106 protein-coding genes, 3 pseudogenes and 2 riboswitches (2 of these 111 running past the window's edge) are annotated in these 113,970 nt (G+C 65.7%); of the genes and pseudogenes, 39 read left to right on the top strand and 70 right to left on the bottom strand.

What is annotated here, in order from left to right; translation table 11 throughout:
* On the top strand, nt 1–1,373 hold the 3' portion of the coding sequence (gene glmS / locus CFB50_RS20530; protein WP_089447041.1) for a glutamine--fructose-6-phosphate transaminase (isomerizing). The gene continues 457 nt to the left of window position 1, outside the view; only the last 1,373 of its 1,830 coding nucleotides appear in the window; the start codon falls outside the window, past its left edge; it ends in the stop codon at nt 1,371–1,373.
* A 418-nt stretch (nt 1,374–1,791) separates the two neighbouring features.
* Here glmS and CFB50_RS40100 read toward each other — a convergent pair whose 3' ends face one another.
* The gene (locus CFB50_RS40100; protein ID WP_256979166.1) at nt 1,792–2,148 is read right to left on the bottom strand and encodes a hypothetical protein; all 357 of its coding nucleotides are present in this window, start codon (nt 2,146–2,148) and stop codon (nt 1,792–1,794) included.
* A gap of 901 nt (nt 2,149–3,049) precedes the next feature.
* On the opposite strand from CFB50_RS40100, the gene CFB50_RS20520 reads away from it, so the two are divergent.
* Nucleotides 3,050–3,958 (top strand): peptide ABC transporter permease, encoded by a 909-nt coding sequence (locus tag CFB50_RS20520; protein WP_089447039.1) that lies wholly within the window; start codon nt 3,050–3,052, stop codon nt 3,956–3,958.
* A gap of 186 nt (nt 3,959–4,144) precedes the next feature.
* Here the strand turns inward: CFB50_RS20520 and CFB50_RS20515 are convergent, their stop codons facing one another.
* Complete coding sequence (locus CFB50_RS20515) at nt 4,145–4,741, bottom strand: plasmid pRiA4b ORF-3 family protein (RefSeq protein ID WP_089445534.1); 597 nt, start codon at nt 4,739–4,741, stop codon at nt 4,145–4,147.
* Nucleotides 4,742–4,779: 38 nt separating this feature from the next.
* Nucleotides 4,780–5,961 (bottom strand): annotated as a pseudogene (gene tnpC, locus CFB50_RS20510) (IS66 family transposase); the annotation flags it as partial.
* Nucleotides 5,962–6,103: 142 nt separating this feature from the next.
* On the opposite strand from tnpC, the gene istA reads away from it, so the two are divergent.
* From istA to CFB50_RS20495, 3 genes and pseudogenes are all read left to right on the top strand, one after another.
* Nucleotides 6,104–7,582 carry an IS21 family transposase gene (gene istA / locus CFB50_RS20505; RefSeq protein ID WP_373452940.1) on the top strand — a complete coding sequence of 493 codons (1,479 nt, stop codon included), beginning with the start codon at nt 6,104–6,106 and terminating at the stop codon, nt 7,580–7,582.
* On the top strand, nt 7,575–8,372 hold the full coding sequence (gene istB / locus CFB50_RS20500) for an IS21-like element helper ATPase IstB (protein WP_060091270.1): 798 nt from the start codon (nt 7,575–7,577) through the stop codon (nt 8,370–8,372). Before istA ends, istB begins: the two co-directional genes overlap by 8 nt.
* 81 nt (nt 8,373–8,453) lie before the next feature.
* Nucleotides 8,454–8,789: pseudogene (locus tag CFB50_RS20495) on the top strand (transposase); the annotation flags it as partial.
* Between the two features lie 317 nt (nt 8,790–9,106).
* Here the strand turns inward: CFB50_RS20495 and CFB50_RS20490 are convergent.
* The 17 genes from CFB50_RS20490 to CFB50_RS20410 form a co-directional block, all read right to left on the bottom strand.
* Nucleotides 9,107–9,919, bottom strand: a complete 813-nt coding sequence (locus CFB50_RS20490) for a hypothetical protein (RefSeq protein ID WP_089447038.1) — start codon at nt 9,917–9,919, stop codon at nt 9,107–9,109.
* Between the two features lie 220 nt (nt 9,920–10,139).
* Entirely contained in the window at nt 10,140–10,475 is a 336-nt protein-coding gene (locus CFB50_RS39565; protein ID WP_179254207.1) for a hypothetical protein, read from the bottom strand.
* Nucleotides 10,476–10,517: 42 nt separating this feature from the next.
* Nucleotides 10,518–10,621, bottom strand: a riboswitch (SAM-I-IV-variant riboswitch).
* 152 nt (nt 10,622–10,773) lie between these two features.
* Nucleotides 10,774–12,408 carry a phenylacetate--CoA ligase family protein gene (locus tag CFB50_RS40095; RefSeq protein WP_144020674.1) on the bottom strand — a complete coding sequence of 545 codons (1,635 nt, stop codon included), beginning with the start codon at nt 12,406–12,408 and terminating at the stop codon, nt 10,774–10,776.
* A gap of 1,405 nt (nt 12,409–13,813) precedes the next feature.
* Nucleotides 13,814–15,166 carry a sensor histidine kinase gene (locus CFB50_RS20470; protein ID WP_089447035.1) on the bottom strand — a complete coding sequence of 451 codons (1,353 nt, stop codon included), beginning with the start codon at nt 15,164–15,166 and terminating at the stop codon, nt 13,814–13,816.
* Between the two features lie 23 nt (nt 15,167–15,189).
* A complete protein-coding gene (locus CFB50_RS20465; RefSeq protein ID WP_089447034.1) occupies nt 15,190–15,864 on the bottom strand; it encodes a response regulator transcription factor in 675 nt (224 codons plus the stop codon).
* 8 nt (nt 15,865–15,872) lie between these two features.
* On the bottom strand, nt 15,873–16,688 hold the full coding sequence (locus CFB50_RS20460; RefSeq protein WP_089448377.1) for a MipA/OmpV family protein: 816 nt from the start codon (nt 16,686–16,688) through the stop codon (nt 15,873–15,875).
* A gap of 180 nt (nt 16,689–16,868) precedes the next feature.
* The gene (locus tag CFB50_RS20455) at nt 16,869–17,957 is read right to left on the bottom strand and encodes a porin (RefSeq protein ID WP_089447033.1); all 1,089 of its coding nucleotides are present in this window, start codon (nt 17,955–17,957) and stop codon (nt 16,869–16,871) included.
* Between the two features lie 193 nt (nt 17,958–18,150).
* On the bottom strand, nt 18,151–18,486 hold the full coding sequence (locus CFB50_RS20450; RefSeq protein WP_089447032.1) for a Rieske (2Fe-2S) protein: 336 nt from the start codon (nt 18,484–18,486) through the stop codon (nt 18,151–18,153).
* Between the two features lie 3 nt (nt 18,487–18,489).
* Complete coding sequence (locus CFB50_RS20445; RefSeq protein ID WP_046549162.1) at nt 18,490–18,801, bottom strand: YciI family protein; 312 nt, start codon at nt 18,799–18,801, stop codon at nt 18,490–18,492.
* A 5-nt stretch (nt 18,802–18,806) separates the two neighbouring features.
* The gene (locus tag CFB50_RS38865) at nt 18,807–18,950 is read right to left on the bottom strand and encodes a hypothetical protein (RefSeq protein WP_373452965.1); all 144 of its coding nucleotides are present in this window, start codon (nt 18,948–18,950) and stop codon (nt 18,807–18,809) included.
* A gap of 28 nt (nt 18,951–18,978) precedes the next feature.
* Nucleotides 18,979–20,046, bottom strand: coding sequence for a maleylacetate reductase (locus CFB50_RS20440; protein ID WP_089447031.1), 1,068 nt, complete (start codon nt 20,044–20,046; stop codon nt 18,979–18,981).
* Between the two features lie 8 nt (nt 20,047–20,054).
* Entirely contained in the window at nt 20,055–21,521 is a 1,467-nt protein-coding gene (locus CFB50_RS20435; protein ID WP_089447030.1) for an aldehyde dehydrogenase family protein, read from the bottom strand.
* Between the two features lie 51 nt (nt 21,522–21,572).
* Nucleotides 21,573–22,592, bottom strand: a complete 1,020-nt coding sequence (locus tag CFB50_RS20430; RefSeq protein WP_089447029.1) for a hydroxyquinol 1,2-dioxygenase — start codon at nt 22,590–22,592, stop codon at nt 21,573–21,575.
* 38 nt (nt 22,593–22,630) lie between these two features.
* Complete coding sequence (locus CFB50_RS20425) at nt 22,631–23,125, bottom strand: hydroxyquinol 1,2-dioxygenase (RefSeq protein WP_089447028.1); 495 nt, start codon at nt 23,123–23,125, stop codon at nt 22,631–22,633.
* Between the two features lie 115 nt (nt 23,126–23,240).
* Nucleotides 23,241–24,170: a LysR family transcriptional regulator gene (locus CFB50_RS20420; RefSeq protein WP_089447027.1), complete on the bottom strand. Its 930-nt coding sequence runs from the start codon at nt 24,168–24,170 to the stop codon at nt 23,241–23,243.
* Between the two features lie 146 nt (nt 24,171–24,316).
* A complete protein-coding gene (locus CFB50_RS20415; protein WP_089447026.1) occupies nt 24,317–25,570 on the bottom strand; it encodes an MFS transporter in 1,254 nt (417 codons plus the stop codon).
* A 505-nt stretch (nt 25,571–26,075) separates the two neighbouring features.
* Complete coding sequence (locus tag CFB50_RS20410; RefSeq protein WP_089447025.1) at nt 26,076–26,690, bottom strand: NIPSNAP family protein; 615 nt, start codon at nt 26,688–26,690, stop codon at nt 26,076–26,078.
* A gap of 199 nt (nt 26,691–26,889) precedes the next feature.
* Here CFB50_RS20410 and CFB50_RS20405 point away from each other — a divergent pair, with 199 nt between their 5' ends.
* A complete protein-coding gene (locus CFB50_RS20405) occupies nt 26,890–28,386 on the top strand; it encodes an aminotransferase class V-fold PLP-dependent enzyme (protein WP_089447024.1) in 1,497 nt (498 codons plus the stop codon).
* A 155-nt stretch (nt 28,387–28,541) separates the two neighbouring features.
* Here CFB50_RS20405 and CFB50_RS20400 read toward each other — a convergent pair whose 3' ends face one another.
* Nucleotides 28,542–29,642, bottom strand: a complete 1,101-nt coding sequence (locus CFB50_RS20400; protein WP_089447023.1) for a DJ-1/PfpI family protein — start codon at nt 29,640–29,642, stop codon at nt 28,542–28,544.
* An 88-nt stretch (nt 29,643–29,730) separates the two neighbouring features.
* Between CFB50_RS20400 and CFB50_RS20395 the strand changes: the two genes are divergently transcribed.
* A complete protein-coding gene (locus CFB50_RS20395) occupies nt 29,731–30,741 on the top strand; it encodes a GlxA family transcriptional regulator (protein WP_089447022.1) in 1,011 nt (336 codons plus the stop codon).
* Nucleotides 30,742–31,090: 349 nt separating this feature from the next.
* Nucleotides 31,091–32,623, top strand: a complete 1,533-nt coding sequence (locus CFB50_RS20390) for an amino acid permease (protein WP_089447021.1) — start codon at nt 31,091–31,093, stop codon at nt 32,621–32,623.
* 119 nt (nt 32,624–32,742) lie between these two features.
* Here the strand turns inward: CFB50_RS20390 and glyA are convergent, their stop codons facing one another.
* From glyA to CFB50_RS20375, 3 genes are all read right to left on the bottom strand, one after another.
* On the bottom strand, nt 32,743–33,990 hold the full coding sequence (gene glyA / locus CFB50_RS20385; protein ID WP_046549531.1) for a serine hydroxymethyltransferase: 1,248 nt from the start codon (nt 33,988–33,990) through the stop codon (nt 32,743–32,745).
* Between the two features lie 243 nt (nt 33,991–34,233).
* Nucleotides 34,234–35,013, bottom strand: a complete 780-nt coding sequence (locus tag CFB50_RS20380; protein WP_089447020.1) for an SDR family NAD(P)-dependent oxidoreductase — start codon at nt 35,011–35,013, stop codon at nt 34,234–34,236.
* A 33-nt stretch (nt 35,014–35,046) separates the two neighbouring features.
* Nucleotides 35,047–36,294 carry a D-arabinono-1,4-lactone oxidase gene (locus tag CFB50_RS20375; protein ID WP_089447019.1) on the bottom strand — a complete coding sequence of 416 codons (1,248 nt, stop codon included), beginning with the start codon at nt 36,292–36,294 and terminating at the stop codon, nt 35,047–35,049.
* Nucleotides 36,295–36,471: 177 nt separating this feature from the next.
* On the opposite strand from CFB50_RS20375, the gene CFB50_RS20370 reads away from it, so the two are divergent.
* Nucleotides 36,472–37,476, top strand: coding sequence for a helix-turn-helix domain-containing protein (locus CFB50_RS20370; protein WP_089447018.1), 1,005 nt, complete (start codon nt 36,472–36,474; stop codon nt 37,474–37,476).
* A gap of 80 nt (nt 37,477–37,556) precedes the next feature.
* Here CFB50_RS20370 and CFB50_RS20365 read toward each other — a convergent pair whose 3' ends face one another.
* Together CFB50_RS20365 and CFB50_RS20360 are read right to left on the bottom strand one after the other, a co-directional pair.
* Complete coding sequence (locus CFB50_RS20365) at nt 37,557–37,988, bottom strand: 2-oxoglutarate dehydrogenase (protein WP_069250688.1); 432 nt, start codon at nt 37,986–37,988, stop codon at nt 37,557–37,559.
* A 53-nt stretch (nt 37,989–38,041) separates the two neighbouring features.
* The gene (locus tag CFB50_RS20360) at nt 38,042–39,886 is read right to left on the bottom strand and encodes a S10 family serine carboxypeptidase-like protein (protein ID WP_089447017.1); all 1,845 of its coding nucleotides are present in this window, start codon (nt 39,884–39,886) and stop codon (nt 38,042–38,044) included.
* 234 nt (nt 39,887–40,120) lie between these two features.
* Here CFB50_RS20360 and CFB50_RS20350 point away from each other — a divergent pair, with 234 nt between their 5' ends.
* Entirely contained in the window at nt 40,121–40,351 is a 231-nt protein-coding gene (locus CFB50_RS20350; protein WP_256979163.1) for a hypothetical protein, read from the top strand.
* A 246-nt stretch (nt 40,352–40,597) separates the two neighbouring features.
* Here CFB50_RS20350 and CFB50_RS20345 read toward each other — a convergent pair whose 3' ends face one another.
* The 8 genes from CFB50_RS20345 to CFB50_RS20310 form a co-directional block, all read right to left on the bottom strand.
* Nucleotides 40,598–42,412, bottom strand: a complete 1,815-nt coding sequence (locus tag CFB50_RS20345) for an ExeM/NucH family extracellular endonuclease (protein ID WP_089447016.1) — start codon at nt 42,410–42,412, stop codon at nt 40,598–40,600.
* Nucleotides 42,413–42,633: 221 nt separating this feature from the next.
* Complete coding sequence (locus CFB50_RS20340; RefSeq protein ID WP_089447015.1) at nt 42,634–43,575, bottom strand: CopD family protein; 942 nt, start codon at nt 43,573–43,575, stop codon at nt 42,634–42,636.
* Nucleotides 43,572–43,952, bottom strand: a complete 381-nt coding sequence (gene copC, locus CFB50_RS20335) for a copper homeostasis periplasmic binding protein CopC (RefSeq protein ID WP_089447014.1) — start codon at nt 43,950–43,952, stop codon at nt 43,572–43,574. Before copC ends, CFB50_RS20340 begins: the two co-directional genes overlap by 4 nt.
* 14 nt (nt 43,953–43,966) lie before the next feature.
* Nucleotides 43,967–44,314 (bottom strand): copper-binding protein, encoded by a 348-nt coding sequence (locus tag CFB50_RS20330; protein ID WP_089448376.1) that lies wholly within the window; start codon nt 44,312–44,314, stop codon nt 43,967–43,969.
* Between the two features lie 68 nt (nt 44,315–44,382).
* Nucleotides 44,383–45,678, bottom strand: a complete 1,296-nt coding sequence (locus CFB50_RS20325) for a multicopper oxidase family protein (protein ID WP_089447013.1) — start codon at nt 45,676–45,678, stop codon at nt 44,383–44,385.
* 1 nt (nt 45,679) lies between these two features.
* Nucleotides 45,680–47,176: a TolC family protein gene (locus CFB50_RS20320; RefSeq protein WP_089447012.1), complete on the bottom strand. Its 1,497-nt coding sequence runs from the start codon at nt 47,174–47,176 to the stop codon at nt 45,680–45,682.
* Nucleotides 47,173–47,454 carry a hypothetical protein gene (locus CFB50_RS20315; RefSeq protein ID WP_089447011.1) on the bottom strand — a complete coding sequence of 94 codons (282 nt, stop codon included), beginning with the start codon at nt 47,452–47,454 and terminating at the stop codon, nt 47,173–47,175. The genes CFB50_RS20320 and CFB50_RS20315 overlap by 4 nt, the downstream gene beginning before the upstream one ends.
* A gap of 90 nt (nt 47,455–47,544) precedes the next feature.
* On the bottom strand, nt 47,545–47,940 hold the full coding sequence (locus tag CFB50_RS20310; RefSeq protein ID WP_089447010.1) for a DUF2946 family protein: 396 nt from the start codon (nt 47,938–47,940) through the stop codon (nt 47,545–47,547).
* Nucleotides 47,941–48,184: 244 nt separating this feature from the next.
* On the opposite strand from CFB50_RS20310, the gene CFB50_RS20305 reads away from it, so the two are divergent.
* The 3 genes from CFB50_RS20305 (at nt 48,185) to CFB50_RS20295 (ending at nt 51,687) form a co-directional block, all read left to right on the top strand.
* Nucleotides 48,185–48,856, top strand: coding sequence for a heavy metal response regulator transcription factor (locus CFB50_RS20305; RefSeq protein WP_089447009.1), 672 nt, complete (start codon nt 48,185–48,187; stop codon nt 48,854–48,856).
* Nucleotides 48,853–50,271 carry a heavy metal sensor histidine kinase gene (locus CFB50_RS20300; protein ID WP_089447008.1) on the top strand — a complete coding sequence of 473 codons (1,419 nt, stop codon included), beginning with the start codon at nt 48,853–48,855 and terminating at the stop codon, nt 50,269–50,271. The genes CFB50_RS20305 and CFB50_RS20300 overlap by 4 nt, the downstream gene beginning before the upstream one ends.
* Nucleotides 50,272–50,427: 156 nt before the next feature.
* Nucleotides 50,428–50,603, top strand: a riboswitch (yybP-ykoY riboswitch).
* Between the two features lie 73 nt (nt 50,604–50,676).
* Nucleotides 50,677–51,687: a sodium:calcium antiporter gene (locus CFB50_RS20295; protein ID WP_089447007.1), complete on the top strand. Its 1,011-nt coding sequence runs from the start codon at nt 50,677–50,679 to the stop codon at nt 51,685–51,687.
* A gap of 90 nt (nt 51,688–51,777) precedes the next feature.
* Here the strand turns inward: CFB50_RS20295 and arsH are convergent, their stop codons facing one another.
* From arsH to gstA, 10 genes are all read right to left on the bottom strand, one after another.
* Nucleotides 51,778–52,500, bottom strand: coding sequence for an arsenical resistance protein ArsH (gene arsH, locus CFB50_RS20290; protein WP_089447006.1), 723 nt, complete (start codon nt 52,498–52,500; stop codon nt 51,778–51,780).
* Nucleotides 52,493–52,915 (bottom strand): arsenate reductase (glutaredoxin), encoded by a 423-nt coding sequence (arsC, locus tag CFB50_RS20285; RefSeq protein WP_089447005.1) that lies wholly within the window; start codon nt 52,913–52,915, stop codon nt 52,493–52,495. The genes arsH and arsC overlap by 8 nt, the downstream gene beginning before the upstream one ends.
* 20 nt (nt 52,916–52,935) lie before the next feature.
* Complete coding sequence (arsB, locus tag CFB50_RS20280; protein ID WP_089447004.1) at nt 52,936–54,006, bottom strand: ACR3 family arsenite efflux transporter; 1,071 nt, start codon at nt 54,004–54,006, stop codon at nt 52,936–52,938.
* A complete protein-coding gene (locus CFB50_RS20275; protein WP_069250670.1) occupies nt 54,003–54,335 on the bottom strand; it encodes an ArsR/SmtB family transcription factor in 333 nt (110 codons plus the stop codon). The genes arsB and CFB50_RS20275 overlap by 4 nt, the downstream gene beginning before the upstream one ends.
* 194 nt (nt 54,336–54,529) lie before the next feature.
* Nucleotides 54,530–54,901, bottom strand: coding sequence for a copper-binding protein (locus tag CFB50_RS20270; RefSeq protein ID WP_089447003.1), 372 nt, complete (start codon nt 54,899–54,901; stop codon nt 54,530–54,532).
* On the bottom strand, nt 54,898–58,104 hold the full coding sequence (locus CFB50_RS20265) for an efflux RND transporter permease subunit (protein WP_089447002.1): 3,207 nt from the start codon (nt 58,102–58,104) through the stop codon (nt 54,898–54,900). Before CFB50_RS20265 ends, CFB50_RS20270 begins: the two co-directional genes overlap by 4 nt.
* Nucleotides 58,101–59,648, bottom strand: coding sequence for an efflux RND transporter periplasmic adaptor subunit (locus CFB50_RS20260; RefSeq protein WP_089447001.1), 1,548 nt, complete (start codon nt 59,646–59,648; stop codon nt 58,101–58,103). Before CFB50_RS20260 ends, CFB50_RS20265 begins: the two co-directional genes overlap by 4 nt.
* 11 nt (nt 59,649–59,659) lie before the next feature.
* Nucleotides 59,660–60,952, bottom strand: coding sequence for a TolC family protein (locus tag CFB50_RS20255; RefSeq protein ID WP_089447000.1), 1,293 nt, complete (start codon nt 60,950–60,952; stop codon nt 59,660–59,662).
* A gap of 92 nt (nt 60,953–61,044) precedes the next feature.
* The gene (locus CFB50_RS20250) at nt 61,045–61,428 is read right to left on the bottom strand and encodes a hypothetical protein (RefSeq protein WP_089446999.1); all 384 of its coding nucleotides are present in this window, start codon (nt 61,426–61,428) and stop codon (nt 61,045–61,047) included.
* Between the two features lie 87 nt (nt 61,429–61,515).
* Entirely contained in the window at nt 61,516–62,148 is a 633-nt protein-coding gene (gene gstA, locus CFB50_RS20245) for a glutathione transferase GstA (RefSeq protein WP_089446998.1), read from the bottom strand.
* Nucleotides 62,149–62,284: 136 nt separating this feature from the next.
* Here gstA and CFB50_RS20240 point away from each other — a divergent pair, with 136 nt between their 5' ends.
* The 4 genes from CFB50_RS20240 to CFB50_RS20225 all read left to right on the top strand — a co-directional run bounded on the left by CFB50_RS20240 (nt 62,285) and on the right by CFB50_RS20225 (nt 65,562).
* The gene (locus CFB50_RS20240; RefSeq protein ID WP_089446997.1) at nt 62,285–62,677 is read left to right on the top strand and encodes a winged helix-turn-helix transcriptional regulator; all 393 of its coding nucleotides are present in this window, start codon (nt 62,285–62,287) and stop codon (nt 62,675–62,677) included.
* Between the two features lie 31 nt (nt 62,678–62,708).
* Nucleotides 62,709–63,077, top strand: coding sequence for a hypothetical protein (locus tag CFB50_RS20235; RefSeq protein WP_069250662.1), 369 nt, complete (start codon nt 62,709–62,711; stop codon nt 63,075–63,077).
* A gap of 47 nt (nt 63,078–63,124) precedes the next feature.
* Nucleotides 63,125–63,994 (top strand): XAC2610-related protein, encoded by an 870-nt coding sequence (locus CFB50_RS20230; protein WP_089446996.1) that lies wholly within the window; start codon nt 63,125–63,127, stop codon nt 63,992–63,994.
* Nucleotides 63,995–64,176: 182 nt separating this feature from the next.
* A complete protein-coding gene (locus CFB50_RS20225; protein WP_089446995.1) occupies nt 64,177–65,562 on the top strand; it encodes an MFS transporter in 1,386 nt (461 codons plus the stop codon).
* A 70-nt stretch (nt 65,563–65,632) separates the two neighbouring features.
* On the opposite strand, the gene CFB50_RS20220 is transcribed toward CFB50_RS20225, so the two are convergent.
* From CFB50_RS20220 to CFB50_RS20205, 4 genes are all read right to left on the bottom strand, one after another.
* Nucleotides 65,633–66,709: a C45 family autoproteolytic acyltransferase/hydolase gene (locus CFB50_RS20220; protein ID WP_089448375.1), complete on the bottom strand. Its 1,077-nt coding sequence runs from the start codon at nt 66,707–66,709 to the stop codon at nt 65,633–65,635.
* Between the two features lie 69 nt (nt 66,710–66,778).
* Complete coding sequence (locus CFB50_RS20215) at nt 66,779–68,359, bottom strand: DUF3138 family protein (protein ID WP_089446994.1); 1,581 nt, start codon at nt 68,357–68,359, stop codon at nt 66,779–66,781.
* Between the two features lie 98 nt (nt 68,360–68,457).
* Nucleotides 68,458–69,573 (bottom strand): polyamine ABC transporter substrate-binding protein, encoded by a 1,116-nt coding sequence (locus CFB50_RS20210; protein ID WP_089446993.1) that lies wholly within the window; start codon nt 69,571–69,573, stop codon nt 68,458–68,460.
* A 216-nt stretch (nt 69,574–69,789) separates the two neighbouring features.
* Nucleotides 69,790–71,523, bottom strand: coding sequence for an amidohydrolase (locus tag CFB50_RS20205; RefSeq protein ID WP_089446992.1), 1,734 nt, complete (start codon nt 71,521–71,523; stop codon nt 69,790–69,792).
* 238 nt (nt 71,524–71,761) lie between these two features.
* On the opposite strand from CFB50_RS20205, the gene CFB50_RS20200 reads away from it, so the two are divergent.
* On the top strand, nt 71,762–72,592 hold the full coding sequence (locus tag CFB50_RS20200) for a helix-turn-helix transcriptional regulator (protein ID WP_089446991.1): 831 nt from the start codon (nt 71,762–71,764) through the stop codon (nt 72,590–72,592).
* A 15-nt stretch (nt 72,593–72,607) separates the two neighbouring features.
* Here CFB50_RS20200 and CFB50_RS20195 read toward each other — a convergent pair whose 3' ends face one another.
* From CFB50_RS20195 to CFB50_RS20180, 4 genes are all read right to left on the bottom strand, one after another.
* Entirely contained in the window at nt 72,608–73,528 is a 921-nt protein-coding gene (locus CFB50_RS20195) for a LysR family transcriptional regulator (RefSeq protein WP_089446990.1), read from the bottom strand.
* 133 nt (nt 73,529–73,661) lie between these two features.
* A complete protein-coding gene (locus CFB50_RS20190; protein WP_089446989.1) occupies nt 73,662–74,852 on the bottom strand; it encodes an MFS transporter in 1,191 nt (396 codons plus the stop codon).
* 105 nt (nt 74,853–74,957) lie between these two features.
* On the bottom strand, nt 74,958–76,415 hold the full coding sequence (locus CFB50_RS20185; RefSeq protein ID WP_089446988.1) for an NAD(P)/FAD-dependent oxidoreductase: 1,458 nt from the start codon (nt 76,413–76,415) through the stop codon (nt 74,958–74,960).
* 85 nt (nt 76,416–76,500) lie between these two features.
* Nucleotides 76,501–76,845: a cupin domain-containing protein gene (locus CFB50_RS20180; protein ID WP_011356376.1), complete on the bottom strand. Its 345-nt coding sequence runs from the start codon at nt 76,843–76,845 to the stop codon at nt 76,501–76,503.
* A 198-nt stretch (nt 76,846–77,043) separates the two neighbouring features.
* On the opposite strand from CFB50_RS20180, the gene CFB50_RS20175 reads away from it, so the two are divergent.
* The 3 genes from CFB50_RS20175 (at nt 77,044) to CFB50_RS20165 (ending at nt 80,549) form a co-directional block, all read left to right on the top strand.
* On the top strand, nt 77,044–77,928 hold the full coding sequence (locus tag CFB50_RS20175) for a helix-turn-helix transcriptional regulator (protein WP_089446987.1): 885 nt from the start codon (nt 77,044–77,046) through the stop codon (nt 77,926–77,928).
* Between the two features lie 166 nt (nt 77,929–78,094).
* On the top strand, nt 78,095–79,045 hold the full coding sequence (gene speB / locus CFB50_RS20170; protein ID WP_089446986.1) for an agmatinase: 951 nt from the start codon (nt 78,095–78,097) through the stop codon (nt 79,043–79,045).
* 22 nt (nt 79,046–79,067) lie between these two features.
* Complete coding sequence (locus CFB50_RS20165) at nt 79,068–80,549, top strand: aldehyde dehydrogenase family protein (protein ID WP_089446985.1); 1,482 nt, start codon at nt 79,068–79,070, stop codon at nt 80,547–80,549.
* Between the two features lie 141 nt (nt 80,550–80,690).
* On the opposite strand, the gene CFB50_RS20160 is transcribed toward CFB50_RS20165, so the two are convergent.
* Nucleotides 80,691–81,575 (bottom strand): patatin-like phospholipase family protein, encoded by an 885-nt coding sequence (locus CFB50_RS20160; RefSeq protein WP_089446984.1) that lies wholly within the window; start codon nt 81,573–81,575, stop codon nt 80,691–80,693.
* A gap of 416 nt (nt 81,576–81,991) precedes the next feature.
* Between CFB50_RS20160 and CFB50_RS20155 the strand changes: the two genes are divergently transcribed.
* A complete protein-coding gene (locus CFB50_RS20155) occupies nt 81,992–82,531 on the top strand; it encodes a hypothetical protein (RefSeq protein WP_089446983.1) in 540 nt (179 codons plus the stop codon).
* Between the two features lie 120 nt (nt 82,532–82,651).
* Complete coding sequence (locus CFB50_RS20150; RefSeq protein WP_089446982.1) at nt 82,652–83,998, top strand: DUF2325 domain-containing protein; 1,347 nt, start codon at nt 82,652–82,654, stop codon at nt 83,996–83,998.
* A gap of 81 nt (nt 83,999–84,079) precedes the next feature.
* On the opposite strand, the gene CFB50_RS20145 is transcribed toward CFB50_RS20150, so the two are convergent.
* The gene (locus CFB50_RS20145) at nt 84,080–84,403 is read right to left on the bottom strand and encodes a winged helix-turn-helix domain-containing protein (protein ID WP_089446981.1); all 324 of its coding nucleotides are present in this window, start codon (nt 84,401–84,403) and stop codon (nt 84,080–84,082) included.
* Between the two features lie 464 nt (nt 84,404–84,867).
* Nucleotides 84,868–85,482: a TetR/AcrR family transcriptional regulator gene (locus CFB50_RS20140; RefSeq protein WP_089446980.1), complete on the bottom strand. Its 615-nt coding sequence runs from the start codon at nt 85,480–85,482 to the stop codon at nt 84,868–84,870.
* Between the two features lie 125 nt (nt 85,483–85,607).
* Between CFB50_RS20140 and CFB50_RS20135 the strand changes: the two genes are divergently transcribed.
* Nucleotides 85,608–86,582 carry an SDR family NAD(P)-dependent oxidoreductase gene (locus CFB50_RS20135; protein ID WP_089446979.1) on the top strand — a complete coding sequence of 325 codons (975 nt, stop codon included), beginning with the start codon at nt 85,608–85,610 and terminating at the stop codon, nt 86,580–86,582.
* 100 nt (nt 86,583–86,682) lie between these two features.
* Here the strand turns inward: CFB50_RS20135 and CFB50_RS20130 are convergent, their stop codons facing one another.
* Both CFB50_RS20130 and CFB50_RS20125 read right to left on the bottom strand, forming a co-directional pair.
* Nucleotides 86,683–87,450, bottom strand: coding sequence for a DeoR/GlpR family DNA-binding transcription regulator (locus CFB50_RS20130; protein ID WP_069250643.1), 768 nt, complete (start codon nt 87,448–87,450; stop codon nt 86,683–86,685).
* 43 nt (nt 87,451–87,493) lie between these two features.
* Complete coding sequence (locus CFB50_RS20125; RefSeq protein ID WP_089446978.1) at nt 87,494–88,174, bottom strand: MgtC/SapB family protein; 681 nt, start codon at nt 88,172–88,174, stop codon at nt 87,494–87,496.
* A 268-nt stretch (nt 88,175–88,442) separates the two neighbouring features.
* Here CFB50_RS20125 and CFB50_RS20120 point away from each other — a divergent pair, with 268 nt between their 5' ends.
* The 4 genes from CFB50_RS20120 to CFB50_RS20105 all read left to right on the top strand — a co-directional run bounded on the left by CFB50_RS20120 (nt 88,443) and on the right by CFB50_RS20105 (nt 92,893).
* Nucleotides 88,443–89,387 carry a choline ABC transporter substrate-binding protein gene (locus CFB50_RS20120; RefSeq protein WP_089446977.1) on the top strand — a complete coding sequence of 315 codons (945 nt, stop codon included), beginning with the start codon at nt 88,443–88,445 and terminating at the stop codon, nt 89,385–89,387.
* A gap of 23 nt (nt 89,388–89,410) precedes the next feature.
* Complete coding sequence (locus CFB50_RS20115; RefSeq protein WP_089446976.1) at nt 89,411–90,091, top strand: HAD family hydrolase; 681 nt, start codon at nt 89,411–89,413, stop codon at nt 90,089–90,091.
* A gap of 169 nt (nt 90,092–90,260) precedes the next feature.
* Complete coding sequence (locus CFB50_RS40090; RefSeq protein ID WP_223274263.1) at nt 90,261–90,398, top strand: hypothetical protein; 138 nt, start codon at nt 90,261–90,263, stop codon at nt 90,396–90,398.
* Nucleotides 90,399–90,442: 44 nt separating this feature from the next.
* Entirely contained in the window at nt 90,443–92,893 is a 2,451-nt protein-coding gene (locus CFB50_RS20105; RefSeq protein WP_089446974.1) for a phosphocholine-specific phospholipase C, read from the top strand.
* Between the two features lie 150 nt (nt 92,894–93,043).
* Here the strand turns inward: CFB50_RS20105 and CFB50_RS20100 are convergent, their stop codons facing one another.
* Complete coding sequence (locus CFB50_RS20100) at nt 93,044–94,207, bottom strand: porin (protein WP_089446973.1); 1,164 nt, start codon at nt 94,205–94,207, stop codon at nt 93,044–93,046.
* A gap of 749 nt (nt 94,208–94,956) precedes the next feature.
* Between CFB50_RS20100 and CFB50_RS20095 the strand changes: the two genes are divergently transcribed.
* Nucleotides 94,957–95,547 carry a GNAT family N-acetyltransferase gene (locus tag CFB50_RS20095; protein ID WP_089446972.1) on the top strand — a complete coding sequence of 197 codons (591 nt, stop codon included), beginning with the start codon at nt 94,957–94,959 and terminating at the stop codon, nt 95,545–95,547.
* A 30-nt stretch (nt 95,548–95,577) separates the two neighbouring features.
* On the opposite strand, the gene tam is transcribed toward CFB50_RS20095, so the two are convergent.
* A complete protein-coding gene (gene tam / locus CFB50_RS20090; RefSeq protein ID WP_089446971.1) occupies nt 95,578–96,363 on the bottom strand; it encodes a trans-aconitate 2-methyltransferase in 786 nt (261 codons plus the stop codon).
* Nucleotides 96,364–96,500: 137 nt separating this feature from the next.
* Here tam and CFB50_RS20085 point away from each other — a divergent pair, with 137 nt between their 5' ends.
* Together CFB50_RS20085 and CFB50_RS20080 are read left to right on the top strand one after the other, a co-directional pair.
* Nucleotides 96,501–97,391, top strand: coding sequence for a LysR family transcriptional regulator (locus CFB50_RS20085; RefSeq protein ID WP_089446970.1), 891 nt, complete (start codon nt 96,501–96,503; stop codon nt 97,389–97,391).
* Between the two features lie 146 nt (nt 97,392–97,537).
* Nucleotides 97,538–98,821, top strand: a complete 1,284-nt coding sequence (locus tag CFB50_RS20080; RefSeq protein WP_069250633.1) for a cystathionine gamma-synthase family protein — start codon at nt 97,538–97,540, stop codon at nt 98,819–98,821.
* A gap of 147 nt (nt 98,822–98,968) precedes the next feature.
* Here CFB50_RS20080 and CFB50_RS20075 read toward each other — a convergent pair whose 3' ends face one another.
* From CFB50_RS20075 to CFB50_RS20060, 4 genes and pseudogenes are all read right to left on the bottom strand, one after another.
* A complete protein-coding gene (locus tag CFB50_RS20075) occupies nt 98,969–99,403 on the bottom strand; it encodes a GNAT family N-acetyltransferase (RefSeq protein WP_089446969.1) in 435 nt (144 codons plus the stop codon).
* Between the two features lie 172 nt (nt 99,404–99,575).
* A pseudogene (locus tag CFB50_RS20070) lies at nt 99,576–99,734 on the bottom strand (putrescine ABC transporter permease PotI); the annotation flags it as partial.
* A gap of 151 nt (nt 99,735–99,885) precedes the next feature.
* The gene (cynS, locus tag CFB50_RS20065; RefSeq protein WP_089446968.1) at nt 99,886–100,356 is read right to left on the bottom strand and encodes a cyanase; all 471 of its coding nucleotides are present in this window, start codon (nt 100,354–100,356) and stop codon (nt 99,886–99,888) included.
* A gap of 30 nt (nt 100,357–100,386) precedes the next feature.
* On the bottom strand, nt 100,387–101,046 hold the full coding sequence (locus tag CFB50_RS20060; RefSeq protein ID WP_089446967.1) for a carbonic anhydrase: 660 nt from the start codon (nt 101,044–101,046) through the stop codon (nt 100,387–100,389).
* Between the two features lie 113 nt (nt 101,047–101,159).
* Between CFB50_RS20060 and cynR the strand changes: the two genes are divergently transcribed.
* Nucleotides 101,160–102,056 carry a transcriptional regulator CynR gene (cynR, locus tag CFB50_RS20055; RefSeq protein WP_089446966.1) on the top strand — a complete coding sequence of 299 codons (897 nt, stop codon included), beginning with the start codon at nt 101,160–101,162 and terminating at the stop codon, nt 102,054–102,056.
* Nucleotides 102,057–102,131: 75 nt separating this feature from the next.
* On the opposite strand, the gene CFB50_RS20050 is transcribed toward cynR, so the two are convergent.
* Nucleotides 102,132–102,335 (bottom strand): hypothetical protein, encoded by a 204-nt coding sequence (locus CFB50_RS20050; RefSeq protein ID WP_069252835.1) that lies wholly within the window; start codon nt 102,333–102,335, stop codon nt 102,132–102,134.
* A 34-nt stretch (nt 102,336–102,369) separates the two neighbouring features.
* Complete coding sequence (locus CFB50_RS20045; RefSeq protein ID WP_089446965.1) at nt 102,370–103,689, bottom strand: DUF3422 family protein; 1,320 nt, start codon at nt 103,687–103,689, stop codon at nt 102,370–102,372.
* Between the two features lie 161 nt (nt 103,690–103,850).
* Between CFB50_RS20045 and CFB50_RS20040 the strand changes: the two genes are divergently transcribed.
* Nucleotides 103,851–104,726 carry a LysR family transcriptional regulator gene (locus CFB50_RS20040; protein WP_011356411.1) on the top strand — a complete coding sequence of 292 codons (876 nt, stop codon included), beginning with the start codon at nt 103,851–103,853 and terminating at the stop codon, nt 104,724–104,726.
* Here CFB50_RS20040 and CFB50_RS20035 read toward each other — a convergent pair whose 3' ends face one another.
* The 3 genes from CFB50_RS20035 to CFB50_RS20025 all read right to left on the bottom strand — a co-directional run bounded on the left by CFB50_RS20035 (nt 104,727) and on the right by CFB50_RS20025 (nt 106,924).
* A complete protein-coding gene (locus tag CFB50_RS20035; protein WP_069250626.1) occupies nt 104,727–105,287 on the bottom strand; it encodes a hypothetical protein in 561 nt (186 codons plus the stop codon). It lies immediately after the preceding gene.
* A gap of 141 nt (nt 105,288–105,428) precedes the next feature.
* On the bottom strand, nt 105,429–105,779 hold the full coding sequence (locus CFB50_RS20030; RefSeq protein WP_089446964.1) for a hypothetical protein: 351 nt from the start codon (nt 105,777–105,779) through the stop codon (nt 105,429–105,431).
* 224 nt (nt 105,780–106,003) lie between these two features.
* Nucleotides 106,004–106,924, bottom strand: a complete 921-nt coding sequence (locus CFB50_RS20025) for a LysR family transcriptional regulator (protein ID WP_039369879.1) — start codon at nt 106,922–106,924, stop codon at nt 106,004–106,006.
* Between the two features lie 324 nt (nt 106,925–107,248).
* Between CFB50_RS20025 and fae the strand changes: the two genes are divergently transcribed.
* From fae to CFB50_RS20005, 4 genes are all read left to right on the top strand, one after another.
* Nucleotides 107,249–107,773: a formaldehyde-activating enzyme gene (fae, locus tag CFB50_RS20020; RefSeq protein WP_069250624.1), complete on the top strand. Its 525-nt coding sequence runs from the start codon at nt 107,249–107,251 to the stop codon at nt 107,771–107,773.
* Between the two features lie 42 nt (nt 107,774–107,815).
* Nucleotides 107,816–108,838: an aldo/keto reductase gene (locus tag CFB50_RS20015; protein ID WP_089446963.1), complete on the top strand. Its 1,023-nt coding sequence runs from the start codon at nt 107,816–107,818 to the stop codon at nt 108,836–108,838.
* 38 nt (nt 108,839–108,876) lie between these two features.
* Nucleotides 108,877–110,328, top strand: coding sequence for an NAD-dependent succinate-semialdehyde dehydrogenase (locus CFB50_RS20010; protein WP_089446962.1), 1,452 nt, complete (start codon nt 108,877–108,879; stop codon nt 110,326–110,328).
* 167 nt (nt 110,329–110,495) lie between these two features.
* Complete coding sequence (locus tag CFB50_RS20005) at nt 110,496–111,830, top strand: MFS transporter (RefSeq protein ID WP_256979351.1); 1,335 nt, start codon at nt 110,496–110,498, stop codon at nt 111,828–111,830.
* Nucleotides 111,831–111,991: 161 nt separating this feature from the next.
* Here the strand turns inward: CFB50_RS20005 and CFB50_RS20000 are convergent, their stop codons facing one another.
* Complete coding sequence (locus tag CFB50_RS20000) at nt 111,992–112,291, bottom strand: type II toxin-antitoxin system RelE/ParE family toxin (protein WP_069250621.1); 300 nt, start codon at nt 112,289–112,291, stop codon at nt 111,992–111,994.
* On the bottom strand, nt 112,288–112,545 hold the full coding sequence (locus CFB50_RS19995) for a type II toxin-antitoxin system ParD family antitoxin (protein ID WP_069250620.1): 258 nt from the start codon (nt 112,543–112,545) through the stop codon (nt 112,288–112,290). The genes CFB50_RS20000 and CFB50_RS19995 overlap by 4 nt, the downstream gene beginning before the upstream one ends.
* A 227-nt stretch (nt 112,546–112,772) precedes the next feature.
* Here CFB50_RS19995 and CFB50_RS19990 point away from each other — a divergent pair, with 227 nt between their 5' ends.
* Together CFB50_RS19990 and CFB50_RS19985 are read left to right on the top strand one after the other, a co-directional pair.
* Nucleotides 112,773–113,492, top strand: a complete 720-nt coding sequence (locus tag CFB50_RS19990) for a hypothetical protein (RefSeq protein ID WP_089446960.1) — start codon at nt 112,773–112,775, stop codon at nt 113,490–113,492.
* Between the two features lie 107 nt (nt 113,493–113,599).
* Nucleotides 113,600–113,970, top strand: partial view of a hypothetical protein gene (locus tag CFB50_RS19985; protein WP_069250618.1) — the 5' portion only. The gene runs 355 nt beyond the window's last position; only the first 371 of its 726 coding nucleotides appear in the window; the start codon lies at nt 113,600–113,602; its stop codon lies off the right edge, out of view.

The raw sequence follows: 113,970 nt of genomic DNA, 5'->3' as shown, positions 1-113,970 counted from the left end.
CGCGACTGCGCGGCAGCTATGCGATCGCGGTGATGTGCCGCGACGAGCCGCACCGGATCGTCGGTGCGCGTGATGGCATGCCGCTCGTCGTGGGTGTCGGCGAAGGCGAGAATTTTCTGGCGTCGGATGCGATTGCGCTGTCGGGGATTACCGATCGCATCGCTTACCTCGAGAACGGGGATGTTGCCGATATCCAGCTGCATCGCTACTGGATCGTCGATGCGGCCGGCCAGCGTGTCGAGCGCGCGGTGCAGCGGGTCGCCGCGCATAGCGGTGCAGCCGATCTCGGGTCGTATCGCTACTACATGCAGAAGGAGATCTTCGAGCAGCCGCAGGCGGTGGCCGATACGTTGCTCGATGTTTCGTCGATCATGCCGGAGTTGTTTGGCGATGGTGCTTGGCGCGTGTTCAATGATGTCGATTCAGTATTGCTGCTCGCGTGTGGTGGCAGCTATCACGCGGCGCTCACGGCGAAGTACTGGATCGAGAGCATCGCGAAGCTGCCGGCCAGCGTGGAAATTGCCAGCGAGTTTCGGTATCGCGACAGTGTGCCGAATCCACGCACGTTGGTTGTCGCGGTGTCGCAGAGTGGCGAGACGGCCGATGTGCTCGGGGCGGTGCATGTCGCGAAGCGCAGCGGGATGATGCATACGCTCGCGATCTGCAACGTTGCGACGAGTGCGTTGATGCGGGAATGTGCGCTGCAGTTTGTCACTCGCGCGGGGATCGAGATCGGGGTGGCGTCGACGAAGGCTTTTACGACACAGCTCGTTGCGTTGTTTCTGCTGACGTTGTCGCTTGCGCAGGTGCGTGGGCGGTTGAGCGATGACGAAGAGAGGGAGCATCTGCGTGCGCTAAGACATCTGCCGGATGCAATGTCGAAAGTGCTCGCGCTCGAGCCGCAGATCATGGCCTGGTCGGAACTGCTCGCACGACGCGACAACATGCTGTTTCTCGGGCGCGGGATGCATTATCCGATCGCACTCGAGGGCGCGCTGAAGATGAAGGAGATTTCGTATATTCACGCGGAGGCTTATCCGGCGGGGGAGCTGAAGCATGGGCCGCTGGCGCTGGTGAGTAACGAAATGCCGGTGATTGCGGTTGCGCCGAACGACATGCTGCTTGAAAAGCTCCGGTCGAACATGCATGAGGTCAGTGCGCGGAATGGACGGCTTTTTGTGTTCGCGGATGTGGACTGTGGTCTGGTGCCGAGTGAGGGGATCGAGGTGATTCGGCTCAATGAATACTACGGGCCGCTTTCGCCGATTCTGCATACGGTGCCGATGCAACTGCTCGCGTATCACGCTGCGCTGGCAAGAGGGACGGATATCGATAAGCCAAGGAATCTGGCGAAGTCGGTGACGGTGGAGTGAGGGGCTCAGAGTCAGCGATTCGGTGGCAATCTGGATTAGAAGCGTTTACACGTAAACACTTCTATCGCGTCAGAAACCTATTTTTGGCTCCAAACGCTTGTTTTTGCGACGTAAACGCTTCTAATCCTGCAACGAAAAATTACCCATTTCAGAGGGGAAGTTCGGAAAAAGTTGCACCGAAATGATTCCATCAAGCGGGAGGTTCGTGTTCGCTAAAAATGAAAGTGTCCCGTAGCTCCAAATTGAAGCGTCCCGGAAGCTGGTCTCTTTTGCCGAAGGGGCCCACCCCATAATGCGCAGGACACTATTACAGACCACTGAGAATTCTTAGAAAATTTGTGGTTGTTGTCCTCCTCAAAATCTCCAAAATTCGACGGACAATTTCTGGGGGACGCTTTTACACGGCTGGCCGATTCTATCAACGCCCCCAACCGAGCTCTCTGAGAACGAATCCCGTTGCATGCAAGGCAAGCTCGGCGTCCTCGCTCGATACCTCCCGCAGGTCGAGGCGCTCACGCTCATTATCCTTCCCACGAGGGTGAAGAAGGTTGACGGTCTCGAGAGCCGCACGAATCAGCCGCCGCTCATTTTCGCCGATATGTTTTCCGATTGCGGTGAGGCATGGACCCAAGTCTTTGTGGATTGCTTTCTCGTCACCGGTCAATTGGCGCAACCACCGGCCGGCGAGAACTGCACACAGATTGCGGCACTGGTCTACCACAGAAGTCGGAGAATCTCGGTAAGCTACCTTCATGACGCGGTCGTAGGCATCCACGACCGATTTCTGATTTTCCTCCGGAATTTGTGCGATGTTAAGAGCAGGCAGTATGCCAAACGCAGACTCAGCTCGAAGAGTAACCAGCACATCCTGACTAACCGTTTGTTCAGTCTGCAATATCCGCCAAAGCGAATGTGCCCCTACGTGACCTATCGCAAGCTGAAGTCCCTCCCCTCGGTTCGCGCGTCCCAGCAATTCAGTGCAATGGATGAACACATTCAGTTCTTTAGGTACCCGACCGTCCGGCCGGCTCCGTCTACTGTCAGATAACGAATTAGGGTGAGCTTCGACGAAGACAAATTCCCGATTTGTCTTGGTGAATGACTGAAAAACACGGCCTCGTCGAACTCGAGACACTGGGTCAAACGAGTCCTCTCGGAAAATCCATCGGAACGGGTCGCTCAGCATACCGCGAGGCAAACTCTCGAGCTCGGACGGGGATTCGACGAGCGCACACTGCGAGATTATCGGTGCCGGGACTGTGAGATGGCTCGGATTCCCGGTGCCTTCATAGATGAGGCCATTTTCGTGTTCGATGCCAAGGCGGGACATAGTCTTTTCGGTCGACGGATGACCATCCAAATATATCCCATCGCAAGGATTGAAGCTTGGTACGTCACCGTTGTCCGCAACGTCCTGACCGCTCGACAGCAAGTGGGGTACAAATCAACGCGATGCGTCTCAACAGCCGCGCACGAGGTCGGCCGAGTAGGTGGAAGGTACTCCCGAAAATCTCGGAAGATATCTGCTATGATGGCCGTACGGCGTCAGCCTGAGTTGCGAGCGGCTCAAAACCGACATAAATTCTTCCCAGAATCAATGCTTACCAACCCTTGCGTGTTCTCGCAGGCGCGGTGCATGTAATCGCTCGATGCCCCGTGCCAGATTGGAGAATCGCATGGCTATTGGTATCAGTGCGCTTGCTTTCGCTGTTCGTAAACAGAGTGCCTCTCTGACCAAACCTCTTGTTCTTGGTCACGCGCAGCAACTGGTCGCCGCGGCACTCGGCTATAAATCTCTTGCTGCGCATCAAAACTCGCAAGAAGAACATCCGGACCTATCGCTCACACGACATATTGTGCTCGACGAAGCACTGCTTCTGCTGCGCGCTAGAGAGCTTGAAGTCGACTACGACAACGACGCTGTGGTTTCCCTGCTGACAGCAGCTCTGATGCATACCTTGCCGTGGGCCACCGTTCATCGAACCAAGGAAGCGTTCGACGATATGTTGAGGGACTACCTGGACCAGTCCGTTGTAAATCACAACGAAACCATAAGCCAAATGGCCATGTCCAATGGCACTCTCGGCGAGGTCTACCTGCCCTTCGAGACGTCGCTCGAGGAGGTACCATACGACGATGTCGGGGAGTTCCGCATTGTCGGACATGTCAGCATGAGGCAGGACCCTGACCGAGGGGATGTCGGACACGTTGTTCACGTGACGGCGTCGCTTTTTCTCACCCGTTACGGTAAGGTTTGCATCAGCGAGCCGACGTGCAGGTTGAACTCTGCGAAACTCGCATGGCTTGGAGATGACGTCTCGGATGGAGACGCACCCACGCTGACTCTTGCACTGGCACTAGCAGAAGAGCTCGGCATCGACCTAGAGGACGCGGAAATCCTTGCAGACGCAGAGATTTTGGCAAACGAAAGCAACGATGGTGGGCTAGTTTACTCGTATATCCTCCATGCGGAACACGTTGCTCCACCTGAACTCGCCGCCAAGCTATTGGCCAAATTCGATACGCTAGATATCGAATTGCCTGCGAGCTTCTACGACCGCGTCGAATGGTCGCCCTACGAATAGACAGAGCGGAGGCTACCGCCTCCGCACAGCACACAGCTCATTAATTGGGCGCGCTACAGTAGCTACGGTCGTCGGCGCTTGGCTTCTCATTCATACAGTTACCTTCTCGCGCTTACTCGTTGATTGCGACCGATTCGACGCCCTCAGTTGGGACGTAAGCGCGTCACCAGCACCGTCGTGACGGAGTTATCGATTACCCCATCGATTGGTCGCGAGTCGCATCAACGCGGCGTTGGCAGCACGCAAATCGAATAGCTCCGGGTCGAATCCTGGGCCGACCCATTGACGATAGTTATCCGCTTCTTCGCTGTCAGGCCTGTCGCGCAACGTGGTCAGGAACGTTTCATACCCTGGCGCACCGCCGACGTCTTCCGGTGGGCAAGCGCGAGCACCATCGATCACCCTGGACTCGCCCCACGACTCGTCTGCAATCGTCTCAACGCTTTCGACCACGATCTGGTGATCCCAGCCGTCTCCGAAGTCATAGCGGTAGAGAATGCGCGAGTCAGGTCGCAGGACTTTGTTCAGTTTGGTTTTCCGGTCGTCGAATGTCTTCGATCGATCCATGAACTCTAGTGCCGCATCGACATCGAACATGGCGTAGGTTTTGCCGTCGATCAGGAAGTCGTGCATGTGTGTGCTTTCCCATCCGAAGGCTGCTTGCAGAATGTGGTGTAACTTGCGCAGCGAGTCGGGTCCTTCGACTGTGATCCGGCGCCAGATAGGCGGTTGGATATACAGTAATTGCACGTGCAAGGTATAGCGCTGAAACGACTTGGCCATCTGATCTCCGAGGTCTGGGCATCAGTGGCATTATCCCTTCACGGCGTGGGAAGGGGCACCGTCCAGGGCAGCAGTTCGTCGATTCGGTTGATCGGGTGATCGGCGATGCGCGCCAGGACATGACGCAGGTACGCCTCGGGATCGATACCATTGAGCTTGGCCGTGCCGATCAGGCTGTAAATCGCGGCCGCACGTTCACCGCCGGAATCCGCGCCGGCGAACAGGTAGTTTCGTCGGCCCAGGGCAACGCCGCGCAGTGCCCGCTCGACCGGCAGATTGTCGATTTCCAATTGTCCGTCGTCACAGTAGCGCGTCAATGCTTCCCACCGGTTCAGGGCATAGAGGATGGCCTGACTCGTGTCCGATTTGCGCGAGAGTGTTGCCAGCGCGGCGTTCAGCCACACATGGAACTGTTCGAGCAATGGTTTGGCGTTCGTCTGCCGGTGCGCTTGCCGCTCGTCTGGCGGTTTGCCCCGGATCGCTTCTTCGACCTCGTAGAGCGCGCCGATGCGTTCCAGCGCCTCCTTGTTCAGCGCGTTGGGCCGCGCCGCATACAGATCGTAGAACTTGCGCCGGGCATGCGCCCAGCAAGCCGCCTCAAGTACCTTGCCGGTCTCGTAGATCTTCTGATAGCCGCCATAGGCATCGGCCTGCAGCGTCCCCTTGAACTTGGCCAGATGCTGTTGCGGATGCTCGCCACGGCGATCGGGGGTGTAGGCGAACCAGACTGCCGGTGGCGCCTTGTCGCCCGAGTTCCGGTCATCGCGCATATAGACCCATAGCCGCCCGGTTTTCGTCTTGCCATTGCCCGGCGCGAGCACCGGAACTGGCGTATCGTCGGCGTGCAGCTTCGTGGCTGCCATCACATGCAGGCGCAGCGCATTGACCAGCGGTTGCAGTAGCTTGGCACTGTGCCCCACCCATTTCGCCAGCAACGAGCGATCCAGTTCCACGCCTTCTCGGGCGTAGATCGCCGACTGGCGGTACAACGGCAGGTGATCGTTGAACTTCGCCACGAGCACATGCGCAAGTAGTCCCGGGCCGGCCTGACCCCGTTCGATGGGGCGGCTTGGCGCTGCCGCCTGTGCGATCTGATCGCAACAGGTGCAGGCCAGTTTCGGTCGAACATGGCGAATCACACGGAAGCTGGCCGCCACGTATTCCAGTTGCTCGGACACGTCTTCGCCGAGCGGCTTCATCTCGCCACCGCACGCCGTGCAGTGTTGATGTCCGCGCAGAACTGACCCACTAGAGCTGGAAATTTTCATCGAATTTTGACCCACGTGATTGAATGCTCTGCTCAATCTTTGAGCAGGGGATACAAAGGTGATCACGGTGGGTATATTGGCCAAGATCAGGCGGATGTATTTCCGCGAGAAGGTCCCGTTGCGCGAGATTGCGCGGCATACGGGCCTGTCCCGAAACACGGTGCGCCGCTGGCTGCGGCAGACTGATGCCGTCGAGCCGAAGTATCCGAAGCGCGTCAGCCCGAGCGTCATCGACGACTGGGCCGCACAGCTGACAGGTTGGCTGCGTGCCGACAGTCATCGCCCGAAGCGTGACCGGCGCACCGCCCGGTTCATGTTCGAGGCGATCCGCGCCGAGGGTTACGCCGGCAGCTACGGCCGGGTGAGCGCGTTCGTGAGGCGTTGGCACGAGGAGCAGGCTGAGGCGCCTCGCAGGCAGGCCTTCGTGCCGCTCGCCTTCGAACCCGGCGAAGCCTTCCAGTTTGACTGGAGCTGCGAATACGCTTTTATTGGCGGGCTGCGGCGACGCCTGGAGGTCGCCCACGTCAAACTTAACTCCAGCCGCGCGTTCTGGCTCGTCGCCTATCCCACACAGAGTCACGAGATGCTGTTCGATGCGCACGCCCGCGCGTTCGCCGCGTTCGGCGGCGTGCCGCGGCGCGGCATCTACGACAACATGAAGACCGCCGTGGACAAGGTTGGCCGCGGCAAGGAGCGTGCGGTCAACGCGCGCTTCGAAGCGATGTGCAGTCACTACCTGTTCGAGCCGGAGTTCTGCAACCGGGCTGCAGGCTGGGAGAAAGGCATCGTCGAGAAGAACGTTCAGGACCGGCGACGTCAGATCTGGCACGAAGCAGCGCTACGGCGCTGGGAAACGCTGGAGGTCCTGAACGAATGGGTCGCTGGTCAGTGTCGTGAGGCGTGGCACATGCGGCACCCGCAGTGGCCTGAGCTGACGGTCGAGGATGTGCTGCAGGACGAGCGTACCCGGCTGATGCCCAATCCACGGCCGTTTGACGGCTACATCGAGCAGACCCTGCGAGTCTCGTCGACCAGCCTGATTCACTTCCAGCGCAACCGCTACAGCGTGCCCACCGAGTACACGAACCAGCTGGTGAGCGTGCGCTGCTATCCGGCATATCTCAGCGTCGTCGCCAACGCCCAGGAGATCGCACGCCACGAACGCAGCTTCGAGCGGCACATGACCTTCTACGATTGGCGCCACTACGTCACGTTGGTCGAGCGCAAACCCGGCGCACTGCGCAACGGCGCGCCGTTCATCACGATGCCGCAGCCGCTGCAACTGCTGCAGCGGCATCTGCTGAAACACCCGGGCGGCGATCGCGTCATGACGCAGGTGCTCGCTGCGGTGCGCGAACACGGGCTCGATGCGGTGCTGCTCGCCGTACAGGCTGCGCTGGATTCAGGACGCCCCAGCGCAGAGCACGTCCTGAACGTGCTGAGCCGGCTGAAGGCGCCCGTCACGAATGGCAGCCTCGCCACGACGAAACTCCAGCTCAAGGAAGAGCCCGCGGCCGACGTGAGCCGTTACGAGACGCTGCGCGCCAACCCACCGGAGGATCGTCATGTCTAACGATATCGCGGCCCAGCTCAAGGGTCTTAAACTGCACGGCATGGCGAGCACGTGGCCGGAGCTGCTCGCGCAGTCGCGCCACACGGACTTCGAGCCGGAGCGCTTCATGAAGCAGCTGTTGATGGCTGAAACCGCCGAACGGCAGGTGCGCTCGATCGCCTATCAAATGACCGCTGCGCGCTTCCCGGCCCACCGCGACCTGAAGGGCTTCGACTTCGCGCAGGCACACGTCGACGAAGCGCTGGTGCGCGAACTGAGCGAGCTGTCGTTCCTCGAAAGCGCGCACAACGTCGTGTTCATCGGTGGTCCGGGCACTGGCAAGACGCACCTCGCCTCAGCGATCGGAATCGAAGCCGTACAGCGCCACGGCAAGCGTGTGCGCTACTTCTCGACCGTCGAGCTGACCAACGCCCTGGAGCAGGAGAAGTCCATCGGCAAACAAGGCCAGATCGCCCACAAGCTGATGTACGTCGATCTGGTGATTCTCGATGAGCTGGGCTATCTGCCGTTCAGCCAGACCGGTGGTGCATTGCTGTTCCATCTGCTCTCAAAGCTTTACGAGCACACGAGCGTCGCGATCACGACCAATCTCAGCTTCGGCGAGTGGGCGAGCGTGTTCGGGGATGCAAAGATGACGACAGCGCTGCTGGACCGCGTCACCCATCACTGCCACATCGTTGAAACGGGCAATGAATCGTGGCGCTTCAGGACCAGTTCTGCCAAGGCGAAGACGACAAGAAAGAGAGCAGCAAAACCAGCGGGTAACGAAGAGTTATCCACACCGGAATAGATGTACTACGCTGTCTCGGGGTGGGTCAGATTTAGATGAAATCGGTGGGTTAAGACTCGGTGGAAATCAACAGCCGTGGCGCTGGATGCGTTCGATACGAGTCCGTGGGGTAGGAAATACCCACCGATTGCCGCCCTCTGGCGCCGGGCCTGGGATCAGGTGATTCCGTTCTACGCCTTCGCGCCTGACATCCGGAAAATTGTATATACGACCAACGCGATCGAGTCGTTGCACATGCAGCTTCGGAAGATCATCAAGGCGCGGGGCCACTTCCCATCGGACGAGGCCGCGCTCAAACTGATCTGGCTGGCGCTGCGCAACGTCGTGGTCAAGTGGACCGGTTCCCGGCACGATTGGAAGAGCGCCATGACACAGTTCGCGCTGCTTTACCCGGAACGATTCAACATTGGAGTCTGAATCTCAACCCGCCTCACACACGAAATTCCGGATACCTCCTCCGATTTACCTCTACCCGACTTACTCAGCATCTCTTGGCGACCGGCCTGGTAACGCATGCGCGTTCAGCCAAGCGCGCAAGGCTTCACATCAGACGCAATATGAATGGCCCGGCACGACCCTGTATTGTCGGGAAGTGTCCGCAGTCTCCGCGACGGCCCATTGCGAGGACAAAGCCCAGGGCGTCACGAGTTGTTCCCCTCATGCGCGGCTCCTTCCAATCGAGGGGTGGCATCTGAGTTGCGCACGAGTCCTGCAGAAGCTGCGCAAGCAACCCGCTATTTCGACAGACTCAGCTTCTTCAACAACACCGCACCACTCGCCCGACTCACGAGCGAAATGGATTCGATATCCAGGTACAACCTCGAAGTCCTCGTCGTGATGTCGGTCGGCTCGTCGTTGCTCGGCTCGGCGTGCTCGATGTGTTCGGTCAGATACGGCCGGGCCAGGCGCCCGGAAAGCGCCAACACGAACCCGCCCTGCGTTTGCGCGTACGCAGCGGGTGACAGCCTCACGCTGCCGCGCACGGTGGACTTCCCGCCTTTTCCGGGATCAAGTTCGATGATGTCGATCTGCTGGATATAGCCTTTTGCCTTCGCCTCGGGTGCAATCACAAGCCCTTGCCCTCGCGGCCCGGTAATGACCTTTCTGAGCAGGATGCCTGTCCGGCCTTCGCCGTCGGCGTCGACCAGGTCGACGTTCACCTTCAACAGATGCTTCTGCGACTGATATCGCAGCCCGTACGACACCGGCACCAGGAAAGTGACCTCACGATCCAGGTTGACCGCGGCCAGGTCGGCGTTCTGGCCATGCTTGTCGGCCACGCCCGGGATCAGGCTGCGGACGCGATCGCTCAGGGATGGGGACGCGCTTTTGACGTGCAGCTTCTCGAGTGCTTCCCGAATCGCAACCGGATCGTCGCCGACAATCGGCCGCGTGAGCGATGTGTTGGCCGAAACGGCAGGCGCGACGCTCGCCGTTTCGTTGACATTGTCGGCCGCTGCACGCGTCGCGACCGGGGCCAGCATGATCGCCACGGCGACGACGCACGCGACATTCGGACGGCTCAACATGGATTTCCGGTGACGCACGACAAACTCCTGATTTTCTGGCGGATCGGTCGACGATGAGATTAGCAGGATCAAGCGATCGATACTGGACCAACCGGTCAGGTTCACCGATCGCCTGCGCGACACATCATAGGTTCATTGTCAGTTCGGCGGCAGGCCGGCGCGCCACACTATCGTATTGCCCAGACTACAACAATCCACGACAAGCGAGCAGCGGCGCGACGGGCAGGGGCCGTGACATTCAGTTGCCCGTCGCCGACCCACCCCGCACGAAATGATGCTCCACCCTCGTGCGCAGTACGCCATCGAGCGCGGCCAGTCGCTCGCGCAGTCGAACCGCTTGCCCTTCCGTCATTTCTCCAAGAACGATCTTTTGCTCGAGAACGTCACCACAGCGGGTGATGGCCCAACGGTCGACCGTGGCGGTTTCACCTTCGAGCACAGCCGCCGCGGTCGAGACGATGCCCGGATTCCGTCTCGACACGAGATGAACCGTATGCGTCAGCGTGAAACCGGGGAGGAAGTGTGACCAGTCTTCACAGACTGCGGGGCAGGAAGCAGCGGTATCTTGACGCATGGTTGCTCCGGATGAGTGGTTATCGAACCGGTGCCAGCCATGCTGCTCCCGCTTCGTTGCCGTAAATCGGCCGCATCGCCTCAGAGGCGTCCACCTTGCCCGGGAGGGCAGGTTGGCGTCGGAGAATCCGACTCTGGATGCTTGACTTCTCACGTTCGACATTCCGAACGTTGGGTTCATTATACCGAAAAACGGGTGGTGGGCAAGAAGCGCCCGGGAACAGTTCTTGGGCCGGATGGCGACGCCGACCCTTGCGCCGCCCGTCAGGCGACGCGTGTCCAAACGCATCGCCCCACCATCACGCAATGTACTTGTTCTTGATCCGAATATCCCGCCCCTGAAACGGCCCCGTATCGTGATCGTGCATGTGCACGATCACCTGTTTCGGATCGAACAACCGCGACACCTCGCGAAAGTCCTGATTCACGCGCTTCATGCCTTCGAACATCTCGCCGTGCAGCGCCGCATCGTCGAGCTGCACCGCCCCGTTCCCCAAAGCCCGCTCAAGATGGACATGCAGGAAGCTCGTCAACTGCGCATCCTCGGTCGTAGCAAGCTGGAACGTACTGACCGCGTCATGCAGCACCGGCGAAGCGGACAGAACCTGTTCGACATCCGACGGAAACACTTTCGCGCCATAGAACGGTACGCTCGAATCGTTACGCCCGTACACGAACAAGAACGGAAAATGGCTGGTGCGCGATGCGAAGTCTGTCAGGCGCATGCCATGCGCCGACAGACGCTTGTTCAGATCGCGGAATTTATACGTCCCACCGGCATCGCGAATGTTGTAGCGGATCTTCGGCGCCGCACCGGACTGCCGCCCGATCGTCACCAGCAGTTCGCCGTCCTCATTCGTCTCGATCACGTAGTCGAGCGCGTTGTACTGGAAGATCATCGGCGGCGAATCGCGCCCGAACAGTTCTCGGCACAACTCGGGGCGACTCAGCAACGCACGCCGCAAGCCGATCGTCGTCGGTGTCTCGACGCCGATATTGATCTCGAGGTCCGACGCGCCATACGACGAGATCACCGTGCTCGCCTTGCGCAGCAGGTGATCGCGCAACGCTTCCGACAACCCTTCCCCGCCGACGATGAAATCGATGTGATACGGCGTCAGGTCGAGATCGCATTCGTCGACCACCGAGCGGATAAACGGCGGGTAGCCGAATATCAGGTACTGGTACTTCGGCCCGAACAGCTTCAGCGTGTTGATCAACTTGGCCTTGTCCGGGCCGATCGACTTCATGATGCCGACGTCGACGAGCGACATCGATACGTTCATGCCGGTCGCCCATGGCCCGAGCGCAAAACAGTTCAGCAACATCTTGCCGGAGTCGCGAAACACCAGCTGATAGTTCAGCTGCAGGATGCGCTTGACGTCGCTGCGCTCGGCCGCGCTGCGCACCCAGTTGTTCGGTTGGCCGGTCGACCCCGATGACTCGTCGATGACGACACCCGACTTCGGAATCGCACCGCCATAGCAGCGCTGCTCGATCGAATAGCGCTTGATGTAGTTCTCCTTGGTCATGGCAGGCAGGTCCGAAAGCCGCCATGTGCCGCCGGCCTTATAGCCTTCGGCCTTCAGGAACTCGATATACGCAGGGCACGACGTGCTCGCCTTGAGGAATGCCACTCGGGCGCGCATGCGGCCGACATAAGCCAGGTAGGGCTGGAAGATCGGCGCGTTGAGGAACACATAGAGACGTCCGTCGACGCTGATCACGCGACGAAGAAACCAAAGCGTCCAGAGAATGGCTTCGAGAAAGAGGCGAATGAGCGTGTTCATGCGAATCTCGGCGAGTAGGACGGAACCGGCGCGTCGACGAGGATGTCGGCAAGCGCCCTGCGTTGGCTCTGCGGCGGCGTACGCGAGTAGCCGACCTTGAACACGAGCCATGCCCGGTCGACCCCGGTATGTGCGCTGAACCACGCTGCGGCGTCGGGGTTCGTGACCAGGTTGCCGTACGGATGCAAGTACAGGCCGAGACTCGTCAAAGCCAGCCAGAAGCGCAGCAGGAAACGGCCCGACTCGATCGCGTTCTCCGGGTTGAAGAAATCGCCACTCAACACGCCGATCGCGGGCACATGCCCCAGTTGCGATCGATACCGGCGCTTGAAATAGAAGCGCGTCGGCTTGAACATCAGGATTTTCGACAGCCGCGCGGACATCCAGAATTCCGCGCGCGACAGGTTCATGCAGCGCCAGTCGAGACCGTCGCGATGGCGAGCGGTCGAGCCTTCCGTGAAGCGAAACCAGGCAGTGATTTCGTCGTGGTAGTCCGCGACGTTCATGTCATGGAACACGGCGTCGATGTTCGTCGCGATGATCGGCTCGATCAGTTCCGCACCCGACAGGTGCGTATATCGATGCCCCCATTCGTCGGCCAGTGCCGCCAGTTGCGCGACGGCCGCGTCCGGTACCGGTGTCGGATCCATCGAAAGGCGTGACGTGCGGCGCGCCAGCATCAGCGCGGACGGATCGTCGCGCGATCCGTCCGCGTTGGCATTCGCGACGAGTCGCAACGCGGCGAACGGAATCAGCCCTGGCGGCGTAGGCCGCGACAGGATGACCGCGAATTCCTGCACCGGGCGATGCAGTTGCCATTCGACACGCAAGCCGTGCGGTGCCGCGAGCAGATCGATCGCGTCGATGAACATGCCCATCGCGGACAACAGGAACGAACCGGTCGTGTCCTCTTTCGGCAGCGTGCGCGTGCCGTCGATGAACAGCTCGGCGTAATCGTCCGAAATCAGTTGCACGCGCCACGGCTGAACGTTGTGCGGCGACGGTGCGTGTCGGGCCACGGACAGGATCGTGTGCCAGACAGTAAAGGCTTTGGTGGGAATCCCCGGCATATTTCGTGGCTTCCTTGTTGTTGTGCGGCTGATTGCCGTTATGAAGCGGGAACCGGCCCCTCTCAAGACCGGGTGAAGCTGTGCGCATCTTACATGACGACCCGGGTTTGCCTAATCTAGCGGCGTAGAAGGACTATGCCGAAAACATCGGCGTAGAAAGTGACACCGTCGGCCGTCACCGCAGCGGAGCGCGAACAACGGGAAGCACTGCTGACCATCCTGCCATCTCAGCCTTCTCCAAGAAAGGTTGGGTAGCTCATCAAGGGCGGCGAGCGTCAAACAGAATCCCTCGTGTCCCCTAACGCTCAACGCATTAACCGAGGCCGAAACGAGACCATCGATCTTATGTTTCTCCAGATCGCTATGTGTTGCTCCAGCTTCGAACAAGGGACCTCGGAAAAGCCCTCCTTCGACCGCGCAGAACCTCCGATCCGGCCCTTGTACTGCGGGAACCCGGCCCGGCACGACAACCGCGCAGACTAAAACCACACGCTGAACCGCGTCCCCGTGGCCAGCACATCGACTGTCAGTTTCCACTGATGCGCCACGGCAATTTCCTTGCAGATTGCCAGCCCGAGACCGGCACCGTCATACCGTGAATCCGGCGCCCGCCAATATCGGTCGAAGAGCAGCGGAACATGCTCCCGCTGAATGCCCGGCCCCTCGTCGTCGATATGAATCGCCGTATCGAGTACGGTCAGCACGACCACGCCAGCCGTGGGCGAAGCGTTGATCGCGTTCTCGAGAATGTTCTTGAGCAGGATGAAGAGCGCCCCGCCATCAGCCTGGATGGGTGACACGGAGTCGCGCGCTTCGATATGGAGCTTCACCTGCTTCGCATCGGCCTTGCCGGCCAGCAAGCCAACGGCGTCTCGTGCGATTTCGACGCTGTTCACGTCGTCGAAGCTGAAGTTCTGCGCTTCGCTGACTTCCGCCAGATGCAGCAACTGCTTGACCTGCCGCGCCATCAGGTCGATCTCGCGAAGCAGAAGCGCCTTCTGCCGGATGTCGGGCTGCAGCTCGATCTGGCCTCTGACCAGCGTGAGCGGTGTCTGCAACTCATGCGCGGCGTCGGCCAGAAACCGCTGCTGAACCGCGAAGCCATTCTCGAGTCGCGTCAACGCATCGTTGAACGCATCGATCAGCGGCTTGATCTCACTCGGAATCCCGTCCGAAGACAGTCGCGTCTTCAGGTTGCGCGGCTCGATTCCGCTCGCGGCACGCGATACCTCCCGCAACGGCTTCAACACGCGGCTGATCGTCAGCGGCAGCGTCAGCCCGAAAATGATGGTCGCGATGAGCAGCACATAGCCGACGGTCTTCGGTATCGGCTCGATCTTCGACACGACAAGCGCATCGACAAGCTGCCTGCTTTGCGCAACCTGCACGTAATAATCGACGCCCCCTTTCGACATGCGCCGTGTGGCGACGGCGTATACCTTGCCATCGATCGTGGCGGACACCACCTTGCCGGCCGCCTTCGCGAGGTCTTCCGTCAGCCACGGCCGATTCCCGTTCGAAGGCACCGACGCCAGCCACAACCGCCCCGTCGAATCGAGCACGCGATACTTCACCTCGCTCGACAAGAGCCGGAACATCAGCGCCGGACGCTCGCCCAATTGCACGGATACCGGACGCCCGGCGTCGTCGAAGCTCAACCCGGTCACGACATGACCGATGATCTCCATCTGCTGCCGCCGCCCCAGGAACTCCGGATAGCGATCGAGGACATACACGGCGAGCGCAGACAGCAGCGCCAGGCTGATGGCGAACGCAACGACGTTGGTCATCCACAGACGCGTCGACAGGCGTCGAATCCAATGATGGAACATGGTTGCTTTCTTACCCAGAAGCGTCATGCGTCCCGCAGCGCGAAGCCGGCACCGCGAATATTGGTCAGCCGCACCGTTGCGCCGATCGCCGCCAGTTTCTTGCGCAAGCGATGCACGGTCACCTCGAGCGCGTTCGGCGTGACCGCCTCCCCGAGCCCCCACGCGGCATGCTCGAGTATCGAATGCCGCACCGTCCGGCCCGCGGCTTCCATCAAGCAAAGCATGACCTGCAACTCGGCCGGCGCAAGCGGTATCGTCCGATTACCGCAGCACATCGCGCGCTGCGGCGGGTCGACCGTCACATCCGCGAACGATGCGACGAGCGTCGTCAGCAGCGCCGGGCGCCGCATCAGCGTGCGCACGCGGGCGACGAGTTCGCTCATTTCGAACGGCTTGGTCACATAGTCGTCGGCCCCGCTTTCGAGTCCGTCGATGCGGTCATGCAACGCATCGCGTGCCGTCAGCATCAGGCAAGGCATCATGCGCCCCGCCGCGCGCAGCGTCCGCAGGAACGCCAGGCCGTCGCCGTCGGGCAATCCGCGGTCGATGATCAGCAGTGCGTAGTCGGCCTGGTCGACACCGTAGGCGGCTTCACTGACATTGCCGAAACGATCGGATTCGATTCCCGCACCGGCCAACGCCTGGCACAACATGTCGGCAAGGCGTTCATGATCCTCGACAATCGCAACTCTCGGCATACCCGCTCTCACTTGAATCGGTACATATAGCCCACTCTGGCTTCGGGAACGAACCGTCTTCCGACGATCGGACTGTCGGTGATGGCGTCGCCGAGACGCGACACGCCGACGTCCAGAAATATCGTCTGCTGCTTCGTCGGCCGGTAGTCGATACGCGTGCCGGCCGACACGTTCACTGTCGAACCCGCGCTGTAGGCGGCGCGTCCGGCGCGCGCCTCCGATGGTCGCACGCCGTAATAGTAGTCGACGTACTTGTTGCTCAGCCATTCCGCGCCGACATGCGGCGCGATCGAGAATTGGCCGAAAGCAAATGCCTTCTCGAAGCCGATCTTCGCGCGCTCGCCCTTGTTTCCGCCGAACAGGAAGCTGCCCGACAACGTACCGAACCCGGTGCCCCATGACAGTGCAGGCCCGTACCAGAATGCGCCCCTGCGATTCTCCATGCCGTTCAGGATCGGTGCGTCAGAGCCCTTGTATCCGTCGAAAAGCGAGAACTGGCCACGAAGCGCGACACTGACGCCGCTCCAGCTCCCGATTTTCAGATCGGCCGTGGTACCGATGACCTGTACCCATTTGTTGTCGAAATAGACCAGCGGAAACGGCAATACGCGAGTGCTGTCGCCCTTGTAGGTCGACGGCGCGAAGCCGACTCCGGCACCCAACCCCCAGCGCGTCACATTGGTCGCGTTGTTGAGGATGGTCAGCCCCGAATTATCGGCATCGGGCGGGATCATGCCGTCGTCCGCCCAGGCGGAAGCAGACGCAAATGCGAATGAAACGGCAAGCAGCAGTAACGGACGTTCGCGGCGGGAGGCTGTTTTCACAATCATTTTCCTGGAGTCGACGATCGAAACGGGGGCTACTGTAGGACCAGTCGACTTACCGCTCACTTACCAGGAAAATATCGTCGTGCTGCAAACCCTGCGGGAAATATCGGTGATGGGGAATATCAACGCAGGGCGAGCATGGGTCGCCCTGCGCGCTCGAAGAGGCAGCACACCCCGTCAGAACACCGTATGCAGCCCGATCCGCGCCACCGTCTGGCTCGCGGAACTCGACGCCCCGTTCGGATCGAGCACGCCATTGACCTGCGCATTCGCACCGTTGTTCGCACGTTGATAATCCGCCGACACATAAACCATCGTCCGCTTCGAGAACAGGTACTGAAGCGCCACGCTGACCTGATGCGCGTGGTTGTTGTTCACCGCTTCATTGCCCTTCATGTACATGTACTTCGCACCCAGCGCGACATCCGGCCTCACGTGCCACAATCCGCCCGCTTCGCCCATCCACACCCCGGCGTCGTTGAACGAGTTGTGTACAGTGGTCATCAGCGCATTCGCAGTCACGACACCGAAGTCGTAATGCATCCCGACGCCCCAGTTGCGCACGCTGGTGGACGGCACGCCGGGCGCAGGGCCGTACTTCTCGTTCGTATAGGCCGCGCCCACTCCGAATGGCCCCATCTCATAGTTCAATCCTGCACTGACCGCATTGTCCGCCCCGACCGACCCGGCCACCCCACCGAACGCATACATCGCGCCACCGGAAAAACCCGACACCGTCGGCGAGCTGTACTTGACGGAATTCGCGATCGGTTTGCTACCCGCCGTACGGTCCCAATCGAATGCACCGGTCGGATTATCCGGAAGCGCGAGACGTTGAAACGGCCCATTCCGAAAGCCGTACAGCCCCGAGATATCGCGTGAAATCGCGTTGTTCTTCGAAAACAGCGAATCCACCATGAAGTCGTACTGATTGCCCAGCGTGATACTGCCGAACCGGTTGCTTTCAAGGCCCACGTACGCATTGCGCCCGAAAATCCCCGTCCCGATGATCGCGCCGTTCGCCATCGAGAACTGGTTCACGAGCGCGAAGATCGCGCGATATCCGCCGCCGAGATCCTCCGTGCCGCGAAAGCCGAAGAGATTGGGCGCGAATATGCCGTCGTCGAACTTGACGTTCTTTCCGCCGCCCTCGTTGCTGACATAAGAGACGCCGGCGTCGATCAGCCCGAACATCGTCACGCTGCTCTGCGCCCATGCACCCTGCGCCACGGCGAGAATCACCACTGCTCCAAACCTGAGTTTCATTTTGTCTCCGTCTTTTTTATGACAAAGCGAGGCCACCCCCTGCTACGTGGCAGGTGCTCGCTCGGTACTGCACAAGGGATCGCCATCATTCAGGCGTCGATTACCAGACACCCGAAATATGATTAGCTTTACTGATTTAAAAACACGATAACGGACGCACTAACCGCCCCCTACTCGTCGAAACACACGCGAATCAAGCGCCTCGACAGACGACCCACGCAGCGGCATCCACCTCGACCGCCACGGCCTCCAGCGCCGAGCCCGAGCAAGGCCCGTCGATGCACACGCCATCGTCGAACCGGAACAGCGCGCTGTGATGGGCGCACATCAGCACTTGCGACCGGTAGCAGGAAACGCTACCCGGCACGAAATCGAGCGGCACCGAAAAGTGCGGGCAACGATTCACATAAGCCCACACCTGCTCACCGCGTCTCACGACGATCACGGGACGTCCGATACATGTTTCGTCGACGACCCGCGCGCCGCCGTCGGGCACGTCGGAAAAGTGGCAGAGTTGTCGTGCGTCCATGATTCACACTCTCTGCTCGGGGTTGCCGAGGCTCCAGTCCCACGGACGCACTTCCACGTGCGAGAACAGCCCTTCCTTCACGTACGGATCGTTGCCGATGAACTGCATCACCGCCTGAATGTCGTCCGCCTCCACGACGAGCAGCGTGCCGTTCATCGCGTCGCCGTGCGGGTCCAGCGTCGGGCCGCCGAGGCGCACCACCACGCCGTGCTGGTCGGCCGAGCGCAGGTAAGTCCGGTGAATCGGCCGCACGCGATCGCGCACGTCGCGCATGCCCGGCTGGTCCGTCGCAAACACCGCAAAAAATCTTGCCATGGCGGTCAGCTCCGATCGAGGACGAACGCATGCTGATGCCGCACGAGGCGCCGCATCAGCGTGCGCAAGCGCGGGCTCGGCGTGCCGTCGAAGCTGGCGACGACCGGCGCGGTCAGCGTGGCGTCACCGTCATGGTGGTCAAGGCTCATGGTTGTCTCCGTTGACGCATCGGGCCATTCATTGCGGCGCGCGCCCTTCCCATGCGCGCTGAAGCAGCGCGCGAATCGCCTCGCGTCCGATCGGCCGCGGATTCACATACGGGTTGCGGCACGCGAGGTCGGCCGCTTCGTCGAGGCCGGCCTCCGGCATCCCGAGGTCGGCCAGCGCCGGCGCGATGCCGAGCCGTGCGTTCAGCGCGAACAGCAGCGGGCCGGCTTCGGCCGCGTCGTTCCCGCCCAGCGCGCGCGCCACGCGGCGCAGCGCATCGGGCGCGGCGGCGTGGTTGTAGTGCGCGGTATGCGGCAGCATCGCCGCATGCGTCTGCGCGTGCGGCAGGTTGAAGGTGCCGCCGAGCGTGTGGCACAGCTTGTGATGCAGCGCCATGCCGACCGCGCCCAGGCAGGTTCCCGCGAGCCACGCGCCATACAACGCGCGGCTGCGCGCGTCGCGGTTCGCCGGCTCGCGCACGACCACGGGCAGTGCTTCGCCGAGCGCGCGGATCGATTCTTCCGCCATCAGGCTGATCACCGGGTTCGCGTCTTCCGCATAGAGCGCCTCGACGGCATGCGCCATCGCATTGATGCCCGATGCCGCGGAAATGTCCGGCGGCAGCGACAACGTCAGCGACGGGTCGTAGAGCACCGTCCGCGGCAGCACGCGCGCGTCGCGCCCGGTGCGCTTCAGCCGGCCTTCCGTGAGCCCGAAGATCGGCGTCATCTCCGAGCCCGCGTAAGTCGTCGGTACGGCCAGGATCGGCAGCACCGATTCGAGCGCGATCGCCTTGCCCAGCCCGATCGTCGACCCGCCGCCGATCGCGACGCAGCAGTCCGCTTCCAGCTCGCCGGCCATCTCGCGCGCCGCGTGCGCGACCTCGATCGGCACGTGCATGACCGCCTGCGCGCAGATGCCGGCCGCACGCTCGCCCAGGATCGCCGCCACGCGCTCGGCGAGCGGCCGCTGCTCGGGCGTGGACAGGATCAGCGCGCGGCGCGCGCCGAGCGTCGACAGCTCGTCCGGCAGCCTGTCGAGCGCGCCCCATTCGAATACCACGCGGGACGGGGTGCCCTGATAGACGAAGCGATCCATGGCGAACCTCAGCGCTTGAAGTGCGGCGGCACGTTGCCGTCGACGTTGACCCATACCGACCGCGCCTCGGTGTAGTCGTGCATCGCCTCGAAGCCCATCTCGCGGCCGTAGCCCGACTGGCCGACGCCGCCGAACGGGCTGCCCGGATTGACGCGCTTGTAGCAGTTGATCCAGCACATGCCCGCGTTGATCTGCGACGCCATCTTGTGTGCGCGGGAAAGATCCTTCGTCCACAGGCCGCTGCCCAGCCCGTATTCGGTTGCGTTTGCAATGGCCAGCGCCTCGTCGTCGCTGCCGAAGCGCAGCACCGTGACGAACGGGCCGAACACTTCCTCCTGCGCGACGCGGTCGGTCGCGCGCTTGGCCTCGATGACCGTCGGGCGCACGTAGTAGCCGTTGGCGAGCGCCGGGTCCTGCGGCGCGCCGCCGCCGGTGAGCACACGGCCGCCCTGCTCGCGCGCGACATCGACGAACGACAGCACGCGATCGAGGTGCTGCTTCGAGGTCAGCGGCCCCATCTCGGTGTTCGCATCGAGCGGATTGCCGATCCGGATCGACGACGCGAGCGCCACGAAGCGCTCGAGGAATGCATCCGCGATGCGTTCGTGCAGCACGAGACGCGAGCCGGCGATGCACGCCTGCCCCTGGTTGTGGAAGATCGCCCACGCGGCGCCGTTGATGGCCGCATCGAGATCGGCATCGTCGAACACGATGTTGGCGCCCTTGCCGCCCAGTTCGAGCTGCACGCGCTTCAGGTTGCCCTGCGACGCTTCGACAATCCGGCGGCCGGTGGCCGTCGATCCCGTGAACGCGATCTTGCCGACGCCCGGATGGTCGGCGAGCCGCTGGCCGGCCGTGTGCCCGTAGCCGGGGACGATGTTGACGACGCCGGCCGGAAACCCGACCTCGGCCATCAGCTCGACGATGCGCAGCGTCGACAGCGGCGTGATTTCCGACGGCTTGAGCACCACCGTGTTGCCGGCCGCGAGCGCCGGGCCCATCTTCCAGCTCGTGAACATCAGCGGAAAATTCCACGGCACGATCTGGCCGACGACACCGATCGGCGCGCGCTGCACGTAGTTCAGGAAGCCGGTTTCGACGGGAATCACCGAGCCTTGCAGCTTGTCGGCCATGCCGCCGAAGTAGCGGAAACAGGCGGCCGTGCGCGGCACGTCGAGCGCGCGCGAATCGCGGATCGGGTGCCCGGTGTCCAGCGATTCGAGCTGCGCCAGCTCCTCCGCATTAGCCTCGATCGCGTCGGCGAGGCGCAGCAGCAAGCGGCCGCGTTCGGCGGCCGGCAGCGCCGACCATTTGGGGAACGCGCGCGTCGCGGCTTCGACGGCCAGATCGACGTCCGCCGCGGTGGCGGCCGCGATCTTCGTGATGACGGAGCCGTCGTGCGGGTTCAGCACGTCGATCGTGCCGCGATCGACGGCGTCAACGAAGCGCCCGTCGATGAAGAGTTGGGTTTGCATGAATCGTCCTCGGTGTATGGCGTGAAGCGCAAGCGGAAACTGACGCGCCCCTCAGAACGCGATCGGATACGGCGCGAGCTCGCCGCTCTCGTAGCGTTGCGGCAGGTTCGGCGTCGCGTTTTCCCAGACCAGCAGCATCGACCGCTTCGTGGAGTAGCCCTGATGCCGGATGTCGGCGGGCATCGCACAGATGTCGCCGGCGCGCATCGTCACGCGGGCGCGCGGCGCGCCGGTGTTCTTGTCGCCGATGTCCCACACGATTTCGTCGGACAGTTGCAGGAACCATTCGACGCGGTCGTTGCCATGGAACACCGGCAGGATGAATTCCTCGGTGGTCGGGCAGAACAGGCTGCGCCCGCACACCGACGTGACCGACGGATTCCACGTCACGTCCGAGCGCGACAGGTACTTGAACAGGTTGAACGCGTGCAGCTCGCCTTCGAAGCCCGGCTCGACATGCACTTCCGGTTCATCCTGCGCGACGTCGAGGAACGCGCGGTTGACCGGCAGGTCGTCGCGCAGCGGCGAATCGCCTTCGAGGCCCGGCATGCGGCGCGTCGCGATCCGCGTGCGCTCGATCGCCGAGCCGTTCTCGCCGTGCTTGCGTCCGAACGCGGTGCCGGTTTCCTCGGGCGCCGCGAACGGATCGAAGCCTTCGTTCGTCCAGTCGTGCAGCATCGCCTTGAAGGTCGCCATGATCGTGGGCGTTTCGAAGGTCTCGGTGTAGTCCACGCCGGCGTCCTTCAGGATGCCGTTGAAGGTGCCCGCATACATGTCCACCTTGCCGTAGTGATTGCGCGTGCCGAACACGTGGTCGAAGTTCACCCAGCCGTAGAAGAAGCCCCATGCCACGTCGCGCATCATCGCGCGCAGGAACGCATCCGCCGGCATCGCGTGCGTGCGGGTCTGGCCTTTCGCGGGCCAGCTGATCTTCACGAAATACTCGTCGCGCTGGAATTCGAATGCGCCGAGCTGGAAGCGGCGGTAGCCGGTGACGGCATCGGCTTCGGTCGATCGCACCAGATCGGCCGCAAAGCCTGCGGAAGTGTCGAAAGTGTCGAGGGTGGCCATAACGTGTCTCCTGGAAGTGTCGAATGAGGTCGGACGAATCAGTGCAGGCAGATGTCGGCCCACTTCTCCACGGACAGCTCGCCCAGGATGGTCTGCACGAGTGCGACGCCCGGCCGGCTGGCGGTGAAGCGGTATGCACAGCCGGCCGGCAGCAGCGCCTGATGGCCCTGGCGCAATACGACGTAGCCCATCTTACGGCCGGCCGGTTGCGTGCCGGCGTTCACGGTGCCGTGCCCCGATTGCGGCGGCGTATCGAGCTTGATGAATTCGATCCGGACTTCGCCATCCATCTGGATCACGAATTCGTCGTGCGAGCACGCGAACCACGGCGACTGGCCGTCGGTCCGCAGCACTTCGATCACGTATTCGAGGTTCTTGCCGGCGACGACCTTTTCGTAAGGGGCCGACTTCGATGCGACCTCGAAGACATTCGAGAACGCGTAGTGTTGAGCGCTGCCGCTGGTGATTTCGATCTCGCCTTTCTTGTAACTGTCGAGCGAGCCAAAGACGGTGTGGAATGCCGTGTCGGTCATTTCTGTCTCCTGAGTTGAACCGCTTGTTGGATTCCACTCTAGGGGCAAGGGCCCACCGCAACAAGGCACGGGACGGCGACTACGGCATTTGCGTTTCGCGAATAATCCGCGCGGTTCAACGCACCCAGCCACGCTCCAGAAGGGGACGATCCCACGGCGATTCGTCGCCGATGGTTTCCGCGAGGAATTCGACCAGCGTCTTCACCTTCAACGCCTGTCGCTGCGTGGCGGGATAAACCGCGGCAAAGCTCAGCGGCGCGAGCTGGAAGTCGGTGAGAATGGGCACCAACCGGCCGGCGACGAGCGCCTTGCTCGCCACCAGCGTGGGCAGGCACACGACACCGCCGCCGGACAGCGCGTACTCGCGCAGCAGGTGCACGGAGTTCGAGCGGATCATGCCCGGCAGCTCCATTTCGACGACTTCGTCGCCGCGCGTCATCGTCCAGCGGTTGCGCGACGGATAGCCCGAATAGAGCGCGGTGGTGTGCTGCAGCAGGTCGCGCGGATGTTGTGGCGCACCATGCGCGTCGAGGTAGGCGGGCGACGCGCAAAACAGGCGTCTGACGGTGAACAGCCGCCGTTCGATCAGCGACTCGGAGATCGGCGGAAAGATCTGGAACGCGATGTCGAACCCTTCTTCGACAGGGTCCACGACACGGTCATTGACGATGACGTCGAGCTGGATGCCCGGGTAGCGCCGGTTGAACTCCATCAGCGGCGCGCCGAAGTGATCGAGCGCGAAACCGGGCAGCATCTGGATGCGCAGCCGCCCGGTCGGGGTCGCGCGAAGCTCGCGCATCTGGTCGGTCAGCTCGTTGACGCGCCCCACCACCTCCGCGCACTCGCGATAGAACGCCTCGCCCACTTCGGACAGGCGCACGTGGCGTGTGCTGCGATGGAACATCGGCGCGTTGACGAACTTCTCGAGCTGCTGGATGCGGTTCGTCACGACCGAGCTGGTCACGCCGAGCTGCCGCGCCGCCTCGGCGAAGCTGCTCGCCTCCGCCACCCTGACGAATGCCTCGATGCTCAGGAACCGGTCCATACCGCGCCCTTTTTCGACAGCGAAACCGGCAGTCTACCCGTGCGAGTAACGGGCTGGGTCATGCGGGAAGCGTCACTCTGTCACCCAATCGATGTCAATCGCCGATGACACCCGCCCCCGCATGCGCCGCCGTGCCCGCACGGGCCTTACCGCGATTGCTCGCCGGCCGCCAGTTCCGGCTGCACCGCCACGCGACGCTGCAGCACGGCCGGTGCGGTTTCCTTCAGCAGCAGGCTGACCACGATGCCCAGCATGACCGAGCACATCGGCAGCCACAGAATGTTCTGGATGCCAAAGTGTGCGGCGACATAGCCGCCCATCGCCGGCGCGATGCCGCCGCCGAAGATCTCGCCGACACCGACCACCATACCGATCGACGTCGACACGAGCCCGATGGGCGCGGCCTCGGTCGCCACCGGGCCGGACAGCAGCGACACCAGCCCGAGCGTGAAGAACGACGCGACGAACAGCACCCCGAACAGCGCGAGCGGCTGCGGGCCGAGGCCGCGGAAGATATAGAGCATCACGGCCGTCCCCGCGAAGCCGACGATGCTCGCGAGGCGGCGGCCGACCAGATCGGACAGGCCCGGCAACCCGAACTGCCCGAGAAAACCGCCGAAGCCGATCGCCGACACGACGAGGCCCATCTTCTGCGTGCCGAGCGCCAGGTAATCGGTCAGGTACAGCGGCAGCAGCGCGCCGAGCACGAATACGCCCGTCATCGCGCAGCACAGCGCGGCCATCGCCACGAGGATGTTGCGGCTCTTGAGCACATGGCCGAGCGACGCCGGCGCATGCTCCGACGCGACGGCCTTCGTGACCTTCGGCTCGCGGATGACGAAGAACATGATCGCGCCGAGGATCAGGCCGGGTACGGCTACGAGCGCGAAGACCCAGCGCCACGACACGAAGCCGAGCAGCTGCGTCGCGATGATCGGCGACAGCGCGAGCCCGAACAGCGCGAAGCCGCTTTGCTGCAGGCCGAGGTTCAGCCCGCGCCGCCGCGGATGCGACGCGTCGGCCGTCGCGGCAAAGCTCGTCGGGCAGAACGAGCCCTCCGCGACGCCCATCAGGCCGCGAATCGCCATCAGCCCGAGCAGGCCGCCCGCGAGCCCCGAGAAGCCCGACAGCAGCGAGAACGCGATGATGGCCGGAATCAGCACCTTGCGGCGGCCGATCTTGTCGGAGATGCCGCCCATCAGCGCCGCGAAGATCCCCCACGACAGGCCGAGCACGCCGATGCAGTTGCCGACGTCCTGCGCGTTCAGGTTGAGGTCCTTCATGATCGAAGGGAACAGCGGCGCGATCAGCCAGCGATCGAGGCCGACCAGCCCGAAGCCGAGCGCCAGCAGCGTGACCGCCTTCCATTCGTATGAGGTATCCCACTCGTTTGCTTTCATGTCCGTCTCCGTGGACACAGGTTCGCCTGCGCGCGCCGCAGCTGCGCATGAGCCAGGTCCGATGTCTTTTGTGTGCGACGCGAATCGCGAGGAAGTGCCGGCTGGCGTTCGGGTGCAACGCGTTGGGTTCAATCAGCCGACGTCACCACGATAGGGGCACGGCCGCCAATCGGGTATGGAACAACCGGCGAACGCGCCATTCGCGAAACGCAAATAATCGCGGGCGATGGGCGGGAAGCATCGACGGAGAGGCGCGGAGCGAACGAAAGCGGCGCTGAAGCGGCGCTCATTCGCGTGTTACGGGGGAATCCCTCATAGACATCGAGGCTTCGGCATTGCGCCGCATGAACACGGCGTACAGCCATTCGGGAACGCCCCGGCAGTGGCTGGCTTGCCGCAGCTCCGCTGCGATACGCGGGCACGCCAGCCGCTGCCGGCAATCGATACGGCAGCTGCCTTCGCATCGTGCGGGGCAGCGCGATTGCCGCGACGCTTCACCGGGCATTCAACCCAGCGGAGACCACGCTTCCGGCAGGCAAATCGTCGACGTAGCCCGCTCGATCTGCTGCGGTCCGCCCTTCGGCGGCCAGAGCCCCTCGGCATAGTGGCGCGCGCGCAATGCCATGCGCTCCTCGAGGCTCGAGAACCCCCAGATATGGGCGATGCGAGGCGGGCCGTCGATCGCGTACATGTTGGCGACGAGATGAGCCGTATAGGCTTCGGCCGGGCCGACGGCCTGTTTCCACGCGGCGATCGTCGGCGCGATCCCGGCCGGTTTGAGCCAATAGCGGCGGAATTCGTAGAACCTGCCGAGTGTCGACGGCTCGATCTCGGGCAGGAACGGAAACAGTTCGTAGGTTTCCATGCTGAGACCCACATCGGCACCGCTGATATTGAACGGCCCGCCGCTCATCAACGCACGTCGACGCTCCTGCTGCAGTTCGTCGATTTCGTCGAAGCCTCGCAGCACGACGATCTGCCCCAATTCGCCGATTTCCGAACGCCATGCGCCGAGGAGACGCCCCGCGGCCCCCGGATCCGTTACCCATCGGTGCGCCCCAGCCGAAACGGCATCCTGCTCCAGCAGCAAACACGACAACGTCGTCAGTTCATACTGCATCTCGACAATCCCTCGCAAAATGGGCCGTGGACACGCAAATCGCACCCGCCTGCCCCAATAAAAATAAATTCCCCCAATCCACATTCTGATAAAACGTTATTCCATATCAAGCTGAATCGCCAGCCGACTTTAGATCCTTTTTCCCACCTGTCCCCCGTATCATTTCTTCCATTCCGAAAGAAACGAGCATGAGAAGGACATGAGCGACACCACCACGCTGCACTACCTCGACTACGCCGCCACGACGCCCGCCGATCCGCGTGTGATCGAAGCGATGACGGCCTGCCTCGGCTTCGACGGCATCTTCGGCAACCCCGCATCGAGCTCGCACGCCGCCGGCCGGCTGGCGAAAGACAAGGTCGAGCAGGCCCGCGCGCAAGTCGCCGCGCTGATCGGCGCGGACGCCGACGAGATCGTCTGGACCTCGGGCGCCACCGAATCGAACAACCTCGCGCTGAAGGGCTATGCGGAAAACGCGACCGGCAAGCGCCACCTGATCACGAGCCGCATCGAGCACAAGGCCATTCTCGACACGATGGCGAACCTGGCGAAGCACGGCGCGTCGGTCACGTTCCTGACGCCCACGCGCGACGGCGAGATCACCGCCGACGCGGTCGCCGCCGCCATCGGCCCCGATACGGGCCTCGTGTCGCTGATGCTCGTGAACAACGAGCTCGGCACGCTGACCGATATTGGCGCAATCTCGCGCATCGTGCATGCCGCGGGCGCGCTGCTCCACGTCGACGCCGCGCAGGCGCTCGGCAAGACGCCGATCGAGGTGCGCGCGCTCGGCATCGACATGCTGTCGATGTCCGCGCACAAGGTGTACGGCCCGAAGGGCATCGGCGCGCTGTTCGTGCGCCGCGACATCGCGGACCGGATCGCCCCGCAGATTCATGGCGGCGGGCATGAGCGCGGCTTGCGTTCGGGCACGCTCGCGACCCATCAGATCGTCGGCATGGGCGTTGCATGCGAACTGGCCGCTGAAAAGCTCGACGGCGAAGCCGCTCGAATCGCGGCGCTCGGCGCGCGCCTGACGGACGCGCTGGTCGCACTCGGCGATGTCACGCAGAACGCGGCCGCCGCGCGCCGCATCCCGCACACGCTGAGCCTGACGGTGAATGCGCCGGGCTTCTTCCCGTTCATGCTCGGCGAAGCGCTCGCGGTGTCGTCGACGTCCGCGTGCAACTCGACCAGCGGCGCACCGTCCCACGTGCTGACCGCGATCGGCCTCGATGCGGAAACGGCAGGCCGCACCGTGCGTGTGAGCTTCGGCCGCTTTACGACGGAGCAGGATGTCGACTTCGCGATCGCCTGTTTCCGCCACGCGATCGAACAGTGTCGTGCGACGGCGGCGAACGGGTTCTCCGCGTCGCGGCAGATCACGCCGGCCGACCTGAAGGCGATCCGCAATGCCGGCTTCCGCTCGGTCATCTGCAACCGGCCGGACGGCGAAGGCGACGCCCATCCGGCGTTCGACGAAATCGCCGCGGCGGCCCGCGAACTGGGCCTCGAAGCGCGCTACCTGCCGGTCGAGCGCGACGGCATCGGTGATGCGGAGATCGACGCATTCGGTGCACTGGTCGACACGCTGCAGAAGCCGGTGCTCGCGTACTGCCGCAGCGGCAATCGCTCCGGCATGCTGTGGAGTCGGCTGTCCGCCCAGCGGACGGCCGAAGCCCCGGCCTCTGTCTGATCGATCAGGAACGTCGCCCCGCCAGCGCGTGAGCGGCACACCGTTCGCGAGGAGATCGACATGAAACTGCCATGCCTCGACATCCCGCTGCCCGGCGCCGGAGAACTCCGTCACAAGCGCGGCACGCAATACCAGCATGCCGCGCAAAACGGCCGCTACTTCAGATACTCCAGCTGCAGCGCGACCCAGCCTGACGTCGCATCGCCGTAGCGTCCCGCGATGTCGCCGAGCACACCGGGCAGCACCGCTTCCCCACGCCGGTCAGCCGGCATCGTCACACGCGCGTGCCGAACGTTCGCCGGTTGCGCCAACAACCGCAGCCCGTGCCTCGACTCGATCACGCGCGCGTCTGCCGTCGCGACGACGTCACTGCGCCAGGTCCGCGCCCACGCGTCGGCGGTCAACGCAACCGGAAGCTCGTCGAACCCGGTTTCGACCGGAAGATCGAACGTCTCGTGCCGCCAAAACGCGACGCGGTTCGTCAACGCAACCGCCACCGCACGCGCCGTCAACGCGAACCGGCTTCCGTCGTGAACGTCGCTCCATGCGTGCGCGCCGACGCGCCGCGCCGTCTCGCGCGCCGCTGCCGGCCCGGCCAGCGCATTCAACAACGCCAGCGAAGCGGGAATCGACGCCGACACGCCGGTCGTCGTCATGACGTTGCCGTCCATCACATAGCGCCGATCGTCGACCCACGTCGTATCGGCAAAGCGGCGACGCAGGCCGTCGCGCGAATACCAGTGGGACGTCGCCGTGCGATGCCGCAGCAGGCCGGCGTTCGCGAGGACTTCCGCGCCTTCGCAGATCGCCACCATCGTCGCGCCGGCGGCGGCCTGCTTGCGCAACCATGCCAGTACGGCCGGGCTGTCCGCGCGATGCAGCGCGGGCACGATCACCACGTCGGCCCCCGCAGGCGTCGCGGCATCGAACCGGTCGAACGTCGTATCGGCCAGCATGCGCAGCGCGGGCATCAGTTCGACCTCGCCTTCTTCGGCCGATACGGCGGCGACGTCGACCGCCCCGGACGTCTTCAGCATCGCGTACGGCACGATGAAATCGGTCGTCTCCGTTCCGGCGTTGTCCGCGACGATCGCCACGAGCGGCCGCGTGCGGCCCGCCTTCGGCGCGCCGATCGTCAGCACTTGTGCGACCGGCCGTGCATCCTCCGCCTTCACCGGCACATGCCACCCCGCTGCACACGCGCCCAGCATCGCGCACACGAGCAGCACCGCCCCGCCTGTCTTCCGTCCCCGCATCGTTCACCCGCATCCGTCGATTGCATGTCCGGAAAATTACAAGGATCATGCTCGCGGTCACAAGGACAACTCCACCGCACTTTCCGCCATGTCCCAGTCAACATGTTCGGCACGCGACATCGTCGTCGTCGGCTTCGAAGGCGTCCAGTCGCTCGACATCACGGGCCCGATGGAAGTGTTCGCGGTCGCGAACCGTCACCGTCCCGACCATGCCGTGCCGTACCGGCTCACGCTCGCGTCGCAACACGGCGGCGACATCGTCACGCACGCGGGCCTGCGCCTCGCCGGCACGGCCGCGCTCGCGGCGCTGCCCGAGCGAATCGACACGATCATCGTCGCCGGCGGCGATGAAGCGGCGCTGCGCCACGCCGCGTCGGAAGCCGGCGTGCTGCCGTGGCTGCGCACGCGGATTGCTGGCACGCGGCGCATTGCGAGCATCTGCACGGGCGCGTTCGTGCTGGCGGCGGGCGGATGGCTGGACGGCCGGCGCGCGACCACGCACTGGAACCAGTGCGCGATGCTGCAGGCGCTCCGTCCCGACGCGCGGATCGAGCCGGACGCAATCTACGTCAGCGATCCGCCGTTCCATACGTCGGCCGGCGTAACGGCCGGCATCGATCTGTGTCTTGCACTCGTCGAGGCAGATTGCGGCGCGCCGACCGCGCTCGCGGTCGCACGCGAACTCGTGCTGTTCATGCACCGGCCCGGCGGACAGGCGCAGTTCAGCGTCGGGCTCGGCTCGCTGGCCAACGCGACGCCGCGCATGCGCGCCCTGCTCGCCGACATCGCCGACGATCCGGCCGGCGATCTCGGCGTCGCCGCGCTGGCCGCACGGATGCACATGAGCGAGCGCACGTTTGCGCGCCACTTCCTCAAGGAAACCGGGCGATCGCCGGCGCAATTCGTCCTGGCAGCACGGGTCGAGCGCGCGAAGGCGCTGCTCGAGCGGGCCGACTGGCCGCTCGAACGCATCGCCGAGCGGTCGGGATTCGGCAGCGTCGACGCGCTGCAGCGCGCGTTCGCGAAGCAGGTCGGCGTGTCGCCGCGCGACTATCGCGCGCGCTTCGGACCCCGACACAACGAGCCGCAAACGGAATAGGCCATCGCCGGCTCCGGCGTGCATCCGGGGCCGCTTGCGTGGCGGCGCCCCGGCGACCCGGCGATCGCCCGTCGCCACCGGCCGCGCGTCCGTCACGCTCCCGGTCCTCCCGGCGGCGAAACGGGCCGACAAGCCCTGTTCCGGTGCATCCCTCCGGATTTTCACTACATTGCCGAAATCTGATAGAGCCGGGAAATTTGATTTCATACCGTTCACGCATCGGACTGGAAAGCGATGGCCGCTCGACACGGCATCGCGAGCCGCCGACGAATCCCAGGAGCGGGCCAGGTTCCTTGGCCCGGGCGGCGATGACGGTCCTGCCACGCAGGACATTCGTGACGGAGCGACCATGGATGCAAAACTCCAGCCTGATTCAGGCACCGACAGTGACGTAAGCCTGCTGCACAAGATGGGCTATGCGCAGGAACTGTCGAGACGTATGAGCGGTTTCTCGAACTTCGCGGTTTCGTTTTCGGTGATCTGCATCCTGTCGGGCGGCATTACCGCGTTCCAGCTCGCGTTTTCCGCGACCGGCGGCGCGTCGATCGGCCTCGGCTGGCCGTTGGGCTCGCTGTTCGCGCTGATCGTCGCGGTGTCGATGTCGCAGATCGCGTCCGCGTTTCCGACGGCCGGCGGCCTCTATCACTGGGGCGCGATCCTCGGCGGGAAGAAATGGGGGTGGATGACCGCGTGGCTCAACCTGATCGGCCTGATCTTCGTGATCGCCGCGATCAACTTCGGCACCTACGATCCGTTCTTCAAGACGCTGATCGCGCCGATGTTCGGCGTCAGCCCGGACAGCCTGACCTGGTGGCATCAAACTGCGTTCATCGCGTTCATCACGATCTCGCAGGCAATCCTGAATGCACGCGGCATCAGGATCGCGAGCAAGATCACCGACCTATCGGGCTACCTCATCTTCGTGGTGACGATCGCGCTCGTGGTGTCGCTGCTCGTCTACTCGCCGGTCGCGTTCGACGCGCATCGGCTGGTGACGTTCACCAATTTCACCGGCGTCGATGGCGGGGCATGGCCGAAGCAGGCCACGCCGCTCGCGTTCCTGTCCGGCCTGCTGCTCGTGACCTACACGATCACCGGCTTCGACGCTTCCGCGCACACGTCGGAAGAGACGCACGATGCGGCCAGGAACGTGCCGCGCGGCATCATCGGGTCGGTGTTCTGGTCCGCGGTGTTCGGCTACGTGATGGTGTGCGCATTCGTGCTGGTGATGCCCGACCTGACCGCCAGCATGAAGCAGGGCACCGGCTTTTTCGAGGCGATTCTCGCGCCGATTCCGAAGACGCTGCGCGTGAGCCTCGAACTCGCGATGTTCTTCATCAACTACGTGTGCGGGCTCGCCGCGATCATGTCGACGTCGCGGATGGTGTATGCATTCGCACGCGACGGCGGGCTGCCGGCGTCGAAGCTGCTGCGCAGCGTGAACCCGACGCACCGGACGCCCGGCCCCGCGATCTGGACGTGTGCGGTGCTCGCGATCGTCGTCACGCTGTACGGCGACGCGTTCTCGGTGCTGAGCGCCGGCAGCGCGGTGTTCCTGTTCATCTCGTATGCGATGCCGATCGGCTCCGGGATGCTGGCCGAAGGCCGCTCGTGGACCGATAAAGGCCCGTTTCAACTGGGAATCTGGTCGAAGCCGTGCGCGCTGCTCGCGCTGGTCGGCGCCTGCGTGCTCGCGTATGTCGGCATCCAGCCGCCGAACGAGAAGGTGCTGTACGTACTCGTCGGTTTCGTGGTGGCGCTGATGGTAATCTGGTATGGCTTCGGCGTACGAAACACGTTCGCGGGGCCGCCGGTGCTGAAGGACACGCGCAATCTCGACCGCATCCGCGAACTCGAGGCGAACGTCGATCCGTCTGTCTGAAGCGTTCGAAGCAGGTTAAAAAAAACCGACTCGCTGGCGCAATGCCGCGAGTCGGTTTTTTCATGTCCACGCGCAACGACGAGATTCAACCGCCTTCCAGCGGTTGAATCTTGCCGGCGTCAGCCGTAGACGGGGAAACGCTTCGTCAGCTCGGCAACCTGCCCGCGCACGCGCTCGAGCGTGGCCGCATCTTCCGGCGCTTCCAGCACATCGGCGATCAGGTTGCCGACGATCTCGGCCTCCTTCACGCCGAAACCGCGCGTCGTCATCGCCGGGGAGCCGAGACGAATGCCGCTCGTCACGAACGGCTTTTCCGGATCGTTCGGGATCGCGTTCTTGTTCACCGTGATGTGCGCCGCGCCCAGTGCCGCTTCCGCTGCCTTGCCCGTGATGTTCTTTGCACGCAGGTCCACCAGCATCACGTGGCTTTCCGTGCGGCCCGACACGATCCGCAGCCCACGCTTCACCAGCGTTTCTGCCAGCACGCGGGCGTTCTCGACCACCTTCTCCTGGTACGCCTTGAACTCCGGCGACAGCGCTTCCTTGAACGCCACCGCCTTGCCCGCGATCACGTGCATCAGCGGGCCGCCCTGGATGCCCGGGAAGATCGCCGAGTTGATCGGCTTCTCGTACTCGGCCTTCATCAGGATCACGCCGCCGCGCGGGCCGCGCAGGCTCTTGTGCGTCGTCGTCGTCACGAAGTCCGCGTGCGGCACCGGGTTCGGGTACACGCCTGCCGCGATCAGGCCAGCGTAGTGGGCCATGTCGACCATCAGGTACGCACCGACCGACTTCGCGATCTTCGCCAGACGCTCGAAATCGATCTTCAGCGAGAATGCCGATGCGCCCGCGACGATCAGCTTCGGCTTGTGTTCCTGCGCGAGCTTCTCGGCCGCTTCGTAGTCGATGTCTTCGTTCTCGTTCAGGCCGTAGCTCACCACGTTGAACCACTTGCCCGACATGTTCACGGGCGAGCCGTGCGTCAGGTGGCCGCCATGCGCGAGGCTCATGCCCATGATCGTGTCGCCCGGCTTGAGCATCGCGAAGAACACGCCCTGGTTCGCCTGCGAACCCGAGTTCGGCTGCACGTTCGCGGCTTCCGCGCCGAACAGTTGCTTCACGCGGTCGATCGCCAGCTGCTCGACCACATCCACGTATTCGCAGCCGCCGTAGTAGCGCTTGCCCGGATAGCCTTCGGCGTACTTGTTCGTGAGTTGCGAACCCTGTGCGGCCATCACCGCCGGGCTCGTGTAGTTTTCCGACGCGATCAGCTCGATGTGATCTTCCTGGCGGCGGTTTTCCTGCTCGATCGCGGCAAAAAGTTCCGGATCGACGTTGGCAACGGTGCTGGTGGTGCGATTGAACATGATGATTGACCAGTTGGGAGTGAATGACTGACCGCGGCTTGCCGGCTGCATGGTGTTTCGGCCTTCGCATTCCATCAGACGCGCCTCCGTTCAGCTAGAAGGATTCCGACATTCCGCTAGGACACACCGCGCGCCAGGCGCGCAAAAAAAATCGAAGGGTCGCATCGCTGCAACACCTTCGACGGAACGTGCCGGCCGGGCAGGCTCGGCGCCTGCCCTTCCGCTTCTTGCGAAAACCGGTAATCAGACGGCGGAGAAACAGTTGTCGACGAACAGGTGCGTGCCGTTGACGAAACTCGACTCGTCGGACGCGAGGAACAGCGCGGCGGCCGCGACTTCCGACGGCTCGCACAGGCGGCCTTGCTGGACCGCGATCGCCGCCTCGGTCGCGTCGACGCCCATCGCCTGCAGGTCCTTCAGTTCGCGCATCCCGTGCGGCGTGCGGATGAACCCCGGCGCGAGCGCGTTGCATCGAATGCCGCGATCGCGATACTCGACCGCTATCGCCCGCGCGAACATGTGGCACGCGCCCTTGGTCGCGTCATACAGCACCTCGCCCGGCGTCGCGCACACCGCGGAAATCGACGACGTGCAGACGATGCTGCCCCGCCCCTTCTCCAGCATCTGCGGCAGCACCGCCTTCGTCATCAGGAACATGCTCTTCACGTTCACGCCCATCAGCCAGTCCCACTCCGACTCCTCGATGTCGAGGAACGGTTTGACGATCAGCGTGCCGGCGTGATTGAACAGGATGTCCGCGTTGCCGTACTGCTCCCGTGCGGCGCTCACGGCCTGCTGGACTTCGGCCTGTTTCGACACGTCGGCGCCGAGGCCGATCGCCTGCAGGCCCGCGTCGCGCAGCCGTGACGCAAGCGTTTCGGCGGCGTCGCCGTCGCGGTCGATGATCGCGACCTTCGCGCCCTGGGCGGCGAACAGTTCGGACGCCGCGCCGCCGCAGCCGCCGGCACCGCCGCTCACGATCGCGACCTTGCCGGTCAGGCGGCCGTCAATCTTGACATTCATGTTTCCTTCTCCAGTCTGGTTCGTTCGGTCTGCTCAACTGAACAGCGTCCGCAGGTGATCGTTGAGGAAGTAGCCTTCGGGGTCCACGCTGCGGCGCAGCGCGCGGAACGCTTCGGCCTTGGGGAACCAGCGATCGACGTCCTCGCGGTTCGTGAAATGCAGCTTGCCCCAGTGCGGCCGCGAGCCGTAGTCGCGCAGGATCGTGTCGACGTCCTTCAGGAACGGCCAGTAGTCGACGCCGTTCGGGCCGCCCGAGCATGAAATGGTGACGCTGTCCTGGTGATTGAACGGGCTGATCCACGCCGGATCGCCCTTCGTGAAGCGGTACTCGACCGGGAAAATGCAGTCGCGGTGTTTCGTGAGGATCAGCTCGCGCACCCGGCGCAGCGCTTCCTTGCCGTGTTGCGCGGGCACCGCGTACTCGAGTTCGTGGAAGTTCGGCACGTAGTGGATCGCGTACACCTCGGAGCTGTAGGCGATCTTCTCGTGCTCGCCTTCATGGAACGTGCGCGCGTCGGTGACATCCATCACCTTGATCTCGCACACGTCGTAGTCCTTCTTCGAGTTCGACACCTTCGTCGTGTCGGGCAGGCAGTAGAGATCGCGGCTGGCCGACGCCGGGCACCAGAAGAAGCCGAAATGCCGGTGCTTCGCGGCCAGGTCGTCGTACTGCTCCATCAGCGCGTCGAAGTCCTCGCGCCACACGCGGTCGTGCAGCCAGAACGCATCGGTCACCTGCAGCGTGATCTCCGACACCACGCCGAACATCCCGATGTTCACCTGCGTCGCATGCAGCAGGTCGAGGTCCTGCCGGTCGCTTACCTTCATGATCGAGCCGTCCGGGCGCACGATGCGCATCCCGACGACCTGCGACGACAGGTTGCCCAGCGTCGTACCCGTGCCGTGCGTGCCGGTGGCCAGCGCGCCGGCAATCGCCTGCGAATCGATGTCGCCCTGGTTGACGAGCGACAGGCCGAGTTCCTTCAGGCGGCGCGTCACCGCATTGATTTTGGTGCCGGCCTTCACGGTCACGCGCTTGCGCGCTTCGTCGACATCCACGATGCCCTGGTAGTCCTGCAGCGACAGCAGCAGGCCGCTGGTGGCGACGACGGGCGTGAACGAGTGCCCCGACCCCGCGCACCGCACGTGCTTGCCTTGCCGCGTCGCGGCATGCACCAGTGCCGCGATCTCGGACTCGCTGGTCGGCGACGCCAGGTGTGCGGCCACGCACGACTGATTGCCGACCCAGTTTCTCCAGAATCCGCCACGGGGAAGTTCCATCACCGTCTCTCCAGCGTCGTATTGGTGCCAAAGATAGGGTGCCGAAAGGTTTTCGACTATCGGATTTCGGCAAGTCAGGGTTTTGGCGAGGCGACACCGGGCCGGCGCTTTTTGACCGGCGCGGCGAGCGGCTACAATGAATCGATCCGGCCCGCCCGTTCCCGCCCTCCGCCCTCGATGACGCCGTCTGCCCACCCGAGCGATTTCTCCGGCGACCCGCTGTTCGCGCGAACGGTCGCGTTCTGCGCGTTCACAGACGTGGAGGAACAGGCGCGCGCGTTCGACGGCTGGAACATGAACTACACGCAGATCTCCGGCGGGCGGTTTCACGGCTCGTCGTCGATCATGTCGCTGGGCGGCATCAAGCTGCTGGTCGAGGATCTCGACAAGGTCATCCTGCAGCAAGGCGCGGTGCCGATGGAGCGGATCGCCGTGGCCGTGCCGCTGGAACTGGAAGGCCACGCGCGCCTGTGCGGCGAGAAGAGCGGGCGCGACAGCCTGCATGTGTTCTCGAGCCAGCCGGCATTCGAGTTCTATTCGCCCGACCGCCATCTGCTCGTGAACGTCGAAATCGAGCCGGAGAAACTGTCGACGCAGGCGCTGCGCACGGTGGCCACGTCGCTGCGCGCCCAAACCCACGCGCCGGTGATCCCGATGGCGACTGGTGTGGCAGACCATCTGCGCGACCTGCTGCGCCAGACACTGGCCGCCGCCGTCAACACCACGCGCATCGACGACGTGACGACGCAGGACAGGATCGAGCTGCTCGAACGCACCGTGCTGTATGCGATCTCGGAAGTGATGACGGCCGCCACGCCGGACGCCGGCGCGCAGATCGTGCGCCCGACGAAGTACTGGTCGCTGGTCAACGCGGTGCGGGAGCGGCTTCAGGATGCATCGACCTGCCCGCTGTCGATCGCCGAGCTGTGCGTGGCGCTCGGCGTCAGCCGGCGCACCGCGCAATACGCGTTCCAGGACACGTTGAACCTGAACCCGATCGCTTACTTGCGCGCCGTACGGCTGAATCACGTGCGCCGCGAGCTTCGGCTCGGCGACTCCGTGACGTCCGCCGCCACCAAATGGGGCTTCTGGCACCTGAGCAGTTTTGCGCAGGACTATCGCGCGATGTTCGGCGAACTGCCGTCGGCCACCGCGAAGCGCTACGCGCGCCAGGCCCTCTAGCGCCTGTCGTTCACGCTGTCGTTCACCTTCCGGCGGCCGGTGCGAAGGCGTCCGCACCGGCCGCCGCCCTGCCTGCTACGTCACTCGTCCTGCTGTTCCTGCTGCGCCTGCACCTGCCGCTGCTGGATGAACTGCCGCACATCGCTCATCGTCACACGGCCGGTGTGCTTCGCATCGATCTCGTCGAAGTGCTTCGACACGAAGCCGAGACCGCTGCTCTGCGCCTGCGCCTTCGTCACGGCCGCGCCGTTGCTCAGCACCGTATTGGCGCCGAGGCGCGCATCGACACGCTGCTGCGCCTGCTGCTGCAGTGTCGCGCCGGTCGATGGCAACACCGGCGCCGCTTTCGTGGCAGGAAAGAACGGACCGTCGACACCGCGCCCGCCGTGCGGCAGCTTCACCGGCGCCACCGCCTGCGGCGGCAACGCGTAGGCACTGCTCATCACGGCACCGAGGACGATCAACGGAGACATACGCCGCATCAATTTGATTAGGGACATGATCACTCGCATTCAATGGATGAATAGAGGGTTCCTTTGACAAGGAGTCCGTCGCTCAGGGTCGCTCACGGGGCCGCTGCCAGCGTCGTCCCGGCGGTTGCGCCCGGGACGCTGCCGGTCGGTACGCTCGGCGGGTTTTCGTCCGGCCACGGCGGCGGCAGCATGTGCAGCGTGAGCGCCGTCGGAATCCGCGCACCCTTGTAGAACGTCTTCAGGTCCCGCTTCATCTGCGGACGGGCGACGTCGTCCAGGTAGGTCATGTGGCCGCCCTGGAAGAAGTTCACCTGCAGCTTCGGATTCAGGCCCTTCACCGTCTGCAGCCGCGCGAGTTGCTTCTCGGTATTGAAGAACGGCGTCGCGAGATCGTGGAAGCCGTTCTCCGCGAGCACGCGAAGCTTCGGGTTGAGCTGCAGCGCACCGAGCAGATCGGGGATCGTGTCGGGCATCGGCTGGCCGTCGTGCGTGAAGTCCCAGACGCCGATGATGTTGTCGTTCAGCGGCAGGTACGTCGCGTTCGGTGCGGTGTAGCCGAGGTAATCCGGCATCTGCGTCGCGAGCGCGTTCGTGAACGGCTGCGAAATCAGGATGTCGGACGGGTCGCCGTCGTTCTGCAGGCGCGGATCGGAATTCGGCAACGACACGCGTCCGTCATACCGGCCGATCGTCGTCCCGGGCAGCAGGCTCGTGCCGAACGGATTCGCGTTGAAGTAGCCGCGCAGCGCCTGTTGCGTGAGGCTCGACGGGATCGACCACAGCTTGAGCGTCGCATCGCTCGGGAACACCGGCGTGCCGAGCGCATCCGGAATGCCGAGCTGGCTCAACACCCACGACTGCGAGTACTTCTGCAGCTGGTTGTAGATCAGCGTCGTGAACAGTTCCGTCTGCAGTGCGTACAGATCGGGGTTCACCGGTGCCGGCGACACCTGGTTGAAGTACGCCGCGACCGCCGCATAGCCCGGCAGGTAGCCGGCCACGGTATCGGTTTCGAGCAGCAGCCCCTCCGTCGACTGCGTGATCGCGACGGCTTCCACCGCATCCGCGAAGTAGTTCAGGATCGCCGACTGCAGCACGATGCCCGTCAGGTGCACGCCGGCCGATTCGAGCGCCAGCGCGAGCATGTCGGTACGCGGCGTGCCATACGACTCGCCGTACAGGTAGATCGGCGACGTGCCGCGGCTGTTGACGTTCAGGTAGCGCTGGATGAAGTCGCGCATGATGTTCACGTCCGCGTCGGAACCCCAGTACTTCTGGTTGGTGTTCGGCAACACGGCTTCCGACAGCCCGGTGCCGGGCGGGTCGATGAACACGAGGTCGGTGGTGTCGATCAGGCTTTCGGCGTTGTCGACGAGCGGATAGTTCGGCCAGTTGCTGCCGAACAGCGGATCGGGCGTGGCCACGCGGGTCGGCGCGAACGAGCCGAGCCGCAGCCAGATCGACGACGAGCCGGGGCCGCCGTTATAGACGAACGTGACGGGGCGCGGCTTGCCGTTCGTGCTCGGCGCGGTGTACGCGACATACGACATCGACGCTTCCGCGTTGCCGTTCGCGTCCTGCGCGGTCAGGTGGCCGGTGGTCGTCGTGTAGTTGACGGTCGTGCCGCCGTTTTTCCACTGGTAACGCATGACGGCGGCTTTCTCGGACACCTGCCCGGGGGCCAGGCCATCGGTTGCATTCATCGAATACGCAACCGGGTCGACGTACGGCTGGTTGGCCGGCGTCTGGCCGGCCGCTTGTTGTGCGCTGGCCTGCTGGCTGGCGGTGGCCTGCGCGAGGCTCGACGCACCGACGGACGACGAATCGTCGCCGCCGCATGCCGCGAGCGCCAGTGTCATGACGGTCAATGCACCTAGCCCGGTCAACCGGCCGTGACGGCCACGGCGGCTGCCGGTACAGCTCCTGTCTGGTTTCATCTCTGTCCTTTGATTCGGATACCGCTTCACAAAGGCCGCCAACGCCTGCGAAACGCGCAGGCCGACCCGCCACTCGCGTTGCACGGTCGGCAGTCGGCGGTTGGGGATTGGACTTCTAAGAGACTGAACTTGATACAGACACAGCAAACTGCTGGCGAGAATGGTGCTCGGACGCCCCCTGCAGTTTGGACAACTTTTATATGACCCAAATTTACGACAACACAAAAATAGGCGGTGCTGCGCCGCGTTGTCAAAGATCATTCGGATATTAAAAATCCCGCAATGATGCTAACGGCGGACAGTGTCTGGCAATTGAAAGAAAGCGCGATTATTCGTGCATTGCGTGCGCTATCGACAATAATTCGTAGAATCCGCCGCCTTTGTCGCACAACCGGCAATCCTTTGCCGGTGTTGATGCTGCGCCTCGAAAGCCTTCAGATCACCGGAATTATTCTTTCATTTTAATTATCCGGGATCGATTAATTCAGCATGACGGCACGCAAGAACCGCCACTCAATGATTCAAGTCGCTTCAACCATTCTTCAATCGATGCGCTTATCCGCACCACGTCATCCATAAAATACCGATTTCTCCAATTCTCAAAAAATCAGCGGAATTATTTACCCTTTCTCCTGCCGGCCCTTCCGGTCGGGATGAAGCGCGACATGCAGCCTCGCCGCACGCCGCGCTTCTTCCGCATTCAATCCGCCATTACTTCCCGCCGCCCGGCAGCGCGATATCGATCAGCACCGGATCGTGATCCGACGAGCGATACGCATCCGGTGCGTAGAACGTCTTCTGCTGCTCGGCCGACTTGTACGCGAGCGTGTACTGCAGCGCGAGCGGCTCGTCCGCGTTGATGTGCCATTCGTGCACGGCCTTCACGTGCGATGCGAGCGGCAGCGTCGCGAGCGCGTGATCGAGATAGCCGGCTTCGCCGTTGTACACGTAGCTGTACGCATTCGCGCCGATCCAGCGCGCGACGAGGTTGCGGTAGCCGCGCGATTCGAGCGTGCGGATCGGGTCTTCGTACGTGTAGCTGTTGAAGTCGCCGATCAGCAGCACGCCCTGGCCTGCGACACCCGTCGGGTTGCCGGCAAGCCAGTCGGCCACCTTCGCCGCCGCGCGCGTGCGCGTCGGGTTCCAGCAGCCCTGGCCGTCACCCTGGTCGAGATCGTCGTTCGCGGCGTCCGGGCAGTTCTTCGACTTCAGGTGGTTCACGGCGACCGTCAGCGACTGCTTGTTGCCGTTGATCAGCCGGAACGACTGCGCGAGCGGCTGGCGGTTCTTGTCGTCGATCGCGAGCGTCGCCGCGCGGCCGACCGGTTCGACCTTGCGGCTGTCGTAGATCATCGCGACCGTGATCGCATCGCCGCCGAGGCGCGACACGCCCGGATCGACGACGCGCCACTGGTTGCCGAGCTTCGCCGCGAGCTGGCGCACGGCGCTCAGTTCGCCGTAGCCGTTGTTCTGGATTTCCATCAGGCCGATCACGTCGGCGTCGATCGCCTTCAGCGCGCTGACGATCTTCGCTTCCTGGCGCTGGAATTCCTGGAAGTTCTTCGCGCCGCGGTTGTTCGGATCGTCGAAGCCGCCGCCGAGACCGTTGCCGTTGAAGTAGTTCAGGACGTTGAACGACGCCACGCGCAGGTTCGATTTCGGATCACGCGCCGGGGCATTGGTGCGCGGGTTCGGCCGCGCGTCGAATGCCGGCACGGCGGCGCCCGGCAGCGGCTGCACGCGCCATGCGCCGTAGCGCACTTCGAGTACGCCTTCGACGTCGCGCACCGTGTAGCCCGCGCGCAGCGTGTTCGCGGCCGACAGGCCCGGCGCCGGATACGGCACGGTCGCGGGGTTCTGCTTGTTCGAGCCGTCGTCGAGGATCAGGCGGTTGCGTGCGTTCGCATCGATCTGCGTCTGCGCTTGCGCGGGCGGCACGACGCTCGTCGGCGTGCGCAGGCGGCCGTTGCTGAGCATCACGCTGCCGTAGCGGCCAAGCTCGTAGTTGTCGGTGACGTTCAGCGTCTGCGGCAAGCGCACCAGCATCCCTTCATACGCGGCAAACGCGTTCGGGCTGTCGACCGGCAGCGTGAGCGTCGCGGGCGTGACCGTCTGGCCATTCGCGCACACCGCGATCGCACCCGACTGCGTGAGCTGCGTCTGGCCGTACTTCTCCTCGACCTTGCCCGTCACGTGCACGAGGTCGCCCGCTTTCGCCCGCACCTTCGGCGCGTAGACGAACAGGCCTTCGGACACGCCCGGCTGGTTGCGGCGCTGCGCGTCGGCCTGCTGGACGAAGAAGCCGCCGAAGCCGTCCGTGCCGCCGAAATCGGCGGTGACGACCGCTTCGATCGACACGTTCTGGCCGGCGAGCGGCGACGGCGCGCCCGGACCCTGGATATCGGCGATCGGCGTCGTGCTGCCGCCGCAGTTCGGGCTGACGGGCGCGGCAGCGGCGGCGAAAACCGGCGCGGCGAGCGTCGGAAGCAGCAATAGCGGGGTAATGAGACGGATTGTCGAGCGCATGACGGGGAATCCCGGTTGTGAGGGTGGCGAAAGCTTAGCGGCGCTCAATGACAGTTTTTGGTAATTGAAAGACAGGCGGATGTAATTGTCGTTATCACGCCGCGATCGCCGTCGAGCGTGCGTTTACGCCTGGAAAAGCGGGGAAATCGTCTGATGAAAATCCGCCATGCACGAGGCGATTCCCCCGCGGGCCTTCGCTGCCGCGGCTCCGCGCCGTCGCGCTACACCGTGCCCGGCAATGCGCTCGACACGAGCACGGCCGCGACCGTCAGCACGCCGCCGAGCACTAGCGCCTCGATCCGCAACACTGTGCCGAACCGTTTCAGCGAGCCAACCGGGATCGCGGCGGCCGGATCCTTCAATGCAGCCAGCAACGTCGGCATCCCGAAGAAGCGGTTGTGCCCGCCGAGCGCCGCCGCAGTCAGCACGAGCGCGAGCTTCAGCAGCAGGATCTGCCCGTACGCCGACGCAAGCAGATTGGCGGGCGTATCGACGCCGCGCCAGCCGTTGTACGCGCCGGTCGCGAACAGCACGATCAATGCGTAGGTCGACGCATCGGACAGCGACTGCACGAACGATGCGCCGGTCGTACGTTCGCTTGCGGGCATCGCGACAAGCCTCGGCATCACGCCAAATGCCGTCACGAGCACGAGCCCGACCCACGCGCTGATCGCCAGCAGATGCAGCCAGTCGATCCACACCGGCACGCTGAACAAGCCGGCATCCACCGGATGCCCACCGTTGCTGCGCGCGAGCGCGACGCAGGCAAGCGCGGCCCACATCGCGAACGGCAAGCGCGTGTCGTTCGCGCGCCGGACAAACGACAGCGCCACAACGATGAGCATGAACACCGCGCCAGCCAGCCACGCATGACCGAAGCCGGTACCCGCGAGCATTGAGCAGACGGCCGGCCCCGCTTCGAGCAACGACACCTCGCTCATCAGCGCGCAGTGCGCCCAGAACGCGGTGATGCTCGCGGCCAGCGATACGGCGGACGCGATGCGCAGCGTCGCGGCGAGCCGCCGCCCGATGCCGTGCTGCCACGCCGACGCGCCGCGCGCGAGCCAGTGGCGGCCGAGCAGCGCGCCGACGACGACAGCGAACCCGGCATTCTGGATCGCCACCGACACGAGCCGCAGGAGACCGATGAAGCCGTCGTTCACCCCTTCACCCTGAACGTATAGGTGCCCTTCGTGCGATGCGCGTCGGCCGTCATCGCCGCCCACTGCACCGTGTACGCGCCGGGCGCGAGCTTCGGCATCGCGAGCGTCATCACGCGCGGGTTCGCCGCATCGACCTTCGCTTTGTCCTGTGTGACGGCGTTGCCGTTCGCGTCCGACACCTTCACCGAGCTGAACGCCGGTTCGAGGTCTTCGTTAAACGTGAGCCGCAACGTGTCGGGCGCGGTGTCGACCGTGCTGCCCGTCGCCGGTGCGGCGCTTTCCAGCTTGCCGTGTGCGGATGCCGCAACCGGTGCGGCGGCGAGCATCGCACCGGTCGCGACGATCGCGACCAGCCGTGTGAGGTTCGTGATCTTCATGTGCACACTCCACGTCACGGCTTCTTCAGCTCGACGACGGTCAGCGCGCCGTCCACGTCTTCCGCGACAAAGTCGATCTTGTCGCCCGCTTTCACCTGCGACAGCATCGCCGGGTCCTTCACCTTGAACACCATCGTCATCGCGTCCATCCCGAGGTTGTCCAGCGGGCCGTGCTTGATCGTCAGCTTGCCGGCGGCCGTGTCGACCTTGCGGATTTCGCCGTGCGACATGTCCTGCTTCGCCGCGGCTGCCTGCTTCGCGCCGCCGCTCATGTCCATGCCGGCCATGTCGCCCCCTGCGTACGATGCACCGGAAAACACCAGTGCACACCCCGTTGCCATCAAAACCAGTCCCTTCTTCATCGTGTCGACTCCCGAATAAATGAAACGAAACCGGCGGCTGCATTCACGCAGCCGCCGCATGCTGCTGCTCAGCCGTCCGGCAGTTCGCCGGTGTACTCGTATGCGACGGTCCCCTTCGGATGTTTGAACCAGCCCGGATCGCGATAGTCGTTACGGCCAAGCCCCTGCCGCACCTTGCAGACCGTGAACATGCCGCCCATCTCCAGCGGCCCGAACGGGCCCGTGCCCGTCATCATCGGCAGCGTGTTGTCGGGCAGCGGCATCTCCATGCCGCCCATCGCGCCGCCCGTGCTGCCCATCGCCATGTAGTCGGGCACGAGCTTGCCGATGCGTTTCGCGAGATCCTTCTGCGGCACGCCGATCAGGTTCGGCACCTGGTGGCCCATCGCATTCATCGTGTGATGCGACTTGTGGCAATGGAACGCCCAGTCGCCCGGGCGATCGGCGGTGAACTCGATCGCGCGCATCTGGCCCACCGCGACATCGGCCGTCACTTCCGGCCAGCGCGCGGCCGGCGGAATCCAGCCGCCGTCGGTGCCCGCGACTTCGAAGCTGTAGCCGTGCAGGTGGATCGGATGGTTCGTCATCGTCAGGTTGCCGAACCGAATCCGCACGCGGTCGCCCGCGCGCACCGGCAGCGGATCGATGCCCGGGAACACGCGTGAGTTGAAGGTCCACATGTTGAAGTCGGTCATCTCGTTCACGCGCGGCGTGTAGCTGCCCGGATCGATGTCGTACGCGGCGAGCAGGAACACGAAATCGCGATCGACCGGCATCGTGCCGCGATCCTTCGGATGCACGATGAACATGCCCATCATCCCCATCGCCATCTGCACCATCTCGTCGGCGTGCGGGTGATACATGAACGTGCCGTGCGCCTCCAGCTGGAACTCGTAGACGAAAGTCTTGCCGGGCGGGATATGCGGCTGCGTGAGGCCGCCGACGCCGTCCATCCCGTTCGGCAGCCGCAGCCCGTGCCAGTGGATCGTCGTGTGCTCGGGCAGCCGGTTGGTCACGAAGATGCGCACCTTGTCGCCTTCGACGGCTTCGATCGTCGGGCCCGGCGACTGGCCGTTGTAGCCCCACAGGTTCGCGTTCATGCCGGGCGCCATCTCGCGCACGACGGGTTCGGCCGTCAGGTGGAATTCCTTCCAGCCGTTCTTCATCCGCCACGGTAGCGTCCAGCCGTTCAGCGTCGCGACGGGCGTGTAGGGGCGGCCGTTCGGCGGCATGAGCGGCGGCTGCGTAGCCGTTTTCGCCATCGTGGGCGCTTCGGGAAGCGACGCAGCGCCGGCCTTGCTGACCATCGCGGCGCCCAGCAGCGCGGCGCCCGAGCCGCTGAGAAATTGTCGACGGGACACCATGTCAATGACCTTCCGGATGCGGTTGCGTCGCGGGCGCCGGTTGCGCCGCGGGGGTGGATGCCGGCTGCGGTGCAGCGTCGGCGTTTGAAGTGGCTTCGGGTTGGGTGGATGGCGTCGCGCGCGGCGTGGCACCGTCGGACGGCAGCCGCCCTCCGACGGCCATCTGCAGATCGGTTTCGGCGAGCCAGTAGTCCTTCAGCGCATCGATGTAGCCGTTGACCGCGCCGACCTGCTCGCGCGCATCGGCGAGCAGCTCGAACACGCTCGCGAGCATCCCGTTGTAACGCAGCAGCAGCTCGTCGGAGATCGTCTTGCGCAGCGGCACGACTTCGTCGCGATAGTGGGTCGCGACGTCGTAGCTCGTCACGTACGCCGCGTACGACTCGCGCACTTCGGAACGCGCATCAATGGCGGTTTTCGCGAGCCGGTTCGCCGACTGCATGTAGACGGCCTCGGCCCGCGCAACCTTCGCGCCGCCCCAGTCGAACAGCGGGATCTCGACGCTGATCTCGTAGCCGTGCTCGTGCCCCTTGCCGGTCTCGTAGTTGTTCACGTAACCGAGGTCGACCGCATTGACGAAGCGCGTCGCCTTGCTCAGGCCGAGCGACGACGCGACGCCCTGCGTCTGCAGCTTCGCGGCCTGGATATCGAAGCGGTTGCTCATCGCGAACCGCTCGAGATCGGGCAGGTTCGGCCGCGCGTTCGGCAGGTCGGGCAAGCGCTCGGGCAGTGCGTACTGCGTGCGTTCGCCCCACAGGCCCATCGCGCGCGTGAGCTTCTCGCGCGCAGCCACGGCCTGTTGGCGCGCCTTCGCGTGCTGCGCGACCGCATCGGCATGGAACGCCTGTTCACGCGCGTAATCGAGGCGGCTGAAGTTGCCGGCCTGCCGCATGCGCAGCGCGAGTTCGGCAGCTGCGCTCCCGGCATCGCGCACCTGCTGCGCATAGTTCGCGGCCTGCTCGGCAGCGACGGCCTCGACGTACGCGCGGCGTGCGTCGGCCGCCACCTTCAGCATCGCGTCGGCCGTTTCGAGCTTGGTCTGCTCGAAGCGGCGGCGTTCGATGTTCGTCGCGAGCGGCATCGTCAGCAGCGCGAACACGTTCGCCGAGAACGTGCGGCCGAGCGTCAGCTCGCCGTCGCCGGCACGGGTGCGGCTGAACGCGAAGCGCGGGTTCGGCAGCCGGCCGGCCTGGACGAGATCGGCTTCCGACAGCCCGAGCTCCGCATACGAAGCCTGCAGCCCGCGGTTGTTCAGCAGCGCGACCTGCACCGCGTCGTCCATCGACAGCGGCTTCGCAAGCAGTTCCTTCGTGCGCTTGTCGACGGCTTCGCGATCGGCGTCGGTCCTGACCACGACCGCGTCTTTCCCGATGCGCGCCGACGCGGCGGACGACACCGCGTCGAAGCCACCATCCTTCGAAAACGTCGTGCAGCCCGCGAGGAAAGCCAGCACGGCCGCCGCCGCGGCGATCCTCGGCGATATCGCAAGCATCGTCATTGTGCGGTGCCTCCGTGCTTCGAATGAGCGGCGCCGCTTCCGGCCGCGCCGCCCGTCGCACGGCCCTTCGCGGGCCGTTCCATCACGTCACGATTCAGTTGTTTCCAGCCCGGGCCTTCGTCGTCCCGATACGGCCGGTAGCCGTCGAATGCGGACGTCACGGTGATATCCGGCACCGCCGCGGCGGCGTCCGCCGGATCGGGCAACGGGGTTTGCGCAGGCGCGAGCGACGGCGCGAGCGCCGCCGCGCTCAACAGCGCCGCAATGATCAATCGCATGAATGGGTCTCGTCGTGAGTTGCCCGGCGGACGTGACGCCGCCGCCGGAGCGGATTGCAGAGCGCGGCCGGTCGGGGCCGCGGGCTGGGTCTAGACGAGAAACCGGCGCGGCGGCCTGTCGATGCCGCCGGTCAGGAACGACACGACGACCGGCGTCGGAGCGAAAGCGACGATCGCGATACCGATACCCGACGCAACGGACATCGCGGGAAGATCCGCCATGCCGGCGCCGAGGCAGCAGGACCCGCATGCGGAACATGGCTGTGCATGTCGCGCGTGATCGTCGTGCGTGTGCTGATGCTGATGCTGGCCACCATGCGCGTTCGGCATTGCATGCGGCACTGCCTCGACGGCACTTGCCCCGCCTTCCGCATACGGCATGGCCGCGCCCCCGCCCGCACACGCCATCGACACAGCCGCGAACGACTGGATCGGCAGGCTCAGCGCCAGCAGCACGACGACGAGGAATTGGCGCCAGTACGACATGGATGCGGAATCACGCAGGCAACGACCGGATGGGCCGGCGCAGCGCCGCGACGGCGCGCTCCGGGGACACGACGGCCGCAGCTTATCGCCGTCGCGGTGACGACGACATGGCCGAAACATGACCGGCGTTTCATGACAATTCCGTCATCCGGCGGTCATCCTTCGCGCACGCGCGGCGCCGTAAGCTCACGCGTTACACTGACCGGCTGGAATCACGGATGAATCACGGACAGCCTGCCCCACCATGCGGATACTGATAGTCGAAGACGAACCCAAGATGGCGTCGTACCTCCGGAAAGGGCTGATGGAGGCGAGCTACACGGTCGACGTCGCGGAAAACGGCAAGGACGGGTTGTTCCTCGCGCTGCACGAGGATTTCGATCTCGTCGTGCTCGACGTGATGCTGCCGGAAATGGATGGCTTCGAGGTGCTCAAGCGGCTGCGCGCGCAAAAGCAGACGCCCGTGCTGCTGCTCACGGCGCGCGAGGCGATCGAGGACAAGGTCGCCGGGCTCGAACTGGGCGCCGACGACTACCTGCTCAAGCCGTTCGCGTATGCCGAATTCCTCGCGCGCATCCGCTCGCTGCTGCGGCGCGCACCGCGCAACGTGCGCGACATCCTGCAGGTCGCCGATCTCGAAGTCGACCTGATCCGCCGCCGCGTGCGCCGCGCCGACACCCGGATCGACCTGACCGCGCAGGAATTCGCGCTGCTGCAGTTGCTCGCCGAACGCGAGGGGGAAGTGCTGACGCGCATCTTCATCACGTCGCAGATCTGGGACATGAATTTCGACAGCGACACGAACGTCGTCGATGCGGCGATCAAGCGCCTGCGCGCGAAGATCGACAATGCCTACGAGAAGAAGCTGATCCACACGATCCGTGGGATGGGCTACGTGCTCGAGGATCGCTCGTGACGCGCCGCCCCGGCGCGTATTCGCTGCTGCGGCGCCTGACGCTCGCGTTCGCCGTCGTCGCCGCGCTCGTGTTCGCGCTGACCGGCGCATACCTGTACCGCTCACTGTCCGCCGAGCTGACGCGGCGCGACGACATCGAGATTTCCGGCAAGCTCAACCAGTTCCTGCAGCTTGCACACGCGAGCGGCTCGATCGCCGCGCTGCGCGCCGATCCGGCCGTGTTTCACGAGGTGCTGCTGTCGCACCCGGGCGTGTATCTCGGCATCTACGATGCGCAGAACCGCGCGATCGTCGAGCATTCCGACGAAGCCGGCAATACGCTGGCGTCGATGATCGCCGCACCGCATCCGGCCAGCCGAGCCAGCGTGCCGTTCACCTGTTCGCCGCCCGGCGTCGGCACGTCGCGTTGCGTCTATGCACGCGAAACGCTGCCGTCCGGCGATGCAATCCAGGTCGCGCTTGCCCGTACGGCGACCGATCGCCAGTCGCTACTCGAAAGCTATCGCGTCGACATCTGGCTCGCGGCCGCCGTGGGTGCGCTGCTGGTCGGCGCGCTCGGCTATGCGGTTGCGTCGCGCGGCCTGCGCCCGGTCGAGAGTCTCGGCCGGCAGACGTCGCGCATCGAGGCCCACAACCTGAACGCACGGCTCGACGCGCGCGGCGGCCCGGTCGAGCTGCATGAACTCGCGACGTCGGTCAACCGGATGCTCGACCGCCTCGAACGCGCGTTCGTGCGGCTGTCGCAGTTCTCGTCCGATCTCGCGCATGACATGCGCACGCCGCTCGCCAACGTGATCAGCGCGTCGCAGGTCACGCTGTCGCGCGCGCGCACGACCGAGGAATACGAAGCATTGATCGATTCGAACATCGAGGAATGCGAACGGTTGCAGCGGATGATCGAGAACATGCTGTTTCTCGCGCGCACCGATAACGCACGGCAGCACCTGAAGACCACCGCGCTCGATGCGGGTAGCGAGCTGCGCCGGCTCGCATCGTATTTCCAGGCGCTGGCCGACGAAGCCGGCGTGCGGATCGACGTACACGGCGAAGCGCCGGTCGTCGCCGATGCGACGCTGTTCCGGCGCGCCGTCAGCAACCTCGTGTCGAATGCGCTCGAACATGCGGAGGCCGCGTCGACGATCGAGCTGGCGGTTTCCGCGCAAGGCCGCTACGCGGTCGTCGAAGTCACGAATCGCGGCGCCGCGATTCCGCCCGAACAGGTCGACAAGATCTTCGAGCGCTTCTACCGCATCGATTCGTCGCGGCACGGCGCGGCGCGCAACGCCGGGCTCGGGCTCGCGATCGTGAAGTCGATCATGGAACTGCATCGCGGCAAGGTCGAGGTCGCGAGCCGCGACGGGCGCACGACGTTCGCGCTTTATTTTCCGCGCGGCACGGCAGCGCAAGTCGGTTAGCGATTCTCATTCACGACACGTACGCCATACCCACGCCAACGCGTGCCGAATGCCTTCTGATGCGGCATGAGCGTCCGCCATGCGCGCACCTTTCCTCACCCGATGCGTGGATATGCATCGGCAAGCTTGCCGAAAGCCATCCGCTCGACTAGACTGCCCTTCGTCTTTGGGGAGTAGCCTGCTTTCCGTCCCCGGAAAGCGATCGTGTCAACACACTCGGCCTGCGGCCGTGGCACGATCAGCCTGATTGGCCTGGCGAGACCATAGGCGCATCGCGTCGTTCCTGGTCGGACGTCGGCGGATGCGCCATGGTTTGTCAGCGTCCGACCACGGAGTCCCCATGTTCCCCGCCGCCTTCTCCCCGCGTTTCGCCGCCGTCCGCGCCCATGCCTGCGGAGGTGCCGCATGACGTTCATGTTTGTCGAACTGGCGTTCATGCTGGTCGTCATCCTCATCGCCGCCGAGGTCTTCACCAATGCGCTCGAACACCTCGGCGAACGCCTGAAGATTTCCGAAGGCGTCACCGGTTCGCTGTTCGCTGCCGTCGGCACCGCGCTGCCCGAAACGATGGTGCCGCTGCTCGCGCTCGCGGGCGGCACGGCGAACCAGGCCGTGAACGAGGAGATCGGCGTCGGCGCGATTCTCGGCGCGCCGCTGATGCTCGCGACGCTCACCACCTTCCTGATGACGCTCGCCGTGATCCGTTCGCGCGGGCTGCGCGGCACGATCGCGCCCGAACGCACGGGCTTCGTGCGCGACATGAACTACTTTCTCGCCGCGTTTTCGCTGGCCACCGCCGCGATGTTCGTCCCGCATCACAACGGCGCCGTGCGTGCGCTGCTCGCGGCGATGCTGGTGGGCATCTACGTGATGTATGTCGTGATGACGTTCCGGGCGTCGAACCAGCTCGTCGACGCCGGGCACGGCACCGAGGCGCCGCACACGATGTTCCTGGCGCGCCTGGGTGTGCCGACCAACCTCGCGACGATCGCGCTGCAACTGCTCCTCGGTGTCGCGCTGCTGGTCGGCGGGGCGAAGGGCTTCATTCACGGCGTGGAAGGTGTATCGCACGCGCTCGGCGTATCGGCGCTGCTGCTGTCGCTGATCATCGTGCCGATCGCGACGGAACTGCCGGAGAAGGTCAACAGCGTGCTGTGGATTCGCCGCAGGAAGGACACGCTCGCGTTCGGCAACATCACCGGCGCAATGGTGTTCCAGGGCACGCTGCTGCCGGCGATCGGCATCATGCTGACGCCGTGGGAGCCGCGCCCCGAAGTGCTGACCGGCGTGATCATCACGCTCGCGGCGGCGGCGTGGCTGCGCGTCAATGCGCGCACGCGCGGGCTCGCAATCTGGGCGTTGCTCGCGAACGGCGCGGGGTATGCGGGGTATCTGTTCCTGACGCTGGCGCGTTGAACTTGCTCAACGGACTCAACGGACGCGCCGGGAACGATCCCGCTGCCCGGCGCGAACGAAGCATCGTCGCGCCGCCGGCCCGCAAGCGATTCAGATGCGCGTCTGGTTCACACGCTGCGACAGTTGCTCGGCGCTTTCCTTGCGTTCGCTGTACCGGTCCGTCAGGTACGCGCCGACGTCGCGCGTCAGCAGCGTGAATTTGACCAGTTCCTCCATGACGTCGACGACCCGGTCGAAATACGCGGACGGCTTCATCCGGTCGTCGTCGCCGAATTCCATGAACGCCTTCGCGACGGACGACTGGTTCGGGATGGTCAGCATGCGCATCCAGCGTCCGAGCACGCGCATCTGGTTGACCGCGTTGAACGACTGCGATCCGCCGCTGACCTGCATGACCGCCAGCGTCTTGCCCTGCGTCGGCCGCACCGCGCCGACCGACAGCGGAATCCAGTCGATCTGCGATTTCATCACGCCGGTCATCGCGCCGTGCCGCTCGGGGGAGCACCACACCATGCCCTCCGACCATTGCACGAGCTCGCGCAACTCGGCCACCTTCGGGTGGTCGTCGGGCGCATCGTCAGGCAGCGGCAAGCCGGCCGGATTGAAGATCCTTGCTTCGGCGCCCATCGCCGCCAGCAACCGCGCCGCCTCCTCGACCAGCAACCGGCTGAACGAGCGCGTGCGCAATGACCCGTAGAGCAACACGATTCGAGGCGGATGCGTCGACGGCTGCACGGGCTGCAGCCGGCTCGCGTCCGGCACGCGAAAGAGCGCGGCATCGAGTTGCGGCAGATCGTTCAATCGGTCAGACACGCTTGCCCTCCGCATTGATCACGATCTCGCCGTCTTCCTTCGCAAACGGCCCCTTCTGCGGATCGGGCAGGATGTCGAGCACCTGCTCGGACGGACGGCACAGTCGCGTGCCGAGCGGCGTCACGACGATCGGGCGATTGATCAGGATCGGGTGAGCGACCATGAAGCCGATCAGGTCGTCGTCGCTCCATTTCGGATTGTCGAGATCGAGTGCTTCATACGGTGTCCCCTTGCGCCGCAGCACGTCGCGCACGGGGATGCCGATCGCCGCGATCAGCGCGCGCAGTTCTTCGTGACCTGGCGGCGTTTCCAGATAAAGCACGACGCGCGGCTCGACGCCGGCGTTGCGAATCATCGCCAGCGTGTTGCGCGACGTGCCGCAATCGGGGTTGTGATAGATCGTGATGTCGGTCATTTCGGGATTCCTGAATGGTTTCACGCGCACTCGTACCAGCCCTTCGAGCGGTTGACGACGCGCACGACGAGCAGCATCACCGGCACTTCGATGAGCACGCCGACGACGGTCGCGAGCGCTGCGCCGGAATGGAAGCCGAACAGGCTGATCGCGGCGGCCACGGCCAGCTCGAAGAAATTGGACGCACCGATCAACGCCGACGGACACGCGATGCTGTGCTTCTCGCCGACGAGACGATTGAGCCCGTAGGCGAGCGCTGCGTTGAAGAACACCTGGATCAGGATCGGCACCGCGAGCAGTGCGATCACCAGCGGCTGCTTCAGGATCGCCTCGCCCTGGAACGCGAACAGCAGCACCAGCGTGGCCAGCAGCGCGGCGATGGACCACGGGCCGATCTTTGCCATCGCGCGGTCGAACGCCGCCGGCCCCTTCGCGAGCAACAGCCTGCGCCATACTTGCGCGAGGATCACCGGGATGACGATGTAGAGCACGACCGACGTGAGCAGCGTCGCCCACGGCACCGTGATGGCGGACATCCCCAGCAACAGGCCGACCAGCGGCGCGAACGCGATCACCATGATGCTGTCGTTCAGCGCGACCTGCGACAGCGTGAACAGCGGATCGCCGCCCGTCAGCCGGCTCCACACGAACACCATCGCCGTGCACGGCGCGGCGGCCAGCAGGATCAGGCCGGCGATATAACTGTCGATCTGGTCGGCGGGCAGCATCGGCGCGAATAGCTGCCGGATGAACAGCCAGCCGAGCAACGCCATCGAAAACGGCTTGACGAGCCAGTTCACGACGAGCGTCACGCCGATCCCGCGGACGTGCTGCCGAACCTCATGCAACGCGCCGAAGTCGACCTTGACCAGCATCGGCACGATCATCACCCAGATCAACAACCCGACGGGCAGGTTGACCAGGGCGTATTCCATGCGGCCGATGTGCTGGAAGAGCCCGGGCAGCGCCTGGCCCAGCGCGATGCCGAGCACGATGCACAGCGCCACCCACACGCTCAGGTAGCGCTCGAAGAAACCGATGGCGGGCTGCGCCGTCACGGCTTGCGGTTGTGCGACGTCCGAGCCGGTCATGCGTCGCCTCCGCAGCAATCGGGCGCCGTCGGCACGCCACAGGCCGCGCCGGCGCAGCAGTTCTCGGTCAGGAACCCGATGAGGCCGCTCATCGATTCGAAATTCGCCGCGTAATAGATGAACCGGCCGTCCTGACGCGCGGTGACCAGGTCGGCATGCGACAAATCCTTCAGGTGGAACGACAGGCTCGATGGCGACAGCCCGATTTGCTGGGCGATCGCGCCAGCCGGCAGCCCTTCGGGCCCGGCCACGACCAGCGCGCGAAAGACGGCCAGGCGCGCTTCATGAGCAAGCGCGCCCAGGGCGCGCACGACGAGATTGGAGTCCATGGCGCGAAGGATAGCGCCATCATTTCAATATTTCAAGCATTGTTGAAATGAAGATGCTGATCCCGTGCGTGGCCGCACTCCAGCCCTTCGCGCACCGTCAAACGGAGCCGCACGCGCGGCTTCCGGCCCGACACGCATGGCGCCGGTGCAGCCGCCCGCCTCACGGACGGGCAACGCACCGGCATGCGCTCAGGTCAGGACGCCTTCACCAGCTTGACGATCGTCAGCGTGCCGTCGACCTTCTCGATCCGCACTTTGACCTTGTCGCCCGCATGCGCGTGCTCGAGCATCGCCGCGTCCCGCGCCTTGAACGCCATCGTCATCGGCGGCATCCCGACGTTCTCGAGCGCGCCGTGCTTCAGCGTGATCTTGCCGGTCGCGGCATCGACCTTCTTCACTTCGGCGTCGGTCAGCGCGGCATTCGATTCGGCCATGCCGCCCGACGACATCTTCATACCGGACATGTCCATGCCGGCCATGTCGCCGGCAGCAAAGGCGGGGGTAACGACCGTGCCGACAGCAAGCACGGCGGCAGCAGCAACGGTGACGGTAATCAACTTCTTCATCGGGATTCTCCGGTTGGGATGGATGGCACGTTCGTGCCGTGAGGAACTGCTTCGGAATGCCCCGCGCGGCCCATGCTTCGCGCACGACGGCGCTGCAGCAGGAGCCATGCGGCGGGAATGACGAACATCGACAGCAGCGGCGCGGTGACCATGCCGCCGACCATCGGCGCGGCGATGCGCTGCATGACTTCGGAACCGGCGCCGTGCCCGACCATGATCGGCACGAGGCCGGCGAGCACGACCGCGACCGTCATCGCCTTGGGCCGCACGCGCAGCACCGCGCCTTCGCGGATCGCGTCGAGCAGCAACGCGTCGGTCAGCGGTTCGCCGGCGTCGAGCCGGCGCTGCAGCGCGCCCTTCAGGTACAGCAGCATCACGACGCCGAATTCGGCGGCCACGCCCGCGAGCGCGATGAAGCCCACCGACGTCGCGACGGACACCGCGTGACCGAGCGCCCACACGAGCCAGAAGCCACCGATCAGCGCGAACGGCACCGTCGACATCAGCAGCAGCGCGTCGGCCGCCGAGCCGAACGTAAGGAACAGCAGCACGAAGATCACGACGAGCGTCACCGGCACGACGGTGCGCAGCTTGGCCGCCGCGCGTTCGAGATACTCGAACTGCCCCGACCATGCGATCGAATAGCCGGGCGGCAACGCGACCTGCTGCGCGACGGCCTGCTGCATCGTGCGGACGGCGGTGCTCAGGTCGACGCCGCGGAGATCGACGTACACGTAGCCGGACAGTCGCGCGTTCTCGCTGCGGATCATCGGCGGACCGTCGGCGATCGCGATGCGCGCGACGTCGCCCAGGCGGATCTGCGCACCGCGCGCGGTGACGACCGGAAGCTGCCGCAGGTTCTCGACCGAATCGCGCACCTCGCGCGGATAGCGTAGGTTGATCGGAAAGCGCTCGCGCCCCGCGATCACTTCGCCGACGTCGTCGCCGCCGACCGCCGTCGACACGACCGACTGGACGTCGACCACCGACAGCCCGTAGCGCGCGGCGGTGAGCCGGTCGATGTCGACGTCGATGTAGCGGCCGCCGTTCAGCCGCTCCGCGAGCGCGGACGTCACGCCCGGCACGGGCTTCACCGCGGCCTCGACCTGCTTCGCGATCGCGTCGATCCCGGCCAGGTCCGGCCCGGAAATCTTCACGCCGACCGGCGTCTTGATCCCGGTGGACAGCATGTCGAGCCGGTTGCGGATCGGCGGCACCCATACGTTCGACAGGCCCGGCACCTTCACCGTGCGATCGAGTTCGTCGACGAGCTTCTCCGGCGTCATGCCGGGCCGCCATGCGCTGCGTGGCTTGAAGCGGATCGTCGTCTCGAACATCTCGAGCGGCGCGGGATCGGTCGCGGTATCGGCGCGGCCCGATTTGCCGAATACCGTGTCGACCTCCGGAACGGTCTTGATCAGCCGGTCGGTCTGCTGCAGCAGTTCGCTCGCCTTGCCGGCCGAGATGCCGGGCAGCGCGGTCGGCATGTACAGCAGGTCGCCTTCGTCGAGCGGCGGCATGAATTCGCCGCCGAGCCGCGACAGCGGCACGGCCGTCAGCACCAGCGCGACGACCGCGACACCAATCGCGAGCCACGGGCGCCTGAGCGTCGCTTCGAGCAGCGGCCGGTACACGCGGATCAGCACGCGGTTGATCGGGTTCGCGTGCTCGTGCGGAATGCGACCGCGCACGAGATAACCCATCAGCACCGGCACCAGCGTCACCGACAGCCCGGCGGCGGCGGCGATCGTGTAGGTCTTCGTGAACGCCAGCGGCGCGAACAGCTTGCCTTCCTGACCTTCCAGCGAAAACACCGGGATGAACGACAGCGTGATGATCAGCAGCGAGAAGAACAGCGCGGGCCCGACTTCCGCGGCGGACGTCGCGACGAGCGCCCAGCGTCGCGCGGCCGTGATCGGCTCGCCGGGGTGCGCGTGGTCGTACGCTTCGAGATGTTTGTGCGCGTTCTCGATCATCACGATCGCCGCGTCGATCATCGCGCCGATCGCGATCGCGATGCCGCCGAGCGACATCAGGTTCGCGTTCACGCCCTGGTAGCGCATCACGATGAACGCGGCCAGCACGCCGAGCGGCAGCGACAGGATCGCGACGAACGCACTGCGCAGGTGGAACAGGAACACCGCGCAGACGAGCCCGACGATCACGAACTCCTCGATCAGCTTGTCCTTCAGGTTGCCCACCGCGCGCTCGATCAGCTGCGAGCGATCGTAGGTCGTGACGATCTCGACGCCGGGCGGCAGCGAACGCTTCAGGTCGGCGAGCTTCGCCTTCACCGCATCGATCGTGGTCAGCGCGTTCTTGCCCGAACGCATCACGACGACGCCGCCCGTCACCTCGCCCTGCCCGTTCAGCTCCGCGATCCCGCGCCGCATCGCGGGGCCGACCTGGATGCGCGCGACGTCGCCGAGCAGCACCGGCGTGCCGGCGTCGTTCGTACGCAGCACCACGTGCCGGAAATCGTCGAGCGTGCGCAAGTAGCCAGTCGAGCGCACCATGTACTCCGACTCGGCCAGCTCGACGACCGAACCGCCGGACGCCTGGTTCGCGTTGCCGAGCGCGTTCGCAACCTCCGCCTGCGTGATGCCGTACGCGCGCAGCTTGTCCGGATCGAGCACGACCTGGTATTGCTGCACCATACCGCCGAGGCTCGCGACTTCCGACACATCCGGCACCGCCTTCAGCTCGAACTTCAGGAACCAGTCGTTGAGCGCGCGCAGTTGCCCGAGATCGTGACGGCTGGTGCGATCGACGAGCGCGTACTCGTATACCCAGCCGACGCCGGTCGCATCGGGCCCGAGCGACACCGTCGCGCCGGCAGGCAGCCGGCTCTGCACCTGGCTCAGGTATTCGAGCACACGCGAACGCGCCCAGTACGGATCGGTGCGGTCATCGAACAGCACGTAGACGAACGCGTCGCCGAACGACGAATATGCGCGGACGGTTTTCGCACCGGGCACGCCGAGCAGCGTGGTCGTCAACGGATAGGTCACCTGATCCTCGACGATCTGCGGCGCCTTGCCCGGATACGACGCCTTCACGATCACCTGCGTGTCCGACAGGTCGGGCAATGCATCGAGCGGCGTCTGCCGCAGCGAATGAACGCCCCATGCGGCGATCAGCACGGTGGCGAGCAGCACGAGAAACCGGTTGTGGACCGACCAGCGAATGATGCGCGCGATCATCGTTCGCCTCCCTGCGGTTCGACCTTCGTCAGCCGGTAGCCGTCGTCGCCCTGCGTGAACGCGAAGCGCACGGTCTGACCCGGCTTCACGTCTGGGAACGCCGTGGCCGACGGCTTGCCGAACGCCATCGTCATCGCGCCCCAGCCGAGCGCCGGAACGGGCTGATGCGAGAACGTGATGTCGTCGGCCGTGACCTGTTCGACCTTGCCGGTGGTTTCATAGACCGGTGCCGCCGCGGTCGGTGCCGACGCGGGCGTCGCCGCGGCCCCGCTCGCGCCGGTGCCGCTTTCCAGCCGCGGCAGCACGCTTTTCAGGCTCGCCTCGGAATCGATCAGAAACTGCCCCGATGCGACGACCGTGTCGCCTTCGTTCAGCCCGCCGAGCACTTCGGTGTCGCTGCCGACGTCGCTGCCCGTCGTCACCGTCACGGGCTGAAGCCGGCCGTCGCGATTCTTCACGATGACGATCGTGCGCTTGCCGGTCGCGATCACCGCTTCGGACGGCACGAGCAGGCGCGACACGCTCTGCCGCGCGGCGATCCGCACGCGCATCAGCATGCCGGGCGTGAGCTTCAGCGCCGCGTTGTCGATCTCCACGCGTGCCTGCAGCGTGCGGCTGCTCGTGCTGATGCCGGGCAGCACTTCGCGGATGCGTCCGGTGAAATGCTGCGCCGGGTCGCCCGCGAACGTCGCATCGACCGCCATCCCCGGCTGCACGGTCAGCGCGAGCGCTTCCGGCACTTCGACGATGAGCCACAGCGTCGACAGCCCCGCGATCTTCGCGAGCGTCTGACCGGGCGCGACCATCGCGCCGTCCCGCACGTTCAGCTCGCTAACGACGCCGGTTTCCGGCGCGGTCAGCACGACATGCGTCTGTGCGCGTCCGGTGCGATCGAGGTTCGCGATCATGCCGTCGGGGATCGACAGCGCCCGCATCCGCGCGCGCGAGGCATCGAGCAGGCTGGCATCCATCCCGCCGCGCTTGAGCGCGAGGTACTCCTCCTGCGGCGCGAGCCAGTCCGGCACGAACAACGACGCGACCGGCGCGCCTTTCGCGATGCGCCGCATCGGCGCGCGTGCATAGAGATGGTCGATGTAGCCGGTCACGCGCGACTGGACGACGTCCGCGCGCGATTCGTCGAATTGCGTGGTGCCCACCGCATCGAATCCGGCCGCCGTCTGCTGGCGGCGGACGGTCGCATAGCGGATGCCGAGGTTCTGCTGCAGGCCCGCATCGATCCGGATGCCGGACGCACCGCCGCCTTCGTCCGCGTAGACGGGCTGCAGCTGCATGTCCATGAACGGCGACTTGCCCGGTTTGTCGAAGTGCTGGTTCGGCACCATCGGGTCGTGCCAGTACAGCACCTGGCGGCCGGTCTTCGGGTCGGCGCTACCGGGCGAAGGCGAAGGCGATGCCGACGCGGTGGCGTCCGTTGTCGTTGCGGCCGTCGCCGCATGGCGTGCGCCCACGAAATAACCCGTGCCGAGCAGCGCGGCACCGGCGAACGCCAGCACGGCCGCTCGGGCCAATGTTTGCTTCGTCATGTCGTTCTCCCTTATTGCGCGGCGGCCAGCGTCGACGGCACGACCTGGTATTCGAGCTGCGCCCAGGTCTGCGACACCTCGCGCCGGAGATCGAGCACCTGCAATTGCGCATCCAGTTGTGCGCGGCGCGCGGCGAACGTATCGGCGAGCGAGCCTGTGCCCGCGCGGTAGGCCGCGTTCGCCAGTTGCACGCGCTGGTCGGCGGCGGGCAGCAATGCGTCGCCGAGATTCGCGATGCGTGCACGACCGCTCGCCAGCGTCGCGGACTGCGTGCGGATATCGGCCTGCACCTGGCGCAGCGTGTCCTCGTACATCAGGCGCGCCTTCGTCGCGAGCGCGGCCTTTTCGGCGACGTCGCGGTTCTGGCGGTTCTTGCGATTGAGCGGCAGCGGGATCGTGACGCCGACGGACACCATGTTCGAATACGCGCCGCCACGCTGCTGGTAAGCGACTTCCCACGTCCAGTTCGGGCTGCGTTCGCTGTTTGCGACGGCGGTATCGGCTTCGGCAACCGCGATATCGTCGGCGGCGGTGATCAGCGCCGGTTGCGACAGACGCAGTTCGTCCGGCGGCAACGACGACACGAACGATTCCGGCGCGGGCGGCGTGCCCGTGACGTCGTCGACCGGCACGGCGGTCCAGCGCGACAGTGCAATGAGCGCGGTCTGGTAGACCTGCTGCGCTTTCAGCAGTTGATCCTGCGTCTGCGCGAGCATGGCCCGCGCCTGGACCACGTCGGCCGCACTCGCCTTCGCGCCGCGATACGACGCCTTCGTCGCTTCAAGCTCGTGGTTCATATGATCGAGCAGCGCCTGCTGCAGCGCGAGCGCCTGCTTCGCGTAGACGGCGTTGAGCCACGCCGTCGCGGTTTGCTGGCGCACGCTCGCGAGCTGCGCGAGATAACCGGCGCGCTCGCGTCCGACCTGCTCGTTGGCGAGCGCCGAGCGCAGGCGCCGCTTGTCGCCGGATACCCACTCCTGTTCGATGCCGATGCGGCGCATCGTCATGAAGTCCTGGCCGACGGTGAAGCGCTGGCCGCCGTTGACCGGCAGGTTGTCGATGCCGGCCTTGAGCATCGGGTCGGGCAGCTGGCCGGCCTTCACGGCCGCCTCCGCGCTCGCGCGCACCGACGCCTGGGCGGCCTGCATCGAAGCGGAATGATCGGTCGCGGACTGCAGCGCGGCGTCCAGCGTGAAAGGCGATGGCTGCGCGTGAACGGCGCCCGCCACCAGCAGCGCCGCCCAAAGCACGGGCGCGCGCCGACGTGCACGCCGCGCAAGCAGCGTGCCGGGATGGAATGACATGGTTGAACCCCAACGGCGGAACCCCATAGGGATTCCACGTCCTGATACAGGACGAACCTCACCGCGAATGCGGCAAACCTATCGGATCGGGATCAGCTGATGCGTGGAGGGCGCCACAATCCGTTCGGATCGCGGACCGGGAGGATTTGCGCGTAGTGGAACGCGACGGTGCTGGCGAATGCAGCGGGGCGACTGACTTCGGCTCGTGCAGCCGGATGATAGAGACTGCCGAACTGGCATTGCGCCGTCAGCTTGCAGGCCATGCCCTTCGCTTTTGCGTGGGCCTTGTCGGCGGACGTCGACTTCATCGAATCGCAGCCCGGCATGCCGGCGGACATGCTGGCGTCCATGTCCGTCGACATCGACATGCCCTGCTGCATCATCGGACATTCCCCGGCCAGGCCGCTGGCTGCCAGCCCGCTGATGGGCAGCACCGCGCAGAGCAGCAGCAGGATGATCGTCCGGAGGAATTTCATGGCGGGGATTATAGCGCGGGGGTTGGCTGTGTGGCGGCGCGTCGATGAAGCGTAAAGACGCGCCCACTCCACGACCACCGTCGCCTGCTACCGCGCCAGCCCCTCCGCCTCCAGCACCGCCTGCACCGCCGGCCGCGCCCGCACCCGTTCGTACCACGCACGCAGATGCGCATACCGGGTCAGGTCGATATCCGCGTGGTACACCGACCGCATCCAGTCGGCCTTGCCCCAGCCCGTCAGCGCGAACAGGTATGCATCGGCGACCGTGAACGAGTCGCCCATCACGAACGTCTTGCCGTCGAGCTGGCGATCGATCCACGCGAAGCGGCTGTCGAGCTTCGTTCTCGCCGGGTCGACGTATTTCCCTGCCTGCACCGCGTACAAGAGCGGGATGAAACCCTTGTGGATCTCGGTGCCGAGGAAGTTGAGCCACTCCATCAGCCGATAGCGTGCGAGCGTGCCGTAGGCGGGCGCGAGCCCCGCATCCGGACGCACATCCGCGAGATACTGCGCGATCACCGGCCCTTCGCGCAGCAGCGTGCCGTCGTCGAGTTCGAGCAGCGGCACGTAGCCGAGTTCGGTCACATCGTAGTAATTGCGCCCGTCTTCAATGACATGCTTGCGCGCGTCGACCTTGATGACCTCCGCGTCGATGCCGCCTTCGCGCAGCACGATGCAGATGGCCTGGGAACAGCTTCCCGGAGCGTGATAAAGCTTCATGCGTGTCCTTCGTGAGTTGTTCATGTATCGATTCGCCGCGACGCGGGCGCTAATATCTCGCATCGGCGCAGCGCTGAGAAGACGGCAGTCGTTTGTGCCGTAGTCACAAAAAATTTACCGACCAGGAATCGGCACGATGAAAACGAGTGCGACAGGATGTTCCGTTGAAGAAGCGATGCGCCTGCTCGGCGGCCGCTGGCGGCTGCTGCTGGTGTCGTATCTGCTCGACGGGCCGCGGCGCTTCAGCGACCTGCGGCGCGACATGCCCGGCATCTCGCAGCGCATGCTGACGCTCGACCTGCGCGCGCTGGAAGACGCGGGGCTCGTGCGGCGCACCGTCTATCCGGAAGTGCCGGTGCGGGTCGAGTACGATCTCACCGCCGACGGCGACCGGCTGCGGCCCGTCGTCGACGTGATGCGCGATTTCGGGCTGTGGCTGAAAGCGCGCGATGCCGATGCATCGTGCGACACCGGCGTGACGCCCGGCGCGGCAGCCGCGATCGACACGGCCCTCCATTCGCCCCGATAACCCCCCACTCTTTTACGCAGGAACCCCGTTCATGGAACTTCACGCCACCATCGGCGCGGCAACGTCCGATCTCGACGACGACGAAAGCTTCGCCAACATCTACTGTCACGACGCCGAGCAGGACTATTGCTTCGCGCTGTCGCGCTTTCCGGACGACGCGCTGATCGAAGTGATGGTGCGCGACCAGGTCAACGTGCGCGTCAAGGATCTGTCGGTGCGCCTGACGGACGACACGATCGACGTCGAGATCGAACCCGCCCTCGCCGCGCGTCTCGACGGCCAGACGCGCTACGTGATCCATCTCGCGCCCGGCCAATACGATCCGGTCACGCTGCGCGCCGCGCTGAAGGAGATCTTCGTCGGCAAGAGCGGCTTTCAGGACGACAGCACGCGCGGCTAGGCAGTGGCCAGCCCGTTCATCCTCGATCTTCGTTTCGACGCCCGCTCATGACGCGTTCCCTTCGGCTCCGCCCACTTCCCCGCCTTGCCGCGACCGCGCTGCTGCTCGCCGCATGCGCATCGCTTGCGCCTGCCGCGCAAGCAGCCAAGCCGCTGCTCACGTTCAAGGTCGACGACACCGTCACGGCTCGCGTCGAACGCGCGGACAGCGAGCACATCACCGTGCGCCTTCTGCCGAGCGGCAAGACGCAAACGCTCGACGTCACCGCCAGCGACGAGGAAGGCCACTATCGCCTCTCGCCGGACGACTACAACTTCGACGGCCACCGCGATCTCGCCATGCACGCGACGCTCGGCATGGTCAACGACAGCTACGGCATCTACCTGTATGACGCCGCACGCCAGCAGTTCGCGCCGCTGCGCATGCCGGCGGCCAACATGCCGCATGGCAACTGCGACGACCTGATCAACGTGGTCGCGAAGCCGAAAGCGCGCACGCTGTACAGCTCGTGCCGCGGCGGCCCGATCTGGTACACCGATGCGTACCGCTACGATGCCAGCGGCAAGCTGTATCTGTACCAGTCCAGCGAAGCGATCCCCGACGACCTGCGCGACCTGCTCGACACCGATTCCGGCCCGTCGTCGATGCTGCTGACCTACGACGCACAAGGCAAGCGCGTATCGCGCCGCCCGGATGCGTACGGCGGCGGCACCGTCACGTTCAAGGTGCGCCCGGCGCGCCTGCCGCTGCACGATGCAACGACCGACGCACCCACGCGCCGCTACGTCGTCGCGGGCGACAAAGTCGAACTGATCGACGCGAGCGCCGATTTCCAGTGGCTGAAGGTGCGGTATCGCAACCCGCAAGCGGGTGCGGTGCAGGGCTGGGTCAATGCGAAGGAAGCGATGGGCAACTGATGCAAGCGGCGGCGTGATTGCCGCCCATTCCCACATATTGAGCGCGTCACGTCCCATTAATAGGGATGCCTGTCCAAATGTTGACGTGCTTCCCGCCACGGCTCTAACGTTCGCCCCAACGCCATTCGATTCGGCCGCCCCGCTCGCGGGCGACGGCCGGGCACAGAACACAGGAGACAACCGTGGCCCATTCCGCGTCACGCACCCACGCCAACCCGCAGGAACAGCAACCCGCGCGCGCCGGCATCGCATCCGATCCCGCCGCCCGTTCGGCCGCGGCACCCACAACGCCACCGAGCCGCAAGCGGCTGCTGATCCTCGCGTTGCTGTTCGTCACGGTCGTGATCAACTATCTCGACCGCAGCAACCTGTCGATTGCCGCGCCCGCGCTGTTCAAGGAACTGAACATCGATCCGGTGCGCGCGGGCCTCGTGTTCTCCGCGTTCGGCTGGACCTACGCGCTGATGCAGATCCCGGGCGGCTGGCTCGTCGACAAGGTGTCGCCGCGCGTGCTGTATGCGGGTGCGCTCGCGCTGTGGTCGGCCGCGACGCTGCTGCTCGGCTTCGCGGGCTCGTTCGTCGGGTTGATCGTGTTGCGCCTCGCAGTCGGCGCGCTCGAAGCGCCGGCCTACCCGATCAACAACCGCGTGGTGACGACCTGGTTCCCGACCCGCGAACGCGCGAGCGCGATCGGCGGCTACACGTCGGGCCAGTTCGTCGGCCTCGCATTCCTCACGCCGGTGCTCGCGTGGCTGCAGGTGCATCTCGGCTGGCACATGGTGTTCGTCGCGACCGGCCTCGCCGGCATCGTGTGGGCCGCTATCTGGTATGCGGTGTATCGCGAGCCGCGCGCGTTTCGTGGTGTCAACGCGGCCGAGATCGCGCTGATCCGCGACGGCGGTGGGCTCGTCGATCTCGAAGACCGCGTCGCGGCGCGCACCGAACGCGCGCCGTCGACGTGGCGCGACCTCGGCGTCGTGCTCGGCCGGCGCAAGCTGTGGGGCATCTATCTCGGCCAGTTCGCGCTGAACTCGACGCTGTGGTTCTTCCTCACGTGGTTCCCGACCTACCTCGTCAAGTACCGCGGAATGGACTTCATCAAGTCCGGTTTTCTCGCGTCATTGCCGTTCCTCGCCGCGTTCGTCGGCGTGCTGTGCTCGGGCGTGCTGTCGGACTGGCTGATGCGCCGAGGCGCATCGCAGGGCTTCGCGCGCAAGCTGCCGATCATCTCGGGGCTGCTGATCTCGACCTGCATCATCGGCGCGAACTACGTGACGTCGACGGGCTGGGTGATCGCGTTCATGACGATCGCGTTCTTCGGCAACGGCTTCGCGTCGATCACGTGGTCACTCGTGTCGGGGCTCGCGCCCGCGCGGCTGATCGGCCTTACGGGCGGCGTGTTCAACCTGATCGGCAACCTGTCCGCAATCGCGACGCCGATCGTGATCGGGCTGCTGGTGGACGGCGCCGACTTCTCGCGCGCGATCACCTACATCGCCGCGATGGCGCTCGCCGGCAGCCTGTCGTACGGGCTGCTGGTCGGCAAGGTCGAGCGCATCGACGCGTAAACGTCACGAGGGCGGCACGCGCATGCCGCCCTGCGTTACCGCTACCGCTTGACGCGCGTCAAACGTCGCGTCAGAACCGCTGAGCCCCGTCGCGCGCGAGGTCGTGCGGATTGCCCGCTACGTAGTCGAGCGCGCATGCATCGGTGTCGATGCCGACGGTCAACAGCGTTTCCCAGCGCTCGGTGTCGGGCATCGACAGGTCCGGATGAAAACACACGACGGCCTGGTCGCCGGCCGCGCCACACATCGCCGCCGCGCGCTCGCGCACATCGGCACTCGTCATCCCGTTCACGACGTCGTTCAGGTGCGCAAAGCGCTCGCGCGTGGTCGAGCTGTCGGGCATGCACTCGCCGCCGCTCAACGCGCGATCGAGGAAGTGGTTCGTATGCAGCAGCCAGCCGTCCGGACGCGGCACCACCACGCCCACACCTGACGGGCTCAGCTCGATGCTCGCCGCACGCGGGTTCGCGTCGTGCCGTGTGAACACGGTCAGCACCGTCGACGCGCTCACGCGTGCGGTGCGCGCGATGTCGATCGCCTCCTGCACCGTCGTCGCGTCTTCGAGCAGCCGCCGCGCGATCGCGTGCACCGGCACACCGGCGCTGTCGTTGTCGCTCGCGTGATGCAGGATGTTGAAGTGCAGCCCGAGCCCTACGCTGTTCACGCCGAGCTTCGCCAGCATCCCGAATTCGGAGAACAGCTTGACGGTACGGCCGTGCGGTGTCGCGAACTGCATCAGCAGCCCCTGCGGCGCGAGGCTGTCGTGCCAGTCCCAAGTCTGCAGCGTACGCGGCGCGTGCGGGCCGGCCGGCGCGTAGACGGTCGTCGAGCACTCGCCTTCGGCCGACGCGGGTGCAGTGGCGAGAATCTCGGTGCGCGCATTCTGGCACGCGAGCTGCCAGCGCGGCAGGTCGACGCCGTCGGCGATCGCCTCGACTTCGGCGGCGAGGCGCGGGCACCACGCGCCGAGCGTGGCGAGACTCGCTTCGCCGATCTCCCGTGCGCGCTGCGGCGCGATGCCGAGCTTCGGGAAGAACGCGAGATACAGCGCGACCGTCTCGCGGATCGCCGGCGCGAAGCGCTCGCCGATCAGGCGGCCGCGCTCGCGCGGATCGGTGACGTCGGTCACGAAGGTGTGCAGCTTCAAGATCAAATCTCCTGGGTTAAATGCGTTCCGGGCCTGTGCGGCCCGGAGCGTGATACATCGTGCAGCGGGTCAGAACGAGTAGACGAACTGCATCCCGGCCAGGTCGTTGCTGCGCGCATACGTGCCGTTGCTCTTCAGGAACACCGGATGGTTCGCCGCGTCGTGGCGGTATTCGAGCTTCACGGTGATCTGCTGCGTCGGATAGAACAACAGGTCGGCCGTGATCGCATAACGCTGCGCGCCCTTGCACTCGGTGCCGTTCGTCGACGAACGCTGGAAGCACGCCGGATCGATGCCGAAACCGCTCGACCCGTTCACCGACGGATTGCCGCCCGCGAGCCCGTACTGGATGTTCGTGCCGCCGCCGCCGTTCGACGTGTTGTTCAGGTAATCGAAGCGCAGCGTCGCGCCCATGCGGCCGACCCACGACGTCGTCCACTTCGTGTGGCCGAGCAGCGACATCCCGTACCAGCGCGCGGTGCCGCCGTTCCACGCGCCCTTCTGCAGCTCGCCGTAGTCCACCTGCGCGTTGACTTGCGTCTTGTCATGCGTATAGGTCACGTCGGCTTCCACGTACTTGTAGAGGCCCGTCGGCGACGCGCCGTTGCACTGGTAGCCGTAGCCGCCCGGCGTCGCGCACGGCGAGAACAGCGACTGCCGGCCGAGCATCCCGGAGATGCCGAAGTCGAAGGCGGTCGACGTCGCGTTGTCGAAGCGCGCGGTGATCGTCGGCGTCCAGTTGGTCTTCGTCGTGTTGTTCGCCGCGTTCGCGATCGCGCCGGCCGTGCGCAGCACCTCGTTGCCGATCACGACCTGCCAGAAGCGCGTCATCGCCGCGTTGGAGCCCTTCAGCCCGACGCCGATCAGGTTGCCCGGCTCGCTGAAGTCGTACAGCAGCCCGTGCGTGAGCGTCAGCATCTGGTTCGACGGCTGCACCTCGTAGCCGGCGAGACTCGGCATCATCCCGATCTCGAAGGTGCGGGTCGTGCTGAGCGGCACGGTGACCACCGCCTGCGTGATGATGTTGTTGCCGATGCCGCCGTGCGCATTGCTGAACACGTTGCCGAAGCCGCGGTTCGGCTGGATCACGACTTCGGCCGCCGGCGCCATCGGGCCGACGCCGAAGGTCTTCTTGATGTCGAGGTAGACGTCGCCGATCGTGCTGTTGAAATAGTCGTACGCTCCAGGGTCGTGGTTCAGGAACTGGAAGCCGGACGTGCGCTGCGCGCGGTTGAACAGGTACACGGGATCGACATAGCCGGTGATGCTCAGGCCCGCGAGCGGGCCGGTGGTCGCCGCTTCCTGCAGCGAGTCGACCTTCAGCGACGCGTTCGCGATCTGCTCGCGCATCTGCTGCAGGTCGTCGTTCGTGAACGCCGGGGCCGCATCCGCGGCCGGTGCAGCGGCCGCCGCCGTGTTGATCGAGCCGATCGTCGCGCCGCCCGAGGCGGCATTGGCGGTCGTTGCCGCGCCGGCCGGCTTCGCGGCCAGCATGCTCGCGCGCAGTTCGTTCACCTGCTGCTGCAGCGCGGTGACCTGCGCCTGCAGCGCCTTCATCCTGCTCGCGTCGGTCGCCTGCGGCGTGTGAGCGAATGCCGAGGCGGCTTCGAACGCCAGCAGGCACAGCGCCGTCATGTGTGTGATTTTCATGGTGTGGGTGGTCGTCGGGACGCGCGCGCCCCCGCCCGCCGCGACGAGCGGCGGGGCGCGCGAAAGGTATGCGGGAGTGGGGAGAAGCGGCGGCCGGCCTACTCGGTCTTCAGCTTCGTCCAGAGACGGTTCTGCAGACGCATCAGCTCAGGCGGAACCGGCTTGCTGAGGCTCAGCTTGCGGATCACGTCGGCGGGCGGGAACACGGCCGGATCGCTCGTCACGTCGGCGCGCACCAGATGCTTCGACGACGACACGGCCGACGGGTACGACGTGTCGTTGGTCAGGTTCGCGCTCTCCTTCTCCGACAGCACGAAATTGACGAACTTCAGCGCGGCGTCCGGATGCGGTGCATCCTTCGGCACCGCCATCATGTCGAACCACATCGCGCTGCCCTCGGTCGGGATCACGTACTTGATGTGATACGGCTTCTTCGCGGAAGCGGCCGCGATCCGCGCGGAGTTCACGTCGCCCGACCAGCCGAGCGCGAGGCAAATGTCGCCGCCCGCGAGGTCGTTGATGTAGCTGCTCGAATTGAACTGCGTGATGTACGGCCGCACCGTCTTCAGCAGCTCGTACGCGGCCTGGTAGTCGGCCGGGTTCGTCGTGTTCGGATCCTTCTTCAGGTACACGAACGCCATCCCGAACGCATCGACCGGCGAATCGAGCACCGAGATGCCGCAGTGCTTCAGCTTCTGCGCGTACTTCGGGTCGAACAGCAGCGCCCAGCTGTCGAGCGGCGCGTCGTTGCCGAGCGCGGCCTTGACCTTCTCGACGTTCATCCCGAGCCCGTCGGTGCCCCACGTCCACGGAATGCCGAACTGGTTGCCCGGATCGTCCTTCGCGAGCACCTTCATGATTTCCGGATCGAGCAGCCCGTAGTTCGGCACCTGGCTCTTGTCGATCTTGCGGTAGATGCCGGCCTGCAGTTGCCGCGCCCAGAAGATGTCGGACGGCACGACGACGTCATAGCCCGACGTGCCCGACAGCAGCTTCGCCTGCAGCGTCTCGTTCGAATCGAACTCCTGGTAGACCACCTTGATGCCGGTCGCCTTCTCGAAGTTCGCGATCGTCGCCTTGCCGATCGAGTTGCCCCAGTTGTACACGTTGACGACGTCCGCCGCGTGCGCCGCCGGCACGCCGGCCCACAGGACACCGCCCAGCGCGAGCGCCGCGCATGCCGTTCCCAGATGCTTGCTCCAATCCCCTGCCATCGTTTCCTCCGTCGATATCATGATCCGCTCGCGATGAACGGTGTGTGCTTCGGTCCGGGAAAATGTAGCCAGAGGAAATTGGCCGGTCTGCCCTGCCGTTAGGGGGACACGCAGCACAATCGGGGCATCCGGTTCCGGGCGGATGCCCCGATCGGCACGTCACGTAGGCGAATCGAAAGCTTCCTTCGCCGCTTCGTCATGCCAACCGAAAACCGCTCAGGACGCCTGCACGCCCGTGCGCACGCCGAAGTCCTCGCCCACGTGCGTGACGCGGCCGTCCATCATCGTCAGCGCGACGTCGATGCGGCCGATGTCGTACTGGCCGACCTCGAACAGGTCGTTTTCCAGCACGACGAGATCCGCGCGCTTGCCGGGCGTGAGCGACCCGACCTCGTGCTCCATCCCGAGCTGGTACGCGCCGTGGATCGTGTACGCGGCGATCAGCTGCGGAATGCTCAGGCGCTCGGCGATGTCCGGGAACACCGGCGCATCGGGCTCGCCCGCGAGCTGGCGCGTATGGCCCGACTCGATGTGTTCGAGCGGCTTGTGCTGGCAGCGGCACTGGCACGCGAGGCCGTCCATGCCGATCGATACCGTCACGCCTTCGTCGAGGAACGTGCGGAACTTGTACATGTTGCTCCAGCGCGCGTGGCCGTAGTGGTCACGCAGCTGCTCGGTGTACGCGTCGACCACGCCCCATTGCAGCTGCGTGTTCGCCATCACGCCCGCGCGGCGAAAGCGCGGGATGTCGTCCGGATGCGTGAGGAACGCGTGCGTGATCACATGGCGGCGATCGCGCGGCGGGTTCGTGCGGTTGACCTTGTCGAAGCCGTCGAGCGCCATCCGCACGGCCGCATCGCCGACGCAATGGACCATCACGTTCGCGTTCACGCGATCGGCTTCGACCAGGTAGTGGTTGAACGTGTCGGCCGGCATCGTCGGCGCGCCGCAGGTGTCGGGGCGGTCCGCGTACGGTTCGAGCAGGTAGGCGGTGTGGTTCGCTTCGGTGCCGTCGAGGAACAGCTTCAGCGCGCGCGCCTTCACGAGCGGCGAATCGTACTGCTCGCGGTATTTGACGAGCGTGCCGACCGGATCGTCGATCTCGCCGATCACCGCGACGCTGCCCACCACGCGCAGCTTCAGGTCGCCCGCCCGCTCCATCGTCTGCAACGTCTCGTACAGCAGCGACTGGTCGCCGCTCGGATCGAAGAAGCCCGCGTCGAACACGGTCGTCACGCCGGCCGCGCACAGCTTCGTCTGCCACGGCGGGATCGATTTCAGGTACAGGTCGATGCCGGTCGGCAGCAGGCCGGCCGCGCTGATCCGTTGCATCAGCATCGAATACGCGGCGCCGTCGACGATCAGGCCGGTCGGCTCGCCGGTCACCGCGTCCTTCTCGAACCAGCTCGCGCCTTCCTGCACGGGCGGCGTCGATGCGTCGATGCCGGCGATCTCCAGCGCCTTCGAGTTCACCCACATCGAATGGAAATCGGTCGACAGCAGGCACACGGGGCGATCCGCGCAGATCGCATCGAGCGTCTCCTTGCGCAGCAGCGCCGGCGGAATGGTCGCCTGCACCCAGCCCATCCCGGTGATCGCCGGCTCGTCCGGATGCGACTCGACGTACGCGCGCAGCGCGGCGAGCACCTTTTGCGGGTCCTCGTAGTTCACGAACGCCTGGAACGCGAACGCGGTCGTCTCGAAGTGCCAGTGCGATTCGACGAAGCCCGGCAGCACCAGCCGGCCCGCCGCGTCGACGACCTTCGTATCCGCGCCGACGTACGCCTGCACGGCCGCCGTGTCGCCGACGTGGACGATCCGGCCGTCACGCACGGCGACGGCCTGTGCCCACGGCTTGTGCGGATCGACGGTGTAGACCTTCGCGTTGGTCAGAACGAAATCCGCCGGCGTTGAATCCTTGACGGCGGCGGGCGTCGGTTGCATCTGCATGGCCTGTCCTTTCTGTTGATCAGGTTTTCGAAGTGCTTTCACTATAGGCAGACGATTCGTGGCGGTATGCCCCCCCGCTGCCGGGGCTTTGACGAATTCCGGCCGCCTCGGGCACGGTCTTGTCATCGTTTTGGGGACAACGTGTGAAATTCGTCGGGTTGATCCGGTGAATTCCCGGCTGACGCGTGTGCGGCGTTCGCGTAACGTCGCGCTGTCCCCCGACTGCCCACGCCCGACCATGCGACTTCTCCAGCCCGACCCGGCCGCCCGCGGCCACTACCTGATCGGTGTGCGCCCCGACACGCTCGGCGCGACGTTGCGCGCGGTCGGCACGCCGGATTTCGTCGGCGCGGTCACGGAGTTCGTCAACGACAGCATCGACGCCGACGCCGTGCACCTCGAACGCTGGCGCGCGGATACGGGCAGCGCGTCGGGTTTCGTCGTCGAGTGGCTCGGCAGCGGCAGCCTGCGCTTCGCGGCCGATACGCTGCGCGTGATGGATGTCTATTACCAGGACTACTGCCAGGCCGATCCGCTGGTCGCGCCGCTGCGCGGCAAGGCCGGCACGCTGCTCGTGCAGCGCCATGTCGACGGCATCGCGCACGGCGAATTCCGCCGCCGGATCTTCGACGAACCCGGCATCGAGCAGGAATGCCTGCTCGTGCACGGCAACGCGCACCTGCAGTACGCGCTCGGGCTCGCACGCACCGTCGGGCGTGCCGCGTTCACGATGGACGAGCTGTTCCACTTCCGGCAGATGGTCGACCTGCTGTTCCCGATGTTCGAGCTGCATGCGCGCACCTGCGCGGCGCGGCGCGTGGCGTCGGTATCGGTGAATGCCGCGTCGCAGGCGGGCTTCGACGCGCGCCTCGAACGGCAGCACGTGCAGCTGTCGCGCCGCGAGCACGAGATCTGCCGGCTGATGCTGTGCGGGCGCTCGGTGCCCGAGGCCGCGCAGCAGCTCGACGTGAAGCTGTCGACGGCCGAGTCGTACGTGAAGCGCGCGTTCGCGAAGCTCGGCGTGCGCACGCGCCGCGAGCTGTTCGACTGGGTGCTGGTGGACTGCTGAACGCGCGCCGCCGGCTTACGCGGCCAGCGCGGCCGCCTTGATGTTGAAGGCTCGCAGCAGGTCCTCGCAGAACGCGTCGACGATCGGCTTGTCGCTCGCGCTGCGCTTCATCGCGAGATGCAGCGGCACGTCGAAGCTGAACGTCGCGCGGCCGACGGCCTTCACGAGCCCGCGCTGCTCGAACGGCTCCGCGTAGTGCGCGGGCAGGTAGCCGAGATGGCCGCCCGACAGGATCAGGATCGTCGCGGCCTCGATGCTGTCCGCGCTCGCGGTCACGCGCCGCTCGGGTAGCGGATATTGCTCCTCCGGCACCGGATAGGTGCGCCAGACCCAGTCGTGAATCTGCAGGTCGTCCGCCGTCACGGGCCGCGACGCATGGAACAGCGGATGCCCGCGCCCGCAGTAGATCACCTGCTGCTCGGTGAAGAGCGGCGTGTAGAGCAGCCCGGGCACGCGATGCCAGAAATAGCCGATCGCGAGATCGAGCTGGTTGTTGACGAGGCTTTCCTCGAGCTCCTGCGGCGACGCGACCTTCATCGCGAACGTGACGGCCTGGTCGCGCTTGCGGAATGCGCCGATCGCATCGGCCACGCGCGCGTTCTCGACGAGCGGCGCCTGGCCGATCAGGCCGATCGACAGCGTGCCGACCAGCTTGCGGTCGATGTCGCGCACGCGCGCGACGAATTCGGAAGTTGCCGCGACGAGCGTGCGCGCGGTGGCCGCGAAGCGCTCGCCCTTCGACGTCAGGCGAAAGCCGCCGCGCCCGCGATCGCACAGCTTGAAGCCGACGCGCGCTTCGAGCGCCGACAGCTGCGTGCTGATGGTCGACTGCCGCACGCCGAGCGACGCCTCGGCGGCCGTGATGCCGCGTGCGTCGACGACGGCCAGAAAGACCCGGATGAGCCGGAGATCGAGATCGGAGGTATTCGAGAACATGCTTCAAGTCGCTGCGCGTGTGCGCGTTACCCGGCCGGCCAGCCCGACGCGCCTCGCACGCCACGCTCGCCGCCTGCGCCGATGAACCGAACCGGACACGCGCCGCCATCGGCAGCGGCGCGCGTCGCCACCGTCATTCAGATGCCACCGCGAGCGCGCGTTCCATGCCGAACACGGCCGGCCGCAGCCGCCGGTAGCAGAGGAACGCCACCGCGCACAGCACGATCGCCGCGATCAGCGCCGACTGCGTGCCCGCGCGCTCGATCAGCGACCCGCCCGCGACCGAGCCGACGCCGTAGCCGAGCGCGACGCAACCCGGCGACAACGCGGCCGACTTGCCGACCAGGTCGTACTGCGGAATCGTCGCGTAGATCAGCAGCGCGCCGCCGGTCCAGCAGCCGATGAAGACGATCGCGCCGAGCGTGAACGTCGCGGCCGAGGCCGGCAGCGCGAGCAGCACGGCCGCGACCGCGCAGCCCCCAAGATTCACGAGCGCCCAGCGGCGCAGGCCCGCGCCCGCGCCGAGCTTCGGCATCGCCGCGCAGATCACGAGGCTCGCGATGTTCGCGGCGCCGAGCACGAGCGACACCGACTTGTCGCTCAGGCCCGCCGCGGTGCCGATCTTCTCGAGGAAGGTCCACACGACGCCGACGCCGCCGTACAGCGCGAGCTGCGCGCACAGCACGAGCATCGCGCCCGTGCGGTCGATGCGGCCGGCGACACCGGCCGGTGTCGGCGCGGCCATCGTCTCGCCGCGGCGAAACAGCGGCGTCGCGAGCACGAACATGCCGAGCACGCACGCGACGAAGCCGAACACGCCGTGCGCGCCCCAGGTGTCGCTCAGCATCGGGAAAATATAGGCGAGCAGCACCATGCTCCACGTCACCTGCCCCATCAGCATGATCCCGAGATTGCGTTCCGGCGCGCGCGAATACGACAGGTAGCGCAGCGCGATGCCGTTCAGCCCGCCCGAGCCGACGCCCGCAATGAACTGCAACGCCGAATACGCCACCAGCCCGTGCGTCGCGAGCGTGCCGAGGTTCGCGCCGGCCGCGAGCGTCACCGCGCCCGCGAGCACCCACCGCACCGGCTGGCGGCCGAGCACGAACGCGACGAGCAGCGTGCCCGTCGATTCGCCGAGCACCTCGATGAAGCTCGACAGCCCGAGCGCCGCTTCGCCGAAGCCCCAATGACGCTCGACCTGCCCGACGATCGCGGGCAGGCCGAGGAAGACCGTCGGCCCGAGCATGCCGAGCAGCAGCATCACGACGACGAACAGCGCGCTTTCCTGTCGCGTTTCGTCCTGCAGGTTGACTACATTCATCTGGTGTCTCTCTCCGTGTCCGCGGTGCGGACCGTCTCCTCTGGGGATCGTCTTTTGTTGTGTCGCCATGACGGGGCGGCCCGGCGCGGGCCGCCCCTGAGTCGTTTACATCGGGAAACCCATCGCCTTGATGCCGCTGATCCAGGCGCGCTTCCAGCCGCCTTCCGCATCCGCGCCGTCGAACGCATGGAACGTGATCTTCGCGGCGACCCAGCGCATCGGCTCGGGCGGGATATAGCTCGGGGTCTGGTTCGCGATGTCGAGCTGGCGCTCGGGGCTGTCGCGGTCGAACAGGATGTTCAGCCCCATGAACGCGCCGAACCGGCTCGCCGCGACGCCGAAGCCCGTATAGCCGGCGACGAACACGGCCTTGTCGCCGAGGTAGCGCTTCGCGAACACCGAACCGCGCGAGCAGTAGTCGATCGGGCCGCCCCACGCGTGCGAGAAACGCACGTCGCACAGTTGCGGGAACGTGCGGTAGAACGCTTCCGCGAGCCGGTAATACGTTTCGCGCTGGCCGTCCTGGTGTGGTTCCGGGTCGCCGTCGAAGTGATAGCTCACCAGCCCGCCGAAGATGATGTTGTTCTGCTTCGTCAGCCGGAAATAGTTGAGCTGCGTGCGCGTGTCGTACACGCCCTGGCGGTTCTTCCAGCCGATTCGCGCGAGCTGCTCGTCGGTGAGCGGCTCGGTCGCGAGCACGTGGTCGCGCACCTGCATCACGCGACGATTGATGTCGGGAATCCCGACCTTCGCGGTGCCGCTGCCGAACACCACGCGCGGCGCGCGTACGCTGCCCTTCGGTGTCGTCACGAATACGGTGCTGCCTTCGTCGGTCACCGTCACGAGCGGCGTGTGCTCGTGCAGCTTCACGCCGAGCTTCAGCGCCGCGCGCTTCAGCCCCCACGCGAGCTTCGCCGGGTGCACGATGCCGCTGCGATTGCGCGACCACAATGCGCCCGCGAACAGCGGGGAATTCAGTTGTTCGAGCGTTTCCTCGCGGTTCAGCAGCGCGACGTTGTGGCCGTATTCGCGATGCAGGTCGTAGTCGCCCTTCAGGTGCGCGATGTGTTCGGGATCGACCGCGACCGTCATCTCGCCGTTCCACTCGATATCGGCGTCGATGTCGTAGCGCTTCAGCGTGTCCTCGAAGCCGTCGAGGTTGTGATGGCCGAATGCCTCGAGCTGCGCGATGTCGTTCGGGAACACGCGCACCGCGTTCGGCAGCCCGTGCATCACCGACGTCGAGATGATCCCGCCCGCGCGGCCCGATGCGCCGTGCGCCACCTTGCCGGCCTCGATCAGCACCACGTTCAGGTGCGGCATCTGTTCCTTCGCCTGCACGGCCGCCCATAGCCCCGTGAAGCCGCCGCCGACGATCAGCAGGTCGGCCGTCACGTCGCCGACGAGTTCCGGCTCGGTGACCGGCGCCGCCGGGTTGTCGAGCCAGTACGGGAACAGCTTCGTATTCGCGAGCGCCGCCTCGACGCCCAGTGCGACCGGCGCGCCACGCATTGCGTGCGCCTGCTCCGGTGCAGTCTCTCTTGTTTTGACTTCCATTTCCATGATCCCAGCCATCACACGCGAAAAGCGAAACCGCCGCCGGGCGCGCGTCATACGGACGACGACACCGCAGCGGCGGCTTCGGACATCACGACTTCTCGAGCAGCACGTAGAACTTCTTCGCGTCCTCGATCGTCTCCCAGCGGCCCGCGAAGCCGGCCGGCAGCAGGTAGCCCTGGCCCGGCGTGAATTCCTTGCGGTTGCCTTCGACGTCGGTCAGCGCGATCCGGCCCTCGACGAGCCACACGGCTTCATCGGCCGCGGTTTCCGGAAACTCAACCGAACCGACTTTCCCTTCCCACCAGCCGATGATGTAGTTGCCGCTCTTGCCTTCCGCCGCGCGCCAGTCGCTTTCGTCCATGCCGAAGTCGAGCTTCGTGAATTCGCCGATGCCTGCGCCGAGCGGCAGGATGTCCTTGATCAGTTTGGTCATGTGAATCTTTCGTCTCTCGATTGAAAAAAGCAGAGACAAAGTTACTCATTTACACTGCCCCGGTATGCCCCCCTCCGGGGGGGACAAGCGGTGTTTTCCGGGGCGAACGGGTCGGCAGGACAACCGACGGTGTTTCCCCCTAAAGACGTTTTTCGTTGTGACCGCTACAATCGCGCCGCTTTTCACCCGGGGAACCGCATGCTGCTCAACGTGAACCCCTTCCACCGCGACAACGACCGCTTCAACGTGTCGTTCAAGGCGCTGGGCGAGCTGATCGAAACGGTCGGCACGCCGCACTTCGTGCCGCGCCTCACGCAGTTGCTCAACGAAGTCGTGCCGCTCGACGTCGCGCACGTCGAACGTTCGCGCGTCGACGGCTCGATGCCCACCGGCTATCGATGCGAATGGATCGGTAGCAGCGGCATCGATACCGAATCCACCGAAATCTCCGACGTGATGACGCTCTACTACGAGCGCTTTCTCGACAGCGACCCGTTGTTCGCGGGGCTGCGCGGCAAGACGGGCACGATGCTGGTGGTGCGCGACATCGCGGCGATCCCGCCCGGCGAATTCCGCCAGCGGCTGTTCGACGACGTGCATATCGGGCACGAATGCGTGCTCGCCCGCGGCACACGCTATTCGCAGCATTCGATCGCGCTGGAGCGCGGCCGCGACCGGCCGCCGTTCACGCTCGCCGAGATGAACCGCTTTCGCAGCATCAGCGACGTGCTGTTCCCGTTGCTCGAACTGCATGCGTCGACGACGGCCGCGCGGCGCGTCGCGCACCCGACGCCCGACGTCCATCCGCTCGCGCAATTCGATGCGAGGATCGCGGCCGACGGCGTGAAGCTGTCGAAGCGCGAATACGAAACCTGCAAGCACCTGCTCTCCGGCAAGACCGTGCCGGAGACGGCCGGGATCCTCGGCGTGCGCGTCGCGTCGGCCGAGTCGTACGTGAAGCGCGCGTTCGCGAAGCTCGGCGTGCGCACGAAGCGCGAGCTCGCCGCGTGGGGTTCGGCCACCACCGCATTTCCTTCCGCCGGCTCGCGCGACGGCGCCGCGCCGCCGGACATCCCACGCTGATACACCCGGCCGCACCGTGCGGCCCCGTTCGGTTGCGCCGCGTCGATGCGGCGGCGCCACTTGCATCGAAGTCCGTCGATGTAAACGTTGCGACTTCAAAATCTTCGCGCGGGCGTTCTCCTCTACCATCGGCCGATCGCTTGACCTCAAAAAAAGGAGACGGCCCATGCCCCGCGAACTGAATCAACCGATGGGCGGCAACGACATGCCGCGCTTTGGCGGCATCGCCACGATGATGCGGCTGCCGCAAGCCGCCACGACCGACGGCCTCGACGTGTGCTTCGTCGGCGTGCCGCTCGACCTCGGCACGTCGAACCGCTCGGGCTCGCGCTTCGGCCCGCGCCAGATCCGCACCGAATCCGTGCTGCTGCGCCCGTACAACATGGCCACGCGCGCGGCGCCGTTCGATTCGCTGCAGGTGGCCGACATCGGCGACGTCGCGACCAACCCGTACGACCTGAAGGACTCGGTGCGCCGCATCGAAGAAGCGTACGACGAGATCGTCGCGAACGGCTGCCGGCCGATCACGCTCGGCGGCGACCACACGATCGCGTGGCCGATCCTACGCGCACTGCATAAAAAGTACGGCAAGGTCGCGGTCGTGCACGTCGACGCGCACGCGGACGTGAACGACACGATGTTCGGCGAGAAGATCGCGCACGGCACGCCGTTCCGCCGCGCGGTGGAAGACGGCCTGCTGCAATGCGACAAGGTCACGCAGATCGGCCTGCGCGGCACCGGCTACCACGCGGACGATTTCGACTGGTGCCGCCAGCAGGGCTTCACGGTCGTGCAAGCGGAAGCGTGCTGGAACAAGTCGCTCGCGCCGCTGATGGCGCAGGTGCGCGAACGCGTCGGCGACACGCCGGTCTACCTGAGCTTCGACATCGACGGACTCGATCCGTCGTTCGCGCCCGGCACCGGCACGCCCGAAATCGGCGGCCTCACCGTGCAGCAGGGCCTCGAGATCGTGCGCGGGATGAAGGGCCTGAATATCGTCGGCGCGGACCTCGTCGAAGTCGCGCCGCCGTACGATCCGACCGGCACCACCGCGCTCACCGGCGCGAACCTCGCGTTCGAGATGCTCTGCGTGATGCCGGGCGTCGCCTACCGCTAACCCGACCGACAGGATGACCAGCATGTCCACCGCCGAGCTTTCCCGTTCCACCGCCACGTTCGTGCTGCCCGCGGCGCACATCGCCGGCCAGCCCGTGCGCACGCCTGCCGACGCGCCCGGCGCGCCGATCTTCGACGCGTCGACCGGTGCCGCGATCGGCTGGCAGGAATTCGCGACGGCCGCGCACGTCGACGCGGCAGTGCGCGCCGCGCGCGACGCGTTCGCCGCCTGGCGCGATACGCCGCCCGCCGAGCGCGGCCGGATTCTCGCCAAGATCGCCGAACGCGTCGAAGCATCGCGCGATCGCCTGGCGGCGCTGCAGATGCAGGTGAGCGGCAAGCCGCCGTTTGAAGCCGAGGCCGATGTCGGCGACGTCGCCGCGACGTTCGCGTACTACGCGACGCTGTGCGAGGACCCGGCGCTGTTCGCGGCCGAACCGGTCGCACTGCCGAGCGACGCCGTCACGGCCGAACGCTTCTACGACTCCGTCGGCGTCGCGGCGCTCGTCATGCCGTGGAACTTCCCGATGGTCACGACCGCGTGGAAGCTCGCGCCCGCGCTCGCCGCCGGCTGCGCGGTCGTGCTGAAGCCGTCCGAACTCACGTCGCCCACCGAACACGCGCTGCTCGACATCGTCGCCGAAGCCGGCGTGCCGGCCGGCGTCGTCAACGTCGTGAACGGCGGCGCCGACGTCGGCGCGGCGCTGACCGCGCATCCGCTGATCGACAAGATCTCGTTTACCGGCAGCACCGCGGCCGGCCGCAAGGTCATGCAGGCCGCGGCCGTCGACATGAAGCGCGTGACGCTCGAACTCGGCGGCAAGTCGTCGCTGATCGTGCGCGACGACGCCGACCTCGACGTCGCTGTGTCGCTCGCGGTCGCGGGCGCCTTCACGAACGCGGGCCAGATGTGCTCGGCTACCGCGCGCATCCTCGTGCACGACAGCGTGTACCGCAGCTTCATGGCCGCGTTCGAGACCGCCGTGCGCGCGCTCGTCGTCGCGCCGCCGGCCGCGGAACAGGTCGCGATGGGGCCGCTGATCTCCGCCGCGCAGCGTACGCGCGTCGAAGCGATGCTCCAGCAAGGCATCGATGCGGGCGCACGCGTCGCCTTTAGCGGCCGGATGGCGGATGCCGGCGGCGACGGCTTCTTCATGGCGCCTGTCGTGATCGCCGAGCCAGCCGCCGACAACCCGCTGTGGACCGACGAAGTGTTCGGCCCCGTCGCGTGCGTGAAATCGTTCCGCACCGACGACGAAGCGATCGCGCTCGCGAACGACACGCGCTACGGGCTCGTCGCGACCGTCGTGACGCGCGATGCGCAAATCGCGAAGCAATTCCAGCAGCGCGTGCGCGCGGGGCTCGTGTGGATCAACGCGCCGCAGCTCATCTACCCGCACGTGTGCTGGGGCGGGTTCGGGCTCAGCGGGATCGGGCGCGAACTCGGCGTGGCGGGGCTGCGCAGCTATCAGGAACTGCGCCACGCGATGCGCGCGATCGACTGATCAGTGGGGCCTTCGAGGCCGTTGGCGGCACCGTGTCTCGTGGCACGGTGCCTTTTTTTTAACTGATTTCCGGAAAGAGGCCCAGGCGGCACGCCAACCGGCGTTCGTCGGTCATGCGTCTGCACGGTGCGTGAGCAACGATCAATGCGAATGCACCGCAGCATGATCGTGCTCGCGCAACTGGCCAGGAATCGCACACGCCGCGAGCCCGCCCGCCTCGATCCACACGCGTGTGCGTTCCGCGGCCTTGTCGATCAGTTGCGCGCACTGCGAGTAGTCATAGGACGACACCTCGAGCGGACAGAGCGGCGGCACGACATGAATTTGCGCGCGGGTCCCGTATAGCTCCAGATCGCGCACCAGTTGCCGCGCGATCACGAGCGTCAGCGCGTGCGTCGCATGCGCGATCGGGCTGCGCGGCGGAACGCGCAACGCGCAGGCGAACCCGGCCGGCAGCACGACGATCCGCTTGGCGCCGAGCGCGATCGCAACCGAGATCGGCGTATTGTTCGCGACGCCGCCGTCGACGAGTTCCACGCCGTCGATGCTGACCGACGGAAACACGCCGGGAATCGCCGCGCTGGCCTGCACCGCATCCACGACCGAGCCGGCCGACAGCACGACTTCGCGGCCGCTCAGCACGTCGGTCGCGACGATGTGGAGCGGCAACGCTGCCTGCTCGATCCGGCGGTACGGCAGGTTCTTTTCCAGCAGCAGGCGCAGCGCGTCGGCCTCGACCAGATGCGGCCGGTTGCGCAGCAGCATCGCGAAGAGGCTGCGCATCGAGAACGGCATCACGTCCTGGCGGCGGATTTTGCACCACAGCGCTTCAAGCATCGCGACGCCGTCCGCATCCGGCCGGCCGGCGAAATAGGCGGCGTTGATCGCGCCCGCCGACGCGCCGATCACGCAATCGGGCCGTTCGCCGCTCGTGACCAGCTCGCGGAGCATGCCGACCTCGATCGCACCAAGACTGCCGCCGCCGGCGAACACGAAGGCGGTCGAAGGAATGGAATCGGACGTCACGGTGCGCCCTCCTGCGGTTGGCTGCGACGGTGGTTTCGTCATGATGAATCGTGCAGCGCTCCGGATGTCCTGCTGAAAACCCTGCCGGCACACGGATACAGCCGGTCGGCCGACGATGGACGAAACGGCCGGCGCCCGGACCACCGTGCTGCCGGCGGCGGTCACGCGGCAGCATCAGGCGCACGCGCGTTCACGCACGCGGGCCGGATGTGCGCGGCCACCGCGTATATCCCCGTGCCCGACAGCGCGCACCTCAGCTTCATGGCCGCGTTCGGAACGGCCGTGAGCGACATCGACTGACCAGTCAGCCGCTCAAGCCGTTGACGGCACCGTGTCTCATCGACGGTGCCGTCTTTTTCTGCGCATTCGATATATTCCGTAGAATATATCGATACCTGCACTTCCGGAGACTCACCATGCCCCGCACGCCGACGGATCGCGTCTCGCAGCGCGCCGCACGGGAACAGCCGCTCGCGCGCAAGATCCGCGCGCTCAGGCCGCTGTCGAGCGACGCGCGCGCGCAGCAGGTCACGGACGTCGTCGACGCGTTCCGGCGCCTGCGCGGCAGCGTCGTGCGTTTCATCCGGTTGTTCTCGGCCGCGCATGCCGACGACACGCCGGACGATGCGCTGTCCGCGATGGGCTTTCGCGACCTGCTGTCGACGCTCGAAGACCATGCTCGCGCCGCCCGCTTCACGCGCCTGCCCGAACTCGAACGGGTGATCGGCCACGCACGCCGACTCGAACGCACACGCGACGACGTGTTTTCGGACTCGTTCAGCAACGACCCGGCCGCGATGCGCGACGCGGTCGCCGCACTGGAGCGCGTCGACCTGCTGTTCGTCGGGCTGTGCGTCGAGTACGTGATGGCGCGTCATGCGCCGGCATCGCTCCCCGTTTCGCCCGAGGCCCCGTCCGCACGATCGCTCACCGACCATTCAACTGCGCTCTGCTGACCGTGCCACACCGCGTTGCTCCGTGACTTCCCCTGAATTTCATGCGTTATATTCCGTGGTATATTTCGCAGATCTTTCGCGCATCCGTCTCCGGCCCGACCATGCCGGACAGAGGTCAACATGCACGCTCCGCCCTTTCGCCTTGCCCGCACGGTGGATCTCTCGACGCCCGGCGGTAACCTGCCCGCGGCAACCGGCACGCGGATCGACGCTTGCTGCGCGCCGTCGCACGCGCAACTGACTGAGCTGAAGCGCCGCGCGCGCCTGTCCGAGCTCGATGCGAACCTGCACTGCTCGATCATCGGCACCTGCCTGACCACGCACGAACTGCGCAAGCTCGTGCCGAAGTTCACCGACCTCGACCGCCAGCGCGCGACCGACCTCGAGATCCATCACGCGGCCGTCGAACTCGCCATTGACGGCACGGCCGGCGCAAAGGCCTTGCACAAGGCGCTCGACGAGCGCTACGCCGGTGCGATCCGCGCGTTCGACAGCGCGAAGGATGCGGATGAACTCCTCGCGCGCTGGAAGGAAGCGCTGAAGAGCGGCGATATTCCGCCCGCGTACTGGGCGCTGATGACGCATCCGCGCACGACGATGGGCGTACGCCAGGCCGCGTTCGGCGACCTGCACATGCTGTCGCACCTGGTCGGCGCGGCCAATCGCGCCGATATCCGGCGGCTGGTCGCGCTGGAGGAAGAGAATGCGGCGCTGCACGCGAAGATCGAACGGCAGCAGGCGCGCCTGCACGAAATGAGCGCGCAGCGCGATGCGGCGCTGCAGGAACGCGATGCCCTCGCCGCGCGCCAGAACGCGCAGCCGCTGGCGGCGGAAAGCGTGCTGCGCGACGAAGTGCACGAACTGCGCGAAGCGCTGGCCGCGCGCGACGAACGGCTCGCGCTGCACACGAGCCGGCGCGAGGCGGCCGAGCAGCGGATCGCCGCGGAACAGGCGAGCGCCCGCGCGATGCGCGCGCGGCTCGACGACCTGATGGCGATGGTGAAGACGCTGCGCGCCGAAGCGAGCGCGATCGAACAGGCGGTGCAGGCGTCCGCGGACGATCCGGCCGAACGCGCGGCCGATCCACTGTCGATCCTTCAGGGTACGCGTCTGGTGTACGTCGGCGGACGTCCGGGCTCGAATCGCGCGATCAAGCGGATCGTCGAAACGGCGGGTGGCGAGGTGACGCTGCACGACGGCGGCATCGAGGATCGCAAGGGCCTGCTGGCGGCAGCGCTACCGGGCGCGCGGATGGTCGTGTTCCCGGTGGACTGTATCGACCACGATTCGATGAACCTGCTCAAGCGCATCTGCGAACGCCACCACATCGCGTACTACCCGCTGCGGACGGCGAGCGTCGCCAGTTTCGTCGAGCTGATCGGGCGGCTCGATGCGCAGGCGCGCGATGTGATGGCACCGGATACCACCACGGGCGACGTGTCGCGCTTCTGCCTGCGGCACGGCTAGCGCCTGATTCGTTTCGCCGCATACGTTGCACGCGGCCCTTCAGCGGGCCGATGAAAGCCCGTTGTCAGCGTAAGCGTACCTTCAGCGCCGGACCATTTTCGTGAGCGCTGCGATGTCGTCGGCGCAAGCCGCGTAAGCCTGCTCCTCGATCCCGCGATAGAGCCGGATGATCTCTTCGCCGACCGGCGTGAGCACACTGCCGCCGCCGCTCTGCCCGCCATGTTCGGACACCGTCGCCGGCGATTTCAGCGAGCGGTTCAGTTCGTCCATCAGCAACCACGCACGCCGGTACGACATATTCAGGCTGCGTGCCGCCGCCGAAATCGAACCGTGCTCGCGCACGGCTTCGAGCAGCGCGACCTTGCCCGGCCCGAGCGCGATCGTGTCGGCTTGCTGGATACGCATCCTGAACCGCACCTCAGGCTTGGGGTGTGCCGGTGTCTTCATGTTGTCCCGCCCTTTGAACGATGCGGGCAAGCATACACGATGGCCGGTGCGGCGCGCCGGCCAGCCGCTTCACGTGGCGTGGCGCGGCGCGGGCAGGAGGTCGGCGCCCGAGAACAGCAGCGGCCGCCGGTGGGCAAGCCTGCGTTGTATGGTCGGGTGCCACCAATTATGAAAAATGCGTCGTTGAAGTTGAGGCGATTTTTTCAGCAAGCGTGGCATCGAACAACCAGCACGTGCCAACGAAAATGAAATATTCGTCCCGCGCTGCCGCAGTAAGTGAAAAAACGGTTGTGTTCCCATCGGCGCGCGTGGAGTCGATTGACCACGTCGCCACTTTGTTCATCAGACGACGAAACGCCCGGATCCGCCGCTCATGTCAGTTGTCGTGGTCATTTCTCAATGAATTCTTGTCCAATAACCCGTCAGACGCGTCGCGGCAGGAGCACCAGGTCGGCCGCTTCCTCGGCATCTTTGAGGAGCATCTTGCGCGGCACGCCTAGCTGCGCACGCATGGTTAGCCCACGCGCTAAATCCGTGACTTGGGTTGCGCGCGCGGCGACGGGAAAGTCGGATGGGATTTCTCCCGCGATGATTGCGTCCCGGAAACGACCTTCCACCAGCGCGGCGCCGCCAGCGGCCGCGTTTTGCAGGAACTGCCGGACCTCGGGGTCGTCCACGAGCGGCGCGACGCAGATCAGAAGGCAGCCACGGGCGGACCCTTTCTCGGTCGCACTTTCGACGGCGTACCTCAGAAAGCTCGTGATCGAGTCGCGAAGACTCAGTGGTGAGAGGAGTGTCTTCGCGGCTGATGCACCTTTCCGTTCCGCGTACGCCTTAAGGACCCGCAAGAATATCGCCCGCTTGTCCCCAAAGACAGCATACAGGCTGGGCCGTCCCACACCCATCCCGGCGACGAGATCGTCAATCGTCACTCCGTCGTAGCCTTTCGACCAGAACACCTGAGTTGCCTTTTCCAGCGCCCCCGTCTCGTCGAAGCTGCGCGGTCGGCCCCTCGGCCTGGCAGTATTTTGAATCATTTAGTTCAAAACTCCTTGACACTCGTCATCGCGCAAATATATAACTGAATAGTTCTAAATTAGCAAGTCGTCCGTGGCCTCACGACTCGACCTTCCCCCTTTCCCCCTTCAACACTGAGACGCCCATGGAACATTCGATCGTGCTCGTCACCGGTGCCACCTCCGGGCTCGGTTATGCGGCTGCCCGCACACTTGCCGGAGAGGGCTGGCGTGAGATCATCGTCACTGGCCGTAGCCTGGCTCGAGCCCAGGAAACGGCCGCTCAACTCGCAACGGAAGCTAAAAGACAGGTCTTCACACCGCTGGAACTGGAGTTGGACACGCCAGCCAGCGTCCAGTCCGCGCTCGCCGAACTCGTCAAGCGAGGTCGGCCGATCGATTTCCTGCTGCTCAATGCAGGGATGGTTCCTGGCAAGGCGCGCGTGATCACCGCGGAGGGCGTCGAGGCTTCTCAGGCCCCGCTCATCGGTCATCATCAATTGACTGTCGGGTTGCTCCGCGCCAACCTGCTGAGCCCCAACGCACGGATTGTCATCACCAGCGCGGAGCCTGCCCGAGGGGGCGCACCCATGTTCAAATACACCGACGTGGACGCACTCGCTGCCAAATACCACCAGGGCGACCTGACCGCTGCCATGGAAGCCCTGATTCGCAACGGGCCGAACGTGAAGTACGTGCCCAACAATGCGTATGCCGACGCGAAGCTCCTCGTCGCCTGGTGGGTCGCAGCGCTGGCGCGGCGGCTACCCTCTGGCATGGGCGTGTACGCCGTCTCCCCCGGTGCGGCGACTGCGACCAACGTTTCGCGACAAGCTAGCCTGGCCGTGAAGTATCTGTTTATCCCGATCGCGAACCTCATTCCCGGCATGAATCAGACGCCGGAGACGGCAGCGGGCCGGTATATCCAGGCTTCGAAGTTCGGAACCGAGGTCTCAGGGCAATTCTTCGCCTCCGCTCAAGGGAAGTCCTCAGGCCCGATTGAGGCGCAGCGACACCCACACCTCCTCGATGGCGCGAATCAAGAAGCCGCGTGGCAGGCCGTCGTCAACGTCTCTGGCGTCAACTGGTCGTACGCGGAATCCTTACGCGCGCTGTCCTGAAGGCGCGCCGGTCGCGCGAAATGGTCGCAGTTGCCAGAATCAGCGGGCGATTGCGTAGTGACATGATCGCCCACGGGCCATACGGTATTTTTAAATAAATCTACGCCAGCACGATGTGCTTGATGGCCTTCTTGAGGCTCTTGAAGCTGTCGACCGATTCCGCCTTCGGGTCCGTCACCAGTGTGCCGATCCGCGCCGGCTCGCAGAAGCTGATCCGGCTGTTCGTGCCGAGCTTGCTGAAATCGGCGAGGATCGCGACGTTCGCCGCGTTGCTGACCATCGCGCGCGCCACTTCGGTTTCCATCCGGTCGTAGTTGGTCGCGCCACGCACGGCATCGACGCCGACCGGCGACAGCAGCGCGAGATCGGCGCGGTAGCGGAAGATTTCGGCGACCGTGCCGTCGCCGACGGTCGCGGCCGCGCGGCTGCCGATCATCCCGCCGAGCAGGATCGTTTCGTTGTTCGCCTGCGCCGGGTCGCTCGACCGCATCTTCAGCGCCACGTCGATCGAATTCGTGACGATCGTGAGGCCCGACAGCTTCGCCAGTTCCTCGGCCAGCAGCGTCGTGGTCGTGCCCGCGTCGATGAACAGCGTCTGCGAGCCCGTGACCAGCCTGGCCGCCGCGCGGGCGATCGCCAGCTTCGCCTTCACGTGCGTCTGCGCGCGTTCGGCGATCGGCGCTTCGTCGCCCACCTGCACCGCACCGCCGTGTACGCGCTTCAGTTCACCGAGCGCCTCGAGGTCGACGAGATCGCGCCGCACGGTTTCCCGCGACACGTTCAGGTCGGCCATGATCCGGTCGGTGGAAACGCGCTGCATCTTCGATAACAGAAGCCGGATCCTCTGGTATCGCTCTTCTTGCCACATGGAATGTCCTCGAAATGAACGCCAATGTTATTCGAACGGCGGACTAGGCAGCGCTCTCCTCCATCTTTTTGATGCCGACGAGGGTCTGCAGGGATTGACGGACCGCCTGGAACTCGCGGCTCGTCATCTTCGAAAACACCACGTGGATGCGGTCGTCGTCCGGCGCGGCGTCGTCCTGTTCGATGATGAACTGGACGATGCGCGCCTGGTCGATGCCGGGCATCGCCTGCAGCGACGTCAGCTTCACCGCGCCGCGGCGCGCGAGGATGCGCACGCCCCAACGCTGCCGCGCGGCGAAGAAGCGCTTCTCGATCGGCTTCAGGCCGGCCAGGATCGCGAGCACGATCGCCGTCGCGGAGATCGCGGCGACATACATGCCGCCGCCCACGGCCAGCCCGACCGCCGCCACGACCCACAGGCTCGCCGCGGTCGTAAGGCCGCGGATGATCTCGCCGCGCAGCATGATCGAACCGGCGCCGAGGAAGCCGATGCCCGACACCACCTGCGCGGCGACGCGCGACGGGTCCAGCGACACGTTCTTCGCGTTCTGGATATCCGCGAAGCCGAACGCCGACACGACCATCACGAGCGCGGCGCCCACGGCCACCAGCATGTGCGTGCGCAATCCGGCCGCCCACGACAGGCGCTCGCGCTCGATGCCGACGATGCTGCCGAGCAATGCCGCCAGCAACAGGCGGGACACGATTTCCAGCTGACTGATCATGCGAGGTCTCCTTGCTTTGCCTGGTCTACCTGATGAAGCACGGCCCACCGGGGCCGTCGCCCGATTCTTCCTGCCCTCGCCCGCCCGTCGCCAACCTCGGCAACCGGCAAGTTGTATTTTTGTGCGATCTTGCGATTTTGTGCGTTCTAATATACGGTACGCAAAACTACAAAGCCAGACCCAAGTTCGCTTGTTTCATCCGATCAGCACGATCAATCGTCAGACCATTCAGGCAACACGATCCGGAACACTTGCTTAGGATACCCACATGATGAAGAAGGCATGGATGCTGGCCGCAACACTGCTGGCGGCGCTGGCGACAGCCCCCGGTCACGCGTCGGAAGGCGACGTCTGCAAGAAGGTGACGCTCGGCGATGTCGGCTGGAGCGACATCGCCGCCACTACCGGCGTCGCGATGATGCTGCTCGACGGGCTCGGCTATGAGGCGACCAAGACGATCGCGTCGCCGCCGATCGTGCTGGCCGGCGTGAAGAAGGCACAGATCGACGCGTTCCTCGGCTACTGGGATCCGAGCATGACGCCGACGGTCAAGCCGTTCGTCGATGCCGGCGCCGTCCACCAGCTGCCTCAGCCGAACCTGATCGGCGCGCGCTACACGCTGGCCGTGCCGCAATACGCGTCGGACAAGGGCCTCAAGAGTTTTGCCGACATTGCCAAGTTCCGCGACCAGCTCGACGGCAAGATCTACGGGATCGGCGCCGGCAACAACGGCAACGCGCTGATCCAGCGGATGATCGACAAGAACGAGTTCGGGCTCGGCGGCTTCAAGCTGGTCGAATCGAGCGAGGCCGGGATGCTCGTGCAGGTGACGCGCGCAGTGCAGGAGCACCGGATGATCGTGTTCCTTGGATGGGAGCCGCATCCGATGAACATCAACTACAAGATCGCCTATCTCGACGGCGGCGACGGCGTGTTCGGCCCGAACTACGGCTCGGCGAAGGTCTATACGCTCGTCACGCCCGGCTATCTCGAACGCTGCCCGAACGTCGGCCGGCTGCTGACCAACCTGAAATTCACGACCGACGAAGAGAACGAGCTGATGGTGCCGATCATGAATCACGCCGATCCGGTCGTCGTGGCAAAGGAATGGGCGAAGAAGAACCCCGGCGTGCTGTCGAAGTGGCTCGACGGTGTCACGACCATCGACGGCAAGAACGCGAAGGATGCGATCGAGAAGCGCATCGGCACATGAGCACGCAACACAAGGCCCCCCCCATGCACAAGAATCTCGCGCTGTTCGACCTCGACCACACGCTGCTGCCGCTCGACAGCGACCAGGCCTGGAGCCGCTTCATCACGCGGGTCGGCTGGCGGGAAGACGACGCGCACGTGGCGCTGATCGACGAGCACTACGGTCACTATGCGGCCGGCACGCTCGACATGGACGCGTATCTCGCCGTGACGCTCGCGCCGCTCACCCGCTATCCGCGCAAGGTGCTCGAACGCTGGCATGCGCGGTTCATGGACGAAGTGATCCGCCCGGCGATCACGCCGCAGGCGCGCGAGCTGGTCGACCGCCATCGCGAAAACGGCGATCTCTGCTGCATCGTGACGGCGACCAACGTGTTCGTCACGCGGCCGATCGCGGCGGAATTCGGTATAGAACACCTGCTCGGCATCGAACTCGATACCGACGACGGCACGCCTGACGGTGCGTTCACCGGGCGCAGCACGGGCGTGCCGAGCTTCCGCGAAGGAAAGATCGTGCGCACCACCGAGTGGCTGGCATCACTCGGCTACGCGCCGTCCGATTTTGAGCGCACCTACTTCTACAGCGACTCGATAAACGACGTGCCGCTGCTGGATTACGTCACGCATCCGGTCGCCACCAATCCCGACTCGAAGCTGTTGCACGTGGCAGGCACGCGCGGGTGGCCTGTCATGAAGTTGTTCTGATTCGGGCGTTATTCTCTGCTGTCCATTTTTCATGTCTGGAGGGGTAATGAAATACGGAGCAAGCAGCAACAGTCTCGATCATTCAGGAATCCGACTCGAATCGGATCGAAAGCCTGTCGTCAACTCGCGTCAGTCGGAAAGCCGCTTTCCGCACTGGCGCGGCGTTTTCATGATCGCACTCCTGTGCACGCTGGCCGCTTGCGGCGACGGCGACTCGGGAACGGCGGCCAGCATGGCGGCCGCGCGCGCGGCCGCACCGGGCTCGGCGTCCACGCCCGTCCTGCACTGCGCGAGCGCGTGCCACTGACCGACGCCGGCCCCCGGGCCAGCCATCCAAGACAGAGAGCGATCATGCAAAACAAACCCACAACACGACGTCAATTCATCGCCGATGCGCTGAAGCTCGCCGGCGCCACCGCGATCACGGGCATGCTGCCCGAAAGCATCGCACGCGCGCAGGCCATTCCGGCCGCCACCGTAACCGGCACGATTCAGGACGTGAAGCACGTCGTGATCCTGATGCAGGAAAACCGCTCGTTCGACCACTACCTCGGCACGCTGGGCGGTGCACGCGGCTTCGGCGATCCGCGGCCGGTCGTGATTTCGAGCGGGTATCCGGTGTGGCGCCAGCCCTGGATGCTGTCCTACGTGTTCCCGTTCAACCCGTCCTCGCCATCCGGCACGGCGAACGGCGACACCTACTACGGCGACCTCCCTCACGACTGGGGCACCACGCACAGCGCCTGGAACAACGGCCGCTATGACAACTGGACCGCCGCGAAGACCAGCGGCACGATGTACTACTTCACGCAGAACGACATTCCGTTCTACTACGCGCTGGCGAGCGCATTCACGGTGTGCGACGCCTACCACTGCTCGATGCTCGGCCCGACGGACCCGAACCGCCTGTATCTGTGGACCGGGTGCTGCGGCAACGTCACCGGCTATTCGCCGTACACGACCAACACGATGACGGGCACCGGCTGGACCACGATGCCGGAGCGCCTGAACACGGCCGGCGTCACGTGGAAGTTCTACCAGGACAAGGGCAACGGCCTGGATGCCGGCCATGGCTACGGCGAATACAACGGCTCGAAAAGCGATCTCTGGTGGAACGGCAATTACGGCGACAACGTCATCCTGAACTTCAAGCAGTACCAGAACCTCGGTGCAAGCGATCCGCTCGCGCCGGCGCTCAACGGCACGCAGATCGACCCGTCGGGCGGCGGCAAGGAATACGACACGAACCTCTTCAGCCAGTTGCGGGCCGACGTCGCCAACGGCACGCTGCCGCAGGTGTCGTGGATCGCCGCGCCCTACGCCTACTCCGAACATCCGTCGTGGGCCGCGAGCGGCGGCGAATGGTACGTGAGCAACGTCCTCAATGCGCTGACGTCGAATCCGGCGGTGTGGGCCAGCACGGTGCTGCTCGTCATGTACGACGAGAACGATGGCCTGTTCGATCACATGCCGCCGGCCGTCCCGGCCAGCGCCGCTGCCGGCACCGGCCAGTCGACGGTCTCGACGGCCGCCGAATTCGTCTCCGGCAGCGGCGCCGCATCGGACGGCTCGGCCAGCGGCGACGTACCGATCGGGCTCGGCCCGCGCGTGCCGATGTTCGTGATCTCGCCGTGGTCGAAGGGCGGCAAGGTCAACTCGCAGGTGTTCGATCACACCTCGGTGATCCGCTTTCTGGAAGCGCGCTTCGGGCTGCAGGAAACCAACATCACGCCGTGGCGGCGCACGGTGTGCGGCGACCTGACGTCGGCTTTCGATTTCTCGAACGCCGACCAGACCGTTCCCGCGATCCAGCCGCCGGTGAGCAACATGAACCCGAACGGCCCGGCCGTCCTGATCCCCTATCCGACCACCACCGCGGTGCCGGCACAGGCGGCCGGCCGCAGCACGGCCTGCCGCCTGCCCTACGAGTTCTTCGTGCAAGGCAGGGTCAACCGCGCCGGCCGTGCGCTCGCGCTGACGATGACCAACACCGGCACCGCGGGCGTGCACCTGCAGGCGTGGGTCGACGGCACGAGCACGATCCCCCGCCATTACACGATCGCGGCCGGCGCGAGCCCGTGCGCGACGCTGTCCGATTCGCTCGCGCTGAATAGCGGCGGCGGCTACGACTATTCGGTCTACGGGCCGAACGGTTTCCTGCAGACGTTCCGCGGCAGCATCGGTTCGTCCGGCAACACGGGATCGACCGCCGAAATCAGCCTGTGCTACGACGTGGCGAACGGCAACGTGCAGATCACGCTCGACAACTCGGCGGGGTCCGGCGCGACGACGTTCCAGCTCACCGACAACGCGTACGGGATGAACACGAGGCAGTCGTACACCGTCGCCGCCGGCGCGACGCAAGCCGTCACGTGGTACGGCGACGGCGGCTGGTACGACGCCAGCATCCGCGACGCGAACGATCCGAACTTCCTGCGCCGGGTGGCCGGCTGCGTGCAAACGCAATCCGGCACGCTGCTCACGGATTCGGCGATCGGCAATACCAGCAAGAAGTTCGTCGCGTCGCTCGCGGCGCAGGGCTCGACGTTCGGCACGCTGCGGTTCGACTACGTCGCGCCGCCGTGGAGCCACAGCCCGAAGAACTGGGTGGGCATCTTTGCGCATGGCGCGCAGCCGACCAAGGGCAGCTACAAGTCGTGGGCGTACCTGCCGAAGAACTGCGGCTCGCTGCTGTTCTCATCCACGGCCAACAGTTCGCTGGCGTCGGGTCAGTACGATGCGTGGTACCTGTTCGACGACGGCTACACGCCGCTCGCGGGCCCCGTCACGATCAACATTTGACGGTATGACCAGCCGGGATCGGCCGCCCGCACGGGGCCGATACGCATTCGGGCGCGACGTACCCCGTCGCGCCCGAATGCTTTTCCAGCCACGCGGCACGCGCTAGACGAGCAGATCCTCGTGGAACGCGCCGAACGGCCGTGTCGGATGTCAGAACTTGTGACGCAGGCCGATCCGCGTGACGAACTGCGTGTTCGCGCCCGCGTTGCCGATGAACGACCCCGACGAGCCGATCTCGGCCTGCACCGGCACCACGCGGCCGTTGATCGTGTTGCTGCCCGACGCCTTCTGGTAGGCCGCGCTCACATAGACGTCCGTGCGCTTCGACAGCGCGTAGTCGACCGCGGCGTTGACCTGGTGCCACTTGCCGTCGAAGCGGCCGTCGAGCTTCGAGAACGTATAGCCGAGACCGCCGCTCAGGGCCGGCGTGAACGCATAGCGGCCGCCGATTTCGTAGTTGTTCAGCTTCGACGTTTCGCCCGACAGCGGCACGAACTTCGTGTGCGTCCAGTTCGCCCACACGAGGGCCGCCGCGATCGCATAGCGCGCGCCGACGCCAACCGTCTCGAGGTCGCGCAACCCTTGCGTGTTGATGTTCGCGATGCTCACGCCGAACGCGGGCTGCGCGCCGTTCGGGAAGCGGATGTTCGTGTACGCGGCGCCGATGCCGAACGGTCCTTGCGCGTAGTTCGCGCCGAAGCTGTACGCGCTCGACGAACCCTGCGAACCGTTCGCGCCGGTCGTGGTCGGCGTTCCCGCGAACTGCGTCGAGTTCGAGAAGCCGTACATCGCGCCGAACGTGAGGCCCGCGAAGTTCGCGCTCTGGAACTTCACCGCGTTGTTGATGCGGCTCGACGTCAGCTGGTCGAGATCATTGATGTGATACGCGTAGTTGCCGGCCGGCGTCTGGCTGCCCATCGAATAGTTCGCGCCGATGTAGTCGGTCGAGAACGAGTACTGGCGGCCGAACGTCAGCGAGCCGATCCCGTTCTTCGACAGACCGACGAATGCCTGGCGGCCGAAGATCGCGCCGCCCTGGCCGATCGAACCGTCGCCGCTGCTGAAGCCGTTCTCCAGCACGAACAGCGCCTTCAGCCCGCCGCCGAGATCCTCGGTGCCGCGGATGCCCCAGCGGCTGCCCGACGCGACGCCGTCCCCGTACCTGACGAGCTTGCCGTGCCCGCCCGTCGTCGCGACCTTGTTCGAATACGTGATACCCGCATCGATCAACCCGTAGAGCGTGACGCTGCTTTGTGCGTGCGCGGCGGTGCCGAACATCCCGAGTGCGGCCGCGGCCACGATGGTCTTTTTCATGCTCACTTCCTTTTTGTTGTTGACGCGCGCGCCTGCGTCGCTGCGTGACGCGCGGCGTGTTGACGAAGAACCGGCTGATGAACGAACGCAAGCCACCGGATCGCCGCACGCACCAACACCTCATGCGCGTGCACGATGTTCCGTTTCGATGCCAGTGTGGGCTTGCGGAAGCGGCATGCCGCGGGGCGGCCGCTCGTGTTGCAGCGTCGACCAGCGTGCACACCGGTTGCGCATGCCGCGACGACGCGTTGCTCCGACGATGCAGGTCAGCATCTCTTCCGGCTTTCGTGGAGCGGGTGGACGACGTGGTGCCTGACGACCCCACGATCTTCGATATATTTTGCGAAATATATCGAGTTGTCACGCAACCGTAAACAATTATTCGGGTTCCTGTCGTCTTTCATCCACATGCGATCGACGGCCATGCGGATCGAAGACACGACACACGACGGCCGTCATCGCAGCGATGCGAGTACAGGGCCAGTGCCGAAATCCAGCATAATCGGACGGTTGAACGAGCGCCTCAGCCGGTGCGCGAACCCCGCACACGTTTGCGCGACCGTCCCGTTCATCGCCTGACCGCGTTCCACCGCCACGGACGCAGCCGGTCTGTGCCGGTCTCGCGCGCGGCGAATTGTGCAGGTGCAAAAAGTCGAAGCAAGAACACACTCCATGCGGCGCATATCATGGCGCCGGCAATCGCATCACGGACACCACCACGCATCCCGCAGAAGACAGGACACCGACACATGGACCGAGCCGAGCACATCAGCATCGAACAGACGAGCGGGCTACCCGCCGACGAGCTGGACCGATGCGACTTCTCGTTCGACATCGCCTGGGAATTGAACGCGCCGTATCAGGACCTGCTCGATCTTCGCGCGCTGCCTGCACGCCGCAAAAACTACGGCTTCGATCCGGCCGGCTGGGCGGACGAGGCGTCCGCCAAGACGGCGCTCTTTCGCGCGACTGCCGGCGGCCGGCTCGCGGGGTTCGTGGCCATCGGCCAGAGCTGGAACGGGATGGCGGAGATCGCGGAGCTGGCCGTCGACCGCCAGTGCCGGCGGCAAGGCATCGGGCAGTTGCTGATGGCAACCGCCGAATCGTGGGCGCGCGGCCACGGGTTCGGCTTCATGCGGCTGGAAACGCAGTCGAACAACATCGCCGCGTGCAGCACGTATGCGCGCTCGGGCTTCGTGCTGGGCGGACACGATCGCCTGCTGTACGCGGACGACGAGAACGACGGCGAAGTGGCGCTGTTCTGGTACAAGGACCTGCGCGACGGGCAGACCGCGCGAATCCGCACGGTCGACCCGGAATCGGTGCGGCCGGTGCGCTGACGCACGGCTACCCCGCGCGTCTTTGCGACTCTACGTCCGCGTCGCCACGATGAACAGGCGCGGGAACGGCAGCAGCACGGTGCCGTCGGCAAGCGCCGGATAGCCGCCCGGGCCCGCGACCGCATCGCGATACTGCGCGAGAAACGCCGCGCGCTCGCCGTCGTCGAGCGCCGCGAGGAACGGCCGCAGCGCGCTGCCCTTGAACCACTCCACGACCGCGTCGGCACCGCCGCGCAGCGGGTGGTAGTAAGTCGTGCGCCACACGTCCACCCGCGAGCACAGCGGCGACAGCAGCGCGTGGTAGTAGCGCGCGTCGAACCGCTCGGTACGTGCCGCCCCCTTCAGCTTGTCCGCCCACGGGCCGGCCGCGGCGACCTCGCGCATCAGCCGGTGCGCGGGTTCGTCGAGGTTGTCGGGCATCTGCACCGCAAGATGACCGCCCGGCGCGAGCCGGCCGACAAGCGACGGAAACAGCGTGTCGTGCGCGGGCACCCATTGCAGCACTGCATTCGCGAGAATCAGGTCATAGCCGCCCGGATCGTCCCAGGTGGAGATATCCACGACATCGAAACGCAGGTCCGGCAGGCGCGTGCGCGCGGCGTCGATCATGTCCGCCGATGCATCGATCCCGTGGACTGTCGCGTCCGGTGCCCGTGCGATCAGCGCCTCGGTCGAATTGCCGGGCCCGCAGCCGAGGTCGATCGCGGTATGGATCGGCGTGTTCGGTACGGCGGCCAGCAGATCGCGGATCGGCCGCGTGCGTTCGTCCTCGAATTGCACGTACTGGGCGGCGTATCGATCGAGTGGGGTCGTCATGTCGTTTCTCCTGGTCGGCGAGGACGGCGTGGCCTTCCCTGCGCGTGGGACGCCGGTGGCCGTCGATGCACCGCATTCTGCGATCGTCACGGAGTTCAGTAAAATGAATTTAATATCGTGATTGATTCAAATCTCTGATGAAAATCGATACGCTCGGTGTCCAGGCCTTCGTCGCAATCGCCGACGGCGGCAGCTTCCGGCAGGCAGCCGACTCGCTGCACGTCACGCAGACGGCCATCACGCAGCGGCTGCGCAAGCTCGAAAGCTTCCTCGGCGTCGCGCTCGTCGAGCGCACCACGCGCCGCACCACACTCACCGAAATCGGCCGGCGTTTCCTGCCGCAAGCGCGCCGGCTGCTGAACGAACTGTCCGATGCACTCACCGAAATCCGCGAAACCGGCCTGAGCCAGCGCGGCGACGTCACGATCGCGTGCGTGCCGACGGTCGGCGTGCAATACCTGCCGCGCATCCTGCGCGCCTTCTCCGCGCACCGGCCGCACGATCGCGTGAAGATCCTCGATCATGCGTCGGCGTCCGTGCTGCAGGCCGTGCTGCATCGCGAGGCCGAGTTCGGCATCGGCATCGCGGGCGACCAGCATCCGGAGCTGGTCAACGTGCCGCTGACGAGCGATCCGTACGTGCTGGTGTGCCGCGACGATCATCCGCTTGCGAAGCGGCGGCGCATTCGCTGGGCGGCGCTGCAGCCGCATCCGCTGATCTTCGCCGGTGAAGTGAGCGGCAATCGCGGGCTGCTCGACGGCGCGCTGAAGACGAGCGGCGTGTCGCTGCATTCGTTCTACGAGGTCCAGCGCAGCTCGACGGCGCTCGGGCTCGTCGCGGAAGGGCTCGGCGCGGCCGTGGTGCCGAAGCTCGCGATCCAGAAGAACGCGTATCCGATGATCCGCACGATCGAGCTCGTCGAGCCGGCGGTGTCGCGCACGCTCGTGCTCGTCACGCGCAAGCGCGCGCAACTGTCGCCGGCCGCCCGTGCGTTGTACGACATGATCGTCGAACAGGCGACACCCTGACGATAGTGTCAGGGGTGCGTCACGAAGCAGCGCCTTCGGGGTAGTATCGCCACACGCGGTCGCGACGACCGGTGCCTACCCGGCGCCGCGCACGTCATGCCACCGCTGCAACGGCCGTTCCTCACCACCCCTGCACGGAGCACTGCATGGCCTATCGCAACTACCACAAGCGCAAGATTGCAGACCGGGAACTCCATCCGGAAACCCAGATGATGTCGTACGGCTACGATCCGTTCCTGTCGGAAGGATCGGTGAAGCCGCCCGTGTTCCTCACCTCGACGTTCGCGTTCCGCACGGCCGAGGACGGCGCCGAATTCTTCGACGTCGTGGCCGGGCGCAAGCCTTCACCCGAAGGCGAAGGCGCGGGCCTCGTCTACAGCCGCTTCAATCACCCGAACCTGGAGATCGTCGAGGATCGCCTCGCACTGCTCGACGATTCCGAAGCCGCCGTCGTGACGTCGAGCGGCATGTCGGCGATCGCCGCGATCCTGCTGACCTTCCTGCGGCCGGGCGACTGCGTCGTCCAGTCCGTGCCGCTTTACGGCGGTACCGAAACGCTGATCTCGAAGTTCCTGCCCGAGTGGGGCATTCGCTCCGAAGTGATCGCCGACGGGCTGTCCACCCACGCGATCCGCGCCGCGCTCGAAGCGGCCGCGCAAAAGGGCAACGTGCGGATGTGCTACATCGAGACGCCCGCCAACCCGACCAACGCGCTGTTCGACCTCGACGGGCTGCGCAGCGAGATCGACGCGTTCGAAGCGCGCCACGGCTATCGCCCGCTGTCGGTCTGCGACAACACGCTGCTCGGGCCGCTGTACCAGAAGCCGTCGCGGCAGGGCATCGACCTGAGCGTGTACTCGTTGACGAAATACATCGGCGGGCATAGCGACCTCGTCGCCGGCGGCGTCACGGGCGCTCGCGCGCTGATCACGAAGATTCGCTCGGTCCGCAGCACGCTCGGCTCGCAGCTCGACCCGCATTCGTCGTGGATGATCACGCGCTCGATGGAAACGCTCGTGCTGCGCATGCAGCAGGCGGCCCGCAGCGGCAGCGCCGTCGCCCGCTGGCTCGCCGGCAATCCGCATCGGCCGGTGCGCGTGCTGCACCCCGAGCTCATCGACGATCCGGCCTATCAGGCCGTCTATCAGCGTCAGTGCACCGGGCCCGGCTCGACGTTCGCGTTCATCCTCGACGGCGGCCGCGAGCAGGCATTCAGGTTCATCAACCACCTGACGCTCTTCAAGTCCGCGGTCAGCCTCGGCGGCACGGAGTCGCTGATCTGCCATCCGGCGTCGACCACGCATTCGGGCGTGCCGGCCGACGCGCGGGCGGCGGCGGGGGTGTCGGAAGGGTTGATTCGCGTGTCGGTCGGGCTCGAACATCCGGACGACCTGATCGCCGACCTGTCGTACGCGCTGGAACATTGCTGACCCGCGTGGCATGCGCCCCGTGGCGGTTCGCACGGGGCGAAGCCGGCGGGCGCGGGGCAGGTATTCAGCGACGCCGCCCGCGCCCGGTTGCCGGCATTCGCGCTACACCAGCGTGCTTGCCGCGCGACGCGAGCCGCCCGCCGCGGTTCAAAGCACCTTCACCATGAACACGCGCGACGTCCCTTCCGGCTCGCACGGCACTTCGCCGAACGCTTCGTAGCCCTGTTTCCGGTAGAAATCCGGTGCCTGGAACGAGATCGTGTAGAGCACCGCGCGCGCACAGCCGCGTCGTTTCGCTTCCGCCTCGGCCTCGCGCAGCAACCGGCTGCCGAACCCGCCGCCACGCAGCGATTCGGGCAGGTAGAACAGATCGATGAAGAAGAGGCCGAGCGACGTGCGCCCCGTGAGGCCGCCCAGGATCTCGCCGGTCGCGGGATCGGTGACGTACACGTCGAGCGTGGCCGCGTCGGCGCGCCCGGTCATCGCGTGATTGAATTCGCCGAGTTTGCGGCTGATGAGATCGTGTGCGGCCGGCTGCTCGGTGTCGGTGAGGCGGATGGAAACGTCGGGTTGCGTGGTCATGGGGCGGGTTCGGACGAAGAGAGATACCGCCGGGCATGCAACACCCCAGGCGGGAATCGTACGACTATAGCGCGCCGGCGGGCATGCCGTGCTGGATCACCCGCCGCCTTCGTTACCCGTCGTCACGCACCACGTGGCCGGCCGCGTTCATGCCCGTGCCCGATGCCCGCCCTCACGCCACCGCGAACGCCGCCTTCATGTCGGCGATGCGGCGCCGCTCGCGCGCGATCATCATCCGGTTCACGACGATCACGCCGATCGTCACCGCCGTGATGAACAGCGTCGCCAGGGCGTTCATCTCCGGGTTCAGTCCCAGCCGCACGCGCGAGAACCGTTCTTCATCGCGAGATCGATCGTGCGCTTCACAAAATCCATGGCTGCGTCCTCGTTGAAACGGAATGGCGGGAACGTGCGCCGGCCGGCGGCCAACGCGCGTCGGGCGGAAACCTGCGCGGCACCGCTTCCACGGCGCCGCGCCGGCGTCAGAACGGCTTGGTCGGCAGGTACTTGCCGTCGAGCGTGATCACCGCGCGCGAACCGCCTTCGGGATCGTCGACCTTCTTCACGTCCAGCCGGAAATTGATCGCGCTGATGATGCCGTCGCCGAACTTCTCGTGGACGAGCGCCTTCAGCGTCGTGCCGTACACCTGCAGCATTTCGTAGAACCGGTAAATGGTCGGGTCGGTCGGCACGCGATCATCGATGCTGCCGCGCAGCGGGATCATCTGCAGCAGCAACACCGCGTCGTCGTCGAGGCCGAGCTTGTCGGCAACGCTGCGCGCTGCTTCCGCCGGCAGCGCATGCTGGCCGAGCAGCGCGGCGGTCACGAACGCTTCGCTCAGGCCCGTGCCGTCGGTGAGCTGCACGAACGACAGGTTCTTGCGCGCCTTCGCGAGCACGATAGTCTCCGCCAATGCGTGGCGGGCGGTCTGGCTGTGCTGGGACTGGATCATGGCAATTCCTCGTGGTGGGATAGGAGCGATTCAGGCCGCAACGGGGAGCGTCGCGGGCGTGGCGCGGACCTCGGGATGGTCCGCCAGGGAAACGAACCGGCCGGTCGCGCCGTCGTAGGCGTCGATGCAGCCCGATTCGATGTCGTAGACCCAGCCGTGCAGCGCGAGACGCCCTTCTTCGAGCGCAAGCCGCACGGCGGGGTGCGTCTTCAGGTTCGCCAGTTGCGCGACGACGTTCTCGCGCACCATCGAGTCGATCCGCTCGCGGTCGCTGCGATGCGTGCGCGCTTCGTTCACGACGCGCGCCGAATCGGCGTAGCGCAGCCAGTGGCCGACGGCCGGCATGGCGTCCATGCACTGGCAGGTGGCAATCGCGGTCATCGCGCCGCAATCGGAATGGCCGCAGATCACGACGTCGGTCACGCGCAGCGCGGCCACCGCGTATTCGACCGATGCCGACACGCCGCCCGGCTCGGGGCCGTACGACGGCACGATGTTGCCGGCATTGCGGATCACGAACAGGTCGCCCGGTTCGCGCTGCGTGACGAGTTCGGGCACGAGCCGGCTGTCCGAGCACGAGATGAACAGCGCCCGCGGGTTCTGGCTGCGCGCGAGATCGCGGAACAGCGCGGCGCGTTCCGGATAGGCGTCGCGCTGGAACTTCAGGAAGCCTTCGATGATGTCCTTCATCGTGCGTTCTCCGGTGCAGGTGGAATCGATGAAGGGCAGGTTACGCCGGACTTCCAATAACGTAAAAGACTGATTTATGATCTTCCCGATAAGCAGGACTTATAGGAACCGCCATGCTGCTGCGCCACATCCACTACTTCCTCGCCGTCGCCGAGCACCGCAGCTTCACGCGCGCGGCCGCCGCGCTGCATGTGTCGCAGCCCGCGCTGTCCCAGCAGATCCGCCAGCTCGAGGAGACGCTCGGCGCGCAATTGTTCGACCGCACCGGGCGCGTGACGCGGCTGACCGATGCCGGCGACGTGTATTTCCGCTATGCGCGGCAGGCGCTGCACGATCTCGCGGAGGGCCGGCGCGCGATTCACGACGTTCAGGATCTGAGCCGCGGCTCGCTGCGGATCGCGGTCACGCCAACCTTCACGAGCTATCTCGTCGGGCCGCTCGTCGAGGCGTTTCACGGCCGCTATCCGGACGTGTCGCTGTCGGTGCACGAGATGTCGCAGGAGCGCATCGAGGCGCTGCTCGTCGATGACGAGCTCGATGTCGGCATCGCGTTCAAGGACGTGCAGGCGGCGGATATCGAAGCGCAAACGCTGCTGGTCGAAACGCTCGCGCTCGTCGTGAACCGCGAGCATGCGCTCGCCGGCAAACGCAAGGCCGGCCTGCGCGCGCTGCACGATGCGCCGCTCGTGCTGCTCACCGCCGAGTTCGCGACACGCGTGCAGATCGACCGCTATTTCCGCGAGCACGACGTGCGGCCGCGCGTGTTGATGGAAGCAAATTCACTGGGGGCGGTAATCGAGATCGTGCGCCGCACGAACCTGGCGACGCTGCTGCCGGCGACGATCGCGACCGGGCACGACGATCTCGCTGCCGTCGCGCTCGATCCGGCCGTCCTGCGGCGCACGGCCGTGCTGCTGCAGCGCAAGGGGGCGTACCGGAGCGCAGCTGCGCGCGCGTTCGTCGAACTGGCGTTGGCGCAGCAGGCGGGGAAAGGGGAAAAAGGAAAGTGAACCGCGCCCGGCACGTCTCGAGACGTGCCGGGTCATGAAGGCCGGCTTTGCCCCGGACCGGGGCAAGCCATCGCGTCAGTTGTACCCGAGAATCGCCACCGCCGCGACGTCTGGTCGATCGATCGTATTCCCGACGAGCGACGTCATCGGCTCCTGCAGCACGGCTTGATACGACGTCACGCGCGGCTCGTCCGACGCACCCGGCTCATCCATCGCCGGCTCATCGAACGCGGCATCGAAACCGCTGAAGAACGCCGGTTGCTTCTGCGAAAAAGTCATCTCCATTCCTTTCATTGATTGTGTTTTCGATGTTCTAACCCACCTGCTTCAACGCCGCCGCATGCATCGGCGCGCCGTCGTGCGCGGCCTCCGATCGCGCCAGCTGCGCGCGCGTGCGCCGCGTGATGTGAATCACCGCGAACACGACCGGCGCGATCAGCAGGCCTTCCGCCAGCTCGGGATCGACCGGCAGGTTCATCACATGCAGCGCCTTGAACGCCGCCGTCGCGAGCGACAGCACGTAGTACGAAATGGCGGCCACCGACAGCCCTTCGACCGCGTGCTGCAAGTGAAGCTGATTGCGCGCGGTGCGCTCCATGCCCGCCAGCAGGCGCGTCACGTCCTTTTCCTGGGCGAGATTCACGCGCGTGCGCAGCAGGTCGACCGCCCGCGCGATCCGCGCGGCGATCTGCTCGTGGCGCGCCCATACGCTGCGGCAGGTTTCCATCGCCGGCGCGAAGCGGCGCTCCATGAATTCGGCGATCGTCGGCATGCCTTCGATGCGCTCCTCGCGCAGCTCGTGGATGCGCGCCAGCACGAGCTTTTCGTATGCCCGCGATGCGCTGAAACGTGCGCCCGATCCCGACAGCGATTCGACCCGCACCGCGAGATGCGTGAGCTTGACGAGCAGCGCCGTGTCGTCGCCGTCCGCGCCGCTCGCGTCCATCCGCTGCATCAATGCGTGCAGCGCCGCGTGGATCTCGTCGAGTTCGCGGCTCATCCGGCGCGCGACGGGCAGCGCGAGCAGCGCCATCATCCGGTACGTTTCGATTTCATACAGGCGCTGCAGCAGCCGGCCGCCCTGCTCCTCGCGGAAATCCTCGTCGACCACGAGAAAGCGCATGAAGCCGTCGTCGCGCACGTGCCAGTCGCAGAACACCTTGCCGCCGCCGAGCACGTTGCTGCCGACGAGCGCGGGCCCGTCGATCCAGCGGCGCAGGTCGCCGCACACGAGCCGCGCGGCGTCGCCCGACAGCAGCTCCATGCGCACCGCGACGAAGCGGATGCCGGCGAGCCGCGCAAACCACGCGGCCGGAATGCCTTCGATTGCGAGATCGTCGAAATAGCCGGTGTCGCGACGCGGCGCGACGAACGTGAAGGTCGAGAATTCGGTGTGGCGTTCCCACTTCAGGTGCCAGCCGCTCGGCGACTGCACCGCGTAGTGTGTCGCGCCTTCGTGCGGCGCGGCGATGCCGGTCTCGCGGCACAGCGCGTGCAGCAGCGTTTCGTGGATGTCGGGCTGGCCGTCCGCGTAGATTGCGTAATGCGTGAGCGAGACGGCTTCGGCGAGCCGCAGGAACGGCCGGGCATGCAATTCCGCGGCCAGTGCGGCGCGCAACGGATGGTCCATCATCGAGACACCACGCTTTCCTGTTCAGTGCTGCACGCCGGCTCGGCCGGCCCGAACGCCGCGCCACCCTCGGGTGAAACATCAGCGTGATCGCACTATGGCAGACACATAGCAACAATAAAAACGCATAATGCTGATCGTTACGTTCAGTTTTTTTGATACCCATGAAGATGCTCGATCACGACGTGCTGGCCACCGTCGTCGCCGTCGCGGAAACCGGCAACATGACCCGCGCCGCCGAGGCCGTGAACCGCTCGCAGTCGGCCGTGAGCATGCAGATCAAGAGCCTGGAGGACGCGATCGGGCGGCCGCTGTTCGTGCGCAAGCCGCGCAGCATCGTGCTGACGCGCGAAGGCGAGGTGCTGCTGGGATTCGCCAGACGAATGCTGGCGCTGCGCGACGAGGCGTGGGCAGCCGTGGTGCGGCCGGAAGTGACCGGCAAGGTCGTGATCGGCGTGCCGGACGACTATGCGTCGTCGCTGCTGCCGTCGGTCCTGAAGAAATTCTCGGCGACCTACCCGAAGGTCGAGATCCAGGTGATGGGGCTGCCGAGCAGCGCGCTCGCGCCGCTGATCAAGGACGGCACCGTCGATCTCGTGTGCGGCACGCGCATCAAGGGGCTGTCCGGCGACTTCATCCGCCACGAGCCGATGGCGTGGGCCGCGATGACGAACGGGCCGCGCGTGTGGGAAGAGCGGCCGCTGCCGATCGCGGTGTTCATGCCGGGCAGCGTCGCGCGCGAGAACGCGATCCGCAGCCTGGAGCGCGCCAAGGTGCCGTACCGCACCTCCTATGAAAGCCCGAGCCTGCTCGGGCTCCTCAGCATGGTCGAAGCCGGCCTGGCCGTCGCGCCGCTCGCGCGCTGCGCGATTCCCGCGCAGCTGTCGATGCTCGGCCGCTCGCACGGGCTGCCCGACCTGCCGCCGCTTGAGCTGATCCTCGCGCGCAGCACGAAATCGAAACGGCCGCCGTGCGACTTTCTCGCGGAACAGCTGATGGAAGACCTGCAGCGGCAGACCGGGCAGACCGGCGACGCGTGATCAGCGCGTCGCGCCGAACCCGGCCGCGCCCAGCGCCGCGTTGACGGTCGCGGCGACCGTATCGACGAGCGCCTCGAGCGTATCGCCGCGCACCTGCCGGTGTTCCGGCGCGACGTGCTCCTTGCGTTGCCAGCCCCACTGCGCGCCCGACGCGACCGAAAGCGCCGCGCCGAACGTGTTGCCGTGGCGGAGGCCGAAGGTGCTCACGCGCCGCTCCGCCACATAGTCCTGTTCGGGCAAACGGAGCCGGATCTCGACGGCGACCTGGTCGCGATCGTTGACACGCGCGGCCGGGCTGACCGTCGACGCGAACATCTTGCCGATCCGCCAGGTCACGCAGGTTTCCCACGCGGCGAGCGGCCCGCCGGCTGCGTCGACCCCTTCGGTGTCGACCGACCACTGATGCCGGTCGGGTACGACGATCGCCTGATGCAGCAGCACTTCGGCCACGCGCACCGTCGTCACGAGCTGACGCGCGAGCTGCTGGCCCGACGGCAGCGATGCCGTCCTTACGCGGCGGCTTTCCGGCCGCGCGACAGGTACTGCTTCCATGAGGTCCATGACCCCTCCGTATTCAGGATCGGCGCCGCGCACGCGGTGCCGCGCGCCGGTCCGCCGTCTGTCGACGGACAGCACGGCGACCGGCAATCGGGCGGCGGATCAGACAAGCCATTCAGGAGCGAGCAATAACCGTTCCTCGCTTCACCGCGCCTTCGGCCCGATGCGCAACCGTCGCGCAACCGGCCCGATCACCGCATCGGCCTGCTGCGCGATCAGCATGTGCAGCGTGAAATCCAGGTCTTCCGGCGCGATGTCGAAGTGCACGTGAACCACGTCGCGCACGGCGCGCGCGCTGACGACGTACACGCCGAGCGGGGAATGCAGCAGCGCCGCGAGGCGGGCGTGCGCGTGTTCGCCGGAGTCGGCCGTCAGCGTGACGGGCAACTGCAGGCGCGGGCGCGGCGGCGGAAAAGGAATGACGTTGTTGCGTGCGCCGGCGTGCAACTGGCGGCCGGCGGCATTGAAGGCGGGAACGGGATGAATGAAGGTCATGGAGCGGACGGAAGCCGTCTCGGCTGTTCGACACATCCCCAGCTTAGAAGAGACGACATAAACGTCGTGCAAAAAAACGCACCGCCGATGCAAAAAACGGCATCGGGGACACAACACGCCAGCGGCCGGCGGCTGGCCGTGCGGCCGTCATGCGCGCGAGGGGGTCGCGCGTCACGGCGCGCGTCGACCTCGCCCGCGCCGCGTTCGCCCGTCAGTTCGTCCCGTTACGCGGCGAAGGCCTCGAGCGACGCGCGCCGCCGCTCGTCGACCATCGATTCGATCAGCGATACCAGATCGTCGGTCAGCGGATCGCAGATGCCCGGCGAGCGATGCAGTTCGAGGTCGGCCGCCGGCAGCGACGGAAAGCCGTCCGACTCGTCGAGCACGCGCCAGTTCTCGGGCAGCGTGCAGCGATCGATCATCGTCACGGCCGCGCCGTGGTTCACCGCGATCTTGATGCCGGTCGGGCTCTGGCTCGTGTAGACGACATGAAACGACCGGTCGGCCGTCGCGAGCGCCTGCAGCCCGCGCTGCCGGTAGCAGCACGTTTCCGGGAACAGCGCGAGCGGCACCGACGCATGGCGGTCGAGCGCGAAATCGCGGTGCGCGGCCCACACGACGTCGTGCCGGCCGAGCACCCGCCCGCCCGCGCCGGGCCCGTGACGCACGACGAGCGCCACGTCGAGCTCGCCGGCCTGCAGCCGTTCGAGCAATTCGAGCGACATCCGGCAATGCACGTGCAGGCGCGCGCCCGGCCGCATCGCATAGAACGACTTCAGCAGGTCGGGCAGCCACAGCTCCGCATAGTCCTCGGGCAGCCCGAAGCGCACGACGCCGCGGTCGCTGCTCGCCTGCTTCAGCGCGAGGATCGCATCGTTCTGCACCTGGATGATCCGGCGCGCATGGATCAGGAAATTCTCGCCGTCGCGCGACAGCTCGAGCCGCCTGCTGTTGCGCATGAACAGGTGCGTGTCGAGCCGCTCCTCGAGCGTGCGGATGCGCAGGCTGATCGTCGATTGCGTGCGATGCAGTTGCCGGGCCGCCGCGGTGAAGCCACCGCTTTCGACGACCGCGACGAATGCCCGGATCAGTTCCGGATCGAGCGAACTGAGCTTCGACCAATCGGGCTTTTGAATGGCAGCCATCGAAATTACTCGCTTTCGAAAAAAGAAGGGAAGACGAAAGATAGGGCTCGGAGTACGCCGATTGTTGTCGGATGCGCTCGGCCCTCCAACCCCTGCCCGGGTATGACAAACCCGGAGCCGGTACGCGAATGCCCACCCGCCGATCCCGCCCCGCCCGCCGTTACGACCACGGCCGAGGCCCGCCCGGCGGGCATTCGCGTGCCGGATTCAGGGCTTTCCCGGAGACGACGAAAACTCATGGCCCGATCAGAAAACATCGATTCACCGGCCGCATCCCGGCCCACCACAATCGCCTCACACCCACCTCATCGACGAGACACCGCAATGACCGCATCCCAACCCAGGCAGCTTTACATCGGCGAAGGCTTCGAAGGCCCCGGCGTCAACCTTGCGCACATCAACGTGCTGGTCGGCCCGCGCAACGGCCCGGCGGGCCACGCGTTCGCCACCGCACTCGCGACGCCGTCGGCCGGCCATGCGCCGTTCGTCGTGATCGCGCAGCCGGGCGTGCCGACCAAGCCGCTCACGCTGTACGTGAACAAGGCGCAGATCGCCGGCGATTTCCACGGCAATGCCACGTGGGGCGCATCGCAGGCCGGCATCGCGAAGGCCGTGGCCGAAGCGCTCGAGAACGGCACGCTGCCGCCCGAAGCGGAGAACGACTGGGTCGTCGTGTCGGCGAACTGGGTGAACCCGCAGACCGACGATCTCGACGCCGTGTTCGAGAACAACTACCGCGCGTGCCGCAACGCGATCGTCGCCGCGATGGAAGGGCTGCCGCATCGCGACGCGGTGTTCGCCGCCGCGCGCGACGTGTCGAACCCGTTCTACACCCCGAAGAAAAACTGACGACGACAAGCGGCCGACACAAGGCCCGCACCTGGAGGAAACATGGAATACGTCCGCCTCGGCCAGTCCGGCCTGAAGGTGTCCCGCCTGTGTCTCGGCACGATGAACATGGGCACCCCCGAATGGAAGCCCTGGATCTTCGACGAAGCGCAGAGCGAGCCGATCGTGCGCCGCGCGCTCGACGCCGGCGTCAACTTCATCGATCTCGCGGATTTCTATTCGACGGGCGTCGGCGAGGAAGTGGTGGGCCGCATCCTGAAGCGCAACGCGCGCCGTGAGGAGCTCGTCGTGACGACCAAGGTCGGCTACGACATGGGCAGCTATCCGAACGCGGGCGGCCATTCGCGCAAGCACGTGCTCGACGGCATCGACGGATCGCTGAAGCGCCTCGGGATGGATTACGTCGACATCTTCATGCTGCATTTCTTCGACGTGAACACGCCCGTCGAGGAAACGATGAGCACGCTGCACGACATCGTGCGCGCCGGCAAGGCGCGCTATATCGGCGTGTCGACGATGTACACGTGGCAGTTCGCGAAGATCATGCAGGCCTGCGAACGAAACGGCTGGGACAAGCCGATCAACATGCAGCTGCAGCTGAACCTCGCGTATCGCGAGGAAGAGCGCGAGATGGTGCCGTACTGCATCGACCAGGGCGTCGGCGTATCGGTGTTCAGCCCGCTGGCGCGCGGCCTGCTCACCTGCGAGCCGCAATCGACGCGCAACCAGACCGACTTCTTCACCGCGCAGATGTACGGCGATGCGTCATCGCTCGCGATCGCCGCATCCGTCGCGAGGGTCGCGAAGCGCCGCGGCGTGCCACCCGCGCAGATCGCGCAGGCATGGGTGCTGAGCCGCCCCGGCATCGCGAGCATGCTGGTCGGCGCGGATTCCGTCGCGCAGTTCGACAGCGCGCTCGGCGCGCTCGAAACGCAGCTCACCGACGAAGAGCTGCACGAGCTGGAACGCAACTACACGCCGTGCGACCTGATCAACGACTACACGGCCGGCAAGCGCATCGCGCGCGAATCGCGTCCGGCGCAGGGCAGTTTCGTGACGGAATGAAGGACCGAGGCTCCGAGGCACTGAAGGAACGACACACAATGAATGAATTTCTGAGGACCGGCCATTTCATCGGCGGTGAATGGCACGAATCGCATGGCGCGAGCGATGCAACCTATCCGGTGCTGAACCCGGCAACCGGCGAGACGATCGCGAAGGTCGCGAAAGGCGGCGCCGACGACACGCAACGCGCGATCGATGCGGCAGCACACGCGTTTCCGGCATGGCGCGCCCTGACCGCGAAGGAACGCGGCGCCCGCGTGAAGCGCTGGGGCGAGCTGATGCTCGAGCATCGCGACGCGCTCGCCGAACTGCTGACCCGCGAGCAAGGCAAGCCGCTCGCCGAAGCGCGTGGCGAAGTCGCGTATGCGGCGAGCTTTCTCGAATGGTTCGCGGAAGAAGCGAAGCGCATGTACGGCGACGTGATCCCGAGCCCGAAGCCGAACTCGCAGATCGTCGTCACGCGCGAGCCGGTCGGCGTCGTCGCGGCGATCACCCCGTGGAACTTCCCGCTGGCGATGATCACGCGCAAGGCCGGCCCCGCGCTCGCGGCCGGCTGCACGATGGTGCTGAAGCCGTCCGAGGAAACGCCGCTGTCCGCGTTCGCGCTCGCGGTGCTCGCCGAGCGCGCGGGCGTGCCGGCCGGCGTGTTCAACGTGGTGTCGGGCGACGCGGTCGCGATCGGCGAGACGCTGACGAGTTCGTCCGTCGTGCGCAAGCTGTCGTTCACGGGTTCGACGCGGGTCGGCAAGCTGCTCGCGAACCAGTCGGCCGACACGCTGAAGAAGCTGTCGCTCGAACTCGGCGGCAACGCGCCGTTCATCGTGTTCGACGATGCCGATCTCGATGCGGCGGTCGAAGGCGCGATCGCGTCGAAGTTCCGCAACACGGGCCAGACCTGCGTATGCGTGAACCGCTTTCTCGTGCAGGACGGCGTGTACGACGCGTTCACGCGCAAGCTCGCGGATGCCGTGCGCAAGCTGCGTGTCGGCAACGCGCTCACGGGTGAAGTCGACCAGGGGCCGCTGATCAACGAAGCGGCGCTCGGCAAGGTCGAGCGGCATGTGGCCGACGCCACCGCGAAGGGCGCGCACGCGCTCACCGGCGGCAAGCGTCACGCGCTCGGCGGCACGTTCTACGAGCCGACCGTGCTGACCGGCATGACGGCCGACATGCTGATCGCCGAAGAGGAAACCTTCGGCCCCGTCGCCGGCTGCTTCCGCTTCGCGACCGAGGAAGAGGCCGTGGCCGCGGCCAACGACACGCCGTTCGGGCTGTCCGCGTACTTCTACACGCGCGACCTCGGCCGTGCGTGGCGCGTGTCGGGTGCGCTGGAGAGCGGCATGGTCGGCGTCAACGACGGGATCATCTCGACCGAAGTCGCGCCGTTCGGCGGCGTCAAGCAATCGGGGCTCGGCCGCGAAGGCTCGAAGTACGGCCTCGACGAATACGTGGAACTCAAGTACACGCTGATGGCCGGCCTCGGCCGCTGACCCCCGGCCGCTCCCCGCGGTCGACCCGCGCCGCGCGCCGTCCGGCCGCGCGGCGCCCTGCACGGCATGCGCGGCGGCGTCCCGCCTGCGCGCGCCGTTGCGCGCCCGATAACAATCCAGGAGGCAGCTTGACTCAAGCCAACGTTCAATCCGGCACCGCACGCGCGTTGCCGCTGTCGCGTGGCGCCGATGCGCCGCACCGCCCCGTCGCGCTCGACGACGTGCCGCTCAACCGCTTCCACGTGAAGATCGCCGGCCTGACGTTCGGCGCGCATTTCACCGAGGGCTACACGCTCGGCACGATCGGCTATGCGCTCGCCGCGCTCGGCAGGCAGATGCCGATCGACGCGTTCTGGATGGGGATGATCGGCAGTTCCGCGCTGATCGGCATCTTCTTCGGCAGCCTCGTGTTCGGCTGGCTGTCCGACCGGATGGGCCGGCAGAAGATCTTCCTGACGAGCTTCGTGATCATCACGGCGGCCGCATTCGCGCAATTCTTCGTCACGTCGCCGCTCGAACTGTGCGTGCTGCGCGTGCTGATCGGCTTCGGGATGGGCGGTGACTTCACGGTCGGCCACGCGATCCTCGCCGAATTCTCGCCGCGCAAGCATCGTGGTGCGCTGCTCGGCTCGTTCAGCGTGATCTGGACGATCGGCTATGTCGCCGCGAACGTGCTTGGCCTCGCGTACAGCAACGCCACCCCCGATGCATGGCGCTGGCTGCTCGCGTCGGCCGCGTTGCCCGCGCTGATCGTGCTGGTGCTGCGGATCGGCACGCCCGAATCGCCGCGCTGGCTGCTCGGCAAGGGCCGGGAGAAGGAGGCACGTGCGATCGTCGCGAAGCATTTCGGGCCGCACGTGATGCTCGACGGCTCGACCGAGCCGCATGCGCATGGCGGCTTCGCGCGGCTGTTCCAGCGTGACCTGATCCGCCGCACGATGTTCAACTGCGCGTTCTTCGTGTGCCTCGTGATTCCGTATTTCGCGATCTACACGTTCCTGCCGACGATCCTGAAGACGATCGGCCTCGCCGAAGGTTTCGGCGCCGACCTGCTGCTGAACGGCTTCCTGGTGCTGGGCGCGCTGATCGGCATCTGGCTGACGATCCGGCTGTCGCGGCGCGGCTTCCTGATCGGCTCGTTCGCGGTGACGTGCGCGTCGCTCGTCGCGCTGGCCGTGCTGCCGTCGTCGGCGGCCCTCGCGATGATCGTCGCGTTCGCGATCTTCACGCTGACGATGTCGGCGTTCAGCAACCTCGTGGGCGTGTTCCCGCCCGAGTGCTTCCCGACCGAAGTGCGCGCAAGCGGCGTGGGCCTCGCGATCGCGTGCAGCCGGCTCGGTTCGGCGATCGGCACGTTCCTGCTGCCGGTCGGTATCGCGACGCTCGGCTTTCACGCGACGATGTTCGCGCTCGCGGGCGTGCTGCTGGTGGGGATGATCGTGTCGATCGCGTGGGCGCCCGAGACGAAGCACCTGACGCTGGAGGAGGCGTCGGGGCATTGACGAGGACGGCGGGTTGTGTGACCGCCTGCTGCATCGCGCTCGATCAAGGCTTTCGTATCGACAAGCCGCTGATACGCTGCGACGATGCTGCGCTCGATTCGAACGAACCCGGCCGTGGCCGGGTTCGTTCATTTGGGACGCGATGCGATGCGCACGTTCGCTCAGAACAGGATCGACGCATAGTCTCGCGCGCCGTGCAGGATGTGAAGAATGTCGATCCGAGCCGGCGGATCGCCGACGACCCGATAGAAGATCTGGTAGTTGCCGTACACGCGATGCCGCACGCCGTGACGCTCGAAGCGCGGCACCAGCGGAAACGCCAGCGGCATCGCGGCAAGACTCAGGCATTTATCGCGAATCTCCCGCACAAACGTTACGGCGCGTTGCGGGTTGTCGCGTGCAATGTAATCGGCGATCGCTTCGAGTTCGCCAATCGCAAAATCGGACAGGCGCACGGTCAAACCTGACGATCCGCCTGGGCCCGATACTTCGCCTCGAGGCGATCGAAGACTTCCGCTGCGTCGGCGCCGCGTCCGGCTTCCGCATCGGACAGGCTGCGCGCGATCACCGCGTCCAGCGCGTTCAGCTGTGCCTCGCGATCCTGGATGAGGCGTACACCTTCGCGAAGCACTTCGCTCTTGGATCCGTAGCGCCCTGATTCGACCAGCTTCGCGACGTAAGCTTCCAGCTGCTGGCCCAGTTCCGCACTGATCATGCCGACCTCCCGACCGGATTGAATTCGATGCGTCAAGCGTACCCCGGTTATCAACTGTTATCAAGAAGACAAGCTCCAAAGGATCGGCGCAAATGCTTTCGACATGCCGATCGGGGGGATGGACGGAGCGGGACGCGCTTCAGGCAGGCTGCCGCGCGCCGGCATTCATCCGGTTTTCGCCTTCACTCGTGTAGCCTTACCGGACCCTCACCGTGCGAGCAGCGATCATGATTGAAGACATCGTCACGCCACAACCTGGCCTGAAGGTCTACCCGCCAGACGCCGCCGTCTTTGCCGAGCCCCATGCCGCACTCGCGCGCCACCTGCATCCGCTGGTGTCGATCGACCTGTCGACGGTCAATCCGTCGTGGGAGGGCTGGATCCACCTGCTCAGTCCCGTCGAACCGTACGACGGGCTCGTCGGGCAGGACACGGCCGCGTATCACAACGACTATCTCCGCGCGAACTGGATCGGGTTCCGGCTCGACGAGAACAACCGCTACACGCTGCTCGGCGACCCGCGCTACTTCTATCTGGAAAACCCGCCCGGCGCGCATGACGCGGGCTATCGCGCGGAACTGGAGGCGCACTACACCGAGCAACAGGCCAGCATCGAAACCGCGCGCAAACGGTTCGCCGAATACGGCGTGCTCTACTCCTCCAACCAGTACGCGCCGGACGAGCGCGATTTCAGCCGGGAAAAGCCGTGCAACCTGATCGACCAGCTCGGCGGAACAGTCGGCTGGGGCAACTGGTCGGGCACGTCGGATTTTCCGGTCGACGACCGCAATCCCGACGACATCCGGCCGATCGGCCCCGACGGTGCTCGCTTTCGCTTCGTCGCCAGCGTCACCGGCTGGGAATACCGCGCGATGGGCGCGGACTCGATTCTCCTGTTTTACGAGCCGGCCAGCCGCGTGGCGCTGCTGACGTTCGACTGGTCGTAGGGCGGGCGGGACGGGCGGTCGCTCCGTCTCGTGATTGGCCGTTTGGCGGACTCTGCCCGCCGGATTCGCGCCGATATGCTGGGGCTTTCCATTCATCGCCGGAAGCCATGCCCGCCCAGCGTGTCGATCTCAGCCATGTCCTGCCCTACGAGACGACGTACTTCGACGATCAGCTCGAGGTCGATCGAAACGACCTCGATATTTCCGCGTTGCTGGGGGTGAGCGGCAACGTCCCCGACGAACTGCTCGTTGCGTTGTGCGGCGCGCCTGCCGGATCGGAGATCCAGACCTATCTCGACAGCGCAGACAGGCTGACATTCGCCGTCACGCACCCGACATTGATCCGATCGGAGAATCGCGTCTCCGTGCTCAAAACCCGGGACACGCGCGTACTCGAATTGGGATCCATCGATCTTGTCGATAACGCCGTCGCCGGACTCGGTGCAGCGATGCTATGGCGGATCGCCAGAGCATGCGA

It is taken from the genome of Burkholderia sp. AU33423 (assembly GCF_002223135.1).
GTDB classification, from domain to species: Bacteria; Pseudomonadota; Gammaproteobacteria; order Burkholderiales; family Burkholderiaceae; genus Burkholderia; species Burkholderia lata_D.
Note: the sequence above shows the minus strand (reverse complement) of the source record. Positions and strands in the feature narration are given on the sequence as shown.

Coding starts and splice junctions, on each gene's coding strand:
- CFB50_RS20445 (WP_046549162.1), bottom strand. CDS start 18,801: ATGGCAAGATTTTTTGCGGTGTTTGCGACGGACCAGCCGGGCATGCGC.
- CFB50_RS20405 (WP_089447024.1), top strand. CDS start 26,890: ATGAGCGACACCACCACGCTGCACTACCTCGACTACGCCGCCACGACG.
- CFB50_RS20455 (WP_089447033.1), bottom strand. CDS start 17,957: ATGAAACTCAGGTTTGGAGCAGTGGTGATTCTCGCCGTGGCGCAGGGT.
- CFB50_RS20185 (WP_089446988.1), bottom strand. CDS start 76,415: ATGGAAATGGAAGTCAAAACAAGAGAGACTGCACCGGAGCAGGCGCAC.
- CFB50_RS20035 (WP_069250626.1), bottom strand. CDS start 105,287: ATGGACCTCATGGAAGCAGTACCTGTCGCGCGGCCGGAAAGCCGCCGC.
- CFB50_RS20410 (WP_089447025.1), bottom strand. CDS start 26,690: ATGCAGTATGAACTGACGACGTTGTCGTGTTTGCTGCTGGAGCAGGAT.
- CFB50_RS20195 (WP_089446990.1), bottom strand. CDS start 73,528: ATGTTCTCGAATACCTCCGATCTCGATCTCCGGCTCATCCGGGTCTTT.
- CFB50_RS20165 (WP_089446985.1), top strand. CDS start 79,068: ATGTCCACCGCCGAGCTTTCCCGTTCCACCGCCACGTTCGTGCTGCCC.
- cynR (WP_089446966.1), top strand. CDS start 101,160: ATGCTGCTGCGCCACATCCACTACTTCCTCGCCGTCGCCGAGCACCGC.
- CFB50_RS20080 (WP_069250633.1), top strand. CDS start 97,538: ATGGCCTATCGCAACTACCACAAGCGCAAGATTGCAGACCGGGAACTC.
- CFB50_RS20045 (WP_089446965.1), bottom strand. CDS start 103,689: ATGATGGACCATCCGTTGCGCGCCGCACTGGCCGCGGAATTGCATGCC.
- CFB50_RS39565 (WP_179254207.1), bottom strand. CDS start 10,475: ATGCGTCAAGATACCGCTGCTTCCTGCCCCGCAGTCTGTGAAGACTGG.
- CFB50_RS20320 (WP_089447012.1), bottom strand. CDS start 47,176: ATGACGATGCTTGCGATATCGCCGAGGATCGCCGCGGCGGCGGCCGTG.
- CFB50_RS20155 (WP_089446983.1), top strand. CDS start 81,992: ATGCCCCGCACGCCGACGGATCGCGTCTCGCAGCGCGCCGCACGGGAA.
- CFB50_RS20440 (WP_089447031.1), bottom strand. CDS start 20,046: ATGGATCGCTTCGTCTATCAGGGCACCCCGTCCCGCGTGGTATTCGAA.
- CFB50_RS20180 (WP_011356376.1), bottom strand. CDS start 76,845: ATGACCAAACTGATCAAGGACATCCTGCCGCTCGGCGCAGGCATCGGC.
- CFB50_RS20325 (WP_089447013.1), bottom strand. CDS start 45,678: ATGGTGTCCCGTCGACAATTTCTCAGCGGCTCGGGCGCCGCGCTGCTG.
- gstA (WP_089446998.1), bottom strand. CDS start 62,148: ATGAAGCTTTATCACGCTCCGGGAAGCTGTTCCCAGGCCATCTGCATC.
- CFB50_RS20270 (WP_089447003.1), bottom strand. CDS start 54,901: ATGAAGAAGTTGATTACCGTCACCGTTGCTGCTGCCGCCGTGCTTGCT.
- CFB50_RS20375 (WP_089447019.1), bottom strand. CDS start 36,294: ATGGAACTTCCCCGTGGCGGATTCTGGAGAAACTGGGTCGGCAATCAG.
- CFB50_RS20295 (WP_089447007.1), top strand. CDS start 50,677: ATGACGTTCATGTTTGTCGAACTGGCGTTCATGCTGGTCGTCATCCTC.
- CFB50_RS20025 (WP_039369879.1), bottom strand. CDS start 106,924: ATGGCTGCCATTCAAAAGCCCGATTGGTCGAAGCTCAGTTCGCTCGAT.
- CFB50_RS20120 (WP_089446977.1), top strand. CDS start 88,443: ATGATGAAGAAGGCATGGATGCTGGCCGCAACACTGCTGGCGGCGCTG.
- CFB50_RS20205 (WP_089446992.1), bottom strand. CDS start 71,523: ATGCAGATGCAACCGACGCCCGCCGCCGTCAAGGATTCAACGCCGGCG.
- CFB50_RS20095 (WP_089446972.1), top strand. CDS start 94,957: ATGGACCGAGCCGAGCACATCAGCATCGAACAGACGAGCGGGCTACCC.
- CFB50_RS20330 (WP_089448376.1), bottom strand. CDS start 44,314: ATGAAGAAGGGACTGGTTTTGATGGCAACGGGGTGTGCACTGGTGTTT.
- CFB50_RS20380 (WP_089447020.1), bottom strand. CDS start 35,013: ATGAATGTCAAGATTGACGGCCGCCTGACCGGCAAGGTCGCGATCGTG.
- CFB50_RS19995 (WP_069250620.1), bottom strand. CDS start 112,545: ATGATCAGTGCGGAACTGGGCCAGCAGCTGGAAGCTTACGTCGCGAAG.
- CFB50_RS20520 (WP_089447039.1), top strand. CDS start 3,050: ATGGCTATTGGTATCAGTGCGCTTGCTTTCGCTGTTCGTAAACAGAGT.
- CFB50_RS20040 (WP_011356411.1), top strand. CDS start 103,851: ATGAAGATGCTCGATCACGACGTGCTGGCCACCGTCGTCGCCGTCGCG.
- CFB50_RS20365 (WP_069250688.1), bottom strand. CDS start 37,988: ATGCGAGTGATCATGTCCCTAATCAAATTGATGCGGCGTATGTCTCCG.
- CFB50_RS20200 (WP_089446991.1), top strand. CDS start 71,762: ATGCGACTTCTCCAGCCCGACCCGGCCGCCCGCGGCCACTACCTGATC.
- CFB50_RS20135 (WP_089446979.1), top strand. CDS start 85,608: ATGGAACATTCGATCGTGCTCGTCACCGGTGCCACCTCCGGGCTCGGT.
- CFB50_RS20210 (WP_089446993.1), bottom strand. CDS start 69,573: ATGGCAGGGGATTGGAGCAAGCATCTGGGAACGGCATGCGCGGCGCTC.
- CFB50_RS20100 (WP_089446973.1), bottom strand. CDS start 94,207: ATGAAAAAGACCATCGTGGCCGCGGCCGCACTCGGGATGTTCGGCACC.
- CFB50_RS20140 (WP_089446980.1), bottom strand. CDS start 85,482: ATGATTCAAAATACTGCCAGGCCGAGGGGCCGACCGCGCAGCTTCGAC.
- CFB50_RS20450 (WP_089447032.1), bottom strand. CDS start 18,486: ATGGACGCACGACAACTCTGCCACTTTTCCGACGTGCCCGACGGCGGC.
- CFB50_RS20015 (WP_089446963.1), top strand. CDS start 107,816: ATGGAATACGTCCGCCTCGGCCAGTCCGGCCTGAAGGTGTCCCGCCTG.
- CFB50_RS40090 (WP_223274263.1), top strand. CDS start 90,261: ATGATCGCACTCCTGTGCACGCTGGCCGCTTGCGGCGACGGCGACTCG.
- CFB50_RS20145 (WP_089446981.1), bottom strand. CDS start 84,403: ATGCGTATCCAGCAAGCCGACACGATCGCGCTCGGGCCGGGCAAGGTC.
- CFB50_RS20130 (WP_069250643.1), bottom strand. CDS start 87,450: ATGTGGCAAGAAGAGCGATACCAGAGGATCCGGCTTCTGTTATCGAAG.
- CFB50_RS20515 (WP_089445534.1), bottom strand. CDS start 4,741: ATGGCCAAGTCGTTTCAGCGCTATACCTTGCACGTGCAATTACTGTAT.
- CFB50_RS20400 (WP_089447023.1), bottom strand. CDS start 29,642: ATGCGGGGACGGAAGACAGGCGGGGCGGTGCTGCTCGTGTGCGCGATG.
- CFB50_RS20310 (WP_089447010.1), bottom strand. CDS start 47,940: ATGTCGTACTGGCGCCAATTCCTCGTCGTCGTGCTGCTGGCGCTGAGC.
- CFB50_RS20465 (WP_089447034.1), bottom strand. CDS start 15,864: ATGCCGAGAGTTGCGATTGTCGAGGATCATGAACGCCTTGCCGACATG.
- CFB50_RS20390 (WP_089447021.1), top strand. CDS start 31,091: ATGGATGCAAAACTCCAGCCTGATTCAGGCACCGACAGTGACGTAAGC.
- CFB50_RS20250 (WP_089446999.1), bottom strand. CDS start 61,428: ATGAAATTCCTCCGGACGATCATCCTGCTGCTGCTCTGCGCGGTGCTG.
- CFB50_RS20230 (WP_089446996.1), top strand. CDS start 63,125: ATGACGCGTTCCCTTCGGCTCCGCCCACTTCCCCGCCTTGCCGCGACC.
- CFB50_RS20240 (WP_089446997.1), top strand. CDS start 62,285: ATGAAAACGAGTGCGACAGGATGTTCCGTTGAAGAAGCGATGCGCCTG.
- CFB50_RS20275 (WP_069250670.1), bottom strand. CDS start 54,335: ATGGACTCCAATCTCGTCGTGCGCGCCCTGGGCGCGCTTGCTCATGAA.
- CFB50_RS20395 (WP_089447022.1), top strand. CDS start 29,731: ATGTCCCAGTCAACATGTTCGGCACGCGACATCGTCGTCGTCGGCTTC.
- CFB50_RS20415 (WP_089447026.1), bottom strand. CDS start 25,570: ATGAAAGCAAACGAGTGGGATACCTCATACGAATGGAAGGCGGTCACG.
- speB (WP_089446986.1), top strand. CDS start 78,095: ATGCCCCGCGAACTGAATCAACCGATGGGCGGCAACGACATGCCGCGC.
- glyA (WP_046549531.1), bottom strand. CDS start 33,990: ATGTTCAATCGCACCACCAGCACCGTTGCCAACGTCGATCCGGAACTT.
- CFB50_RS19990 (WP_089446960.1), top strand. CDS start 112,773: ATGATTGAAGACATCGTCACGCCACAACCTGGCCTGAAGGTCTACCCG.
- istB (WP_060091270.1), top strand. CDS start 7,575: ATGTCTAACGATATCGCGGCCCAGCTCAAGGGTCTTAAACTGCACGGC.
- CFB50_RS20190 (WP_089446989.1), bottom strand. CDS start 74,852: ATGAATGTAGTCAACCTGCAGGACGAAACGCGACAGGAAAGCGCGCTG.
- CFB50_RS20010 (WP_089446962.1), top strand. CDS start 108,877: ATGAATGAATTTCTGAGGACCGGCCATTTCATCGGCGGTGAATGGCAC.
- CFB50_RS20425 (WP_089447028.1), bottom strand. CDS start 23,125: ATGACCGACACGGCATTCCACACCGTCTTTGGCTCGCTCGACAGTTAC.
- arsC (WP_089447005.1), bottom strand. CDS start 52,915: ATGACCGACATCACGATCTATCACAACCCCGATTGCGGCACGTCGCGC.
- CFB50_RS20470 (WP_089447035.1), bottom strand. CDS start 15,166: ATGTTCCATCATTGGATTCGACGCCTGTCGACGCGTCTGTGGATGACC.
- CFB50_RS20430 (WP_089447029.1), bottom strand. CDS start 22,592: ATGGCCACCCTCGACACTTTCGACACTTCCGCAGGCTTTGCGGCCGAT.
- CFB50_RS20215 (WP_089446994.1), bottom strand. CDS start 68,359: ATGAAAATCACACACATGACGGCGCTGTGCCTGCTGGCGTTCGAAGCC.
- CFB50_RS20085 (WP_089446970.1), top strand. CDS start 96,501: ATGAAAATCGATACGCTCGGTGTCCAGGCCTTCGTCGCAATCGCCGAC.
- fae (WP_069250624.1), top strand. CDS start 107,249: ATGACCGCATCCCAACCCAGGCAGCTTTACATCGGCGAAGGCTTCGAA.
- CFB50_RS20050 (WP_069252835.1), bottom strand. CDS start 102,335: ATGACTTTTTCGCAGAAGCAACCGGCGTTCTTCAGCGGTTTCGATGCC.
- CFB50_RS38865 (WP_373452965.1), bottom strand. CDS start 18,950: ATGAGCCTTGACCACCATGACGGTGACGCCACGCTGACCGCGCCGGTC.
- istA (WP_373452940.1), top strand. CDS start 6,104: ATGTATTTCCGCGAGAAGGTCCCGTTGCGCGAGATTGCGCGGCATACG.
- CFB50_RS20315 (WP_089447011.1), bottom strand. CDS start 47,454: ATGCGATTGATCATTGCGGCGCTGTTGAGCGCGGCGGCGCTCGCGCCG.
- CFB50_RS20305 (WP_089447009.1), top strand. CDS start 48,185: ATGCGGATACTGATAGTCGAAGACGAACCCAAGATGGCGTCGTACCTC.
- CFB50_RS20235 (WP_069250662.1), top strand. CDS start 62,709: ATGGAACTTCACGCCACCATCGGCGCGGCAACGTCCGATCTCGACGAC.
- CFB50_RS20255 (WP_089447000.1), bottom strand. CDS start 60,952: ATGTCATTCCATCCCGGCACGCTGCTTGCGCGGCGTGCACGTCGGCGC.
- CFB50_RS20265 (WP_089447002.1), bottom strand. CDS start 58,104: ATGATCGCGCGCATCATTCGCTGGTCGGTCCACAACCGGTTTCTCGTG.
- CFB50_RS20125 (WP_089446978.1), bottom strand. CDS start 88,174: ATGATCAGTCAGCTGGAAATCGTGTCCCGCCTGTTGCTGGCGGCATTG.
- CFB50_RS20030 (WP_089446964.1), bottom strand. CDS start 105,779: ATGACCTTCATTCATCCCGTTCCCGCCTTCAATGCCGCCGGCCGCCAG.
- cynS (WP_089446968.1), bottom strand. CDS start 100,356: ATGATCCAGTCCCAGCACAGCCAGACCGCCCGCCACGCATTGGCGGAG.
- CFB50_RS20115 (WP_089446976.1), top strand. CDS start 89,411: ATGCACAAGAATCTCGCGCTGTTCGACCTCGACCACACGCTGCTGCCG.
- CFB50_RS20360 (WP_089447017.1), bottom strand. CDS start 39,886: ATGAAACCAGACAGGAGCTGTACCGGCAGCCGCCGTGGCCGTCACGGC.
- CFB50_RS20175 (WP_089446987.1), top strand. CDS start 77,044: ATGCTGCTCAACGTGAACCCCTTCCACCGCGACAACGACCGCTTCAAC.
- arsB (WP_089447004.1), bottom strand. CDS start 54,006: ATGACCGGCTCGGACGTCGCACAACCGCAAGCCGTGACGGCGCAGCCC.
- CFB50_RS20105 (WP_089446974.1), top strand. CDS start 90,443: ATGCAAAACAAACCCACAACACGACGTCAATTCATCGCCGATGCGCTG.
- CFB50_RS20060 (WP_089446967.1), bottom strand. CDS start 101,046: ATGAAGGACATCATCGAAGGCTTCCTGAAGTTCCAGCGCGACGCCTAT.
- CFB50_RS20150 (WP_089446982.1), top strand. CDS start 82,652: ATGCACGCTCCGCCCTTTCGCCTTGCCCGCACGGTGGATCTCTCGACG.
- CFB50_RS20345 (WP_089447016.1), bottom strand. CDS start 42,412: ATGCGCTCGACAATCCGTCTCATTACCCCGCTATTGCTGCTTCCGACG.
- copC (WP_089447014.1), bottom strand. CDS start 43,952: ATGAAGATCACGAACCTCACACGGCTGGTCGCGATCGTCGCGACCGGT.
- CFB50_RS20370 (WP_089447018.1), top strand. CDS start 36,472: ATGACGCCGTCTGCCCACCCGAGCGATTTCTCCGGCGACCCGCTGTTC.
- CFB50_RS20435 (WP_089447030.1), bottom strand. CDS start 21,521: ATGCAAACCCAACTCTTCATCGACGGGCGCTTCGTTGACGCCGTCGAT.
- tam (WP_089446971.1), bottom strand. CDS start 96,363: ATGACGACCCCACTCGATCGATACGCCGCCCAGTACGTGCAATTCGAG.
- CFB50_RS20260 (WP_089447001.1), bottom strand. CDS start 59,648: ATGACGAAGCAAACATTGGCCCGAGCGGCCGTGCTGGCGTTCGCCGGT.
- CFB50_RS20420 (WP_089447027.1), bottom strand. CDS start 24,170: ATGGACCGGTTCCTGAGCATCGAGGCATTCGTCAGGGTGGCGGAGGCG.
- CFB50_RS20075 (WP_089446969.1), bottom strand. CDS start 99,403: ATGACCACGCAACCCGACGTTTCCATCCGCCTCACCGACACCGAGCAG.